Genomic DNA, 82,542 nt, shown 5'->3' with positions numbered 1-82,542 from the left:
AGCCACGGCCGGGGCCCATCCACGGTAGAATTACCCCTTAATCGAATCCCAAGCCGCATATGAGCCACTACGAAGGCGATCTTCGCACTCCCGAATCGGCGCGCTTCGCCATCCTGGCCAGCCGCTGGAATGCCCGCATCACCGACGTGCTGGTTGCTGGCGCCCGCCAGAGCCTGGCCGGCAACGGCATTGCCGAAGCCAACATCGACGTGATCCGCGTGCCGGGTGCCTGGGAACTGCCGCTGGTTGCCGCGCGCCTGGCCGCCGCCCACGAACACGCCGCCATCCTCACCCTGGGCTGCGTGATCCGCGGCGACACCCGCCATTACGAACACGTGGCCGACCGTTGTGCCGAAGGCCTGATGCGCGTGCAGCTGGACTTCGGCGTGCCGGTGCTGAACGGCGTGCTGGCAGTGGAACGTGTGGAAGATGCCGAGGCCCGCGCAGGCGGCAGCCACGGCAACAAGGGCGAGGAAGTCGCACTCGCCGCATTGGAAATGGTCAACCTTCTGGAGCAGCTGCCATGAACAAGAACACCCAGGGCAAGCCCTCCGGTAAACCCGTCCGCCGCGATGGCATCGATCCGGTGCTGCGCTCGCGCGCGCGCCGTCGTGCCGTGCAGGCCATCTACGCCTGGCAGATCTCCGGTGGCAACGGCCAGTCGCTGATCGCCCAGTTCGCCCACGAGCAGGCCCGCGAAATCGCCGACCTGGCGTACTTCGAAGCGCTGGTGCATGGCGTGCTCGACAACCGTCGCGACATCGACGAAGCCTTCGGCCCGTACCTGGACCGCAGCATCGACGAAGTGGATGCGATCGAACGCGCCGTGCTGCGCCTGGCCGGTTACGAGCTGCGTTACCGCCTGGACGTGCCGTACCGCGTGGTCATCAACGAAGCCATCGAATCGGCCAAGCGCTTCGGTTCCGAACATGGCCACACCTACGTCAACGGCGTGCTGGATCGTGCCGCCGTGGAATGGCGCAAGGTCGAATCGGGTCACTGACCCGACTTCTGTAGAGCCGAGCCATGCTCGGCTCACCGTGCAGCGCACGGTTGCGTCCGGCAGTGCGGCGCGTGATCGAACTGCAGCCGAGCATGGCTCGGCTCTACAAAAAAGCAGAACGCCCCATGTCCCTGGCCGAATTCACCCTCATCGACCGCATCCGCGCCCGCACCGTCGAGCGCGACGACATCGTGCTCGGCATCGGCGATGATGCTGCACTGCTGCAGCCGCGCCCGAACGAACAGCTGGTGGTCACCGCCGACACGCTCAACAGCGGCGTGCATTTCCCGGCAGAAACCCCGGCGTTCGACATCGGCTGGAAGACGCTGGCTGTCAACCTGTCCGACCTCGCCGCGATGGGCGCGCGCCCGGCGTGGTGCACGCTGGCACTGTCACTGCCCGAGGCCAGCGAAGACTGGATCGAGGCCTTCGCCGATGGTTTCTTCGCACTGGCCGACCAGCACGACATCGCGCTGATTGGTGGTGACACCACGCGTGGCCCGTTGTCGCTGTCGGTCACCGCAATGGGCCAGGTCTCACGTGGCCAGGCGCTGCGTCGTGATCGCGCACAGATTGGCGATGACATCTGGGTCAGCGGCACCCTCGGTGATGCTGCCGGAGCGCTGCGGCTGTGGCAGCAGGGTGCATTGAACGTGACCGCCGCCACGCTGCTGGCCGACTACGAAACCCTGCGTCTGCGCCTGCTACGTCCCACCCCGCGCGTCACCCTGGGCCTGCGCCTGCGTGCATTCGCGCATGCCGCCGTGGATATCTCCGATGGGTTGCTGGCCGACCTTGGCCACATCGCGGCACGCAGCGGTGTGCGCGCCGAAGTCGATGCCGATGCGTTGCCGATGTCAGCGGCGCTGCGCGAACTACTGGGCCGTGATGCTGCCCGTGAGTGCGCTCTGCATGGTGGCGACGATTACGAACTGTGCTTCACCGCCGCCGCCGACCAGCGCGACGCGTTGCACTTCGTTGCCGAATCGCTGGATCTGCCGATCACCCGCATCGGCCGCATCATGGAAGGGCAGGGCGTGCATACCGAAGGCCACGACGGCCCGAGCGGGTACGAGCACTTCGCCGGCTGAGTGCGCGGGCTTATGCCTGCGGCTGCGCGGCACCCTGGCGTTCGATGCTCGCCGCGATCAACGCGACAGCTTCAACAACTGTTGCCTTCGACATCGCATCTGTCACACCGATGCTACGCAGGGCCTGCTCGGCCTGCTGGCAGCTGCGCGCCGCTTGGGTCTCTCCCAGGAATGCCAGAGCGCCGGCAAAGCTGTGCAGCAGATCGATCAGGGCCGGTGCATCGGCGCTGTCCAGTGCTTGGCTCAGCAGCGCGTAATCACGATGCGCGGTCTGCAGGAACGCCTCGCGCATCTGCCGCTGAACCACCTCGCTTACTGCCGGGGGTAACGTTGGCCGGATCGTGCGATCAAGATCGAATCCGTGCAGCGCGGCCTCCAGCGAGGGCAGGTCGAGTGGCTTCAGCAGCAGGGTGGACATGCCTGCTTCGCGTACGCGTTGCGCATCCTCGGGCATCGCGTTGGCGGTGAGCGCCACGATGGGGATGGAGGGATCGTCCGCACGCAGCTTCCGGGCCAGCCCGTATCCGTCCATGCGTGGCATGTTCAGATCGGTCAGCACGATATCGAACCGGTCCTCGCGCCAGCGCTGCCACGCCTCCTCTCCGTCGGCCGCGAGGGTGACCTGCCAACCGAGTGCGTGCAGCTGCCCCAGCGTCACGTCACGACTGATCACGCTGTCGTCCACCAGCAACGCGTGGCCGCGCGAGGGATGCGCGCGCTCGACAGGCGCCGGCCGTGGCGGCGCGTCTGCCACGGCGGTGGTCCGGCGTGCCGGAATGTCCACGTGGAAAACGCTGCCGGTGCCCGGCGTGCTGTGCACGCCGATGGTGCCGCCCAGCAGTTCGCTGAAACGCTGGCACAAGGCCAGCCCAAGGCCGCTGCCCCCGTGCTGCCGTGCCGATCCGGCACCGACCTGCACGAACGGCTTGAACAGCTTGTCCTGCGCCTCGGCATCGATGCCCGGGCCCGTATCGCGGACCTCCACGTGCAGCCATTCCGTGCCATCAGGCCGCACCGAGGCATCAACGCTGACCGCCACCATTCCCGATGCCGTGAACTTCACCGCATTGCCAACCAGGTTGTTGATCACCTGCGCCAAGCGGCCTGCGTCGGCCACGTAGGCCGGTCCCAGCGCATCGCCCGTGTGCAGCTCCAGGCGCAGGCCCTTCGCGCTGGCCTGCGGTTCGAACAGTGTCGCAGTCTGCTGCAGCAAAGCACGCGGATCGAAAGGTGCCGGCTCCAGCGTCATCAGCCCGGCTTCTATGCGGGAAAGGTCCAGGGTGTCGTTCACCAGCCCCTGCAGCACATCGGCCGCGCTGCGCGCACGCGTGACATGCGTGTGCGCCGCCGCCGGCATGGTCTGGTGCGCAAGCAGTTCAAGATGGCCGAGCACGCCGCTCAAGGGGGTGCGTATTTCGTGGCTGATCATCGCCACGAAGGCGGTCTTGGCGTGGTCCGCAGCCTCGGCATCGTGCTGGGCTTGTTCGGCATGCCGGCGTGCATCCAGCAGACGCTGCTGGGTTTCCTTCTGTGCGGTCACATCGGTCACCGCGCAGACCCAGATCGCCCGCCGCTGGTAGCGCGAGGCGGCCACGATGGATTGCAGGTAGCGCGGGGGACCTTGCTCATCCGAGGAGGGTGCCTCGAACAGCTGGCCGTGTACCTGGCCGTCAACGCGTTGCACCAGGCGGCCGACCAGCACTTCCATCAGGTTGCCAGTGGTGTCGCCGATCAGCTGCTCCAGTGCCTGGTTGTGCAGGATCACCTGCCCGCGCTGCTGGTCGAGCAGGCACAGGCCCACCGGCGAGGTTTCGATCAGCGTGCGGCTCAGCGCTTCACTTTCATGCACCCGTGCCGCTTCCTCCAGCGCCGGCCGCAGCACGCGCCGGTCCACCAGCAGCAAAAGCGTCCACAGCGCGGCCAGCAGCGCTGCCAGGGCCAGCCCACCGCCGAGCAGATAGATCCGCTGCGCCGCCCAGATGTCGCTCCAGCGGTAGAGTCGCAGCAGCGTCCAGTCGATGCCATGCAATGGCGTGGATACCACGAAGGCACGGCCGTCAGGCAGTGCCAGCATCGTAGGCCGGGGCGATGGGACGGCGTGCAGCGCAGGCCCGGAAATCGCAGCGTCCACCGCGCTGCGCAGAACATCGTTCTGCTGGCGGTCCAGCACTACCCACGTGCCCGGGCTGGCCTCCTCCAACCGCTCGCGCAGGCCTTGCAGAGGTTCAAACGTCAGCCGGTTGATGAAGGGGGTACCGTTGCTGCGCAGACGCATCTGGGTGACCAGCGCATCCTCGCCGGTGAAGGGATTGCGGCCGAAGTAGGCGCGCAGCCAACCGCTGGCCAGTTGAAGCTCGGAGTCCGCACCCGCCGACTGCCAGCCCGCATCGGCGGTCTGGACCAGCACGGCCAGCGCCTGCTCACGGCTCTGCACCTTCATGAGCTGCAGCAGCTGCGCTTCATCATGCAGCCCGGCGATCGCAAACAGCCGGCCTTCCGGTTCGAAGGCGAAAGAGATCAGTGAGGTGGGCGAATCCTGCGCCGCTACGGTTGCGGCCATGTACGCCGAATAGGTCTGCACCATGCCCAGGTACGCCGCCTCCGCCTGGGGCGGAAGACGGCCATCGCGCGGGGACAGCGCCAGCCAGGGGACGGACAGGGCGCCCGGTGCCATGACGCCTGCGGCGCCCTCCTGTGCCGCGAAGTGCTCGCGGATCGGCATGCCGCCGGCCATCAGTGCGGGCTGCTGGGTAGCCCACAACGTGGCATTGGTGTTCAAGCTGGCCACGTAGGCCCGCCTGCGCTCGCCGATGTAGCGATCCACCGTCTGCTGGCCGCGTCGTAGTGCTTCGCGCTCGTTGATATGCACGGTTTCCAGGCGCAGCCACAGCGCCGCGCAGCCGGCAGCCAGCAGCAGCACGGTCAGGATGGCGCCGCCGCCGAACAGCAGCCGGCGCTGCAATCGTTGCAGGGTGGCAAGCACGGAGCCCGAGGGTGACGCCATGGTGCGAACCTGCGACGTGCGGGTGTGGACTACAGCCTGCCGCGCGGGCCGCCCTCAATGCAAGCAGTCGCCGATGCAGTGCGTAAGCGCAGTTTGCGCCTACCGTCCAACGCGCGCTTCGGCTTCGCGCGGCGTGCCGTAATCATCCAGCCACTTGAACGCCACCGTCGCTGGCATCGTGGCACCCTCCGGCAGCGCATAACGCACCTGTGCCCCCGGCGCGATCATATCCACGTCCACGCTGCGCCCATCGGCAAGGGTCAGCGCACTCAACGTCACGTGGTACGCGCTCGGATTGCGCACCTGCAGCGCATCGCCATCGGCAGTCCACTGCAGTGCGGCTGCGGCGTCGCGTGCATTGCCCGGCAGTCCGGCGGGGCGATGGAACAGCTTCACCCGCGTACGCACCGCGAACTGCAGCAGGTTCTTGCCGCTGGCATCGCTGGGCTTGGGCGGAATGTCCAGCAGATTGAAATAGAACACCGATTCGCGATCGGTCGGCAGCGGCGCCTCCGATGGGCGCGGTGCGTAGGTGACGCGATATGCCTGGCCCTGCTTCGGCTGCAGCAGGCGTGGCTCGGCCGGTGTCAGCCTGAAGGGAGTGTGCACGTTCTCCGGGCGCGACTGGCTGTCGCCGTCGTCGATCCACACCTGCGTCATCGCCGGCAACTCGCCCACGTTGCTGGCCTTGACCGTCACGTCGCGGCCCTTGCTGGCGTCGTGCACGATGCGCGTGCCCTGCAGTGTCACCGCAGCCGATGCCGGCAGCGCCACCGACACGGCCAGCAGCGCGCATATCCACGCCTCGGCGCGTAGTTTCATGGTCAACCTCATTCAAGGGTGCAGGCCAGCACAGCGTGGTGCTGGCCTGCCGGAAGCGGATTACTTGTAGAGCACCACGAAGTCGCCCGAGGCATTGGCGGTGCCTGCCTGCGCGTTCTGCGCCGGTGAGGCGTACCACGCGCTGTAGTCCAGCTGGCCACTGCCACCGGCGGCGATGGTCACCCACACGGCCGGGTCTTCACCGATCTTCTGCTGGTTGCCCGCGGCGTCGTAGAGGGCCACGCCAACATTGGCTGCAGAAGACGCTGCCGTCAGTGCCAGGTTGCCGGTGCTGCCATCGGGCGTGCCGCCGAAGCGCACACCCACATCCTGTGATGCACCCGAGCCGGAGCAATCCAGCGCGATGGTGAAGTTCTTCTGGCCGGCGCGGGTGCTGGCGTTGACCGAGGCCAGATCGACCTTGCCCATCGGCACGGTGATGGTGCCGCCGGTGGAGCCCACCGAACAGGTGGAGGTCATCAGTTCGCCGGTGATTTCCAGCGTTTCGGCAGACACCGACGGCGCGACGACGGCGAGGGCCGAAAGCGACAGGAGGCGGAGTGAAAGTGGCATGACAGTTCTCGGTTGTGGAATGAGGACACGCAGTGGCCGCCCACGGCAGCCAGTGGGGCCAGTTTCGATGCGCGCCTCCGCCTGCGGTATGCAACAAGTTGTAAAAGCGCGTTGACGTTCGCGAACTGCAATTAATCTGATGGGAAGTGGCAGTGCCGCTGCCTAGACTGCGCCGCCTCGATCTGTTTCAGAAGACGTTGCCATGCGGATACCTCCGTCCCTTCAACGGCCGATACTTTTCGCCTTCGTGCTGATTGCCTCGCTGACACTGAGCACTAAAAGTGCTGTCGCTTGTCAGCGATTGGTCTTCAACGACATCAACGACAGTGTCGTGCGGGTTGCACAGAATCTTGATCAACCTGGCGTGCGCTTCTGGGGTGTCGGTGCGTCGCAGATCAGGACCTATCAATGCCCGCCGGGCCAGGAGGCATTTCTGATCAACATGAATCTCGCCGGGCTGACCTATGAAGGCGAGATCCTGTCCGCCGGTGGGGTGATGGCTCCCGCTTACAGCTTCGGGCCTCGATCACCGCTGCTCACCTTTCTTTTCAGTGTTACTCCTGATGGGCAGACCGGATCGCTGCCCCGCATCGCGCTGCGCAATGGAGAAGTGAATCGCCACCCTGGTGTTGCCTTTACGAGCACCGGATGGGTTGATCACTTCCTGCAGATGCATATCCACTACCGCGGAGGAGCAATGGAGAGCGTACCGAGTACGTTCATAGGGACGATCGAGTTCTGGCCAGAGAATGACGCTTCGAATCCCTATCGTCACTCCTTCACGCTTGAACTCGACATTCCCGTAGTTACCTGCAACCTCGCAGACGTTTCGCATTCTCTGGATGACGCACGGATGGAGGATCTCGCCGCCAGCGGCAGTAACGCGAAGGAATCGAGCTTCGACGTCGTGATGAACTGCCCCATGGACAACATCGACGTGCAGCTGTCGCTGGCCGACGCCAATGGCCCGGGCAGCAGCAACGGCCAGCTTGCACCTGCTCCCGGTGCCACCGCTGGCGGTGTACAGGTGCAGCTGTTGCGCGGTGGCCAGCCGGTGCAGTTCGGCCAGGTCTGGTCGCACGGCTGGTCCAGCAAGGGCCAGCAGGCCATTCCGTTCAGTGCACGCTATCTGCGTACACCCGATCCGCTGGTGCCCGGCGACGTCAAAGGCGAGGCGGTGCTGACCGCCGACTACCGATGAGGGCCGTGAATCGTACCCGTGCCGCCACCCGATCCCTCTGCGCCGCCATAGGTACGGTGCTGTCGGCCGGATTTGCACTGGACGCCACGGCAGCCCCCGTCGAGTTCAGCGAAGGCTTCCTGATCGGCGGCGAAGCCATCGACATGGCGCGATACGCCAACGGCAATCCGTTGCCGGCTGGCGATTACGCGGTGGACGTGCATGTGAACGGCCAGTTCCTGCGCAGCCAGGACATCCGCTTCGTCATCCAGGACGACCCGCAGATCGCGGTGCCATGCCTTTCTCCGATGCTGGTACGCGGGTTGCCATTGAAGCCTGCGTTTCTTGAGGCCCTGCCGTCCGAGGAAAGCACCTGTGTGGATCTGCCAGCGCTTGTGGAGGGCGCCAACAGCACCTTCGACAGCGGCGAACTGCAGTTGTCCCTCAGCATTCCGCAAGCGGCGCAAGCCATCGCCGCGCGCGGCTTCGTGGCGCCGGAACTGCGCGACGACGGCATCACCGCTGCCTTCATCGATTACAGCGCCAACCATTACCGCAGCCAGGGCAACGGCAGCAGCTACCTCGGCCTGCAGGCGGGCTTGAACCTGGGCGCATGGCGCCTGCGCCACCGCGCGTCGCTCACCCATGGCAGCCAGGGCACCCGCCACCAGGTCATCAGCAGCCACCTGCAGCGCGACATTCCGCGCTGGAACAGCCAGCTGCTGCTGGGCCAGGGCAACACCGGTGGCGAGCTGTTCGAAAGCGTTCCGTTCACCGGTGTGCGCGTGGCCAGCGACGAACGCATGCTGCCCGATTCACTGCGTGGCTATGCACCGGTAGTGCAGGGCATTGCCGAAGGCAACGCGGTGGTCACCATCCGCCAGAACGGCAACATCATCCACGAGAGCAACGTCGCGCCCGGTCCGTTCACCATCGAGGATCTCTACCCCACCAACTTCGGCGGCGACCTGGACGTCAGCGTCACCGAAGCCGATGGGCGCGTGCAGCGCTTCAGCGTCAATTTCTCCGCCGTGCCGCAGGCGTTGCGTGCCGGGTCGTCGCGCTTTGCGGTCACCGCCGGCGAGCTGCGCGACACCGGCAATACGCTGCAGGCGCTGCGCTTCACCGAAGGTACCTACGCGCGCGGCGTGAACAACCGGCTTACCGTGCTGGGTGGCGCGCAGCTGGGTGAGGACTATCGCGCGCTGCTCACCGGTGCCGCGGTCAACACGGCCATCGGTGCGTTCGGTGCCGATGTGACCCATTCGCGCGCGCGCCTGCGCGGCAGCGAGACGGTCACCGGCAACAGCTTCCGCTTGAATTATCAGCGCTACGTGGCGCGCACCGGTACCAACTTCGGCCTGGCCGCGTACCGCTACAGCACGCGTGGCTTCCTCAGCCTCAACGACGTGGCGCGTGCGCAGAACGACGACTGGGGCTATGGCCAGCGCGCCCGCCAGCGCTACCAGGTGAACTTCTCGCAGAAGGTGGGGCAGCGCAGCAACCTGTATCTCAGCGGCGGCCACGTGGCGTACTGGGACAGTGCGCGACGCCGCAACGATTTCCAGCTGGGCTTCCAGAGCACGTTGGGGCGGGTCAACTATGGCGTGTCGGCACTGCGCTACCGCTTGGGCGATGGCCGCCAGGACACGCGCTATGCGTTCACCCTCAGCGTGCCGCTGGGCCGCAGTGCCAACGCACCGCGTGCCAGCACCCAGCTCAGCCAGGCCGACAGTGGGCGGCAATCGCAGCTGGGCATCAGCGGCAGCCTGGGTGAGTCACGTGCGCTCAGCTACAGCCTGTCCGGCGCGCAGGGCAACGGACAGAACAGCCACAGTGCCTATGCCGCGTGGCAGGGCAGCCGTGGCAACCTCAACGCCGGCTACAGCCGCAGCGGCGACTACCGCAGCCTGTCGCTGGGTGCGTCCGGCAGCGTGGTGCTGCATGGCGGTGGCCTCAACCTGGGCGCGCCGGTGGGCGAGGGCTTCGCGCTGGTGCAGGCGCCAGGTGCGCAGGGCGCGCGCATCGGCAGCAGTACCGACCTGCGCGTTGCGCGCAATGGCTACGCGTTGCTGCCGCACATCAGCCCCTATCGCTGGAACACCATTGATCTGGATCCCTCCGGTCTGCCGATCGAGGTGGAGCTGCTGCAGACCTCGCAGCGTGTGGCGCCCACCGCCGGTGGCATCGTGCGCGTGCCGTTCCAGGTGCGTCGCGAACGCACGCTGTTCATCGACGCCACCGATGCCTTGGGCCAGCCGCTGCCGTTTGCCGCGGTGGTGCAGACCGAAGACGGTACGCCGGCCGGTGCGGTGGGGCAGGGCGGGGTGATCCAGCTGCGGGGTGCACAGGACAGTGGCGCGTTGATTGTCGACCCCGATGGCAAGCGACGCTGCCGCATCGACTACCGCATGCCCGATGCACCGGACGCCTACGGCCTGTCATGGAGCCAGACGGTGTGCGTGCCGCAGCCGTTGCCGCCGGAGAGCCTGCAGGCGGGCACGCCGGAGCGGGAAGAGGGCGCCGCCCCATGAGTTTCGTCTTTCCTTTCATCGTTCACAGGAGTCCAGCCATGTCCCGTTCCCTTCTTCAGTTGATCGGGGGGCCGATGCTGTGCCTGATCGCGTCGGCCGCAGGTGCGCAGGCCACCCTCACCATCAGCGGTCGCGTGCTGCCGGGCACCTGCACGCTTGCAGCCCCGGCGATCGCGCTGGACCCGGTGAAGGCCGATGAGATGACGCCAGGTGCCGCCAACAGCGTGAAGGCAGGTGCGTTGAACTTCACCGGCTGCGTGGGCGTCAGCCGCGCGCGCCTGTCGTTCGATGGCACGGCCGCCGACGGCGACCCGGAGCGCTGGAAGAACACTGCCGCCGCCACGCCAGCAACGGGCGTGACGGTCGCGCTGCTGGCTGGCGCGACCGGCAGCACGTACCTGAAGAAAGGCGACGCCGACATTCCGGTGGCTGTCTCTGGTGCGACGGCCTCTTATCCGCTGCGGGCGGGCTACTTCATCCCCAACACCAGCGGCATCAACGCCGGCAACATCTCCACCGAGATCGTGGTGACTGCTGTCTACGATTGAGTGCCAATCCGGCCCTGTAGAGCCGAGCCATGCTCGGCTGCTCTTCGATCAGGATCCAGGCAAGCCGAGCATGGGCTCGGCTCTACAAGTGCCGCTAAGCAGCCCGCAACTGCACATCCACATACTCGGCCAGCCCACGGCAGGCCAATATCAATCCCTCGCGCACGTCATCGCCCACCTGCTGCCCCTCATCGCCATCCACACGGACACGCTCGATGGCATGCAGCAGTTCCAGCAGCAGTGTCAGCCCGGCATTGGCGCGGTCGATGCGTGCCATCGCGATGCCATGGCCCGGATTGCGGCCTTTCCAGGGCCAAGGTCGGCCATCGGCGGCTTCCACATGACGAATGCGCTGCAGGCAGCCGAGCAGAGTGATGCCTGCGTCAGCGTGGGCGCCCATCGTGCTGCCCAGGGTGGTTTCCAATGCCTTTGCCAGATCCTCCGGCAGGCGTTCGACGGCATCGCCCAGGGTGGCGAAGAGGTAGGGATAGAGCGAAGAAGTCATGGCGGCGTCCTTGAGTGCGAAGCAAGGGGCCGCCCTCGCGCTGGGCAAGGGCGGCGGACGGTGCGTGGTTGCAATACCGGTGGCAAAAACGCGAAACGCCGGCGGGCACGAAGCCCCCACGCACCGCCCGCCATAGATGCACGGACGGATTGCCTGCCGACGCCGCCCAACAAGGAAAGAGCGACGCCGACAGGCAAGCGTAAACAACGTCTTTGCCAAACGGGATTGCAAGCCCGTGCCACCCGTTGTCGGTGGCACGCCATGATGTGCACGAAGGTGCCGTTGCACCAATCAGAAAAGTTTCAATTTCGAAAACGTTGTAGTCCGCATGTTCCGAAGCAACGAATATGCGGAACGGTACGATCGCGTCATCCTGCGCTATGCCTGGAAGCGGTAGCGCCGGATTGCATGCAAGGGAGCGATGCGGAGCAAGGTCCGCACCCACCGGGGGCGCACCCATGAGCAGATCCCTGCGCGTGCGGAATTCTGCACCCGTTGCGTTGAGTCACACCGGCGGCAGCACCTTGCCGGGGTTGAGAATCCCATCCGGGTCCAGCGCGTGCTTGATCGCGCGCATCGCCGCCAGCGTCGCCGGGGTGAACGCCTGCACCATGAAATCGCGCTTGGCCAGGCCAATCCCGTGTTCGCCGGACAACGTGCCGCCCAACGCCAGGGTCAGTTCGAAGATCTTCGGCAGCGCGGCATGTGCGCGTGCGTTCTCGTCTGCGTCGTCCGGGTGGTAGAGGATGTTGACGTGCAGGTTGCCGTTGCCGGCATGGCCGAAGGTGACGATGGTCAGTGTGTAGTCGCGCGCCAATGCCTGCACGCCAGATACGAGTTCCGGAATGCGCGACACCGGTACCACCACGTCTTCGTTGATCTTGCCCGGGGCGACGCTGCGCAGCGCGGGCGACAGCGCCTTGCGTGCAGCCCACAACTGATCGCGCGCGCGGCCTTCCATCGCCACGTCCAGTTCGATCATGCCGTCGCCCTCGGCGGCGGTAGCCAATGCCTGCAGCAGGTAGGGCAGGGTGTCATGGTCGCCATCGGCCTCGACCAGCAGCATTGCACCGGCTTCCGGTACGTCTGCACCGTTGAGGCGCAGCAGCTGCAGGCTGCGTGCGTCCATGAATTCCAATCGCGTGGGAACGACCGGCTGCGACATCAGCCGCGATACCGCAGCGGCGGCAGCATCGGCATCCCGGTACAGCACGCGCAGGCCCGCCTGGCTGACCGGCAACGGGGTCAGCTTCAGCGTCGCTTCCACGATCAGTGCCAGCGTGCCTTCACTGCCTACCAGCAGGTGGGTGAGGTCGTAGCCGGTGGCGTCCTTGGTGTAGGCGCCGCCGCAGCGGATCACCTCACCGGTGCCGGTCACCGCCACCAGGCCCAGCACGTTGTCGCGGCTGGTGCCGTACTTCACCGCGCGCGGGCCGCCGGCATTGCAGGCGAGGTTGCCGCCGATGCTGCAGATCTCCGCACTGGAAGGATCGGGCGCCCAGAACAGGCCGTGCGGCGCCAGCGCCTGCTGCAGCGTTCCATTGAGTACGCCCGGCTGCACCACGGCGCAGCGGTCACCGGCGCGGATCTCGAGGATGCGGTCCATGCGGGTGAACGACAGCACGATGCTGCCGGGCAATGGCACCGCCGCACCGGTGGTGCCGGTGCCGGCGCCACGTGCGACCAGTGCCACGCGATGCGTACGGCAGGCGCGCACCAGCGCCTGCACCTGTTCGATATCTGCCGGCAGTGCCACGGCAGCCGGGCGCTGGTGGCGCCAGGAGTTGTCCTGCGCGTTCGCCTCCAGTGCGCCGTCATCCATGCGCCAGCCATCGGCCCCCAGCAGGGCGGACAGCTCGGCAACCAATGCAGCGGGCAAGGCAGTACTCATGACGGATCTCGTGGGGCAGCAGGGGCGGATTGAATCAGTTTCCAGGCAACAACGGCGCCGGCCAGCGGCAGCCACACCCAACGCAGTTCCGACAGCAACGTGGCCAGGCCGCGCGCACTGAAGAACTGCGGGGCAAACGGGGAAACGCGGATCGGGCGCCAGGGTGCGAAGAAGCGGTGGTCGCTCCAAGGCCAGGCCAGGGCGACGCCGAGGCCGCCGGAGGTCATGGCGTCGAGCAATGGATGGCTGACGGCGCAGACGAAGACGAACACAGCGGCTTGTACGGTAGATGCCAACGTTGCCGGCTGTGTGGTGGGTGCCAACCTTGGTTGGCACGAAGGCGCCGACCAAGGTCGGCGACTACCGGAGCTGTGCGGTGCCGACCAAGGTCGGCCTCTACCAACGCCAAGCGCCAACGCCGCCACCATGGCAAGCACGAGGGCAAACAACAACGAATGGCTGGCGCCGCGATGGCCGAACGCATCGGCATAGGGAATGTGCAGGGCGAAGGCCAATACATCGGCGTCGGGCAGCATCGCCGCGATCACGCCCGCGCCCAGCAGGCGTGGCGGAATGCGGCCGCGATCCGCCGCGCACCACAGCGCCAGCGGCACGGCCGCGTGGGTGATGATCGATGGCATCAGTCACGCCCCATGGTAGTGCCGGCCAGGCTGCGCTCTGGTAGGTGCCAACCTTGGTTGGCACAGAAGCGCCGACCAAGGTCGGCCTCTACCAAAGCGGACGGTACACATCAGCAGTCGTCCAGCCGGAACGCATCCCGCAGCCAATGCAGCTGCGGCGGATCACCGGTAGCTTCAACCACATCAAAGCGGCAGGGCGCATTGGCCACGGCGGGATGTTCCTGCAGGTACAGCTGTGCGGCATGCACCAGCCGTCGGCATTTGCGTGGATCGACCGAGGCCGCGCCGCCACCGAAGTCCTGTCGTGCGCGGTAGCGCACTTCCACGAAGACCACGGTGCCGGCGTCATCCATCACCAGATCCAGTTCACCGCCGCGATAACGCACGTTGCGTGCGCGCGGCTGCAAGCCGGCCTGCTGCAGATGCTGCTCGGCGGCGGTTTCCACCGCCGAGCCACGTTGCAGGTGCTCAGCGACCACCGGCGATCGGCATCGGCCGGCCACCGCTGAAGGTCGACCATGCCGGCTGGCGCAGGATGTTGCCGTTGCTGTCCAGGTACAGCGTGCCGGTGGCGCCGTCCAGGCCGCCTTCGGTGGCCAGCTTGTCCAGGTAGGAACTGATCTTCCAGGCATCGGCGCCGAAGGCGAACAGTCGGCTGGCCGCGCCGCGCGCACTGGGCAGGGTCTGAGCGACCTGGGCAGCGGACGGCACGCCGGACACGCTGCGCACGTTCCAGGCTTCGTTCGGGTAGATGATGCCGTCCAGCGCCACGTCTTCTTCGACCTTGCCGCTGCCGGTGGTCAGCTGCGACGTGCCCACGCGGGTGGCACCACCGGCACCGGCCAGCGCCAGCTGCGGCGCCAGCAGGCGGGCCTGCGGTGCACGTACGGCCAGGAACACGGCATCGACGGCGCCGGCGTTGCGCACCTGCGCGCTGACATCACCCACCGTTTCGCTGACAGCAATGGTGGCGGCGACGCTGCCGCCACGCTGGGCAAAGCGCTGTGCGAATGCGGCAGCGGCGCGGCGGCCGGTGTCGTCGCTGCTGTTGATCACCAGCGCCTTGCTGCGCTCGCGGCCACGCATGTATTCGGCGGCGACGATGCCGTCGTCTTCCGGCGCCAGCGAGAAACCGGCACTGCCGGCCGGCGGCGCATCCTTGCCGCGGTTCAGGCCCAGCACCGGTACCGGCAGCTGCTGGCGGCCATACACGGCATCCACCTCGTCGCGGCCGAGCGGGCCGACCACGAAGTCGGCGCCGGACGCCACGGCCTTGTCATACGCGGCCAGCGCACCGGCCGGGGTACCGGCGGTGTCGAAGAAGTTGACCTCCGGACGACGACGGGTTTCGCCGTAGTACGCGCTGAGCAGGCCATCGCGCACTGGCTGCGCGGCCGTGGCCAGGCGGCCGCTGAGCGGCAGCAGCACGGCCAGCTTGGCCGGCGGGCGGTAGCCATCGCTCATCGCCGGCGGGCGCTTGCTGGTGTCGAACTGGGCGGCGCCATCGCGATCGAACGGGCGCGGCAGCGGCAGGCCACGGGCGATCAGCGCGCGGCCAGCGAAGTTGTACAGCGGGTCATTGGCCGGCAATGCAGCGGCACGACTGCGCAGGGTGGCATCGTCGAGGGTGCCGAGCAGACCGGAGATGGCCGCCTGGTTCTCGCTGCGCGCAGCGCCGGCCAGACCGGCATGTGCACGGGCGCGTTCGGTGGCGGCGCCGAACGCGTCGCCGGTGGCCTGCAGGGCATTGGCGCGGGCCAAGAACCAGCGCGTGCGCAGGCTCGGGTGCACGTTGTCGCCATGATCCTTCAGCAGGGCCAGCGCCTGCGCCGGCTGCTTGTCGGCCAGCGCCAGTTCGGCACTGGCCAGCTGGTAGCGCTGCAGGCTGGCGCCGTTCACCTGGCGGGCGGTCACCTGGCCCAGCAGGCTGCGCGCGCGGGCGCTGTCACCGGCCAGATGCCAGGCCCAGGCCGCATCGGCCAAGGCGTTGCTGCGGGCACCACCACGCAGGGTGGCGGCCAGCGCTTCCAGTTGCAGGGCGGCGTCGCGCGGCTTGCCTTGTTCGATCAGCGCCAACGCCTGGCTCTGGGCCGGCGATTCGGGCGCGCTGACGAGGCTGGTGGTGGCACAACCGGCCAGCAGCATCAACGACAGCGACAGGGCAGAGATGCGTGCGGCGGGCTTGTTCATGATCGGGTCCATGCGATGAGGGCAGCGGCCTTGGCCAGGTACACGCTAGGATTCTACCCTTGCCCCGTGAGTACCGCTGAAATGAGTGTCCCAACCCTGTATGTCGTCGCCACGCCGATCGGCAACCTGGCCGATCTGAGCCCGCGCGCGCAGGAAGTGCTGCGTTCGGTGGCGGCCATCTGCGCCGAGGACACCCGCCGCAGCGGCCAGCTGCTGTCCCATTTCGGCATCCAGCAGCCGCTGGTGGCCCTGCACGAGCACAACGAAGAGGCCCTGGCCCAGCGGCTGGTGGCGCGCCTGCAGGCGGGCGAGTCGCTGGCGCTTGTCAGCGATGCCGGCACCCCGCTGGTCAGCGATCCGGGCTTCCGCCTGGTCCGTGCGGCGCGCGCGGCCGGCATCAAGGTCAGCCCGATTCCCGGCGCCTGCGCCGCCATTGCCGCGTTGAGCGTGGCCGGCCTGCCCAGTGATCGCTTCACCTTCGAGGGCTTCCTGCCGGCCAAGGCCAGCGGCCGCCGCGACCGCCTGCAGGGGCTGGCCGGCGAAGTGCGCACGATGGTGTTCTACGAATCCTCGCACCGCATCACCGAATCCCTGGCCGACATGGCGGCGATCTTTGGCGGCGAGCGCCCGGCCGTGCTGGCGCGTGAGCTGACCAAGCTGTTCGAGACCGTGCTGGATGGCGACCTGGCCGGGCTGCTGGCGCAGGTGGAAGCGGACGACAACCAGCGCAAGGGTGAGTTCGTGGTGATGGTGCAGGGCGCTGGCGATGATGCCGAAGCGCAGCTGGCGCACGGCCGCCAGGTCTACGCCAAGCTGAGCGAGCACCTGCCGCCGTCGACCGCGGCCAAGCTGGCGGCCGAAATGACCGGTGCGCCGCGCAAGGCGTTGTACGGCAGTTGAGCGGCGTTGGGTGAATCGCAGCCACGCATGGCGTGGCTCTACTGCAGATCCACGCCATGCGTGGATGAGGAATGCCCGAGGCGTAGTAGATCCACGCCATGCGTGGATGGATGAACCGTGCGCCGTAATCAACCCGGCAGGGCAGGTCCACGTGCGGTAGAATGCGCGCGGCGGAGTCGGCCAGACAGTCGCGTCATCCCTTCGGGGGTGCCGAGGAAAGTCCGGGCTCCATAGGGCAAGGTGCCAGGTAACGCCTGGGCGGCGCAAGCCGACGGAAAGTGCAACAGAAAGATACCGCCTACGTCTTCTTCGGAAGGCCGGTAAGGGTGAAATGGTGCGGTAAGAGCGCACCGCGAGTCTGGCAACAGACCGGTACGGCAAACCCCACCTGGAGCAAGACCAAATAGGGATCCATTGGCGCGGCCCGCGTTGGATCCGGGTAGGTTGCTTGAGCGTTGCGGCGACGTAACGCCTAGAGGAATGACTGTCCAAGACAGAACCCGGCTTATCGGCCGGCTCCGCCCCTTCATTCCATCCACGCATGGCGTCGATCTACCAGGTAGTGCCGGCCGCTGGCCGGCACCCGGAATCACCTGCCGGCCTCAGCCCGGCTTCCGGTACTGCCCGGCGGAAATGAACTGCGAGAAGCGCTCGCACCACACCACCACGGTGGTGAACTCATCCACGTCCACATCGGCCGGCACATCCACCAGGAAGCGGTTGAAGGTCTTGACCTCGCCGATGCGCTGGGCCTTGTCCTTGATCTTCAGGAAGTCGGCCTTGTTGTCGACGAAGTCGTGGACCAGGTAGACCTTGTAGTCCGGGCCCGGGCCCATCTTGCCGTCGAAGGCGACCTGGCGGGCGCTGACGCTGACCTTGCCATCGGCCCAATGCACCGCGTCACTGCCTTTGAGGTCGCGACGGAAGGTGGTGCGGTAAGTCGCGTCGGCCATCGCGGTCTGTACCTGCTCGACCGGCGGATCATCAGGGGCGATCAGGATGGGCAGGAAATACACGCCCAGGCCGAAGCCAAGGCCGAGGGTGAGTACGTGGGTGGCGAGCAGGATGAGGATGCGGCGCATGGGGCCTCCTTGTGGGTGTGGATCGCGCGGCATGGCGCCGGGCAGGACCACCTTGGGAGGCTGGGGGCGACATTTATAGACACAGTGCCGAAGGCGAAAAGGGCACAGCGGGGTGTCTGTGGTGCTGCAGCCCTTGTGGCAGAGGCGGGTATTGGTCGCGCCCTGAAGCTGAATGACGCGTTTGGTCTGTCCCGTCGACGGCCCATTTGATGGAGAACACGACACGCCGGGCGCTGGTAGTGCCGGCCGCTGGCCGGCAGGCGCGCGACCTGCCCGTAGATGCAGAGGTTGCCGGCCAGCGGCCGGCACTACCGGGTCAGAAAATGACGTGACTCTGTCCGCTGGGTACGCCTTGCGGTCCAAAGCGACGCTCATGGATTTCGCCGTGGCCGTTCGCGTCAATCAGCAGCACGGTGCTGGCGCGGGTGCCGTAATCGTCGCCACGGATGAAGGCGGGGCTGAGCCAGCGTTCGCGCTCCATGCCGATGCCGGTATCGGGCAGGTCGCTGTCGGCCGGGCGATGTTCGTCGGCCAGGGCGTTCCACAGCGGGGTCAGATCCCTTTCCCCTTGGGAACGGGATCTGACCCCGTCCTGTTCCAGCCAAGCGGAAAGGGCGTCCATCAACCGCCGGGTCTTCGGCCAGGGCTCGTCGATGGCGCCATTGGACATGCCATGTACGCCCGGGCCAAGCGTCTGTCGCTCGGCCGGGTGGTTGCCCAGGTATTCCAGGCTGTGGCCATCGGCCAGCAGCAGGTTGAACGGTGCGTAGGCAGCGGAGATTCCGGCCAGACGTTCTATATGCGTACCCGCCGGATCGCGGCCACGCAGGTAGTCGGCTACCAGCGCACCACGTGACGGCCCGGTCTGGGCAGCCTGCGGATCGCGGACGTTGGTCACCACCGCCATCCTGCCGCCGGCACCGACGCCGGCCCAGCCGCCGCCGGAGCGCAGGTCGCGCCCGCCGATGACGGACGTCTCATCCTGCCAGGGGGCCAGGGCCGCAGTCGGGCGGGCGTGGAACTCATCACGGTTGCCGGCCATGACCAACCGCCAGCGCGGGTGGTGCAGCCAGCCAAGAGCAAGCAGGCACATGGGGCCATTGTGCCCGGTTTGCGCAGAGTGGCGTCGCTTTCGGCCCGTTCTGGATGAATGCGCAGGCCATGTTTCACGCGCCCTCCACACCCCTGAACTTCCGTTCAATCTCAAAAATTGAGACGGATCAGCAACTTGTGGATAAACCTTGAACAACTCTCTAAACATTGGCGCAAGCCATTGATGCGGCTGGCGATTTCCCTGCTGAAAAGTTGTTGACAACCCTTGGGCCGCTGCTAAGGTGGGCATCAGAGGGAAATCCGGGTGTTTTGTGGATTTTCGTGGTTCAATGTTTCACCGGGCGAAGGATAAGGTGCAGGCGTCGTGTTCCAGGGCGAGACGGCCATCACAGTTGACGACAAAGGACGCATGGCGGTTCCCACCGCTCACCGCGACCTCGTTGCGCGCGTCAGCAACAACCGTCTCGTGTTGACCTACAACCCCTTCGAATCGGGCTGCCTGTGGCTGTATGCCGAGTCGGAATGGGAGCGGGTACGCGACGACGTCATGTCCAAACCCAACACACAGCGCGTCGTACGTCTGCTGCAGCAGAAGCTGGTCGGTTCAGCCGCCCACCTGGAGCTGGACGGCAACGGTCGCATCAGCATTCCCGCCAGCCACCGCGGTGCGGTGGGCATTGAGAAGAAGGCGGTATTGCTCGGTATGGGCGACAAATTCGAATTGTGGAGCGAGCAGGCGCATCGGGCCCTGATCCAGCAGACGTTGTCTGATGAGGATCTGGGTGATGGGTTGCTCGACCTGAAGTTGTGAGCCGGGGTGCCCGGATGCGCCCAGAAGCGCAGACCGGTCACCTTCCGGTGTCGCAGTCGCCGGCGGTGCATCTGCCGGTCCTGTACACCCAGGTCCTGGAAGGCCTGAGGGTGATCGAAAACGGACGTTATCTGGATGGCACGTTCGGTCGTGGCGGTCATGCACGTGGCGTGCTCACCCAGCTCGGTCCCGAGGGACGCCTGCTGGTCATGGACAAGGATCCGGAAGCCATTGCCGTTGCCGAGCGCGATTTCGCGCCGGACCCGCGCGTGTCGATCTTCCGCGGCAGCTTCGCCCAGCTGCTGCAGTGGAACGAGACCGCCGAAGGCCTGGATGGCGTGCTGTTCGACCTTGGCGTGTCCTCGCCGCAGCTGGATGTCGCCGAGCGGGGTTTCAGCTTCGGCAAGGACGGCCCGCTGGACATGCGCATGGACCCTGACAGCGGCGAAAGCGCTGCGCAGTGGATCAACCGCGTTGAAGAGCGCGAGCTGATGGACGTGCTGTGGACCTATGGCGAAGAGCGGCAGGGCCGACGTATCGCCAAGGCCATCGTGGCCCGCCGGGACAAGCAGCCGTTCTCGCGTACTGCAGAACTGGCCGAGTTGATCGCCTCCGTGATGCCGCGTGGCAAGGACAAGATCCACCCGGCCACGCGCAGCTTCCAGGCCATCCGCATCCACATCAACCGCGAACTGGCCGATCTTGAAGCCGGACTCGATGCGGCCGTGCAGCGGCTCAAGCCCGGTGGCCGCTTGGCGGTGATCAGCTTCCACTCGCTGGAAGACCGCATCGTCAAGCAGTACATGAACCGCCTGGCCAAGGCGCCGCCGGCCAACCGCCGGCTGCCCGAAGCGCAGGTGTTCGTGCCGACGCTGGACCTGTTCGGTGGCGCCATCAAGGCCACCGACGAAGAGCTGGCGATGAACCCGCGCGCCCGCAGCGCCGTGCTGCGTGTTGCCCAGAAGCGGGAGGCCGGTGCATGAGCCGGCTGCTGCTGATCATCCTGTTGGCCTGCACCGTGGCCTCGGCGATCGGCGTCGTGTTCGTGCGCCACCGTCACCGGCAGACGTTCATCGAGCTGTCGCGCGCCGAGCGTGCGCGTGATGACCTGAACATCGAATTCGGCCGCCTGCAGCTGGAGCAGGCGACCCTGGCCGAAGCCAACCGCGTGGACAGCATCGCCCGCGAAAAGCTCGGCATGAAGTTCCCCGAGGCCGCCGACGTCGTGGTGGTGCGCCCATGAGCAAGACCGGCCGCAACCGTCCCCGCAACGCCTTCAACCTGCGCCAGCGCCTGCGCTGGGTGGCCCTGGCACTTGGTCTGTGCTCGGTGTCGCTGGTCGGTCGTGCCGCCTACGTGCAGATCATCAACAGCGACTTCTACCAGCGCCAGGGTGAAGCACGTTACCTGCGCGAACTGCCGATCAAGACTTCGCGCGGCATGATCACCGACCGCAACGGCGAGCCGTTGGCCGTGTCCACGCCGGTCGCTTCGATCTGGGTGAATCCGCAGGACCTGCTGCGTTCGCCCGAGCGCATCCCCGAGCTGGCACAGGCGGTGGGCATGTCGGTGGACGAGCTGAGCAGCCGCCTGTCGCAGAAGTCGGACAAGGAATTCATGTACCTGCGTCGCCGGATCAATCCGGACGAGGCAGAGCGCGTGGTTGCCCTGAAGATTCCGGGCGTGGCGGCACAGCGCGAGTTCCGCCGCTTCTACCCGCAGGGTGAGGCGATGGCGCACGTGCTGGGCTTCACCAACATCGATGACCGTGGCCAGGAAGGCCTGGAGCTGGCCTTCGACGAATGGCTGCGCGGCAAGCCCGGCGGCAAGCGGGTGATCCGCAACCGCAAGGGCGAGACGGTCGAGAGCGATCTGCTGCGTGCCGCCGAGCCGGGCAAGGACCTGACCCTCAGCATCGACCGCCGCATCCAGTACCTGGCCTTCAAGGAACTGCGCAACGCGCTGGTCGCCAACAAGGCGGCAGGCGGTTCGATGGTGATCATGGACGTGACCACCGGCGAGATCCTGGCCATGGTCAACCTGCCGACCTACAACCCGAATTCGGTGGGCGGCGCGGCCCCGGACACGCGCCGCAACCGCGCGGTGACCGATCTGGTCGAGCCGGGTTCGACGATGAAGCCGTTGACCATCGCCACCGCGCTGCAGGCCGGTGCGGTGACCAAGGACACCGTCATCGACACCAACCCGGGCTACATGACCCTGGGTCGTTTCACCATCCGCGACGTGCCGCGCAACAACGGCGTGCTGAACGTCACCGGCGTGATCACCCGCAGCTCGAACGTGGGTGCGGCCAAGGTCGCGGCGAAGATGCCCGACCAGGTGTTCTACGACGGTGTGCGCCGCTTCGGCTACGGCTCGGTACCGCATAGCGGCTTCCCGGGCGAGTCGGGTGGCGTGGTGCTGCGTCCGGCCCGCTGGTCGGGCACCACCAAGACCACCATGTCCTACGGCTATGGCCTGAATGTCACACCGCTGCAGATCGCTACCGCGTATTCGGCCTTGGCTAACGGCGGCAAGCTGATCGCGCCGACGTTCGTCAAGGGCCAGCGCAACGAAGGTCAGCAGATCATCGACGAGAACGTCGCCAAGCAGGTGGTGGCGATGATGGAAACGGTGGTCACCCAGGGCGGCGCCAAGCAGGCGGCGGTGCTGGGCTATCGCGTGGCCGGCAAGACCGGTACCGCGCGCAAGACCGGCCCTGGCGGTTACGAGCGTGGCCACTACAACGCGCTCTTCGCCGGCGTGGTGCCGGCCACCAATCCGCGGTTTGCCACCGTCATCGTCATCAACGATCCGCAGGGCGGCAAGTTCTACGGCGGCCTGGTGTCGGCGCCGGTCTATCACAACGTGATGGAAGGCACCCTGCGCCTGATGGACGTGCCGCTGGACGACCTGCAGTCGTGGTTGGCGGCGCAGCAGTCCGGAAAGATCGGCCATTCGGCGTCGGTACTGCCGGTGCCGCCGGCCGAAGCCGCACTGCCGGTGGATGCCGCCGCTGAATTCGATGCCGCGCTGCCGAGCGCGCAATCCCATGTGCCACCCGCTACGGGAGGCACGCAATGAGTCCTTCGATGTTGCTTTCGCAGTTGCTTCCGGACGTGGCCCTGGCGGGCCATGATCCCGTTCTGACCGGCCTGGTGCTGGACAGCCGTGCCGTGCGCCCCGGCAATGCCTTCGTCGCCATCGCCGGTTTCGGCGCGCATGGCCTGGGCTTTGTCGAGCAGGCGCGCGCCGCCGGTGCCGGCGCGATCCTGTTCGAAGCGCCGGCGCCCGCCGAACTGCCTGCACCGGCCGATGCCATCGCCGTGCCGGGCCTGCGCGCGCGGCTGGGTGCGATGGCCGACCAGTTCCATGGCGCGCCTTCGCGGGCGATGACCATGGTTGGCGTGACCGGCACCAACGGCAAGACCTCCACCGTGCAGCTGCTGGCCCAGGCCTGGCATCTGCTCGGTACGCCCAGTGGCAGTATCGGCACGTTGGGCGCCGGACTTTATGGTGCCGTCGAGCCGACCGGTTTCACCACCCCGCTGGTGCTGCAGATGCATGCGCTGCTGGCACAGCTGCGCGACGACGGCGCGCGTGCGGTGGCGATGGAAGTCAGCTCGCACGCACTGGACCAGGGCCGCGTGGATGCCGTGCACTACGACGTGGCGGTGTTCACCAATCTCACCCGCGATCACCTTGATTACCACGGCGACATGGCCAGCTACGGCGCGGCCAAGGCGCGGTTGTTCCATCGTCCGGGCCTGAAGGCGGCGGTGATCAATCTTGACGATGCGTTCGGTCGCCAGCTGTTCGCCGGCCTGCCGGCGGGTGTGCAGGCGATCGGCCTGAGTTCGCGCGGTGCCGACGGCGCCAACGTGCGCGCCGAAGCGCTGCAGCTGGATGGCCGCGGCATCGGTTTCGAGCTGGTCATCGACGGCCAGCGCGCTGCGGTGCAGTCGCCGCTGCTGGGCCGCTTCAACGTGGACAACCTGCTGGCCGTGGCCGGCAGCCTGCGTGCGCTGGGGCATCCGCTGCCGCGCATCGCCGAGGTGCTGTCGGCGCTGCAGCCGATCCGTGGCCGCATGAACCGCCTCGGCGGCGAAGACGGCCTGCCGACCGTGGTGGTCGACTATGCACACACCCCCGACGCGCTGGAACAGGCGCTGGACAGCCTGCACGGCCACCTGCAGGGCACGCTGTTCTGCGTGTTCGGCTGCGGTGGCGAGCGCGATACCGGCAAGCGCCCGCAGATGGCTGCGATTGCCGAACGCCTGGCCAACCAGGTCATCGTCACCGACGACAACCCGCGTGGCGAAGATGGCGACGTGATCGTGGCCGATATCCTGGCCGGCTTCGCTGATGCCTCCACCGTGACCGTGCAGCGCAACCGCGCGCGCGCGATCGGCCTGGCGGTGAAGCGCGCTGGTGACGGCGACATCATCCTGATTGCCGGCAAGGGCCATGAGCCGTACCAGGAAGTGAATGGGGTGCGCCATGACTTCGACGACACCGAAGTGGCCGCTGCTGCACTGGCCGCCAAGGTCGGTGTGCTGGCGGCGACGCGCATGGATGCGCTAGTGGCCCGGCCGCAGGACGCGGAAGAGGGCCCGCAGGCCGGGGAGGGCGCGGCATGAAGCGCACCCTGCTTTCGCTGATCGCCCACTGGGCCGGTGGCGAGATCCACGGCGACGATGTGGCCATCGACGCCATCAGCAACGATACCCGCAGCCTTGGCCCGGGCAGCCTGTATGTGGCGCTGCGTGGCGAACGCTTCGACGGCCATGACTTCGCCGCTGACGCGCAGGCTCGTGGCGGCAGCGCGTTGCTGGTCGAGCGCCTGCTGCCGCTGGACCTGCCGCAGGTGCTGGTGGCCGACAGCGAGCGCGCGCTGGCGAAGATCGCCGCCGGCATGCAGCGCGACCGTGCGACCGAACTGTTCGCCATCACCGGCAGCAACGGCAAGACCAGCGTGAAGAGCCTGCTGCTGGCGATCCTGCAGCAGGTGGCCCAGCACGCACACAAGGTGGTCTACGCCAACCCGGGCAACCGCAACAACGAGATCGGCCTGCCGCTGGCAGTGATCGACGCACCGGAAGATGCCGACTACGCCGTCTACGAGATGGGCGCCGGCAAGCCGGGCGACATCGCCTACCTGACCGACATCGCGCGCCCGCGCTATGCCCTGGTCAACAACATCGCCCCGGCGCACCTGGAGCGGATGGGCAGCCTGCTCGGCGTTGCCGTGACCAAGGGCGCGATCTACGCCGCACTGCCGGCCGATGGCGTGGCGGTAATCAATATCGACGACGCCTACGGGCGCTGGTTCGAACAGCATTTCATCGGTGCCCCGGCACGTTGCCGGGTGCTGCGCTATGGCCTGGAACACACCGCCGACGTCACCGCGCGCGACATCCGCGCCGGTGCGCAGGGCAGCCGCTTCACCCTGGTCACGCCGATGGGCGAGGCGGGTGTGGTGCTGGGCCTGCCGGGCCGCCACAACATCAGCAATGCACTGGCCGCCGCCAGCCTGGCGCTTGCCGCCGGCATCGAGCTGTCACTGGTGGCCACCGGCCTGGCCGAGGCACAGCCGGTGCCGGGCCGCCAGATTGCCCATCAGCTGCACAACGGCGCGGTGCTGGTGGACGACAGCTACAACGCCAATCCCGGTTCGCTGGCCGCTGCCATCGACGCGCTGGCCGCCGCACCGGAAGAGGGCTGGCTGGTGCTGGGCGACATGCGCGAGCTGGGCCCCGATGCCGAGGCGCTGCATGCACAGGCGGGCATCCGCGCGCGTGCTGCCGGCCTCAAGCGCCTGTATGCACTGGGCCCGCTCAGTGCCGCCGCTGCCGCCGCGTTTGGCGAGGGCGGACGCCATTTCACCACCCATGACGCGCTGTCGCAGGCGCTGAAGGACGAGCTGCACGCCGGCGTGCGCTGCCTGGTCAAGGGTTCCCGTGGCAGCGCCATGGACACGATTGTCAAAGCGCTGCTGGCGCAAGGAGAGGAATCCCCGCATGTTGTATGAACTGGCTCGATGGTTGCAGCAGTTGGAGAGCCTGTTCGGGCTGTTCAACTACCAGACGTTCCGCGCCATCCTTGCCGCGTTGACGGCGCTGTTCCTGTCGCTGTGGCTCGGCCCGGCGATGATCCGCAAGCTTGCCCAGTTCAAGGGCGGCCAGCCGATCCGCAAGGACGGCCCGCAGACCCATTTCTCCAAGGCCGGTACGCCGACCATGGGCGGTTCGCTGATCCTGCTCACCGTCACCCTGTCGGTGCTGATGTGGGCTGACCTGCGCAACCGCTACGTGTGGCTGGTGCTGGCGGTGATGCTGTGCTTCGGCGCCATCGGCTGGTACGACGACTGGATCAAGATCGTCCGTCGCGACCCGAACGGCCTGAAGTCGCGCTGGAAGTACCTGCTGCAGTCGATCTTCGGTCTGGCTGCGGGCATCTTCCTGCTGCAGACCGCGGATGTGCCGGCGGCGTTGACCCTCTATATCCCGATGTTCAAGTCGGTGGCGCTGCCGTTGGCTGGTGTCGGCTTTGTGGCCATCGCCTACTTCTGGATCGTCGGCTTCTCCAACGCGGTCAACCTGACCGATGGCCTGGACGGCTTGGCGATCATGCCCACCGTACTTGTGGCTTGCGGCCTGGGCGTGTTCGCCTATGCCTCGGGCAACGCCGTGTTCGCCAACTACCTGCAGATCCCGCAGATTCCCGGCGCTGGTGAGCTGGTCATCATCTGCGCGGCGATTGCCGGCGCAGGGCTGGGCTTCCTCTGGTTCAACACCTATCCGGCCATGGTGTTCATGGGCGATATCGGCGCGCTGTCGCTGGGCGCGGTGCTGGGCACCATCGCGGTGATCACCCGCCAGGAACTGGTGCTGGTGATCATGGGCGGCGTGTTCGTGATCGAAACGCTGTCGGTGATGATCCAGGTCGCCTCGTTCAAGCTGACCGGCAAGCGCGTGTTCCGCATGGCGCCGATCCACCACCACTTCGAGCTGAAGGGCTGGCCGGAGCCGCGCGTGATCGTGCGCTTCTGGATCATCTCCGTCGTGCTGGTGCTGATCGGCCTGGCCACGTTGAAGGTACGCTGATGAATGACCTGTCGCACCAGGCAACACGCCTTGAGGCCATCGGTGGCAGCTACGACAAGTGGCTGCTCGGCGCGATGATCGCGCTCACCGGGCTGGGCGTGGTGATGGTCGCGTCCAGTTCGATCGCGTTGATGAGCAGCCCGTTCTACTACCTCAACCGCCACCTGATCTTCCTGGCGGTCGGCATCGTGCTGGCCATCATGGCTGCGCGCACCGAGCTGAAGACCATCGAGCAGTACAACCAGATGCTGCTGCTGGGCTGCTTCGCGCTGCTGGTGGTGGTGTTCGTTCCCGGCCTGGGCAGCAGCGTCAACGGTGCCCGCCGCTGGATCAACCTGGGCATCTCGAAGTTCCAGACGGTCGAAGCGGTGAAGGTGCTCTACATCGTCTGGCTGTCCAGCTACCTGGTGCGCTTCCGCGACGAGGTCAACGCCACCTGGCCGGCGATGCTCAAGCCGCTGGGCGTGGCCGGTGCGCTGGTGGTGCTGCTGCTGCTGCAGCCCGACTTCGGTTCGTCCACGCTGTTGCTGGCGATCACCGCCGGCATGCTGGTGCTGGGCGGGGTGAACATGCCGCGCATGTCGATGCCGGTGGTGATCGGCCTGGTCGGCATGAGCGCGCTGGCGATCATCGAGCCGTACCGCATGCGCCGCATCACCTCCTTCCTCGACCCGTGGGCCGACCAGCAGGGCGACGGCTACCAGCTGTCCAACGCACTGATGGCGGTGGGCCGCGGCGAGTGGACCGGCGTCGGCCTGGGCAATTCGGTGCAGAAGCTGTACTACCTGCCCGAGGCGCATACCGATTTCATCTTCTCGGTCACTGCCGAGGAATTCGGCTTCCTCGGTACCTGCACGATCGTGGCCCTGTACGCGCTGCTGGTCGGCCGCACGTTCTGGCTGGGCATGCGCTGCGTGGAAATGAAGCGCCACTTCTCCGGCTACATCGCCTTCGGCATCGGCCTGTGGATCAGCATGCAGACCTTCGTGTCGATCGGCGTGAACCTGGGCATCCTGCCGACCAAGGGCCTGACCCTGCCGCTGATTTCGTCCGGTGGTTCGTCGGTGCTGATGACCTGCGTGGCGATGGGCCTGCTGCTGCGCGTGTCCTATGAACTGAAGCGTGCCGAACGCCGCCAGGCCGTGCGCATGGGCGCTGCCGACGATGTGGCTGGCCCGGCTCAGGCCGATGCGCCGGCCGCACCGGTGGCAAAGAACGTACCGATGGCCGCCGAACCGGCTGCGGCCGAGCCGGCCGCCGTGCGCGGCACCAGCCGCCTGCAGTCGCGCGTCGAACCTACCTTCGGGAGGCTCGGATGAGCGCCGTCCAGAACAACGCCCGGCCGGTGATGATCCTGGCCGGTGGTACCGGCGGGCATATCTTCCCGGGCCTGGCCGTGGCCCGGGTGCTGCGCGCGCGTGGCGTGCCGGTCACCTGGATGGGCGCCGCTGGTGCAATGGAAACCCGTCTGGTTCCGCAGCACGACATCCACATCGATACGCTGGCCATCACCGGTCTGCGCGGCAAGGGCAAGCTGGCCCTGCTGGCTGCGCCGTGGCGCCTGATGCGCGCGCTGCGTGCCGCCGGCCTGATCATCCGTGATCGCCAGCCGCGCGCGGTGGTTGCTTTCGGTGGCTTCGCCTCCGGTCCCGGTGGCATGGCCGCGCGCCTGCACGGCCTGCCGTTGATCGTGCACGAACAGAACCGCGCGCCGGGCCTGACCAACCGCATCCTGTCGCGCTACGCGCGCCGCCTGCTGACTGGTTTCCCGGGCACCTTCGCTGCACGCGAGGAGTTCGTGGGCAACCCGGTGCGCGCCGAAATCGCCGCCGTCGCACCGCCGGAACAGCGGCTGGCTGATCGCAGCGGTCCGCTGCGCCTGCTGGTACTGGGCGGCAGCCAGGGCGCACGCGCCCTCAACAGTGGTGTGCCGCAGGCACTGGCCGCGCTCGGTGCGCAGGTGCCGGTGGTGGTGCGTCACCAGAGTGGCGAGAAGCTGCATGCCGAAGCGGTGGAGGCCTATGCCAAGGCCGGCGTGCAGGGCGAAGTGACGCCGTTCATCGCCGACATGGCCGAAGCCTTCGCCTGGGCCGACCTGGTGGTGTGCCGTTCCGGCGCATCCACGCTGGCCGAGCTCTGTGCGGTCGGCATCGGCAGCGTGCTGGTGCCATTCCCCGCTGCTGTCGACGATCACCAGACCCGCAATGCGGAGTATCTGGTCGAGCGCGACGCGGCCGTATTGCTGAAGCAGGACGAAACGCTGGCAGACGGCATTGCCGCGCTGCTGCGTGATCTGTCCGAAAATCCCGCCCGCCGCATGCAGATGGCGCAAGCCGCGCGTGCCCTGGCCAAGGTCGATGCCGCCGAGCGCATCGCCGATATCATTCTCGAGGAAGCTGTATGAAGAAGGCACGCTCCAGCGCCTGCCCTGCGCGAGGCCGCGCATGATCCGCCGCCTGCATGACACCAACGATCTGGTGCGCGCGTTCCCGCGCGTGCATTTCGTCGGCATCGGTGGCACCGGCATGAGCGGCATCGCCGAAGTGATGCTGACGCTGGGCTATGAAGTGTCCGGTTCGGACAACGCCGACAACGCCGCGACCCGTCGCCTGGCCGGCCTGGGCGCGCGCATCATGCGCGGCCATTCCGCTGCCAACGTGCTGGGTACGGACTGCGTGGTGGTCTCCAGCGCGATCCGCGAAGACAACCCGGAGCTGATGGAGGCGCGCAGCCAGCGCATTCCGATCATGCCGCGCGCGGCGATGCTGGCCGAACTGATGCGCTTCCGCCGCGGCATCGCCGTGGCCGGTACCCATGGCAAGACCACCACCACCAGCCTGACCGCTGCGGTGCTGAGCGAAGGCGGGCTGGACCCGACCTTCGTGATCGGTGGCCAACTGCTGGCGGCAGGTGCCAACGCCAAGCTCGGCGGAGGCCAGTGGCTGGTGGCCGAGGCCGACGAGAGCGATGGCAGCTTCCTGCGCCTGAATCCGTTGATGTCGATCATCACCAACATCGATTCCGATCATCTGGAGAACTACGGCAACGACTTCGCCCGCGTGCAGGCGGCGTTCGCCGAGTTCCTGCAGCGCCTGCCGTTCTACGGCCTGGCGGTGCTGTGCATCGACGACCCGGAAGTGGCCGCACTGGCCGCCAAGACCCCGCGCCACGTGATGAGCTACGGCATGAGCCCGCAGGCCGACGTGCGCGCTGAGAACGTGGTGCAGGAAGGTTCGCGCATGCGCTTCACCCTGCGCCTGCCGCAGGGCACCAGCCAGGAAGTGGTGCTGGCGCTGCCGGGCAAGCACAACGTGCTCAATGCGCTGGCCGCTGCGGCGGTGGGTTGGCAGCTGGGGGTGTCTCCGGACACGATCGCGCGTGCGCTGGCCAGCTTCGCTGGCGTCGGCCGCCGCTTCAACGATCTGGGCGAAGTGACCACCGCCACTGGTGCAAAGGTCCGCATCATCGACGACTACGGTCACCATCCGAGCGAACTGGAAGCCGTGTTCGCCGCCGCCCGTGGCGGCTGGGCCGACAAGCGCCTGGTGGTGGCCTTCCAGCCGCACCGCTACAGCCGTACCCGCGATCAGTTCGACAAGTTCGCAGCGGTGCTGTCGAGCGTCGATGCGCTGGTGCTGAGCGAGGTCTACCCGGCCGGCGAAGAGCCGATCGCCGGCGCCGATTCGCATGCGCTGGCCCGCGCCATCCGTGCGCGTGGCCGCAGCGAGCCGGTGGTGGTCGGCAAGGCGTCCGAGCTGGCAACCGTGCTGCCGGACGTACTGCAGGACGGCGATCTGCTGCTGATGATGGGTGCGGGCGACATCGGCGCCGTCGCCAGCCACATTGCAGTGGAAGGTTTCAAGGCGGAGGGCGAGGCGTGAGCACGCTGACCTTCCCGCCGCTGCGCAGCACCGACCCGGCCGTGTTCGGCCGCGTCGCCGTGCTGCTCGGTGGCAGCTCCAGTGAACGCGAAGTGTCGCTGGATTCGGGCCGCAACGTACTCGAAGCACTGCAGTCGCGTGGTGTCGATGCGATCGCCATCGATGGCATTCCGGCGCTGGCCAAGGCGCTGGCAGCCGGCGGCATCGATCGCGTGTTCAACATCCTGCACGGCCACAACGGTGGTGGTGAGGATGGCATCGTGCAGGGCCTGATGGACGCGTTCGGCGTGCCCTACACCGGTTCCAACGTGCTGGGCTCGGCCTTGAGCATGGACAAGATCCGCACCAAGCAGGTGTGGCTGGCGCTGGGCCTGCCGACCCCGCAGTACCGGAAGGTCGATGCCTCCACGGTGCATGCGCTGGCGGCCGAGCTCGGCCTGCCGGTGGTGGTCAAGCCGGCCAACGAAGGCTCCAGCGTGGGCATCAGCCGGGTCACCGACGACGCCGGCCTGGACGAAGCGGTGGCCCTGGCCGCGCGCTACGACGGCCAGCTGCTGATGGAACAGATGGTGGTCGGCGATGAACTGACCGTGGCCATCCTGGGTGATGTCGCGCTGCCGTCGATCCGCATCGTGCCCAAGGGCCAGTGGTACGACTACAACGCCAAGTACATCGCCGAAGACACCCAGTACCTGTGCCCGGGCCTGGATGGTGATGACGAAGAAGAGATCCGCCGCATCGCGCTGGCCGCCTTCCGCGCCGCCGGTTGCCGTGGCTGGGGTCGCGTGGATGTGATGCGTGATCGCGCCAGCGGCCGCTTCTTCCTGCTGGAAGTGAACACCGCGCCGGGCATGACCAGCCATTCGCTGGTGCCCAAGGCGGCCGGGCAGGCCGGCATCAGCTTCGAGGAGCTGGTGTGGCGCGTGCTGGAACAGACCCTGGAGGCATCGCACGCATGAACGCGGTGCTGCGCATCTTCGTCTGGCTGTTGGCACTGTCGGTGGTTGCACTGCCGGTGGTGGCCGTGGTCAATGGCTGGGTCGGCGCCGAGCGCTGGCCGCTGGCGAAGCTGCGCGTGCACGGTGAGTTCAAGCGGGTGCCGCCGGAACAGCTGCAGCAGGTGCTGCTGCCGTATGCACATGCTGGTTTCTTCGCGGTGAAGCTGCAGGACGCGCAGGACGCGCTGGAAAAACTGCCGTGGGTGGAAAGCGCGCAGGTGCGCAAGCAGTGGCCGGACGTGCTGGAAGTGACGCTGGTCGAGCACAAGCCGTTCGCGCGCTGGGGCGAAGGTCGCCTGCTGTCCGAGCAGGGCAAGCTGTTCCCCACGCCGAAGAAGCTGGCCGACCTGCAGCTGCCCGAGCTGGATGGCCCGGACAGCCAGACCGAAGAAGTGGTCAAGCTCTACAACGATTCGCGCGCACTGTTCGCGCCGGCTGGTGTCGATGTGCGCCGGCTGACCATGGACGCGCGCGGCAGCTGGTCGCTGCTGCTGAGCAACGGCACTGAAGTGGTGGTCGGCCGCGATGACGCGCGTTCGCGCCTGCAGCGCTTCGTGCGCGTGCTGCCGCAGCTGGCCAACCAGGCCGCGCCGATCGAGCGCGCCGACCTCCGATATACCAATGGTTTCACGCTGAGCTGGGGCACTCCGGCCGCCCCCGCCAATGCACCGGGCACCCCGGCAAGAAGGACGCAGGAAAGAACATGAATCGCAAGGGTGACAAATCGCTGATCGTCGGCCTGGATATCGGCACCTCCAAGGTGGTGGCGCTGGTGGGCGAGTATTCGCCGGGCAACCCGATCGAAGTGATCGGCATCGGCTCCCATGAGTCGCGCGGCCTCAAGCGCGGCGTGGTGGTGGATATCGAATCGACCGTGCAGTCGATCCAGCGCGCGGTCGAAGAAGCCGAGCTGATGGCCGGCTGCGAGATCCGCTCGGTGTACGCCTCCATCTCCGGCAATCACGTGCAGTGCAAGAACTCGCCCGGCATCGTGCCGATCCGCGACGGCGAAGTGACCTGGGGCGACCTGGATCGCGTGCTCGATGCGGCCAAGGCGGTGGCGATTCCGGCCGACCAGAAGATCCTGCATGCGATCCCGCGCGAGTACGTGCTGGACGACTCGCAGGAAGGCATCCGCAACCCCGTCGGCATGACAGGCGTGCGCCTGGAGGTGCATGCGCACCTGGTGGTGTGCGCGCAGTCGGCCGCCGCCAACATCAGCAAGTGCGTGCAGCGCTGCGGCCTGCAGGTGGACGACCTGGTGCTGTCCTCGCTGGCCTCCAGCGTGGCGGTGCTGACCGCCGACGAGCGCGAGCTGGGCGTGGTGCTGGTCGACATGGGCGCCGGCACCACCGACATCGCAGTGTTCGTGCAGGGTGCGATCTGCCACACCGCCTCGCTGCCGATCGCCGGCGACCACGTGACCAACGACATCGCGCACATGCTGCGTACGCCGACCCCGGAAGCCGAGCAGATCAAGGTGCGCTACGCGTGTGCCCTGGCCCAGCTGGCCACCGCCGAGGAAAGCATCCAGGTGCCGTCGGTCGGTGACCGTCCGCCGCGCCGCATGCCGCGCCACGCGCTGGCGCAGGCCGTGCAGGGCCGCTACGAAGAAATCTTCGAAATGGTGCAGGCCGAACTGCGCCGCTCCGGCTTCGAGGAACTGGTGCGCGCCGGCATGGTCCTGACCGGTGGTGCCTCGAAGATGGAAGGCGTGGTCGAACTGGCCGAGGAAATGCTGCAGATGCCGGTGCGCGTGGGCATCCCGCAGCACGTCACCGGGCTGGGCGAAGTGGTTGGCAACCCGGTGCACGCCACCGGCGTCGGCCTGCTGCTGATGGGCAGCCAGATCGAGCATCCGCGCCGGCCGTCGCTGCCGACCGGCCGCGCTGGAAGCATGTTCAAGAAACTCAAGACCTGGTTCCGCGGCGAATTCTGACGCGGAACCTGCACCACCCGGGCTCGCCCGGTTGCAACACCTGCAACACGACGCAACACCGGCAACACATAACCCACACAGCCGCAACGACGGCATGCAGCACGAAGGCAGGACGCCCGAAGGCCCATGCAATCGAAAGCGGATACAACGAGGACACGGACATGGCGCATTTTGAACTGATCGAAAAGATGGCACCCAATGCGGTGATCAAGGTTGTTGGCGTGGGCGGCGGCGGCGGCAATGCCGTGGCGCACATGGTCAACTCGGCAGTGGATGGCGTGGAATTCATCACCGCCAACACCGACTCGCAGGCCATCAAGAATTGTGGTGCCAAGCTGCAGCTGCAGCTGGGTACCAATGTCACCAAGGGCCTGGGCGCAGGCGCGAATCCGGAAGTCGGCCGCCAGGCTGCGCTGGAAGACCGTGAGCGCATCATGGACGCGCTGCAGGGTGCGGACATGGTGTTCATCACCGCTGGCATGGGCGGTGGCACCGGTACCGGCGCTGCGCCGGTGGTGGCACAGCTGGCCAAGGAAATGGGCATCCTGACCGTGGCCGTGGTCACCAAGCCGTTCCCGTTCGAAGGCCGTCGCCGCATGCAGGTCGCGCTGAAGGGCATCGAAGAACTGAGCCAGCACTGCGACTCGCTGATCACCATCCCCAACGAGAAGCTGATCACCGTGCTGGGTCGCAACGCGACCATGATCCAGGCCTTCCGTGCCGCCAACGACGTGCTGCAGGGCGCCGTGCAGGGCATCGCCGACCTGATCGTGCGTCCGGGCCTGATCAACGTCGACTTCGCCGACGTGCGCACCGTCATGTCCGAAATGGGCCTGGCGATGATGGGCACCGGTACCGCCCGCGGCGATGACCGCGCGCAGGCCGCGGCCGAGTCGGCCATCCAGAACCCGCTGCTGGACGATGTGAACCTGGCCGGTGCCAACGGCATCCTGGTCAACATCACCGCCGGTGCCGACTTCACCATGGCCGAGTTCGACGAGATCGGCCGCACCATCGACGGCTTCGCTTCGGAAGACGCGACCGTGGTGGTGGGTACCGTGCTCGATCCGGACATGCAGGACGAAGTGCGCGTGACCGTGGTCGCCACGGGCCTGAACCGCGTCTCGGCCAGCAAGACCCAGCGTCCGGGCGAGCGTGCACCGATCAAGCTGGTCCGCAACGCCACCACCGGCCAGCCGGAGTTCGGCGAGTTCGACAACGGCGGCGATGCGGTGTCCAAGGCTGTCGGCGGCATGGGCCTGGGCCTGCGTCGGGCCAGCAGCGACAGCGTGGCGGCTTCCACCCCGTCGGCTCCGGCCTCCTCGGCCCCGGCCGCGGCGGAACTGCCGAACGATTACCTGGACATCCCGGCGTTCCTGCGCCGCCAGGCGGACTGATCGACGCTGCCCGGGGCTTGTCCCCCCCGGGTTGCGCCACCATGTCCTGAAAACGCGGGCGCCGGGCCAGGATGGGCCCGGCCGCCCTGCTTCACGCGCGTCCTACCGGCGCGCCGGTGTGTCCTGCCGGCGTTTCAGCCGGGGTAGGGGACCCTGCGTGTTAATCTAATGTGTCACTTCCGGTCGTCCCCCCATGATCCAGCAACGCACCCTCAAGAACACGATCCGCGCCACCGGCGTAGGCCTGCACAGCGGCGACAAGGTCTACATGACCCTGCGTCCGGCGCCGGTCAACCATGGCATCGTGTTCCGGCGCGTGGACCTGGACCCGGTGGTGGAAGTACCTGCGAAGGCCGAGCTGGTCACCGAAGTGACCCTGTGCACCGGCCTGACCTGCAACGACGCCAAGATCCAGACCGTCGAGCACCTGATGTCGGCCCTGGCCGGCCTGGGTGTGGACAACATCATCGTCGAACTGTCCTCGGCCGAGCTGCCGATCATGGACGGTTCGTCCGGCCCGTTCGTGTTCCTGCTGCAGTCGGCAGGCATCGTGGAACAGGATGCGCCCAAGCGCTTCATCCGCGTGCTGAAGACCGTGGAAGTGACCGAGGGCGACAAGGTGGCCCGCTTCACCCCGTATGAGGGGTACAAGCTGGGCTTCACCATCCAGTTCGACCACCCGATGATCCCGGCCAAGCAGTCGCGCCAGGAAATCGAGTTCTCGACGATGGCCTACACCAAGGAAATTTCCCGCGCGCGCACCTTTGGCTTCATGCGCGACCTGGAATACATGCGCGAGCGCAACCTCGGCCTGGGCGGTTCGATGGACAACGCCATCGTGCTCGATGAGTTCCGCGTGCTCAACGAAGACGGGCTGCGCTACGCCGACGAATTCGTGCGCCACAAGATCCTCGATGCGATCGGCGACCTTTATCTGGCCGGCGGCCAGGTGCTGGGCGCCTACGAGGGCTTCAAGTCCGGCCACGCGCTCAACAACAAGTTGGTGCGGGCGCTGATGGCAGATGCCACTGCCTGGGAATGGGTCACCTACGACTCGCCGGCGGTGCCGGACCCGGTTGTGTACGCCACGCCGGCCTATGCCTGATTCCATAGGCTATTGATTTGAAAGAAAAAAACGCCGCCTTTCTGGGCGGCGTTTGCGTTTCCGACCTTAGTTAAGGCCCTGGCGCAGTGGGTGACGCGACGGCCGGGCCGAGGTCACGGTTTTGTGAACCTGTTGGATCGGAAGCCTGAATTTAACGTTGTTTTAACAACAATCTAACGACTGCCCCACCGGGGCCAGCTAGGATGCGACCCGGCCCCCGAAATGTTTCACGCTGCGGTGACACGCGCGACGGGGAGTGGAGCAGGACGCTCCGCTGCTTTCAGGTTTCCCGCTTCGGTTTCGAAGGAAGGTCCTGCAGAGCTGCCAAGGCGTCGCGTAGCCCTTTGTGCGTGGCGGCTGAAACTGCGTGGGGTCCATTCCGGTTGTCGAGCGCTGGGGAGCGCGTGGGAGTGGGAGACGCAGTCTTGACGGTCACCTTGGTGGCCTTCAGCCCGATGGACCGGGCCGCGTCGAGCAACTGGGCTTCGGCAAGCCGCAACTTGGCATGCCAGACCGGGGATTCGACGAGAAAAACGAGGTGTTCCCCGTCCACATTGGCCAGCCGGCAACGGCTGCGCAGAGGTGGCGGCAACTGGGGGCGCAACTGACGGTCCAGCGCGTCGAGCCATAGGGCACGCCGCAGCGGGTTCCCGCTTTTGTCCGCCATCACTACATCCAGGGCCGGTTTCGGTCTGGATGCGGGACGAACGCTGGATTTCGGCTCAGACATGAAAACTCACTGATGGCATTCAAAAAGATCGTAATCAAAACGCGTGAAGGACAGGCCAAATCGGCGCTCACGCGTTTGCGGTTCTACTTCGAGGACCGCCCCCGAGCCCTGCTGGGCAGCGTGCTCGGCGCAGGTTGCATTATCGGCCTTGCCGGCGGCATTGGCGCCAGTGCGCTCAATGATTCGCGCCTGCAGGCCAAGGTCGACCGTCAGGAGGCCGAGCTGGCCAAGGTCCAGCGCGATGCGCAGACCCAGGTCAACGCGCTGGCCGCCCGCCTAGGCGAGCTGCAGGCACAGGCCACCCGCCTGAACGCTCTGGGCGAGCGACTGACCCAGATGGGCAAGCTGGAAGACGGCGAATTCGACTTCAACGAGACCCCCGGCCTCGGTGACGGTGATGCCGGCGGCCCGACTGCCGACATCCCGGTGAAGGACGTCAACGCCGACTTACAGATGCTGGAGCAGCGCTTCGCTGCTTCAGGCCGCCAGTTGTCGGTGATGGAATCGCTGATGTTCGACCACCAGCTGCAGCAGAACGCCGTGCCCTCGCGCATGCCGATCCGCAACAGCTATGTCACTTCCGGCTTCGGTACCCGCGCCGACCCGTTCGGTCGCGGTGCCGCTACCCACAAGGGCATGGACTTCCACGCCCGCGTCGGTGACCCGGTGATGTCGGTGGCCGACGGCGTGGTCAGCTTCTCCGGGGTCAAGGGCGGCTACGGCAACGTGGTCGATGTCGACCACGGCAATGGCTACGTCACCCGCTACGCGCACAATTCGCGCCTGGTGGTGAAGGTCGGCGACCTCGTCCGCGCCGGCCAGGAAGTGGCCAAGGCCGGTTCCACCGGTCGTTCGACCGGCGCCCACGTGCACTTCGAGGTGTGGGAGAACGGCAACGTGGTCAACCCGCGCAAGTTCCTCGGCGATGGCGGCAATACCCCGGTCGGACGCATCACCCGCGGTTGATCCCAACGCCGGGCATGGCCCGGCGCTACCGGGACGCCGTCGGATCCCGGCGGTAGCGCGGGGCCATGCCCCGCGAGCGCGAAGCGCGGCCGCCAGGACCCCGGTCCCGGCCGCCTACACGACCGCAAAGGGTTGAAACCCCTGCCGCCCATCCCAAGCTACAATGGGTGTTGCCATCGACAGGGCGCCAAGCGCCCTGTTTCGTTTGCGGCGGACGGATCCTCCCGGAGCCGTGCGGCATTCCCATCCAACCCGGTTCCTTCAATGATCAACAGCCTGCTTACCCGCGTATTTGGCAGTCGTAATGAACGACAGCTGCGCCAGCTCAACCGCATCGTCGCCAAGATCAATGCGCTGGAGCCGGAGATCGAGAAGCTTTCCGACGAGCAGCTGCAGGCCAAGACGCCGGAATTCAAGCAGCGCATCGCCGATGGTGAAGCCCTGGACAAGGTGTTGCCGGAAGCCTTCGCGGTCTGCCGCGAGGCCGGTCGCCGCGTGCTGGGCATGCGCCACTACGACGTGCAGCTGATCGGCGGCATGGTGCTTCACCTGGGCAAGATCGCAGAAATGCGCACCGGTGAAGGCAAGACCCTGGTGGCGACCCTGCCGGTGTACCTCAATGCGCTGGAAGGCAAGGGCGTGCACGTGGTCACCGTGAACGACTACCTGGCCCGCCGCGATGCCGCGCAGATGGGCAAGCTGTACAACTGGCTGGGCCTGAGCGTGGGCGTGGTCTACCCGGGCATGCCGCACAGCGACAAGCGTGAAGCCTATGGTTCGGACATCACCTACGGCACCAACAACGAATTCGGTTTCGACTACCTGCGCGACAACATGGCGCTGTCCAAGGCTGACCGCTACCAGCGCGGCCTGCACTACGCCATCGTCGACGAAGTCGACTCCATCCTGATCGACGAAGCGCGCACCCCGCTGATCATCTCCGGCCCGGCCGACGATTCCCCGGAGCTGTACATCCGCGTCAACCGCATCGTGCCGAACCTGGTCAAGCAGGAAGCGGAAGACGGTGAGGGCGACTTCTGGGTCGATGAGAAGGGCAAGCAGGTGCACCTGTCCGAAGCGGGCATGGAGCACGCCGAACAGCTGCTGGTCGAAGCGGGCATCCTCGATGCCGAGACCGAAGGCCTGTACGCCGCGCAGAACCTGACCGTGGTCCACCACCTCAACGCCGCGCTGCGCGCGCACGCCATCTACCAGCGTGATGTGGACTACATCGTGCGCGATGGCGAAGTGGTCATCGTCGACGAATTCACCGGCCGTACCCTGGCCGGCCGCCGCTGGTCCGATGGCCTGCACCAGGCGGTGGAAGCGAAGGAAGGCGTGCCGGTCCAGCGCGAGAACCAGACGCTGGCCAGCATCACCTTCCAGAACCTGTTCCGCATGTACAAGAAGCTGTCCGGCATGACCGGTACGGCCGATACCGAAGCGTTCGAGTTCCAGAGCATCTACGGCCTGGAAGTGGTGGTGATCCCGACCAACCGTCCGACCATCCGCAAGGACAGCCCGGACCAGGTGTTCCTCAACCGCAAGGGCAAGTTCAATGCGGTGCTGGCCGACATCGAAGAGTGCGCCAAGCGCGGCCAGCCGGTGCTGGTGGGTACCACCTCGATCGAAACCTCGGAAATGCTGTCCGAGCACCTGCGCAAGGCGGGTGTGAAGCACGAAGTACTCAACGCCAAGCAGCACGACCGCGAAGCGACCATCGTCGCCAACGCCGGTCGTCCGGCGGCCGTGACCATCGCCACCAACATGGCAGGTCGTGGTACCGACATCGTGCTGGGTGGTTCGCTGGAAGCGGAAATCCACGAGCTGGGCGAAGGTGCGACCGACGAACAGAAGGCCGCGATCAAGGCCGAATGGCAGAAGCGCCATGACGCGGTCAAGGCTGCGGGCGGCCTGCACATCGTCGGCACCGAGCGCCACGAATCGCGTCGTATCGACAACCAGCTGCGTGGCCGTTCGGGCCGCCAGGGTGACCCGGGTTCGTCCCGCTTCTACCTGTCGCTGGAAGACAACCTGATGCGCATCTTCGCCTCCGACTGGGTGCAGAAGGCCATGCGCATGATGGGCATGAAGGAAGACGACGTCATCGAGGACCGCCTGGTCAGCCGCCAGATTGAAAAGGCGCAGCGCAAGGTCGAGGCCCACAACTTCGACATCCGCAAGAACCTGCTGGATTTCGACGACGTCAACAACGACCAGCGCAAGGTGATCTACGCCCAGCGCGATGAACTGCTTGACGCTGAGTCGGTGAAGGACAACGTCGATGGCATCCGCGACGACGTGATCTTCGACATCGTCGCCCGCTTCGTGCCGCCGAACTCGGTGGACGAACAGTGGGACCTGCGTGGCCTGGAAGCCACCCTGCAGTCGGACTTCGGCGTGGACATGTCGCTGACCGATCTGGTCAAGTCGCACGAGGAACTGGACGCCGAAGGCATCACCGCCAAGGTGCAGGAACGCATCAACCAGCACTTCGCCGAGAAGGAAGCGGGTGTGGGCGAAGAGACCATGCGCGCACTGGAGAAGCACGTGATGCTGACCGTGCTCGACCAGAGCTGGAAGGAGCACCTGGCCCGCATGGATTACCTGCGCCAGGGCATCTACCTGCGCGGTTATGCGCAGAAGCAGCCGAAGCAGGAATACAAGAAGGAAGCCTTCGAGCTGTTCTCGGACATGCTGGAGAACGTCAAGCGCGAAGTGGTGACCCTGCTGGCTCGTGTGCGCATCCGCAGCGACGAGGAAGTGCAGGCACTGGAAGCGGCCGAGCGCCAGCAGGTGGAAGCCCGCCTGAAGCAGTCGCAGTTCCAGCATCAGGACGCAGGCGGCTACAGCGCCGACGAGGAAGCGGCGCAGGTAGAGGCCGCCCAGCTGCAGCGTGACGAGCCGAAGATCGGTCGCAACGATCCGTGCCCGTGCGGCAGCGGCAAGAAGTACAAGCACTGCCACGGCCAGCTGAGCTGACCCCCGGAGAGCCCCGCGAAAGCGGGGCTTTCCTGTTATGGGCCTTGAAGCGTTCGGCGATTGCGCCGGTGCCCCGGTTTTCGGCATGCTCCCCCCATGCCTTCCCCGAAACGATCGATCCACGTCGTAGCCGCCGTCATCACTGACGCCCGCGGCCGCATCCTGCTCAACCGCCGTACCGAAAGCCGCGACATGGCCGGCCTCTGGGAATTCCCGGGCGGCAAGCGCGAGCCCGGTGAGACCTCCGAGCAGGCGCTGGCGCGTGAACTGCACGAGGAACTGGGCATCGAGGCCGAGGTGGGCGAGTGGGTCATGGACGTGCCGCAGCGCTACCCGGACAAGGACCTGACCCTGGAAGTGCGGCACGTACGCAGTTGGAAGGGCACCCCGCGCGGACGCGAGGGCCAGGCCATCACCTGGGTGGCGCCGGACAAGCTGGTCCGCTATTCCATGCCACCGGCCGACCTGCCGGTGGTGGCCGTACTGCGCCAGCCGGACTGCTACCTGATCACCCCAGCGCCGGACACGGATGAAGGTGCCCTGCAGCGCTGGCACGGCCAGCTGCAGCAGGCGGTCGCATCGGGTCAGCAACGCATCCAGCTGCGCCTGCCGGCCGAGCATCCGCAGCGGCAGGGCATGATCGAGCAGGCCGTGCGCGCGCATCGACGTGGTGTGCAGTGGTTGCTCAACCGCGATATCGAACTGGCGCGCACCCTGGGCGTCGGCGTGCACCTGGGCAGCGAGCAGCTGCAGTCACTGCAGGAACGGCCGCTGCCGGCCGGGCAGCTGGTCGCCGCCTCCTGCCACGACCTTGAACAGCTGTTGCACGCGCAACGGCTGGGCTGCGACTTCGCTGTGCTGGGCCCGGTGCAGGCTACTGCGAGCCATCCCGATGCAGTGCCGTTGGGGTGGGAAGCCTTCGCCGCGATGCGCGCGCAGGTCTCGCTGCCGATCTACGCGCTCGGCGGCATGACGCCGCAGCACGTGATCGAGGCACGCCGTCACGGCGGGCAGGGTATCGCCGCCATCCGCGGACTGTGGCCGGCGTAGCGCCATACAGGGGGCCGGTTACCCGCGACGCGGAGCTCTGACCTCCTCGCTCGAATCCGGGGTCGGAGCCCTTTCCGCGGGAAAGGAATCCGACCCCTCACCGCAGTAGATCCACGCCATGCGTGGATGAGCAGACCCACGCCACGCAGGGACCAGTAGATCCACGCCATGCGTGGATGGCGCTCAGCTCAACCCATTCACAACGTAATCCAGAAACACCCATATTGCCGCCGCAGCCCAAGCACGGTCGCTGCGCGCGTGGCGCTGCCTGGCAGCGTCTGCTCCAACCGCAACCCGATCGGATGTCGCCGCGCAGTCGCTAGCGGCACCGTCTGCGAATCCTGTGCGGCGATGTCCTGGCCCTCGTCCAGATCCTGCCGCGGATACACCGGCACCACGTCCACCAGCGGCCGCCGCACCACCGATTCCAGCTGGCCAAGAATCCGCTGAGCGCCCGCATCGGACACCGCGCCCCACAGGTACAGCGAAGAGAGCCGGTTCACATCACCGACGGCTACCGCCGTGTGCAAGGCCTGCACCAGTTCGCTCAAACGGCGTGGGCAGCTGCTGCCGAGGCTGTCGCGCTGCAGGGTATTGCCGGAAGGCGCCGGCGGCGGACGCCGGGACTGCGCACCCAGGCTGTCGCAGGGACGGTCGGTGTAGACACTTTGCCCCTGCGGATCGGTGCAGCGGTTCAAGCGCGTGGACTGCGCCTGCGCGATGGCGCAGACGCCGGGCAGCAGCAGGAGCAGCAACAGGGACAGGACGACCTTCATCGCCGCAGCGTAGCGCCGATTGCGATAACGCAGCGTACTTTTCAGCCGCGCAGCAGCGTCAGTACCGAGACCGTCGGCTTGGCCAGGTTCAAGGTGTAGAAGTGCAGGCCCGGTGCGCCGCCTTCAACCAGGCGCTGGCACAGCTTGGCCACCACTTCGGCACCGAACGCACGCACCGATTCGGCGTCGTCACCGTAGGCCTGCATCTTGCGGCTGATCCAGCGCGGAATTTCCGCACCGCACTGTTCGGAGAAGCGGCGCAGCTGGCTGAAGTTGGAGATCGGCATGATGCCCGGGGTGATCGGCACCTGCACGCCGAGCCGCTGCACTTCGTCGACGAAGTGGAAGTAGGCGTCGGCGTTGAAGAAGTACTGGGTGATGGCCGCATCGGCACCGGCGTCGATCTTGGCCTTGAAGTGCTTCAGGTCGAGCAGGGCGTCCTGCGCCTGTGGATGCGTTTCCGGATACGCGCCCACTTCGATGCGGAAGGCATCGCCGTGTTCGGCGCGGATGAAGGCGATCAGTTCGGAGGCGTAGCGCATGTCGCCGGGGAAGCCCATGCCGGAGGGCAGGTCACCGCGCAGCGCGACCAGGCGCCGGCAGCCGATGGCGCGGTACAGCTTGAGCAGCTCGCGGATCTCCTGGCGGGTGCCACCCACGCAGGACAGATGCGGTGCCGCATCGAAGCCGTGGTGCTGGTTGAGATGGCGCACGGTCTCGGAGGTGTAGCTCAGGGTCGAGCCACCGGCGCCGAAGGTACAGGACACGTACTCGGGGGCATACGCCTTCAGCCTGGCCGCGGCACGGTCCAGCTGGGTGCGCTGTTCGTCGGTCTTGGGCGGATAGAACTCGAAGCTGATGGCGGTCATGGCACGGGCGGCGGCGACGGGTGGGAATGAGTATATCGCTTCATCAAGATGGATGTTCAGTGGATGGCCGGGTCAGGCCATCCCGGGCAGACGACCGTTCGCCCCGCTGACGGGCCGTTGCTCCGTAATCGCAACCGGGGCACAGGAAGCGGAGCCACGCTGGCCCCATTCCCGGCACCACCCACCTGATGAAGGAGCAGACGATGAAGATCTTCCTGGCATTCTGGTACGCGATGAAGGCAACGGCCCGGCTGGCGATGGTCGGCATGGCGCTGGCCGTGCTTGGCTCGGGCCCGGCCCATGCCACCGCCATCGACAAGGCCGCCGTCCCAAATACGGTGCGGATCGAGGTGGTCGGCAAAGGCCGTCCCTTGCTGATGATTCCCGGGCTCAACAGCAGTGCGGAGGTCTGGCGTGAGACCTGCCTGGCGCTGAAGGACGTGCAGTGCCATCTGGTGCAGCTGCCGGGTTTTGCCGGTGCGGCGCCTGCCGATCCGCGCCCGGCGGATTTCCTGCCGGCGATGCGTGATGAACTGCTGGGCTATCTGCAGGCGCAGCACCTGTCGAAGGTTGCCGTGATCGGCCACAGCCTGGGAGGCGTGCTGGCAATGCAGATGGCACTGAAGGCACCCGATGCCGTCGGTCCGCTGGTGATCGTGGATTCGCTGCCGTTCTATGCGGCGGTGATGAACCCGCAGGCCACCGCGCAGAACGTGGGGATGATGGCCGGGCAGCTGCGCGAAGGCCTGCTGGCGGCCGATGAGGCCAGCTTCAATGCACGCAACGACGCGACCGCCAAGGCCCTGACCCGCAGCACGCAGCATCTGCCGGAGCTCCAGCGTTGGGGGCGCGACAGTGATCGCACGAGCATGGCCGATGCGATGTACTCCATGCTGGTGCGCGATCTGCGTGATGACATCGCCGGTATCAATACGCCGGTGCTGGTATTGGGCAGTTGGGCGGCTTACCAGCCGATGGGTGGTACGGAGGCCAGTACCCGTGCGCAGTTCCAGGCGCAGTACGCGAAGCTGCCGGGTGTGCAGATCGAGATGAGCGCACAGGGCTACCACTTCCTGATGTGGGATGATCCGCGCTGGCTGCAGGCGCAGCTGCGCCGCTTCCTTGCCGCGCATTCCTGATCGTTGCATGCCCTTCCTTCCACCGCTGAGGCTGCCTTTGGACGCAACCACGCCATCCCGCCGCTTCTGGACCCTCAACGCGCTGGCGTGGGCAGGCTATGCGGCGTACAGCCTGTGGCTGGGGGTGCGTGTCGGCGGCGGCACGCTGTTCAGCGGCGTGGTGTTGATCTCTCTCAGCATTGCCGTGTCCCTGTGGTTGTGCAGCGGCGCGCTGCGTTCGGTCGCGCTGCGGCAGCGCTGGTGGGATGGCAGTTTGGGCAGCCTGGTGCTGAAGCTGGCCGCTGGCGTGGTGGTCGGCGCCAGCATCGCACAGGGGCTGACGGCGGCCTTGCTGCTGCCGGCACTGACCATGGGCTGGGTGCAGTTGCCCGGTGGGCATGCAGATTACCAGCCGTCGTCGGTCGTGCTGTACTGGATGAACACCGCCCTGTTCCTGTTGATGTGGACGGGCCTGTGGGCGGGCCTGCATGGCCTGCGCCGCGCGCGCCACAGCGAGCTGGCGCGGTTGCGCGCGGAGGCGGAGCGCAGCGCCCTGGAGCGCGATGCGTTGCGTGCGCGGCTGAATCCACATTTCATGTTCAACGCATTGAACAACCTGCGCGCGCTGATCCTGGAGGACCCAGAGCGTGCCCGCGACATGGTCACCCGCCTGTCGCGCACGCTGCGCCACGCACTGGCCCACAACCGCAGCGAGCAGGTGACCCTGGCCGAGGAACTGGCAGTGGTCGATGACTACCTGGCCATCGAGGCGATCCACTTCGAACAGCGTCTGCAGGTGCGGCGGGAGATAGCGGCAGAAGCTGTGCAGGCACATCTGCCAGCGATGGCGCTGCAACTGCTCGTTGAGAACGCAATCAAACATGGTATTGCCAGCCGCGCGGGCGGCGGTGAGGTACATATCCGCGCGTCGCTGGAAGATGACCTGCTGCGCCTGCAGGTGGACAACCCGCTTGGCAGCGGCAATGAACCCACCCCTGGCCATGGTGTCGGCCTGGCCTACCTGCGCACGCAACTGGGTACGCGTGGCCGTTTCGCCCTGCAGCCGATCGGCGACCGCATGCGGGCCCTGCTGGAGATTCCGCAATGACCACCGTGCTGCGTGTGTTGATCGTCGACGATGCTCGGCTGGCGCGGCAGGAGCTGCGGACGCTGTTGTCGTCGCTGCCCTGGGTGCAGTGCGTGGGCGAGGCCGACGACGTGCCGGCCGCGCGCGAAGCCATCGCCACGCTGGCACCGGACCTGGTGCTGCTGGACGTGCAGATGCCCTCCGGCAGCGGCTTCGATGTACTGGACGGGCTGGAAAGGGTGCCTGCGGTGGTGTTCGTCACTGCCTATGACAGCTACGCAGTACGCGCATTCCAGGCCAACGCGCTGGACTACCTGGTGAAGCCGGTGGAAGCCCCGCGCCTGCTGGAGGCGCTGGAGCGTGCACGCCAGCATGCGCAGCTGAGTACCGAAGCTCCAGGCGGTCACGGCACATTGGGCGCGCAGGACCAGGTGTTCGTGCGCGAAGGCGAGCGCTGCTGGTTCGTGGCCGTTGCCGAGATCCGCCGGTTGGTGGTGGATGGCAACTACACGCGGCTGTGGTTCCGCGACCAGAACGCGTTGCTGGCCCGCAGCCTGAGCGCGTTGGAAGCACGCTTGCCGCCGGATCTATTCTTCCGTGCCAACCGCAACACGCTGGTCAACCTGCGGCGCATCCGTGCGGTCGCGCCGAGCATCGGCGATGGTTACGATCTGGCGCTGGATGATGGCAGTGAAGTCGAGGTATCGCGGCGGCAGGCACGGGAGCTGCGCGAGCGTATGGCGCTGTAGACGGCACCACACGGTTGGGCGAATCATCCCTGCATCGGCAAGCCGCGCAGGATCGCCCGCACGCCAAGGGCGTGTCGTTCGATCCGCAGCTGCAGGCCATGGTGATCGCACAGGCGACGCATGATCTCCAGGCCGAGGCCGCTACCAAGGCTGTCCTGGCCTTTTTCAAAAGGGCGTGGATCGGGCCAGTGGCCAAGGGATGCGTCGCTGCCAGTGCTGTTGTACACCGACAGTTCGCCTGCTTCCATGCTGATGCGCACATGTCCCAGCGGTGTATGGGCGAAGGCATTGCCGATCAGATTGGACAGCACCACGCGCAGGGCCGGCTCCGGCGCGCAGAGCGCCGCATCGTCGGTCACTGTCATCTGTACCTCCACTGGCCGTGCGCCGAGCAGAGGAGCCTGTTCAACGATGACCCGCTCCAGCAGCGGTATCAGACGCACCTGCGCGGCGGGTGGCGCCTCGTCCTCGCGGGCCAGGGCCAGCAGTGCCGCCACCGCCTGCTGAAGCTGCAGCGCGGACAGGCGGATATGCTGCAGGTGCTGCTGCCCGCGCTCGGACAGCCCGGGTTCGTGCAGCAACTGGCCGGCAGCGCTGGAAATCACCGCCAATGGTGTGCGCAGTTCGTGGCTGGCATCGCGGGTGAAGGCGTGTTCGCGGGCAACAAAGGCGGCCACCCGAGCGGACAGCCGGTCCACGGCACGCGCCAGCACGCCGATCTCGTCATCCTCGAAGTGAGCAGCCAGGGCGGTGTCTGCCTGCGGTAGCAGCGGCAACGCCTCCACGTGCGCCACGAGCGAGTACAGAGGGCGCGTGCCACGGCGCGCAAGCCACACGCCCAGCAGGATCGCCAGCAGCACCATCACCAGCGCGGTGCCGGCCAGCAGGGCCACCACGCCATCGCGGATCGGGCGCACCGCCAGCTGAGAGCTGACCTCGGCGATCAGCCAGGCAGGCCGTGACGGCGGTGGCGGATCCATGCGTCGCACGTGGTAGTGCCGGCCCTCGTTGCCGCTGAATTCAGAACGCCACGGCTCCTGGGTGAATGCGGTCTGCAGATCGCTTGGGAACGCGGCCGTGTCCTGATACAGACGGATGGCCGCATCACCCGGCTCGCGCCACCGACCCCTAGCTGCATGGACGGCAAGCTGCGCCTTCGCTTCACGGGCCAGCTGTGCATTGAAAACGCTGTCTTCCACGGCGTACATGAAAACCAGCGAATACAGCCCGAACACCGTGGCAATGAGCAGGGTGAAGGACGTAAACGCGACGACCAGGCGGCGGCGCAGGCGCTGGATCGGCCGCCGCTTCATGGCGAGACCTCCAGCCGGAAGCCGACGCCGTGCACGGTGCGCAGCATCTCACCGTCGAATGGCCGGTCCAGTACCTGGCGCAGCAGGTACAGATGCGAGCGCAGCGGATCGGAGGGGGGCGCTTCATCTCCCCACAGGCGTTGCACCAGTTCGCTGCGGGTGACGGTGCGTGGCCAGGCTTCGGCCAGTGCCAGCAGGATGCGCTGTGGAACCTGCTGCAGCTCCAGCGCCGTGCCCGCGCGCCAGGCCTGGCCGCTGCGCCGGTCGATGCTCAACGCACCGATCTGCAGCAGGTTCGGTTGGCCCACGCGATGGCGCCGGGCGAGGGCAAGGCAACGGGCCAGCAGCTCTGCGTCGTCGAACGGCTTGACCAGGTAGTCGTCCACGCCGGCAGCGAACCCCTGCAGCTTGTCGTCGATCGCATCGCGTGCGGTCAGCATCAACACCGGCACATGACGGTCGCTGCATTCACGCAACCGCCGGCACAAGGTGATGCCGTCAATGCCTGGTAGTCCCACATCGAGCAGCAGCACGTCCGGTGGTGTTGCCAGCGCCAGCCGCAGGCCGACCTGGCCGTCGGCGGCGAAGTCGACCTGATGGCCCTGGGCCTGCAGCAGGTCGACGATGGCCGAGGCCAGCGGCAGGTTGTCTTCGATCAACAGCAGGCGCAGGCGCTCGGCGTCCATGGTCAGGGCTGCATGCGGGCCAGGAGAGCCTTAGCTTCGTCCAGCTGCGGCTGCTTTTCCAGCAGTGCCAGCAACTGCTCGCGTGCCTGGGTCGTCCTGCCGAGGCGCCAGTGCGCATCGGCGATGGCCACGTCCAGTCGCGGTTCCTGCATGTGCGGGCGGGCCAGCTGCATGATGGCCAGTGCATCGGAGACCTGAGTGCCGTCGGCTGCACCCTGCAGCTGCACGTACCCGAGCATGCCGATCAGCTCCACATGGAAATCGGTGCTGCGCTCTGCCAGCTGCCGCGCTGCGCTGTCGTCGCGCCGCTGCAGGTGCTGCTCGACAAGGACCATGCTGCGTTCGTCACGCCAGGGCTCGCGCGCTGCAGGAGTGCGACCACTGGCACGCACGAAGGCATCGGCGAGGGCCGCGGTCGAGAACGGGTTCTGCCCGGTCAGCAGCCGGCCATCAACCACCACCTTGGGCATCATCAGCGGCGCCTCCTGCCAGTGCGCCCCAAGTTCGCGCATGCGCGGCTCCAGCTGGAAGCTGAACTCCTTCGCCCAGCGCTTGCCGAACTGGGTTTCCTCTTCCTCGGTGAAACCGGTCATCGCCCGGCCCTGCACAAGCGGGCGTCCATTGCCCAGGCGTACCTCCGCCAGTGCGGCGGGGCCGTGGCAGACGGCGGCAACGACGCCGCCCTGTTCCCAGATGCTGGCGATGGTCTGCTGCAGGGCGGTGTCGCCGGGCAGGTCGAACATCGCGCCTTTTCCGCCGATCACCAGCACGCCCTGGTAATCGGCGGCACGAAGCTGTTCTGTGGGAAGCGTGGCCGCCAGCTTGGCAACGGCCTGCTGATCGGCAAGCAGCGCGGCATTGAATGCTTCGGCAGGGTTGTACTTGTCTGCTTCCACGGCACCGCCGCGGGGGCTTGCCACGTCGATGGCAAAGCCGTTGCGCTTGAGGATCAACCAGGCTTGGGCGAACTCGTCCATCTCGAAACCCGGACGGCTCTTGCCCTGGTCGCGGCCCTCGCTGCTGACCACCAGCAGCACGCGCGGCGGCTCTGGCGGAGCGGGGGCCGCAACAACAGCCAACGGCAGCAGGACCAGCGCTAGCAGATGGCTCGGGTGGAATCGGAACATGCTCGTCTCTCCTTGGGTGTGCGGCGCAGTCTGCGCGGCAGATGTGAAGCAGACTTCAAGCACGCCGGCGGTTAACCTGAGTCCCTGTTCCCGCATCACATCGCCATGTCCATCGTCCTCACCGATTTCGCCCGCCCCCGCCTGTTCCCCCGCGTGCCGCGCGGCAACACCATCCAGGACTGCAGCGCCGAGCAGTTCGAGGCGCACCTCAACGCGCATCCGCCGTTGAAGGTGCTCGATGGCTATGCACCGTTCTGCAAACTGTTCGTGTACGAGAACTGGACCAGCACACGCTGCCTGACGGTGCCGATCACCGACGCCAACCGCCACCAGCTGCGCAGCGGCTACGAGGCGCGCAACCGCGAGGAGCTGCCGGTGCTGGTGCGCTGGTTCGAGGGCGTGGAATCGCCGCGTGCCAACTATCTGGTGGTGATCCTGTACAGCGCCGAGCAGTTGGCCAAGGAAGGCTCGCCCATTGATGCGGACTGGGGCATCGTCGGCTGCATCTACACCGCCGAACCGGAAGAAGTGCCGATGGCGCCGATCACCATGATGCGCAATGCACTGGGTGTGGAAGAGGGAGGGTCGGACGTGCCGCTGGATCGCGCGGCGTACCAGCGTGCGGTGGCGTTCTGGGAGAGCAACGCCAACTGGCGGCCGTGAGAACGCAACGTCGCCAAGCGCAGCGCGAGGCCGCCAGGTAGTGCCACGCCATGCGTGGCATCGACAGCGCGCTGGGATGTGAATTCGGGCCGGGTGCCGCGCGATACGATGCAGCCTCCATCACAGCAGGAAGCAACGATGATCAGGACGTGGATGCCGTGGGCGTTGGCACTGGGCGCCTTGCTGGGTTCATTCGACAGTTCGGCCCAGCGTTACGATGCCGCCGCCGCGTGCGGTGGATTGACAGACGCGACATCCATCCAGGATGTGGGCGTCACCGCGCTGCAGGCACGTGTCCAGCAAGGGCGCTGCACATTGCACGTGGTGGCTGTTGATGCGGACGCATTGGCGCGCCAGCAACGCATGCTGGAAGCGGTGTCGATGGCCGCATGCAAGGCCGCGTTGGAACCGCAGTCATCTGCGCAGCCGTTGTCGCTGGTGCTGCGTTTGCCTGCACGTTGCCCGCTGTCGTCCAAGACCACGTTGTTCCCTGCCGCCAACGGCAACTGGAAGCCCGGCATTCCGGAATATCCGGCTACGGCTGTCCGTGACGGATTGCAGGGCAAAGTGCGTCTGAGGGCGCTGGTGAACGAGAACGGCAGGGTTGTTGCAGCGGTAGTACGCGTGTCCAGCGGTCACGCGGTGCTGGACACGGCAGCGGCCAAGGGGGTCCGCTCGTGGACCATGCAACGCGACGTGCAACAGCCTGCACTGCCCGCCATGAGTGTGATGGAAGTGCCGGTGACCTTCGCCCTCAACGAATGATGGATGCGCCTGTCTGGCATCTGCAACCGGAACCGGCGCAACCAGCTTGGCGTAGACCCACCTTCGCGGTGGAGCCACGCCATGCGTGGCTTCAATCATCGGTCACAACGATCCACTCCCACCACGGGTAGTGGTACTCGCGATCGGTAGCGTCCCACCGAAGGCCGCAGCTTGTGCAGGCCACCCGATGCCGGTCGCCCCAGCCATCCTCGGCCACGCCCTGTTCCAGCAGCCGCACATGCCCCTGTTCGATCAGCCGGCGTGGGTTGAAGAACAGATAGTCCGGATACAGCGCGCACAGGCAGCCGCTGCGTTCACGCCAATAGCGCAGGCGGCGCAGTGCGGCTTTCAGGTGCACATCGTTGCTGACCAGCGCACCGCCGAGCTGCACGCCCTGGCAGGCCTGCTCGATCCGTTCGGCATGTGGCGCCAGTGCGTCAAGCGTAGTGGCACTGAACAACCGCGCCAGCTGGCTGCTCGCCGCGTGGATACGGCTGGCATCGCGCGACAGCAGATCCTGCAGCAGCACGTCGGCCTGCGGATCATCCAGCCGCGGTGGCGGCGATGCGGACCATGGCCAGCGCATCAACGGGGCCTGCCGATCGCGGCGTAATGGCCGCCGGTCAGGCGCAGCAGGTCGGCGGGTGCCAGCTCGACTTCCAGTCCACGCCGCCCCGCGCTGACATGCAACTGCGGCAGCGTCTGCGCGCTGGCATCAAGGAAGCTGCGCAGGCGCTTCTTCTGCCCCAGCGGACTGATGCCGCCGACCAGATAGCCGGTTGCGCGCTGCGCGGCATCGACGGCGGCCATCTCGCATTTCTTGCAGCCGGCGGCTTCGGCCAGTGCTTTCAGGTCGAGCTGGCCGGCCACCGGCACGATCGCTACCAGCAGTTCGTGGGTTTCGGTGCTGGCCAGCAGCGTCTTGAATACCTGTGCAGGGTCCAGGCCCAGCTTTTCGACGGCTTCGCCGCCGTAGGATTCGGCATGGGCGTCGTGCACGTAGCTGTGCACGGTATGGGCGATCTTCTCGCGCTTGAGCAGGTTGATGGCCGGGGTCATGGGGGAATCGTAGCGCGGCCTTTCCCTGCTGACTTGACCGAGGCTACTGCTGCATCGGCTGGTGATGGGAAGCGGCTCCCCGGCATCCCGGCGCGGGCAACTCATCACGTCCGCGATAGTCGGCAATAGATGGATCCACGTCATGCGTGGATCCACCCGATCCATCGCAGATCAGCGCGACATCGGCTGCTGCGCTTGTGCCTGTTCCTGCGCCTGCCGTTGTGTCTGTTCGGCGTTCAACGCTTCGCTCTGGCGTGTGCTGGACGGCAGGTCCTGGCCGACCGCCTGCGCAAGGTCGATGTAGGTGCGGTGCGCGGCAGGATCACCCAGTTGGCCCTGTACCGCGAACACGCCCTGGCCATCCGGGCGCGCCACCACGGTGTCCACCTGTGACATGCCGACGACCTTGGACTCGTAGGCGACCTGTCCAGCGGCATTCTCCAGCTGGCCGCGGTCATGGAACAGCGGCGAAAGCCCGCCCTGGCTGCGCTGCTGCTCAAGCGCCTCCAGTTTCTCCACCACCTGCTGGTAGCGCGGATGGTCGGCGTGCCCGGGCGTGGCCATGCTCGGTGCTGCTGCGGGCGCCGCAGGTTCGGCCTGCTGCTGGCGCTGCTGGCTTGCCGCGTCCAGCGCCCCCAGGGTGCCGTTGCCGGCTTTGCCGTCCACGGTCAGCTGGTGATCGCGCTGGAACTGCTGGACTGCCTGCAGCGTGCCCGGGCCAAAGTGACCGTCGGCCACCAGCGGTGCACCGTCCTTGCCCGTGTAGCCGAGGTCGGCCAGCTTCTGCTGCATGGCCTGCACTTCATCACCCTTTGCGCCGTTCACCAGCACGCCACTACCAGCCTGAGCACCGGGTGTGGTGGGCGAGCCGTGCGAGGGGGCATGGGTCTGGGCGATGCCCAGCTGACTCATGGCCGTGTCGAAGCGTTCATCACGGCTGGTCACGGCCGCAGGCGACTGGATGCCGTACTTGGTTGCATCGACGAAGGTCTGCACGTCGGCCCGGGTGGGGGGATCGCCGGCCTGGATGGTACCGCCCTGCAGCTTTTCCGCATTGCCGGCCAGATAGTTGATGAACTGCGGGCCCATGCTGCCGAACTGGTTGTCATAGTCGGCCATGGCCAGCTGCAGTTCCGGGTTTGCCACGATGGCATCGGCGGCGGCCGGGTTGGTCGCACGCACCTTGGTGATGGCCTCGTCGACGCGCGCGATGGCGCTGTCCAGCTTGGCGTTGGTAAGCTGATCGATGTTGGCCTGCGGAATGGCCTGCAGCTTGGCGTCGAGCGCGGCCAGCTGCTGCGTGCTCAGCCCCCCCTGCTGGGACAGCAGTTCGATGTCACCGTTGCTGAAGCCGTTGTCGCGCAGGAAACGCCTGGCCTGGGGGTTGCCGCCGACGTCGAACTGCACCAGGCCGAACGAGTAGGTGCTGGTGCCTTCCTTGGCGTACGCGAAATGGTCCAGATGGCGGGTGTTGCCGCCCAGCTCGGTGTTGAGGAACAGCGTGGACAGCTGCTCGCGGGTGAGGGTGGAATCCGTTGCCATGATGATCGTCCTTCAATGAGGAAAAAGGAGCCGGGCCTGGCCGGCGGATGTCAGCCGGCGCAGTGCTGCTGGGTGAAGCCGAGCAGCTGGCGGGTGGCCTCGGTGCCGTAGGCGGCGGGCGCCGGCTCGATGGCGAACTGTCCGACCATCTGGTTGCTGCACAGCTGCACGTTGCGCTTGCCGCTGGCCGTTTCCTGGGTGCAGTTGGCCGCAAGCTGGGCGTTGTGGCCGCCGCCGATGTTGGTAGCCGCCGTGCAGCCCAGCAGGCGGCCTTCCTGGCCGTTTTCGCCCAGCAGCGTGTTGAAGGTCGCCAGCTGGCTGTTGGGGTCGCGCAGCACCAGCATGTCCACGCACTGCTGCTGGCCGTCGGGCACTTCGCAGGCGTCCTGGTCGACCAGGCCGTCGCGCGTGGCCGACAGCACCTTGAGGCGGTCGGCAACTACCTGTTGCAGGCAGTGCGCGTCGCTGCACAGGTCGCGCGTGTGCTGGATCCAGCGCTGCTGCTCGGCCTGCAGCCTGGCCTTGCCGGCGGCATCCAGGGTCTGGCTTGCGGTGGCTTCGGCCTTGGCCAGCTCGCCTTCCTGCTTCAACAGGGCGGGGTCGTTGCAGATCAGGGCCTGCACCGGCGATGCCGAATCGGCGCAGGTGGTGCTGCCGGCGCTCGCTGCGGGGGCGCTGGTCGCCTTGCCGTCGGTGTTGGCCTGTCCGCTGGCTGCTGCAGGCGTCGTGGCCTGGGCATCGCCGGACGGCGGGGTGCAGGCGGCCAGCAGGGCCACCCAGCACAGGGTCACGAGGGGCTTGATGGCGCGGGTCATACGTTCACTGCTGCGCTGCATGTCTATCCTTTGATGTCTGCGTCCTGGCGCATGGCCTGCGGGCGGCAGGCATGGGGCGAACCATGGAACTGGGGGGCCGTCGGGGGGAACAGAGCGTAGCAAGCGACGTCGTAGGGCTCTGTGACAGGGCGCGCGGATCGGGCTGGCGGGTGCCGGAATGCAGAACGGGCGCCCGAAGGCGCCCGTCCGTGTGCATCCGTTGCTGGAGCCAGAGCCCTTTCCTGCGGAAAGGGATCCGACCCCGCGCACGGCATCAGTAGCGGTAATGATCCGGCTTGAACGGACCTTCCACCGGCACGCCGATGTAGTCGGCCTGTTCCTGGCTCAGGGTGGTCAGCTTCACGCCGATCTTCTCCAGGTGCAGGCGGGCCACTTCTTCGTCCAGCTTCTTCGGCAGCAGGTACACCTTGTTCTCGTAGCTGCCCTTGTTGGCCCACAGGTCGATCTGGGCCAGGGTCTGGTTGGCGAACGAGTTGGACATCACGAAGCTCGGGTGGCCGGTGGCGCAGCCCAGGTTCACCAGGCGGCCTTCGGCCAGCAGGAAGATCGCGTTGCCGTTCGGGAAGATGTACTTGTCCACCTGCGGCTTGATGTTGACGTGCTTCACGCCCGGGAAGGCGACCAGCGCATCGACCTGGATCTCGTTGTCGAAGTGGCCGATGTTGCAGACGATGGCCTGGTCCTTCATCGCGCTCAGGTGCTCGATGCGGATGATGTCCTTGTTGCCGGTGGTGGTGACGTACAGGTCGGCACGGCCCAGGGTCGACTCGATGGTGTTGACCTCGAAGCCTTCCATCGCCGCCTGCAGGGCGCAGATCGGGTCGATCTCGGTAACCACCACGCGCGCACCGTAGGCACGCAGCGAGGCGGCGCAGCCCTTGCCCACGTCACCGTAGCCGCAGACCACGGCGACCTTGCCGGCCAGCATCACGTCCATCGCGCGCTTGAGGCCATCGGCCAGCGACTCGCGGCAGCCGTACAGGTTGTCGAACTTGCTCTTGGTGACCGAGTCGTTGACGTTGATCGCCGGGATCAGCAGGGTGCCGGCCTGCGCCAGCTGGTACAGGCGGTGCACGCCGGTGGTGGTTTCTTCGGAAACGCCCTTCCAGTCCTTGACCACGCGACCCCAGTAACCCGGACGCTCCTTGGCCACGCGCTTGAGCAGGTTCTTGATGACCTGCTCTTCGTGCGAGGCGGCCTTTTCGTCCACCCAGGTGCTGCCGTTTTCCAGCTCGTAACCCTTGTGGATCAGCAGGGTCACGTCACCGCCGTCGTCGACCACCAGTTCCGGGCCGGTCAGGGTGCCGTCGGCCAGGGTGAAGGTCAGTGCGTCCAGGGTGCAGTCCCAGTACTCTTCCAGCGACTCGCCCTTCCAGGCGAACACGGGGGTGCCGGTGGCGGCGATCGCCGCAGCGGCATGGTCCTGGGTCGAGAAGATGTTGCACGAGGCCCAGCGCACGTCGGCGCCGATGTCCTTCAGCGTCTCGATCAGCACCGCGGTCTGGATGGTCATGTGCAGCGAACCGGTCACGCGCACGCCCTTCAGCGGCAGGGTGGCGGCGTGCTTGCGACGGATCGACATCAGGCCCGGCATCTCGTGCTCGGCGATGTCCAGTTCCTTGCGGCCCCAGTCGGCCAGGGTGATGTCGCGGATCTTGTAATCACCTTCGGTGGAGAAGGTCTTGGCAACAGCATTCATGCAGTAGCTCCGGTTGTGGGCGAGCGGATGCTCGCATCTAGCCGGGCGCCGTTGTTGCAAAGCCACCTGGCCGAGCCTGGCCGGTCTCAAGGGATCCGGTCGCAGCGCCCCTCGGCAGGGGAGGATGCCCATTATATCGCGCCTCCGCTGTGACACAGCGATGACCCAACCATCGGCAGATGGGCGGATGTGCATGGCCTGTTAAGGTCGAGGGCTTCACGCAGCGAACAGGTGGAACAATGATGAGCACGCACGCACGCCGCAACCGGCGCTTGACTGGCCTGGTCCTGTCGATGGCCCTGCTGGCGGTGGTCCCGCAGGCCTGGGCTGCGGCCCCGCAGGCGGCACAGACCCAAGCGCAGGGCGTGACCGGTTATGAGCTGCCCTCTGCCGCACTGCAGGCGGTGGTCGACGCGCCGCGGGCGCCGTCGCTGTACCTGTCCCCACGCCGCGACGTGGCCGCGCTGATGCAGATGCCGTCGCTGCCGTCGATCCAGGTGGTGGCGCAGCCGGAACTGAAGCTTGCCGGCCTGCGCATCAACCCGCGCACCTTCTCCGACAGCCGCTTCAGCTTCGGCCAGAAGCTGTGGCTGATGAACGTGGCCGACGGCAAGGAGCGGCAGATCAGCGGGCTGCCGGCCTCGCTGTCGATTGCCAGCCTGACGTGGTCGCCGGACCAGAAGTGGCTGGCCTTCAACCAGGTCGATGCCGCTACCGGCGCCAATGAGCTGTGGCTGGTGGACGTTGCCGGCGGCAGCGCCCGGCGTCTGGTCGCCGGCCTGAACACTGTCCTGGGCAGTGGCTACCAGTGGTTGCCGGACAGCCGTGGGCTGGTGGTGTTCACCCGCCCGGCCAACCTGGGTGCCGCACCGGCCGCGGATGGCATTCCGACCGGCCCGGCCGTGCAGCAGACCGGTCAGGGCGGCGGCGTGGTGTCCATCCGCACCTACCAGGATCTGCTGAAGAACGAGGCCGACGCGCGCCAGTTCGATTACTACGCCACCACCCAGCCGGTGGAGGTCAGCCTGGACGGGCAGAGCCGTGCCATCGGTGCGGCCGGCATCTTCATGGGCTTTGCGGTGTCGCCCGATGGCCGCTTTGTGCTCAGCCAGCCGGTGCAGCGCCCGTACTCCTACGTGGTGCCGGTGAGCAGCTTCCCGCGCCGCATCGAAGTGCTCGACCGCAGCACCGGCAAGCTGGTGCACACCGTGGCCGTGCGTCCGTTGGTGGAGGGCTTGCCGACCGGCAACGATGCCGAAGTGACCGGCGTGCGTGACATCAGCTGGCGCGGCGATGCCGATGCCACCCTGGTCTGGGCCGAAGCGCAGGACGGCGGCGACCCGAACAGGGAAGCCAAGGTGCGCGATGCGGTGTTAATGCAGGCCGCACCGTTCGACACGCCGCCGGTGACCCTGGCCCAGCTCGGCAGCCGTTACGCCGGCATCAGCTGGGGCCGCGGCGACCTGGCCCTGCTCAACGAATCGTGGTGGAAGACCCGCCGCAGCAAGACCTGGCTGATCGCACCGGATAACGCCAGCGCCGATGCCAGGCTGCTGTGGGACCGCGATGCGCAGGACCGTTATGCCGATCCGGGTCGTCCGCTGATGGCCAGCGATGACCGCGGCCGCTCGCTGCTGCAGACCACCGCCGATGGTGGCAGCCTGTATCTGGCCGGTGCCGGTGCATCGCCGGAAGGCGACCGTCCGTTCGTCGATCGCTTCGAGGTGGCCAGCGGCAAGGCGACGCGCCTGTTCCATTCGCAGGCACCGACCTACGCTGCGCCGGTGACGTTGCTGGATGCGCAGGCCAGTTCGCTGCTGATCAGTCGCGAAAGCCCGGATGAACCGACCAACTTCTACGTGCAGTCGCTGACCGACACCAACGCTGCACCGCGCGCGCTGACCCACTTCGCCCATCCGCTCCCGCAGTTGAAGGGCGTGCAGAAAGAGCAGATCCGCTACAAGCGCAAGGACGGCGTGGACCTGACCGCGACCCTGCTGCTGCCGCCGGGCTATGACCCCAAGCGCGATGGTCCGCGGCCGCTGCTGATGTGGGCCTACCCGGGTGAGTTCAAGAGCGCGGCGGCCGCCAGCCAGGTGACCGATTCGCCGTACCGCTTCAACGCGATCAGCTACTGGGGCCCGCAGGCGTTCCTGGCCAAGGGCTACGTGGTGCTGGCCAGCCCGTCGATGCCGATCATCGGCGAAGGCGACAAGGAACCCAACGACACCTACATCGAACAGCTGGTGGCTAATGCGCAGGCCGCGGTGGACGAGGTGGTGCGGCGTGGCGTGACCGATCGCGAGCACATCGCCATCGGTGGCCATTCCTACGGTGCGTTCATGACCGCCAACCTGCTCGCGCACACCCGCCTGTTCAAGGCCGGCATCGCCCGCAGCGGCGCCTACAACCGCACGCTGACCCCGTTTGGCTTCCAGGCCGAAGAGCGCAACTACTGGCAGGCGCAGGACGTGTACCAGAAGATGGCGCCGTTCAACTACGCCGAGCGGATCAAGGATCCGATTCTCTTCATCCATGGCGTGGACGACAACAATTCGGGCACGTTCCCGCTGCAGAGCGAGCGCATGTTCGCTGCGGTGAAGGGCTTGGGCGGCACTGCCCGACTGGTGATGCTGCCGAACGAATCGCACGCCTACCGCGCACGCGAATCGATCATGACCATGCTGGCCGAGAGCGAGCGCTGGCTGGAGCAGACCCTGGGTCCGGTGCAGCAGGGCAAGGCCAAGAAGACGCGCTGACGCGCATGACGGCGGCCCTCGCTGCGGGGGCCGCCTGTTCGGCTGCGCCGCCACCCGAGCACGGGCTCGGGCGCTACAGGGTATGGCGCGTGATGACGTCTGTAGAGCCGAGCCCACGCTCGGCTGCTTCTGCTGCGGATACGTGCAGATGAAACCATTTCCGCATCGCAGCATCGTGCGTAATCTGGTTTAGGCTTGGGGTCTGGATCCGTTGACCGAGGCCTGTGCGTCGCCGATGAACGAGTACCGCAGCAGTATCGAGTTCGCTTCCCCCGATCTTCCCCTGCGTGACGATGTGCGCCGTCTCGGTGCACTGGTCGGCGACCTGCTGGTCGAGCAGGTGTCGGCCGCTTTTCTCGATGACGTCGAGGACGTGCGTACGCGTGCGATCGCCCGCCGCGAGAACCAGGCGCCGCTGTCCGAACTGGCCGATGGCCTGGCCGGGCGTGCGCCGCAGCAGGCCGAGACCATGGTGCGTGCGTTCAGCACCTACTTCCAGGTGGTCAACATCGCCGAGCGCGTGCATCGCATCCGCCGACGCCGCGACTACCAGCGCGCCGTTGCCGCCGCACCACAACCCGATGGCCTGCAGGATGCCCTGCAGCACCTGAAGGCGCAGGGCGTTGGCCTGGACGAGCTGGCGCAGTGGCTGCCACGCATCGATATCGAGCCGGTGTTCACCGCGCACCCGACCGAGGCCGTGCGCCGCGCGCTGCTGGAAAAAGAGCAGCTGATGGTGGCCAGCCTGGTCGACAACCTCGACGGCCAACGCACCCCCGGTGAGGCCGCCGCCGACGCCGCGCGCTTCCGCATGGCGTTGACCGCATCGTGGCAGACCACCGATTCCTCACCGGTGCGTCCGACCGTGGATGACGAGCGCGAGCACGTCGGCTTCTATCTGGTGCAGGTGCTGTACCGGGTGATTCCGGTGCTGTACGAATCGCTGCAGCAGGCACTGCGCGATACCTATGGCGAAGAGCTGCCGTTGCCACGCCTGCTGCATTTCGGCACGTGGGTGGGTGGCGACATGGACGGCAATCCCAATGTGGATGCGCACACCATCCGCAACACGCTGGATGCACAGCGCGTTGCCGTGTTGGGCCAGTACCAGAAGGAGCTGCTGCAGCTGGCCAGCCTGCTCAGCCAATCCACCGAACGGGTGGGGGTGAGCGATGCACTGCAGGCGCGTGTTGCGCATTACCAGCAGTTGCTGCCGCAGGTGCAGTCGCGGCCACGCCATGCCGACATGCCGTATCGGTTGCTCAACGACCGCATGCGCGCGCGCCTGCAGGCCACGCTGGATGATGCCGACGGCGCCTATGCCGGCCCCGACGAGCTGATCGATGACCTGCAGCTGATCCTCGACAGCCTGCGCGCGAACCGTGGCGAACATGCCGGCGGCTTCGCCGTGCAGCGCCTGCTGTGGCGGGTGAAGACCTTCGGCTTCCATCTGGCGCGGCTGGATGTGCGCCAGGAATCGAGCGTGCATGCGCGCGCGCTGGCGGCGGTGCTGGGCGGCGACGCAGCATGGGATGCGTTGGATGCAGCTGGACGCGCGCGCCTGCTGGCGCCACATGCCAGTGGTGAAACACCCTTGCCCGCTGGCGATGATGAGGGCAGCCAGCGCTTGGATGCGGTGTTTGCCGCATTGGCCGATGCGCGTGCGCGGCATGGTGGCGACGCGCTGGGCAGCTACATCATCTCGATGGCGCACGACCGTGGCGATGTGCTGGCAGTGCTCGCGCTGGCGCGCCGTGGTGGGTTGGTCGATGACGCCGGCAGCGTGCCGCTGGATATCGCGCCGCTGTTCGAGACAGTGGACGATCTCAAGCGCGGCACCGCGACGCTGCGTGACCTGCTGGCCGATCCGGTGTACCGCGCGCATCTGCGTGCACGTGATGATGTGCAGATGGTGATGCTGGGTTATTCGGACAGCAGCAAGGACGGTGGCATTGCCGCCTCGCGCTGGGGCCTGCAACGCGCGCAGGTTGAGCTGCTGGAGGTGGCTGCCGAAGCGGGCCTGCGCCTGACCTTCTTCCATGGCCGCGGCGGTTCGATCAGCCGTGGTGGCGGCAAGACCACGCATGCGGTCGATGCCTCGCCACGCGGCAGCATCGATGGCCGCCTGCGGGTGACCGAACAGGGCGAAGTGATCCACCGCAAGTACGGCATCCGCGCGCTGGCGCTGCGTTCGCTGGAGCAGGCCACCGGTGCGGTACTGCGCGCCAGCCTGCGCCCGCGCGCCGCCGAGCCGCGCGAGGACGCATGGCGGCCGGTGATGGACGTGGTCGCCGGTTCCAGCAGCGAAGTCTATCGGGCGTTCGTCGGCCAGCCACGTTTCATGGATTACTTCCGCACCGCTACGCCGATCGATGTGATCGAACGGATGACACTGGGGTCGCGGCCTTCGCGCCGGCTCGGCCAGGATGCGGCATTGACCAACCTGCGTGCGATTCCGTGGGTGTTCGCCTGGAGCCAGGCGCGCGCGGTGATTCCGGGCTGGTATGGCGTCGGCAGCGGCCTGCAGGCGGCGGTGGACGCCGGCCATGAAGCCACGCTGCGTGAAATGGCGCGGGACTGGCCGTTCTTCCGCACGTTCCTGGATGACATCGCGATGGTGCTGTCCAAGGGCGATATCACCATCGCCGAACAGTTCTCGCGCCTGTCAGGCGAGCTGCACGACGCGTTCTTCCCGCAGGTTGAACGCGAACTGGAACTGACCCGGCACTGGCTGCTGGCGCTGATGGAGCAGCAGACCCTGTTGGACCACGACGCGCGGCTGGCGCTGTCGATCCGCCTGCGCAATCCCTATGTGGACCCGATCAGCGTGCTGCAGGTGGACCTGCTGCAGCGCTGGCGCGGAAGCGGGCGCGAGGACGATGACCTGCTGCGTGCGCTGGTGGCCTGCGTGAATGGTGTTTCGCAGGGCGTGCAGAACACCGGGTGAGCCGCTGTGGTAGTGCCGGCCGCTGGCCGGCAACCTTGCATCTGTTTCCGAGCATCAGGAGGTTGCCGGCCAGCGGCCGGCACTACCGGGTTTGAGATCATTCTTCCGGCGACGGCGGATTCGACGCCAGCAGTTCCAGGTGCCGCTGCTCCATTTCCTGGCGCAGCTGGCGGCGGATCAATGCTGCGGCCTGGCGGCGCTTCTCGTCCGAACTGGCCGGCTGCAGTGATGGAACCGGCGTCGGCCGGCCTTCCTCGTCCACCGCCACCATGGTGAAGAAGCAGCTGTTGGCGTGGCGCACGCTGCGCTTGAGGATGTCCTCGGCCACCACCTTGACGCCGATTTCCATCGACGAGGTGCCGGTGTAGTTCACCGAGGCCAGGAAGGTGACCAGTTCGCCGACCGCGATCGGCTGGCGGAACACCACCTGGTCCACCGACAGGGTGACCACGTAGCGGCCGGCATAGCGGCTGGCGCAGGCATAGGCGACCTGGTCGAGCAGGCGCAGGATCGCACCGCCGTGGACCTTGCCGGAGAAGTTGGCCATTTCCGGCGACATCAGCACGGTCATGGACAGCTGGTGGGATTTGAGTTCGGTCGACATGGAGCGATTGTATCGGCGTGGCGTGGCTCGTGTAGAGCCGAGCCCATGCTCGGCTGCTCTTGGCGCAGACAAAAAGAAAGCCGAACATGGGCTCGGCTCTACAGGAAGCAGAAGGGCCGCTTTCGCGGCCCTTCGTCTGTCTTACTTCAGCTTCGCATCGGCGCGCAGGGCGGCGGCGCGATCGGTCTTCTCCCAGGAGAAGGCCGTGGCGTTGACGGTCTCGCCTTCGCCGTTGATGTAGCTGAACTCCTTCGGCTTGCGGCCGAAGTGGCCGTAGGCCGCGGTCTGCTGGTACATCGGGTGGATCAGGTCCAGCATCTTGATGATGCCGTACGGGCGCAGGTCGAAGTGCTTGCGGATCAGCTTCTCGATCTTGTCGTCGCTGATCTTGCCGGTGCCGAAGGTGGTGACCGAGATCGAGGTCGGCTCAGCCACGCCGATGGCGTAGGAGACCTGCACTTCGCAACGGTCGGCCAGGCCGGCGGCAACCACGTTCTTGGCAACGTAGCGGGCAGCGTAGGCGGCCGAACGGTCGACCTTGGACGGGTCCTTGCCGGAGAACGCGCCACCACCGTGACGGGCCCAGCCGCCGTAGGTGTCGACGATGATCTTGCGGCCGGTCAGACCGCAGTCGCCCACCGGGCCGCCGATCTCGAACTTGCCGGTCGGGTTGATGTGGAACTTGGTGCCCTTGTGCAGCCACTTGGCCGGCAGCACCGGCTTGATGATCTCTTCGCGGACGGCCTCGATGAGGTCCTTCTGCTTGATGCCCGGGGCGTGCTGGGTCGACAGGACCACCGCGTCGATGGCCGAGACCACGCCGTTTTCATAGCGCAGGGTGACCTGGCTCTTGGCATCCGGACGCAGCCAGGACAGCGGCGAGTTGCGCTTCTTGCGGATCTTGGCCTGCTGCTCGACCAGGCGGTGCGACAGGTGGATCGCCGCCGGCATGTAGCTGTCGGTTTCGTTGGTGGCATAGCCGAACATCAGGCCCTGGTCGCCAGCGCCCATTTCTTCCGGCTTCTTGCGGTCAACGCCCTGGGCGATGTGCGGGGACTGCTTGCCGATCAGGTTCAGCACGCCGCAGGTGGCGCCGTCGAAGCCGACTTCGGAGCTGTCATAGCCGATGTCCACGATGACCTTGCGGGTCAGCGCTTCCAGGTCGATCCAGGCGCTGGTGGTGATCTCGCCGGCAACGATGGCAACGCCGGTCTTGACCATGGTCTCGCAGGCCACACGGGCGCGCTGGTCCTGGGTCAGGATCGCGTCCAGCACCGCATCGGAGATCTGGTCGGCAACCTTGTCCGGATGGCCTTCAGAGACCGACTCGGAGGTGAAGAGGTAGCTGGACATCAGGCTTAATATCCTTTGATTCGGATGGAAAGATGGGCGCGAATGATACACGGGGTGCGCCGCCTGTGCATTGTGAACCCGTATGGGTTGCCGGTGGTTAAGGTGTTGTGCCCGGCAGGGCAAGGCCTGGCGGGCATTGCGGGGGCATCGTGCACAGGCAGTGTTCCACTGGCGTGACCATTGCCGCCCCCCGCCGGGCCCGGATGGGCCGGTGCAGGCGCCGTCATCATTCTGCCGCCAAACCGCCATCTGGCTGCCGCGTCCTGGGCGCAGGCTCTCGGCCAACCCGGCCGCCGGGCAGGAGTGGACACGCCATGCAGGAACTCGAACAGCGTCTGCAGCAACGCTATCCCGACTGGTTCCATGGCCGTCGCGGCCAACTGGCCCGGCCCCTGCTGCGCAGCGTCGGACGCTGGTCGCGGCTGGACCGGATCGAGGAGTTCCTGCGCCGCAATGCCAACGTGCGCGGTTTCGACTTTGTCGCCGCCGGACTGGATTTCATCGAGGGCCGCTACCACGTGGACTCCGCCGCGCTGGCGCGGATTCCGGCCGCCGGCCGCCTGTTGATCGTGGCCAATCACCCTTCCGGTGCGCTGGATGCCTTGGCCCTGCTGGATGCAGTCGGCCGCATCCGCCGCGACGTACGCATCGTGGCCAACGATCTGCTGGGCGCGATCGGGCCGCTGCAGGACCTGCTGCTGCCGGTGCGCATCCTCGGTGGCAAGGTCCAGCGCACCAGCCTGCAGGCGGTGGAGCAGGCGCTGGCGGCCGAGCAGTGCGTGATCGTGTTCCCGGCCGGCGAGGTCTCGCGGTTGTCGCTGCTCGGCATCCGCGATGGTCGCTGGCAGCGGGGGTTTGTCCGCTTTGCCCGTGCCGCCGCCGCACCGGTGCTGCCGGTGCGGGTGGAAGCGCGCAACTCCGCGCTGTTCTACGGCGCTTCGACCCTGTTCAAGCCGGCCGGTACAGCATTGCTGGCACGCGAGATGTTCGCCCGCCGTGGCCGGCCACTGCGGCTGCGCATCGGCGAACCGATGCAGTTGGGGCAGGGTGACCCCGGCGCGCAGCTGCTGGCGGTGCGCCGCGCGGTGTACGCCCTGGGGCGCACTACGCCGGTCGCCGAAGGCTGCCCTGCAGGGCCCGAGCCGCTGGCCGCCCCGATGCCGCCTGCACAGGTTGCCGCTGGGATTGCCGCTGCAACCCTGCTGGGGCAGACCGCCGATGGCAAACAGATCCTGCTGGCCAGCTGCGCGGCCGATTCGCCGTTGCTGCACGAGCTGGGGCGGCTGCGCGAACTGACCTTCCGCCAGGTGGGCGAGGGCACGGGGCGCAGTCGCGACCTGGACGACTTCGACCTGCACTACCAGCACATCGTGATCTGGGACGGCACCGCCCAGCGCATCGCCGGTGCCTACCGGATCATGCGTGGCGCGCAGGCGTTGGCGCGTCGGGGCCTGGCCGGACTCTACAGTGCCTCCCTGTTCCGCTATTCCGACGATGCCATTCCACGCATTGCCGAAGGCCTGGAACTGGGCCGCAGCTTCGTGGTGCCCGATTACTGGGGCAGCCGCAGCCTGGATTACCTGTGGCAGGGCATCGGCGCCTATCTGCAATGCCAGCCCGGCATCCGTTATCTGTTCGGTGCGGTGTCGATCAGCGCCGCCTTGCCCCGCGATGCGCGCGAGCAGCTGGTGGCCTATTACCAGCGTTACTACGGCGCGGCCGATGGTCGGGTGCAATCGAACCGGCCGTTCCAGTACTTCGCCGCGCCACCGTGCTTCGGCGAACTGGATGCGGCGGCCGCCTTCGACGTGCTCAAAGCCAACCTTGCCGCGCTCGGCACCGGCGTGCCCACCTTGTACCGGCAGTACACCGACCTGTGCGAACCCGGCGGTGCTCGGTTCCTGGCGTTCGGCGTCGACCCGGATTTCAGCGACTCGATCGATGGCCTGATCGAAGTCGACCTGCACGCGATCCGGCCACACAAGCGCAAACGCTACCTGCGCGATGCGGGGATGCCGGCATGAGCACGCTGGCGAACCTGGCACCGCATCGTCGTGCCGTGTTCGTCTCCGATGTGCATCTGGGGTCGCGGCATTGCCACGCCACCGAGCTTGCGCGTTTCCTCGGCACGCTGCGCTGCGAGCGCCTGTACCTGGTCGGCGACATCATCGACCTGTGGTGGATGGCACACCGGCGCGCCAACTGGCGGCAGTCGCACAGCGACGTCATTCTGGCCCTGCACGCGCTGCGACGCGCCGGTACCGAGATCATCTACATCCCCGGCAACCACGACGCTTCGTTGCGCCAGGTGTGTGGCCTGATGCTGCCGGCGATGCAGGTGCGCCGCCGCGCGATCCACACCACGGCCGATGGCCGCCGGCTGCTGGTGGCGCATGGCGACGACTATGACGGTGTCACCCACTTCGGTGGCCTGCAGGAGCGGTTTGGTGACTGGCTGTACTACCGCATCCTCACCGGCAACCATCTGTTGAACGCGGTGCGGCGTCGACTCGGAATGCGCTACTGGTCGCTGTCCGAATTCCTGAAACGGCAGAGCAGTGCGGCCGAACGCTACATCGAGCGCTTCGTGCAGGCCGGTCTGGATGATGTGCGCCGGCGTGGCCTGGATGGCATCGTCTGCGGACACATCCACCGCGCCGCACTGATCGAGCGTGACGGTCTGGTCTATGCCAATGACGGTGACTGGGTGGAGAGCCTGACCGCCCTGGCCGAGGACCACGACGGCGCATTGCGGCTGCTGGACCACAACGGGCAGACACTGGTCGAGCTGCCCGGCGCGCGGTTGTCGCAGGCGGCGTAAACCGCTCCTGTAGCGTCGAGCCATGCTCGACGGGCGTGCAAGGTGGTCCCCCTGTAGAGCCGAGCCCATGCTCGGCTGTCGTGGCGCCGAACGAAGAGCAGCCGAGCATGGGCTCAGCTCTACATACACCGGGCGCAACCCGCTAGCATCGGCCGATGGACTCATTGACCCAGATCGTTCTCGGCGGCGCCGTCGCTGCCGCCATCGCCCCGCCCGGACACCGCCGTGCCGCTCTGCTGGCCGGTGCCGCGCTCGGTACCCTGCCGGACCTGGACGCCTTGTGGCTGGGCTTTGCCGCCGCCGACCCGGTGGCGAACATGACCGACCACCGCAGTTTCAGCCATTCGCTGCTGGTGCTGCCGTGGGTAGCCGCGTTGATCTGGTGGCTGTTCAAGCGCTTCGGCAACGGCAGGGTGGCGCAGTCACCGGTGCGCTGGTTCTGGGCGATCCAGCTGGCCTTGGTCACCCACCCCGTGCTGGATGCGTTCACCGTCTACGGCACGCAGCTGTGGTGGCCGTTGCAGCCGCATCCGGCGATGGGTTCGAGTGTCTTCATCATCGATCCCGGCTACACGGTGTGGCTGCTGCTGGGCTGCGTGCTGGCCTGGTTCGGTCGGGCGCGGCCGTGGGCGGGCAAAGCGCTCGGCGTTGCCTTGCTGCTCAGCAGTGCGTACCTGGGCTGGGGGCTGATCGCCAAGGCACAGGTCGACCGTGCCGCGCAGCAGAGCCTGGCCGCGATGGGCCTGGGTGACGCGCCGCGGTTCTCGGTGCCGATGCCGTTCAATACCCTGCTCTGGCGGGTGGTGGCGATGACCCCGAATGGCTATGTGGTCGGTGACCACTCGGTGGTGGCCGACCACGCGCCGATGCGTTTCGAGGGGCATCCGTCCAACGTGCAGGCATTGCGCGAAGCAGCGGGAATTCCGGCAGTACAGCGCCTGCAGTGGTTCAACCGTGGCTTCATGCGCGCACAGGTGGTGGAGGGCCGGCTGGTGCTGAGCGACCTGCGCATGGGCCTGGAGCCGGACTACACCTTCAACTTCGCGGTGGCCGAGCAGGTTGACGGCCAGTGGCGCGCGATCGTGCCCGAGCAGCTGCGGGTGGATTACAGCAGCCCGGCCGCGCGTGCCGATGCCGGTCGCCGGTTGTCGGCCATGTGGCAGCGCATCTGGCACGAACCCGAACAGTAGATCCACGCCATGCGTGGATGGCGTATGCATCGGCGGCGGCAGCCACGCATGGATGGCCCGTACCGCAGGCCGCTCAATACACCGTTGCGCGGCCCTGCACGAACGAATAGAAGAACACCGCGTTCGGATCGTTCTGCACCAGCCGGAACTCGCGACGCATGCCCTCCACCGTTTCTTCGTCCACCGTGCCGGCCTGCAGCAGCTGATCGGCCGCCGACAGCAGCAGCTGTTCCCAGAACGCGATCATCGTCTTGCGACGTGCCGGTTCGCGGTTGTCCAGGTGGATGGTCTTGATCTCGGTGTGCACATCGCGGAAGCCGCCGGCCAGCAGCAGATTGCCCAGCTTGGCGCCGACGAACGGGTCACCGCCATGGTCGTACTGGAAGTCATTGAAGGCCATCCAGTAGCGCCAGATGTGCGGCGAATACGGATCAAGCAGGAACGAGGCATTCATCACCTCGGTGATGTACACCGGCGAGCCCGGGGCGAGTACGCGGCGTACTTCACTCAGCACGCGCGCGGGCGAGGGCACGTGTTCCAGTACCCAGCACAGGAAGGCCGCATCGAAGGTGCGCGCCTCGAACGGCAGTTCACCGGCATCAGCCTGCTGCAGCGTGTAACGGTCGCTGCACCACGGCGTGCGCGCCAGATTCTCGCGTGCGGTTTCCAGCTGGGTCTCGCTCAGGTCCACGCCGGTCACGTGCAGCTCGGGGAAGCGGCGCAGCAGGATCTCGGTCTGTGCACCCACGCCGCTGCCGACTTCCAGCAGGCGCTTTGCGCCGCTGTAATCGATCTGGCCGAAGATGCTCGATTCCAGCAGGCGCGCCTGCGTCATCAGGCGCTGCTGTTCGGTGCCGGAGAACCCGTGCAGGTAGGTCGGGGAAGAAATCGGCGGGGTCATGATGGCGGGCTCAGGCAGCAGAAGACATCGCCGGTTCCCCGGCGATCAGGCGGTCGAAATAGTCGGTGGTCAGTGCGATCTGGCTGGCCGGATCCTCGGCGCGGTTCACTACCGCGCGGAACGCGGCATTCTCCGGCCGGTCCTTGGCGTACCAGCCCAGGTGCTTGCGTGCGATGCGCACGCCCTGCGGTTCGCCATAGAAATCGTGCAGTGCGTGCAGGTGGCTGAGCAGGATGTCGCGCACTTCGTCCAGCGACGGCGGCGGCAGTTCCTCGCCAGTGGCCAGGTAATGCGCCACCTCGCGGAAGATCCACGGCCGGCCCTGTGCGGAGCGGCCGATCATCACCGCGTCCACGCCGGTCTGCTGCAGTACGAAGGCGGCCTTCTGCGGCGAATCGATATCGCCGTTGGCGATCACCGGGATGCGCAATGCGGCTTTGATCTCGCCGATCGTGGCGTACTCGGCCTGGCCGGTGTAGTGCTGGTCGCGGGTACGGCCGTGCACGGCCAGGGCGGCGATGCCACTGGCCTCGGCGATGCGGGCGATGACCGGGCCATTGCGGTGGTCGCAATCCCAGCCGGTGCGGATCTTCAGCGTCACCGGTACGTCCACCGCGTTGACCACCGCTTCCAGGATGCGCGCGACCAGCTGCTCATCGCGCATCAGCGCAGAGCCCGCCCAGGCGTTGCACACCTTCTTGGCCGGGCAGCCCATGTTGATGTCGATGATCTGCGCGCCATGGTCGACGTTGTAACGCGCCGCCTCGGCCAGCTGCTGCGGCTCGGTACCGGCGATCTGCACGCTGATCGGCGCGGGTTCACCGGCATGGTCCATGCGGTGGATCGACTTGCGCGTGTTCCAGAAGCGCGGGTCGCTGATGGTCATTTCCGAGGCGGCCAGGCCCGCGCCCAGCCGTTTGCACAGCAGGCGGAAGGGCTTGTCGGTGACGCCGGCCATGGGCGCAAGCACGACGTTGGGGGCAATGGAGTACGGGCCGATCTGCATGCGCCCATTGTAGGGCGCGGCCGGCGCCCCGGCGGGGTTGCCGGCCTGCCGGTTCAGGCCGATCCGGACCGACCTCATGCCGGACGGGCATCAACAGATGCTTGACGGTTGCTTCCGTCGCCCCCAAGGGCAGGCGATGGTGGTCGGCTGGGTGTTCCGGCAACGCGCATTCACGCATGGCGTGGATCTACTGCGGGCCCGACCCGCGCGGATGCGGCCTTCGCGCCCCGCGTCCCGGTAGATCCACGCCATGCGTGGATGGGGCCTTGCCCACGAATGTGAAAAGGCCCGGGCATCTGCATGCCCGGGCCCGATCATCATCCCCGCGGGGATGATGCGTTACTTCACTTCGGCGTCAGCCGGGGTGAAGCGCGGCATCGCCGCGGCCGCGCCTTCCTTCTCGGTCGAACGACCGGCGAACTGGTTGGCGAAGCGCACGTGGCGGGCGAACGGAGCGTCCGGCACCTGGGCGATCGAGGCCACCAGCGCACCGTTGAAGGCATCGCCGGCACCGGTGGTGTCGATCGCCTGCACCTGTTCGGCACCCACGCGGTAGTACGGCTGGGTGTCACCACGCAGGTGCTCGTCGGCATGCGACACGAACACGCCCACCGAACCCAGGGTCACCACTACCGTGCCGTTGCCGACCAGCTTGCGGCACAGCGCATGCAGGCTGGCGCCATCGAGCGCGGCGACGTCGTTGGCATCTACGCGCTCACCGACATGACGGCCGAGCAGGGCAGCGAACTCGGTCTCGTTCGGGGTAATCACATCGGCCAGCTTGAGCAGGCCGATGCTCGACGGGGCATCAGCCGGGGCGGCGTTGAGAACGGTGGTGACACCGGCCTCACGGGCCACGGCCAGCGCCGCTTCGATGGTCTGCACCGGCGATTCCAGCTGCACCAGCACCACCTTGGCGCCGGTCAGCAGGGCCTGCTGTTGCTGCACGAAGTCGGTGCTCAGCGCCGCGTTGGCACCCGGGCCGATGACGATGGTGTTGCGGCCACGGGCATCGACATAGATGCCGGCGGTGCCGGTCGGCTCGCTGCTGGCTTCGGCGATCAGCGCGAAACCATCCTGCGCGGCCAGGTCACGGGCAGTGGCACCACCTGCGTCGTCGCCCAGCGCACACAGGAAGCTGGTGTCAGCGCCGGCACGGCAGGCGGCAACGGCCTGGTTGAAGCCCTTGCCACCCGGACCGGTGCTGTAGCGGCCGGCAATGGTCGCACCCGGTGCCGGCAGCGACTCGCACCGCCACACGTGATCGACATTGAAGGAACCGACGACAACGACACTGCTGCTCATAGGGAATCTTTTCTCAAACAAGGGTTCAGCTGAAATGCGTCAGCACGCCGGCGATGGTAGCCGTCATGAAGGTTGCGATGGTACCGCCCAGCACCGCGCGCAGGCCGAACTTGGCTAGATCGTGGCGACGTTCCGGTGCCAGACCGCCGATGCCGCCGATCTGGATCGCAATCGAACTGAAATTGGCGAAGCCGCACAGGGCATAGGTGGCGATCAGGCGACCTTCTTCGGACAGGCTCATGCCTGGAACCTGGCCGTTCACGATACGCGACAGTTCGGTGTAGGCGACGAACTCGTTGATCACGACCTTCTGGCCGATCAGCGAACCGACGGTGGTGGCGTCGGCCCACGGGGTGCCGATCACCCAGGCGATCGGTGCCAGCACGTAGCCGAAGATGGTCGACAGGTCGGTCGGCTTGCCGATCGCAGCCGCCAGGCCGGTGACTTCACCGAGCCAGGTCAGCGGTGCATTGAGCAGCGCGATCAGGGCGATGAAGGCCAGCAGCATCGCACCGATGTTCAGTGCCAGCTTCAGGCCATCACCGGCACCGGCAGCAGCCGCGTCGATGATGTTGCTGGAGGTCTTCTCCACTTCCATCTTGACCGTACCGCGGGTCAGCGGGGTGCCGGTTTCCGGAATCAGCAGCTTGGCCACGACCAGGGTGGCCGGGGCCGCCATGATGCTGGCCGCCAGCAGATGCTTGGCGTAGAACGCCTGCTGCACCGGATCGCCGCCGCCGAGCATGCCCACGTACGCGGCAAGCACGCCGCCGGCGATATGGGCCATGCCGCCGATCATCATCGTCAGCAGCTCGGACTGGGTCATCTTGGCGATGTACGGACGCACCGTCAGCGGTGCCTCGGTCTGGCCGATGAACACGCTGGCGCAGACGCTGGTGGTTTCCGCACCGGACACGCGCATCACCTTGGTGATCGACCAGGCCATCACCCGCACGATCGCCTGCATGACGTTGAGGTGGTACATGACCCCCATCAGCGCCGAGAAGAAGATGATCGTCGGCAGCACCTGGAAGGCGAAGATGAAACCGTAGTTCTTGGTGTCCATCAACGAGCCGAAGATGAAGCTTGAACCCTCGTTGACGAAGCTCAGCACCTTCACGAAGCCCTGGCCCAGCGCATCGAACACGTCGCGCCCGCCCGGTACCAGGATCACCAGTGCCGCAAATGCGATCTGCAGGGAGATGCCGGTGGCGACCAGCTTCCAGTCCACCGCGCGCTTGTTGTTGGAAAACAGCCAGGTGATGCCGATCAGCACCGCCAAACCGAACAGGCCGAAGCCGATCCTGCCCAAACCTTCGACCATCTGAGTGACTCCCCTGGGGCGTCGCGAAAAACGGGAAGCCTAGTGCAGGGCAGGGGCCGGAGCAAGGAAAAGCGGTCTGCACGCGGCCATCGGCTCCGATCAGGCCAGCAACAGCAAGGGGTTGCGCCTGCCGGGACAGGTAGAATGGTGGCTTGATCCCGGCCCGTATGCGGGCCCGCAGCAGGAGAATCGCATGCTCTACCGTCGCCTTGGCTCCACCGGCCTGCCGATGTCCGCCCTGTCCTTCGGCGCCTGGGTGACCTTCGGCGACCAGGTGCCACGCGATGAGGCGCGCAACCTGGTGGCGGCGGCCTGGGACCATGGCATCAACTTCTTCGACAACGCCGAGGGCTATGCCAACGGCCGCGCCGAGCAGGTGATGGGCGATGTGATTGCCGACCTGCGCCTGCCGCGCGATGGTTTCTGCGTGTCGAGCAAGGTGTTCTTCGGCAGTGCCCAGGACCCGCGGCCGACCCAGCGTGGCCTGTCGCGCAAGCATGTGACCGACGCCTGCCATGCTGCGCTCAAGCGCCTGCGGGTGGAGTACCTGGACCTTTATTACTGTCATCGTCCGGATCCGGACGCTCCGATCGCTGAAACGGTGCATGCCATGGACACCCTGGTCAGGCAGGGCAAGGTGCTGTACTGGGGCACGTCGGAATGGTCGGCCAACCAGATCCAGGAAGCGGTGGACATCGCCGCGCGCCACAACCTGCAGGCACCGTCGATGGAGCAGCCGCAGTACAACCTGCTGCATCGGGAGCGGGTGGAAGTGGAGTACGCGCCGCTGTATGCCACCGCCGGGCTGGGCACCACGATCTTCTCGCCGCTGGCCTCGGGCCTGCTGAGCGGCAAGTACGACGACGGCGTCCCGGCCGATGCACGCCTGGGACGCGAGGGCATGGGCTGGCTGCAGGACCTGGTGCTGGGCGACAACGCCGATGCGCGCCTGGCCCGGGTGCGTCGCTTCAGTGCCGTGGCGCGCGACCTGGGCCACGCCCCGGCCAGCCTGGCCATCGCCTGGTGCCTGCGCAATCCGAACGTGTCCAGTGTGATCCTCGGCGCCAGCCGGGTCAGCCAGCTGCTGCAGAACCTGCAGGCGCTGGACGTGCTGGCGCAGGTGGACGACGCCGGCTGGGCTCAGGTGGAAGCCGTATTCGCCTGAGGGCCGAGGACAGGTTGTAGGGCCGAGCCCACGCTCGGCCGGCCTTACCGCGCCCAATTGCACCTATTGCAATAGGCAAAGGCTATCGAAATTGAAATTTCGATCATTAATTCCATCAATTAAGTTGAGAATGATTGTTGATTGTCAACTGAGAATCATTATCATTTAACTCGTCCCTCGCACGAGTCCAGATGCTCATGAATGCTCAACCTGTACTGCTGCGCCCCGAAACGCTGACCCTCCGCGACCGCCCGGTTCGTGTCGTGCCGCCGGAAGAGGTCATCGACAGCGAAGCCCTGCTCAAGGGCCGTCGTGAAATCCTGATCCAGCACGGTGACCGTTTCTACCGGCTGCGTCATACCAGCAACGACAAGCTGATCCTGACCAAGTAACGCGGTCTGGTCGCCCGCCTCCCTCCCTCCTGTCGGCAGCGCCGACAGGGTGGGCGACCCGTCCGCTCCTGCTCTCTCCCCCTCGGTCTACCGTTCATGCCTGCTTGGTGTGGCGGTGGCCGGGGGTTCCCCTGCCTGACCGAATGATGCCGATGACCCGCCCGACCGCCCTTTCCATTGCCCTGTGGATGGCCCTGCCGCTGTCCGCCCATGCTGCTGCCGATGCCGCGCCCGACGCGCGCGAGTTCGATCGGGTGCAGGTCACCGCCACCCGCACCGAGCGGGCAGTGAGCGATGTCGCGGCCACCGTCGATGTGATCGACCGCGAGCAGATGGACCGGCATCTGGTGCAGGACATCAAGGATCTGGTGCGCTACGAGCCGGGCCTGTCGGTCACCCGCAATGCCACCCGCTTCGGCCTCGACGGTTTCCGCATCCGTGGCCTGGACGGCAACCGCGTGCGCATCCAGACCGACGGCATCGTGATGCCGACCCGCTTCGACATCGGCGCGTTCTCCAGCGCCAATCGCAACTTCACCGACCTCGACACGCTCAAGCGCGTGGAGATCGTGCGCGGACCGGCCAGCTCGCTGTACGGCTCGGACGCACTGGGTGGTGTGGTCGCCTTCGTCACCAAGGATCCGGCCGATTACCTGAAGGACGGCAAGGACAGCTACTTCGGCCTGAAGTTCGGCTACGACGGTGAGTGGAAGGGCCTGCTTGGCGGTGCCACTGCTGCCTTTGGTGGCGAGCACTGGAGCGGCCTGGTCAACGTCAACCACCACCAAGGCCAGGAAACGGACAACAAGGGCACGGTGCGCAGCGACGACCGCACCCGCACTGCCGCCAACCCGCAGGACCGCGACGGTCGCAGTCTGCTCAGCAAGCTGGTCTACGCGCCGAGCGCGGACCAGCGCTTCCGCTTGACGGTGGAAGGCAACGAAGACACCACCGACACCAACGTACTGTCGTCGGTCGGCGTCAACTCGGCCACCGGCATGAAGGCGCACGACACGCAGAAGCGGGGTCGTGTGTCGTTCGCTCACGAGATGGATGCGCTGGACCAGCCGTTCGCCGACAGCATGCACTGGCAGGTGTACGCGCAGAACAGCGAAACCCGGCAGCAGACCGACGAGACCCGCACCGACGGCAGCCGCCGCCACCGCGTTTTCTCCTTCGACCAGCATGCCTATGGCCTGCAGGCGCAGTTCAACAAGGCCTTCAGCACCGGCGCGGTCGAGCACGCGCTGACGTACGGCCTCGAAGGCACCCGTACCGAAATCCGCCAGAAGCGCGACGGCTACCAGGTCAGCAAGGCCGGCGTGGTCAGCAAGGCCATCGTCCCCGATGTGTTCCCGGTGCGTGACTTCCCGATCAGCAAGACCACCGAACTGGGTCTGTACGCCCAGGACGAGATGCGCTTTGCCGATGGCCGGCTGTCGCTGGTGCCGGGCGTGCGCGTCGATCGCTACGAGCTGAAGCCGGAAGTGGACAGCATCTTTGCCGAGGACAATCCGACCACGGCCGTGGCGCAGCTGAAGAAGACCAGCGTGTCGCCAAAGCTGGGCATGGTCTGGCGCTTCGACGACCAGTGGTCGCTGTTTGCCGGCTACGCACGTGGCTTCCGCTCGCCGCCGTACAACGACGTCAACATCGGCCTGACCAACGTCGCCTTCGGTTACACCGCCATCGCCAACCCGGACCTCAAGCCGGAAACCAGCGATGGCTACGAACTGGGCCTGCGCTTCATCGCACCGGCGGCCTACGTCAGCGTCAGCGGCTACTACAACGACTACAAGAACTTCATCGAATCCAACATCAACACCGGCCGCAATGCACAGGGTCTGATGGTGTTCCAGTCGCAGAACATCGCCGACGCTCGCATCTACGGTGCCGAAATGAAGGCCGGCATCGAGTTCGGCGAACTCAGCCCGGCGCTGAAGGGCTGGGCACTGCGCAGCGCGCTGGCGTGGTCGCGTGGTGACAACAAGACCGACGACGAACCACTGGCCTCGGTCGACCCGCTGCGCGGCACGCTGGGCCTGATGTACGACACCGACAGCTGGGGCGTCGAACTGGCTGGTACCTTCGTGCAGCGCAAGAAGCGCCTGCCGCCGCCCGCCGCGCAGACCAACCCGAACGCACCAGCGCCGTTCGTCTACCAGCCGGCAGGTTATGGCGTGCTGGACCTGATGGCGCACTGGAACTTCGCACCGGGCGCGACCTTCAACGTCGGCGTGTTCAACCTGGCCGACAAGCGCTACATCGAATGGTCCTCGATCACCCCGAGCCTGATCACCGACCGCGCGCTGAGCGATCGCTTCAGCAGCCCCGGCCGCACCTTCTCCGCCAGCCTCGCCGTTTCCTGGTGACCTCATGAGCCGAGCACTGTCCGCACGCAGGAATGACTCCACCGCCGCGCCACACAGCGCGGCCTGGCCGACCCCGGCACAGCTGGCCACGCTCGGCACCGTGTTGTGCCTGTACCACGCCGACGGCAACGAGCTGGGCGGCTGGCGCCAGGCAGTGCGCGTGCATGCCTGCCAGGGCGTGGACAGCGAGGGCCTGCGCGAAAGCCTTTGCTTCCTCGATGCACGCGGCCGCTGCGTGTGGCGCCTGTACCTGTTGCCGGACAGTGATTTCCTGGCCTGGGATCGGCTGGTGGCGACGCTGCCGCCAGGCCCGGAACACGACAGCGACGCCAGCGTCGGCGAGCGACTGTGGCGGCGCCTGGCCGGCCACCTCGGCGGCCAGCGCTGGCGCCTGTGCACGCTGCGCCTGCACGCTGCCGACGAGGGGCGGACCCTGGCCGCCAGCCTGTCCACGTTGTCGTCGCTCGGCGCGGCCACCGCGCGACGCATCGCCCGCCTGGAAGGCGCCGAAGGCGAACTGGCGATCGACGACTGTTGTTGTGCCGATGCCGCACGCCGCCCTGCCGCGCGCGCTCCCGGCGACCTGCCGCTGGTTCGCCTGTGACCTGATTGCGATGGATCGACTGCTGGCCAGGATGGCCTCTCCACGAAACCTGCAACCCCGAAGGAAGACCCGATGAAGTTCCAGACAGCCAGCGTGATGGTGCTGCTCGCCGCCAGTGGCGCCGCCAGCGCGCAGCCCTCCGACATCGCCCGCGACCATGACAGCATCCTGGCCATGCAGGGTGAGTACACGGTGGATTTCGCCTTCGATGAGACCGTGCTGCTGAAGCCGGGTTACGAGCGCGCACCGGCCATGCGCAGCGGCGGCAACGAAGTGGTGATCGTGGTCGAGGACAGCCCGAAGCGCATCGTCCTGCAGCACCTGCTGGTGGACAGCAAGAGCGGCCACGTGACCAAGCACTGGCGTCAGGACTGGGTGTACGAAGCGCCGAACCGTTTCGAGTTCAGCGCCGACCAGACCTGGCAGGTACGCACCATCGCGGCCGCGACCAACAAGGGGGCGTGGACCCAGTGTGTGTACGAAGTCAGCGATGCACCGCGCTACTGCGGCACCGGCACGTGGTCCTATGGCAACAACGTGCCGACCTGGACCAGCGACATCAGCTGGCGGCCGCTGCCACGCCGCGAGTACACCAAGCGCAGCGATTACAACGCGCTGGCCGTGGTCAACCGCCACACCCTGACCCCGAACGGTTGGACCCACGAGCAGTTCAACACCAAGGTGCAGCGCAACGCCGATGGCAGTCAGGTCGAAATCGCCCGCGAATTCGGCTTCAACGACTACATCAGGACCACTGAGGTCGACTTCACCCCGGCGCGTGATTACTGGAAGGCCACTGCCGGCTACTGGAGCAAGGTGCGCCAGCGTTGGGACGGCTTCCTGACCCAGGCCCCGGGCGTGCACCTGAAGACCAAGCTCGACGGCATGGCGATGATCATCCCGTTGTTCACCCAGGCCGAGGACGTGCAGGCCGGCAAGAAGGTGAAGGACAAGCAGATCGACGACGTCTTCGCCAAGTACGTGGAAAAGGCGCCGAAGGAAGGGTGATCGCTGCGGCGGGTGTCGGACGTGCACTGCACTGGTGGGTGCCGAGCTTGCTCGGCACGCTCTCCGGTGGTGATTGCACCCGGCATCCACGCATGGCGTGGATCTACTTGAGCCATCGGCACTGCATCCACGCATGGCGTGGATCTACTGGAGCCATCGGCACTGCATCCACGCATGGCGTGGATCTACTGGCATGCGCGGCGTGGATCTACTGGGGTTATCGCTGGTAGATCCACGCCATGCGTGGATGCCTTTGCTTTCACAACGGCGTCAGGCCTCGCGCAATGCCAGTGCCGGTGGCGTGTGCAGGATCCGCCGGGTACCCAACCAGCCGGCCAGCAGGCTCAGGCCAATGCCGAGTAGCCCACCCAGCAGCAGACCCGGCCACGGCGGCAGCAGCGGCAGTTCGAACACCTTCTGCGACACCGCCACGCCGATCACCGCTGCCGCGCCCACCGCCAACAGCGCCGCCAGGGCGCCCAGCGCACCGAACTCGACCAGTACCGCGCCACGCAGCTGCCGCCGCGTTGCACCCAGCGTGCGCAGCACCGCGCTGTCATAGCGCCGCTCGCCAGCCGTCGCCTGCAGCGCCGCCAGCAGCACCAGCACACCGGCCAGCAGGCTGAACACCATCACCAGCTGCACCGCCTGCGCTACCCGTTCCATCACATCGCGCACCTGCGAGATCACTGCATCCACGTCCAGCAGCGACAGGTTCGGCTGCGCACGCACCAGGGCCCCGAGACCCGCCGCCTGTCCCGCCGGCAGATGGAACGCTGACAGCAGGTTGTGCGGTGTATCGCCCACTGCGTTCGGGTTCAGCAGCACGAAGAAGTTCGGCCGGAAAGTGTTCCAGTCGGCCTTGCGCACGCTGGTGACGCTGAACTCGCGCTCCTGCTCGCCCACTGCAATGGTGATGCGGTCGCCCGGGTGCACGCCGTAGCGCTTGGCCCAGCCGATCTCCACCGAGGCCTCGGCAGCGGTGCTGTCCGGCGTCCAGAACGTGCCGTTGACCAGCGTATTGGCCGGCGGGAACGTGCTGCGCCAACTGAAGTTCAGCGGACGGTTCTCGTCATCGTCGTCGCGCTGTCCTTCGCCCTGCGGCTGATTGTCGTCGTCCGGCGTGCGGTCCACCCGCAGCGGTGGTTTGCCGTTGATTGCGATCAGGCGGCCGGTGGCCATCGGTTCGATGCTGGCATCATCCGCACCCAGGCCCTGCAGTGCGGCCAGCACGCTGTCGCGCTGCTCGGGCTGGATGTTGATCAGGAAGTAGTTCGGTGTGTCCGCGGGCAGGCGCTCGCGCCACTGCTGCAGCAGGCCGGGGCCGATCACCGCCAGCAGCAGCAGGGCGCACAGCGACAGTGACAGCCCCACCAGCTGCATCACTGCCAGCATCCGCCGCCGCGTCAGCGCGGCCAGGCCCAATCGCCAGTTGCCGTGCAGACGATGCTGCAGGCCACGCAGCAGCTGCAGCAGCAGGAACCCGACAACGCCTGCAGCGACCGCCAGCCCGGCCAGGCCACCCAGCACCCACAGGGCCAGCTTCAGATCGCCGGTGACCTGCACCGCCAGCACCAGGCTGGCCGCCAGTGCGGCCACATAGGCCAGCAGCGAGGCCGGCGGCAAGGCGGCAAACGAGCGGTTGAGCACGCGCATCGGCGGCACGCCACGCAGGCGCAGCAGCGGCGGCAGTCCGAAGCCGAACAGCAGCAACAGGCCGATCCCCGCGCCGGTCAGTGCGGGCATCGCTTCGGGCAGCGGCAGGCGTTGCGGCACCAGGCTGCCCAGCACCTGCACCAGTCCTTCCTGCGCCGCCATGCCCAGGCCGATGCCGATCGCACAGGCCGGCACGGCCAGCATCAGCAGCTGCAGGGCCAGGCCAGCGAGGATGTCGCGCTGGCGTGCGCCCAGGCAGCGCAGGATCGCCACCTGGTCGATGCGACGCAGGGCGAACCGGTTGGCAGCCAGTGCGGTGGCCACGCCAGCCAGCAGTACCGCCAGCAGCGCGCTCAGGCCGAGGAAACGACCGGCCAGATCGAAGGCCTGGCGCACCCCGCGCTGGGTATCGTTCACGCTGAGCAGGCGCATGCCCTTCACCTGCGGCAGCAGCCATTGCCGGAATGCAGCGATATCGGTGGCCGGGCCGGCGAACATCAGCCGGTAATTGATGCGGCTGCCGGGGCCGAGCAGGCCGGTGCCTTCCACATCGGCGCGGTTGACCAGCAGGGTCGGCGACAGCGTCAGCAGGTCGCCGCCGGCATCGGGCTCGGATTCGATGATGCCGGCAATGCGCAGCGTGCCTGCACCGAATTCCAGATCGTCGCCGGCCTTCAGGCCCAGCGCCTGCAGCAGGCGTGGATCGGCATAGGCCTGGCCCTTGGCCGGCATCCCGGCATCGGCGATCAGCGCGCCGCCCGGCGTAGCGCGCACGCGCAGCGCGCCACGCAGCGGATAGCCTGCTTCCACGGCCTTGATGCTGGCCATCTGGCTGGCATCGCCCTGGAACAGCACGCTGCCGAAGCTGGCCAGCCGCGTGTGCGCCAGGCCGCGTCGCTGCGCTTCGTCGGCGAACGCGGCAGGCGGGTCGTCGCGCCCGGCCACGCCGAGGTCGCCGCCGAGCATTTCCGCCGCGCTGCCGGTCAGGGCCAGGTTGACCCGGTTGACCAGCGTGCCCACTGCCGTCATCACCGCCACGCCCAGTACCAGGGCGGCGAAGACGGTCAGCAGGTCACCGGCCAGGGCTTCGCGGCGCAGCGCGCGCCACGCATGCCGCAGCAGGTTCATGCGTCTACTCCATGTTCCACCGGCTGCAGGCGGCCGTTGTCGATGCGATGGATGTACTGGCAGCGCTGTGCCAGGCGCAGGTCGTGGGTGACCAGCACCAGCGTGGTACCGCTGCCGGCGTTGAGTTCGAACAGCAGATCGCTGATGTGCTGGCCGGTGGCCTGGTCCAGCGAGCCGGTGGGTTCATCGGCGAACAGGATGCGCGGGCGGCTGACGAACGCGCGGGCGAGGGCGACACGCTGCTGCTCGCCGCCGGACAGCTGCCGCGGATAGTGGCGGGCGCGGTGCGAGAGCCCTACCGCAGCCAGCACCTCATCCACCCGCGTGCGGTCCTCGCGACCCGCCAGTTCCAGCGGCAGCGCGATGTTTTCGGCCGCCGTCAGCGCCGGCAGCAGGTGGAAGCTCTGGAACACGAAGCCGACGTCGCGTGCGCGCAGCTGTGCACGGGCTTCTTCGTCCAACGCCGTCAGATCCTGGCCCGCCAGCGTGATGCGGCCGCGGCTGGGCAGGTCCAGCCCGGCCAGCAGGCCGAGCAGGGTGGTCTTGCCGGAACCGGAGGCGCCGACGATGGCCACGCTGGTCCCTTCATGGACGGTCAGGGTGATGTTGTCCAGTATGTGGACTTCACCCTCCGGGCCATGCACGGATTTGCCGACGTGGTCGACGGCGATGGCGACGGGCGCGCTGCGGGGGGACAGGCTGTCGATGAGGAGACTCCAATGCACAAGACGGGATGGAGCCGGCAAGCCGGCGCAATGATGGTGCTGTTGCTAGGGTTGCTGCTGTTGCCGGCACTGGCGTGTGCCAAAGGTCCGGCCACCGGTACCGTGCTGGTGCTCGGTGACAGCCTCAGTGCCGCCCACAATATCCCGGCCGATGCAGGCTGGGTCAGCCTGCTGCAGCAGCGGGTCAGGCAGCAGTCGAAAACCCCGCCGCGCATCGTCAACGCCAGCATGAGCGGGGAAACCACTGCCGGCGCGCTGACCCGCCTGCCGGGCCTGCTCGGGCGGGAAAAGCCCACGGTGGTGGTGATCGCCCTCGGTGGCAACGATGCGCTGCGCGGCCTGACCCCGGCGCAGGTGCAGGGCAACCTGGAAAAAATGGTACAGGCAAGCCAGAGGGCCGGTGCCAAGGTGCTGCTGCTGGGCATCGACGTGCCGCCCAACTATGGGCCGGGCTACCGCCAGCGCCTGGCGGCGGCGTACCGCGCACTTGCCACGCAGTACAAGGTGCCGTTGTTGCCGTTCCTGCTGGAAGGCGTGGCCCTGCAGCCGGGATTGATGCAGGCCGATGGCCTGCATCCCACCGCGCAGGCGCAGCCGAAAGTGCTGGATAACGTATGGCCGCTGCTGAAACCGCTGCTGTGAGCACGCCATCTTCTTTTCATTGACGCAACTTCACATCGCGTGCACCGTCGATCGGGCATGTTTCACAAAGCTGAAGAAAGAGGGATTCTCATGCGTCAGACGAAGGAGACTTCCGGCTTGGTGCTGGTGGTCGAAGACAACCGCAATATCTCCGAGATGATCGGTGAATACCTGGAAGGCCGTGGCTTCGAGGTGGACTATGCGCAGGATGGCCTGGACGGCTACCGTCTGGCTGCCGAGAACAGCTACGACGTGGTCGTGCTGGACCTGATGCTGCCGCGGCTGGATGGCATCGAAGTGTGCCGCCGGCTGCGCAACGATGCGCGCAAGTCGACCCCGGTGCTGATGCTGACCGCGCGCGACACGCTG

The 82,542-nt window shown here is 66.8% G+C and carries 70 protein-coding genes, 1 other RNA gene, 1 pseudogene and 1 riboswitch (1 of these 73 running past the window's edge); of the genes and pseudogenes, 43 read left to right on the top strand and 29 right to left on the bottom strand.

Going from position 1 to position 82,542, the window contains the following annotated elements; all coding sequences use genetic code 11:
- Positions 1–59 precede the first annotated feature (59 nt).
- The 3 genes from ribH to thiL all read left to right on the top strand — a co-directional run bounded on the left by ribH (position 60) and on the right by thiL (position 2,094).
- Positions 60–527: a 6,7-dimethyl-8-ribityllumazine synthase gene (gene ribH / locus AC27VL_RS12510; RefSeq protein WP_025876639.1), complete on the top strand. Its 468-nt coding sequence runs from the start codon at positions 60–62 to the stop codon at positions 525–527.
- Positions 524–1,003 carry a transcription antitermination factor NusB gene (gene nusB / locus AC27VL_RS12505; protein WP_049469504.1) on the top strand — a complete coding sequence of 160 codons (480 nt, stop codon included), beginning with the start codon at positions 524–526 and terminating at the stop codon, positions 1,001–1,003. Before ribH ends, nusB begins: the two co-directional genes overlap by 4 nt.
- Before the next feature lie 125 nt (positions 1,004–1,128).
- On the top strand, positions 1,129–2,094 hold the full coding sequence (gene thiL, locus AC27VL_RS12500) for a thiamine-phosphate kinase (RefSeq protein WP_180166739.1): 966 nt from the start codon (positions 1,129–1,131) through the stop codon (positions 2,092–2,094).
- A gap of 10 nt (positions 2,095–2,104) precedes the next feature.
- Here the strand turns inward: thiL and AC27VL_RS12495 are convergent, their stop codons facing one another.
- From AC27VL_RS12495 to AC27VL_RS12485, 3 genes are all read right to left on the bottom strand, one after another.
- Complete coding sequence (locus tag AC27VL_RS12495) at positions 2,105–5,098, bottom strand: ATP-binding protein (protein WP_488766694.1); 2,994 nt, start codon at positions 5,096–5,098, stop codon at positions 2,105–2,107.
- A 99-nt stretch (positions 5,099–5,197) separates the two neighbouring features.
- Positions 5,198–5,920: a fimbrial biogenesis chaperone gene (locus AC27VL_RS12490; RefSeq protein WP_488766692.1), complete on the bottom strand. Its 723-nt coding sequence runs from the start codon at positions 5,918–5,920 to the stop codon at positions 5,198–5,200.
- Between the two features lie 60 nt (positions 5,921–5,980).
- Positions 5,981–6,493 carry a fimbrial protein gene (locus tag AC27VL_RS12485; protein WP_191078404.1) on the bottom strand — a complete coding sequence of 171 codons (513 nt, stop codon included), beginning with the start codon at positions 6,491–6,493 and terminating at the stop codon, positions 5,981–5,983.
- Between the two features lie 247 nt (positions 6,494–6,740).
- Here AC27VL_RS12485 and AC27VL_RS12480 point away from each other — a divergent pair, with 247 nt between their 5' ends.
- From AC27VL_RS12480 to AC27VL_RS12470, 3 genes are read left to right on the top strand one after another with little or no spacing between them, the layout of a single operon-like run.
- Complete coding sequence (locus tag AC27VL_RS12480) at positions 6,741–7,694, top strand: fimbrial protein (RefSeq protein ID WP_488766690.1); 954 nt, start codon at positions 6,741–6,743, stop codon at positions 7,692–7,694.
- Entirely contained in the window at positions 7,691–10,207 is a 2,517-nt protein-coding gene (locus AC27VL_RS12475; RefSeq protein ID WP_488766688.1) for a fimbria/pilus outer membrane usher protein, read from the top strand. The genes AC27VL_RS12480 and AC27VL_RS12475 overlap by 4 nt, the downstream gene beginning before the upstream one ends.
- A gap of 38 nt (positions 10,208–10,245) precedes the next feature.
- Complete coding sequence (locus AC27VL_RS12470) at positions 10,246–10,755, top strand: fimbrial protein (RefSeq protein WP_488766686.1); 510 nt, start codon at positions 10,246–10,248, stop codon at positions 10,753–10,755.
- Positions 10,756–10,849: 94 nt separating this feature from the next.
- Here the strand turns inward: AC27VL_RS12470 and AC27VL_RS12465 are convergent, their stop codons facing one another.
- The 5 genes from AC27VL_RS12465 to AC27VL_RS12445 form a co-directional block, all read right to left on the bottom strand.
- Positions 10,850–11,260 carry a hypothetical protein gene (locus AC27VL_RS12465; RefSeq protein WP_488766684.1) on the bottom strand — a complete coding sequence of 137 codons (411 nt, stop codon included), beginning with the start codon at positions 11,258–11,260 and terminating at the stop codon, positions 10,850–10,852.
- 505 nt (positions 11,261–11,765) lie between these two features.
- Positions 11,766–13,151, bottom strand: a complete 1,386-nt coding sequence (locus AC27VL_RS12460) for an FAD-binding oxidoreductase (protein WP_488766682.1) — start codon at positions 13,149–13,151, stop codon at positions 11,766–11,768.
- A complete protein-coding gene (locus tag AC27VL_RS12455) occupies positions 13,148–13,792 on the bottom strand; it encodes a metal-dependent hydrolase (protein ID WP_488766681.1) in 645 nt (214 codons plus the stop codon). Before AC27VL_RS12455 ends, AC27VL_RS12460 begins: the two co-directional genes overlap by 4 nt.
- A 110-nt stretch (positions 13,793–13,902) precedes the next feature.
- Entirely contained in the window at positions 13,903–14,271 is a 369-nt protein-coding gene (locus AC27VL_RS12450; RefSeq protein ID WP_205406044.1) for a YraN family protein, read from the bottom strand.
- Positions 14,261–15,982, bottom strand: coding sequence for a penicillin-binding protein activator (locus tag AC27VL_RS12445; protein WP_100551556.1), 1,722 nt, complete (start codon positions 15,980–15,982; stop codon positions 14,261–14,263). The genes AC27VL_RS12450 and AC27VL_RS12445 overlap by 11 nt, the downstream gene beginning before the upstream one ends.
- 81 nt (positions 15,983–16,063) lie before the next feature.
- On the opposite strand from AC27VL_RS12445, the gene rsmI reads away from it, so the two are divergent.
- Both rsmI and rnpB read left to right on the top strand, forming a co-directional pair.
- Positions 16,064–16,882, top strand: a complete 819-nt coding sequence (gene rsmI, locus AC27VL_RS12440) for a 16S rRNA (cytidine(1402)-2'-O)-methyltransferase (RefSeq protein ID WP_089238759.1) — start codon at positions 16,064–16,066, stop codon at positions 16,880–16,882.
- A 172-nt stretch (positions 16,883–17,054) separates the two neighbouring features.
- Positions 17,055–17,406, top strand: an RNA gene (rnpB, locus tag AC27VL_RS12435) — RNase P RNA component class A.
- 78 nt (positions 17,407–17,484) lie between these two features.
- Here the strand turns inward: rnpB and AC27VL_RS12430 are convergent.
- Complete coding sequence (locus AC27VL_RS12430) at positions 17,485–17,964, bottom strand: DM13 domain-containing protein (protein WP_488766678.1); 480 nt, start codon at positions 17,962–17,964, stop codon at positions 17,485–17,487.
- Between the two features lie 316 nt (positions 17,965–18,280).
- On the bottom strand, positions 18,281–19,057 hold the full coding sequence (locus tag AC27VL_RS12425; protein WP_488766677.1) for an NRDE family protein: 777 nt from the start codon (positions 19,055–19,057) through the stop codon (positions 18,281–18,283).
- A gap of 324 nt (positions 19,058–19,381) precedes the next feature.
- On the opposite strand from AC27VL_RS12425, the gene mraZ reads away from it, so the two are divergent.
- From mraZ to lpxC, 15 genes and pseudogenes are all read left to right on the top strand, one after another.
- Positions 19,382–19,828 (top strand): division/cell wall cluster transcriptional repressor MraZ, encoded by a 447-nt coding sequence (gene mraZ / locus AC27VL_RS12420; RefSeq protein WP_025876601.1) that lies wholly within the window; start codon positions 19,382–19,384, stop codon positions 19,826–19,828.
- A gap of 14 nt (positions 19,829–19,842) precedes the next feature.
- On the top strand, positions 19,843–20,811 hold the full coding sequence (rsmH, locus tag AC27VL_RS12415; protein ID WP_488766675.1) for a 16S rRNA (cytosine(1402)-N(4))-methyltransferase RsmH: 969 nt from the start codon (positions 19,843–19,845) through the stop codon (positions 20,809–20,811).
- A complete protein-coding gene (ftsL, locus tag AC27VL_RS12410; RefSeq protein WP_025876599.1) occupies positions 20,808–21,071 on the top strand; it encodes a cell division protein FtsL in 264 nt (87 codons plus the stop codon). Before rsmH ends, ftsL begins: the two co-directional genes overlap by 4 nt.
- On the top strand, positions 21,068–22,912 hold the full coding sequence (locus AC27VL_RS12405) for a peptidoglycan D,D-transpeptidase FtsI family protein (protein ID WP_100551562.1): 1,845 nt from the start codon (positions 21,068–21,070) through the stop codon (positions 22,910–22,912). The genes ftsL and AC27VL_RS12405 overlap by 4 nt, the downstream gene beginning before the upstream one ends.
- Positions 22,909–24,468: a UDP-N-acetylmuramoyl-L-alanyl-D-glutamate--2,6-diaminopimelate ligase gene (locus AC27VL_RS12400; RefSeq protein ID WP_488766673.1), complete on the top strand. Its 1,560-nt coding sequence runs from the start codon at positions 22,909–22,911 to the stop codon at positions 24,466–24,468. Before AC27VL_RS12405 ends, AC27VL_RS12400 begins: the two co-directional genes overlap by 4 nt.
- Positions 24,465–25,859 carry a UDP-N-acetylmuramoyl-tripeptide--D-alanyl-D-alanine ligase gene (locus AC27VL_RS12395; RefSeq protein ID WP_488766672.1) on the top strand — a complete coding sequence of 465 codons (1,395 nt, stop codon included), beginning with the start codon at positions 24,465–24,467 and terminating at the stop codon, positions 25,857–25,859. Before AC27VL_RS12400 ends, AC27VL_RS12395 begins: the two co-directional genes overlap by 4 nt.
- Positions 25,849–26,934: a phospho-N-acetylmuramoyl-pentapeptide-transferase gene (gene mraY / locus AC27VL_RS12390; RefSeq protein ID WP_488766671.1), complete on the top strand. Its 1,086-nt coding sequence runs from the start codon at positions 25,849–25,851 to the stop codon at positions 26,932–26,934. Before AC27VL_RS12395 ends, mraY begins: the two co-directional genes overlap by 11 nt.
- A complete protein-coding gene (ftsW, locus tag AC27VL_RS12385; protein ID WP_488766669.1) occupies positions 26,934–28,253 on the top strand; it encodes a putative lipid II flippase FtsW in 1,320 nt (439 codons plus the stop codon). Before mraY ends, ftsW begins: the two co-directional genes overlap by 1 nt.
- Complete coding sequence (gene murG / locus AC27VL_RS12380) at positions 28,250–29,338, top strand: undecaprenyldiphospho-muramoylpentapeptide beta-N-acetylglucosaminyltransferase (RefSeq protein WP_488766667.1); 1,089 nt, start codon at positions 28,250–28,252, stop codon at positions 29,336–29,338. The genes ftsW and murG overlap by 4 nt, the downstream gene beginning before the upstream one ends.
- A 40-nt stretch (positions 29,339–29,378) precedes the next feature.
- Positions 29,379–30,815, top strand: a complete 1,437-nt coding sequence (murC, locus tag AC27VL_RS12375; RefSeq protein ID WP_089238777.1) for a UDP-N-acetylmuramate--L-alanine ligase — start codon at positions 29,379–29,381, stop codon at positions 30,813–30,815.
- The gene (locus tag AC27VL_RS12370; RefSeq protein WP_488766665.1) at positions 30,812–31,774 is read left to right on the top strand and encodes a D-alanine--D-alanine ligase; all 963 of its coding nucleotides are present in this window, start codon (positions 30,812–30,814) and stop codon (positions 31,772–31,774) included. The genes murC and AC27VL_RS12370 overlap by 4 nt, the downstream gene beginning before the upstream one ends.
- Positions 31,771–32,448: pseudogene (locus tag AC27VL_RS12365) on the top strand (cell division protein FtsQ/DivIB); the annotation flags it as partial. The gene AC27VL_RS12370 and the pseudogene AC27VL_RS12365, both read left to right, overlap by 4 nt.
- A 68-nt stretch (positions 32,449–32,516) precedes the next feature.
- Complete coding sequence (gene ftsA, locus AC27VL_RS12360; RefSeq protein WP_025876580.1) at positions 32,517–33,752, top strand: cell division protein FtsA; 1,236 nt, start codon at positions 32,517–32,519, stop codon at positions 33,750–33,752.
- Between the two features lie 161 nt (positions 33,753–33,913).
- The gene (ftsZ, locus tag AC27VL_RS12355) at positions 33,914–35,149 is read left to right on the top strand and encodes a cell division protein FtsZ (protein ID WP_025876577.1); all 1,236 of its coding nucleotides are present in this window, start codon (positions 33,914–33,916) and stop codon (positions 35,147–35,149) included.
- Positions 35,150–35,342: 193 nt separating this feature from the next.
- Positions 35,343–36,254 carry a UDP-3-O-acyl-N-acetylglucosamine deacetylase gene (gene lpxC, locus AC27VL_RS12350; RefSeq protein WP_089238783.1) on the top strand — a complete coding sequence of 304 codons (912 nt, stop codon included), beginning with the start codon at positions 35,343–35,345 and terminating at the stop codon, positions 36,252–36,254.
- Positions 36,255–36,534: 280 nt separating this feature from the next.
- Here lpxC and AC27VL_RS12345 read toward each other — a convergent pair whose 3' ends face one another.
- Positions 36,535–36,984 (bottom strand): DciA family protein, encoded by a 450-nt coding sequence (locus tag AC27VL_RS12345; protein WP_162292002.1) that lies wholly within the window; start codon positions 36,982–36,984, stop codon positions 36,535–36,537.
- 12 nt (positions 36,985–36,996) lie between these two features.
- Between AC27VL_RS12345 and AC27VL_RS12340 the strand changes: the two genes are divergently transcribed.
- From AC27VL_RS12340 to AC27VL_RS12330, 3 genes are all read left to right on the top strand, one after another.
- Positions 36,997–37,950, top strand: a complete 954-nt coding sequence (locus AC27VL_RS12340; RefSeq protein WP_089238787.1) for a M23 family metallopeptidase — start codon at positions 36,997–36,999, stop codon at positions 37,948–37,950.
- A 264-nt stretch (positions 37,951–38,214) separates the two neighbouring features.
- A complete protein-coding gene (gene secA / locus AC27VL_RS12335) occupies positions 38,215–40,932 on the top strand; it encodes a preprotein translocase subunit SecA (RefSeq protein ID WP_488766661.1) in 2,718 nt (905 codons plus the stop codon).
- A gap of 96 nt (positions 40,933–41,028) precedes the next feature.
- Positions 41,029–41,982, top strand: coding sequence for a Nudix family hydrolase (locus AC27VL_RS12330; protein WP_100551568.1), 954 nt, complete (start codon positions 41,029–41,031; stop codon positions 41,980–41,982).
- A gap of 197 nt (positions 41,983–42,179) precedes the next feature.
- On the opposite strand, the gene AC27VL_RS12325 is transcribed toward AC27VL_RS12330, so the two are convergent.
- Both AC27VL_RS12325 and metF read right to left on the bottom strand, forming a co-directional pair.
- Positions 42,180–42,758 (bottom strand): DUF4124 domain-containing protein, encoded by a 579-nt coding sequence (locus tag AC27VL_RS12325; RefSeq protein WP_488766659.1) that lies wholly within the window; start codon positions 42,756–42,758, stop codon positions 42,180–42,182.
- A gap of 41 nt (positions 42,759–42,799) precedes the next feature.
- Positions 42,800–43,627, bottom strand: a complete 828-nt coding sequence (metF, locus tag AC27VL_RS12320) for a methylenetetrahydrofolate reductase [NAD(P)H] (RefSeq protein WP_483023251.1) — start codon at positions 43,625–43,627, stop codon at positions 42,800–42,802.
- A gap of 203 nt (positions 43,628–43,830) precedes the next feature.
- Here metF and AC27VL_RS12315 point away from each other — a divergent pair, with 203 nt between their 5' ends.
- From AC27VL_RS12315 to AC27VL_RS12305, 3 genes are read left to right on the top strand one after another with little or no spacing between them, the layout of a single operon-like run.
- A complete protein-coding gene (locus tag AC27VL_RS12315) occupies positions 43,831–44,766 on the top strand; it encodes an alpha/beta fold hydrolase (RefSeq protein ID WP_488766657.1) in 936 nt (311 codons plus the stop codon).
- A 37-nt stretch (positions 44,767–44,803) separates the two neighbouring features.
- A complete protein-coding gene (locus tag AC27VL_RS12310; RefSeq protein ID WP_488766704.1) occupies positions 44,804–45,853 on the top strand; it encodes a sensor histidine kinase in 1,050 nt (349 codons plus the stop codon).
- A complete protein-coding gene (locus AC27VL_RS12305; protein ID WP_483023253.1) occupies positions 45,850–46,581 on the top strand; it encodes a LytR/AlgR family response regulator transcription factor in 732 nt (243 codons plus the stop codon). The genes AC27VL_RS12310 and AC27VL_RS12305 overlap by 4 nt, the downstream gene beginning before the upstream one ends.
- A 23-nt stretch (positions 46,582–46,604) precedes the next feature.
- Here the strand turns inward: AC27VL_RS12305 and AC27VL_RS12300 are convergent, their stop codons facing one another.
- From AC27VL_RS12300 to AC27VL_RS12290, 3 genes are read right to left on the bottom strand one after another with little or no spacing between them, the layout of a single operon-like run.
- Positions 46,605–47,894: a sensor histidine kinase gene (locus AC27VL_RS12300; RefSeq protein WP_488766655.1), complete on the bottom strand. Its 1,290-nt coding sequence runs from the start codon at positions 47,892–47,894 to the stop codon at positions 46,605–46,607.
- Positions 47,891–48,580, bottom strand: a complete 690-nt coding sequence (locus tag AC27VL_RS12295; protein WP_488766653.1) for a response regulator transcription factor — start codon at positions 48,578–48,580, stop codon at positions 47,891–47,893. The genes AC27VL_RS12300 and AC27VL_RS12295 overlap by 4 nt, the downstream gene beginning before the upstream one ends.
- Positions 48,581–48,582: 2 nt before the next feature.
- Positions 48,583–49,707, bottom strand: a complete 1,125-nt coding sequence (locus tag AC27VL_RS12290) for a type 1 glutamine amidotransferase domain-containing protein (protein ID WP_488766651.1) — start codon at positions 49,705–49,707, stop codon at positions 48,583–48,585.
- A gap of 105 nt (positions 49,708–49,812) precedes the next feature.
- Between AC27VL_RS12290 and AC27VL_RS12285 the strand changes: the two genes are divergently transcribed.
- Together AC27VL_RS12285 and AC27VL_RS12280 are read left to right on the top strand one after the other, a co-directional pair.
- Positions 49,813–50,370, top strand: a complete 558-nt coding sequence (locus AC27VL_RS12285) for a DUF3228 family protein (RefSeq protein ID WP_488766649.1) — start codon at positions 49,813–49,815, stop codon at positions 50,368–50,370.
- A gap of 138 nt (positions 50,371–50,508) precedes the next feature.
- Complete coding sequence (locus AC27VL_RS12280; protein ID WP_482996964.1) at positions 50,509–51,135, top strand: TonB family protein; 627 nt, start codon at positions 50,509–50,511, stop codon at positions 51,133–51,135.
- 91 nt (positions 51,136–51,226) lie between these two features.
- On the opposite strand, the gene AC27VL_RS12275 is transcribed toward AC27VL_RS12280, so the two are convergent.
- The 5 genes from AC27VL_RS12275 to ahcY all read right to left on the bottom strand — a co-directional run bounded on the left by AC27VL_RS12275 (position 51,227) and on the right by ahcY (position 56,271).
- Positions 51,227–51,721, bottom strand: coding sequence for a hypothetical protein (locus AC27VL_RS12275; RefSeq protein WP_483023257.1), 495 nt, complete (start codon positions 51,719–51,721; stop codon positions 51,227–51,229).
- Entirely contained in the window at positions 51,721–52,194 is a 474-nt protein-coding gene (gene ybaK / locus AC27VL_RS12270) for a Cys-tRNA(Pro) deacylase (protein ID WP_100551579.1), read from the bottom strand. The genes AC27VL_RS12275 and ybaK overlap by 1 nt, the downstream gene beginning before the upstream one ends.
- Before the next feature lie 171 nt (positions 52,195–52,365).
- Complete coding sequence (locus tag AC27VL_RS12265; protein WP_488766646.1) at positions 52,366–53,736, bottom strand: peptidoglycan-binding protein; 1,371 nt, start codon at positions 53,734–53,736, stop codon at positions 52,366–52,368.
- Positions 53,737–53,786: 50 nt separating this feature from the next.
- Positions 53,787–54,572 carry a lysozyme inhibitor LprI family protein gene (locus AC27VL_RS12260; protein WP_488766644.1) on the bottom strand — a complete coding sequence of 262 codons (786 nt, stop codon included), beginning with the start codon at positions 54,570–54,572 and terminating at the stop codon, positions 53,787–53,789.
- A 253-nt stretch (positions 54,573–54,825) separates the two neighbouring features.
- Positions 54,826–56,271, bottom strand: a complete 1,446-nt coding sequence (ahcY, locus tag AC27VL_RS12255; protein WP_089238815.1) for an adenosylhomocysteinase — start codon at positions 56,269–56,271, stop codon at positions 54,826–54,828.
- 36 nt (positions 56,272–56,307) lie between these two features.
- Positions 56,308–56,390, bottom strand: a riboswitch (S-adenosyl-L-homocysteine riboswitch).
- A 123-nt stretch (positions 56,391–56,513) separates the two neighbouring features.
- Here ahcY and AC27VL_RS12250 point away from each other — a divergent pair.
- Positions 56,514–59,030: a prolyl oligopeptidase family serine peptidase gene (locus AC27VL_RS12250; protein ID WP_488766641.1), complete on the top strand. Its 2,517-nt coding sequence runs from the start codon at positions 56,514–56,516 to the stop codon at positions 59,028–59,030.
- 235 nt (positions 59,031–59,265) lie between these two features.
- On the top strand, positions 59,266–61,977 hold the full coding sequence (gene ppc, locus AC27VL_RS12245) for a phosphoenolpyruvate carboxylase (RefSeq protein WP_488766703.1): 2,712 nt from the start codon (positions 59,266–59,268) through the stop codon (positions 61,975–61,977).
- A 97-nt stretch (positions 61,978–62,074) separates the two neighbouring features.
- Here the strand turns inward: ppc and AC27VL_RS12240 are convergent, their stop codons facing one another.
- Positions 62,075–62,581 carry an acyl-CoA thioesterase gene (locus AC27VL_RS12240; protein ID WP_089238821.1) on the bottom strand — a complete coding sequence of 169 codons (507 nt, stop codon included), beginning with the start codon at positions 62,579–62,581 and terminating at the stop codon, positions 62,075–62,077.
- Between the two features lie 141 nt (positions 62,582–62,722).
- Positions 62,723–63,934 carry a methionine adenosyltransferase gene (gene metK / locus AC27VL_RS12235; RefSeq protein WP_089238823.1) on the bottom strand — a complete coding sequence of 404 codons (1,212 nt, stop codon included), beginning with the start codon at positions 63,932–63,934 and terminating at the stop codon, positions 62,723–62,725.
- Positions 63,935–64,248: 314 nt separating this feature from the next.
- On the opposite strand from metK, the gene olsF reads away from it, so the two are divergent.
- From olsF to AC27VL_RS12220, 3 genes are all read left to right on the top strand, one after another.
- Positions 64,249–65,958, top strand: coding sequence for a bifunctional ornithine lipid synthase OlsF (gene olsF / locus AC27VL_RS12230; protein WP_488766638.1), 1,710 nt, complete (start codon positions 64,249–64,251; stop codon positions 65,956–65,958).
- Entirely contained in the window at positions 65,955–66,755 is an 801-nt protein-coding gene (locus AC27VL_RS12225) for a UDP-2,3-diacylglucosamine diphosphatase (protein ID WP_089238827.1), read from the top strand. The genes olsF and AC27VL_RS12225 overlap by 4 nt, the downstream gene beginning before the upstream one ends.
- 155 nt (positions 66,756–66,910) lie before the next feature.
- Positions 66,911–67,945, top strand: a complete 1,035-nt coding sequence (locus AC27VL_RS12220; RefSeq protein ID WP_191078424.1) for a metal-dependent hydrolase — start codon at positions 66,911–66,913, stop codon at positions 67,943–67,945.
- A 73-nt stretch (positions 67,946–68,018) separates the two neighbouring features.
- Here the strand turns inward: AC27VL_RS12220 and AC27VL_RS12215 are convergent, their stop codons facing one another.
- From AC27VL_RS12215 to AC27VL_RS12200, 4 genes are all read right to left on the bottom strand, one after another.
- Positions 68,019–68,846, bottom strand: coding sequence for a methyltransferase domain-containing protein (locus tag AC27VL_RS12215; RefSeq protein ID WP_089238831.1), 828 nt, complete (start codon positions 68,844–68,846; stop codon positions 68,019–68,021).
- A 10-nt stretch (positions 68,847–68,856) separates the two neighbouring features.
- Positions 68,857–69,852 (bottom strand): tRNA dihydrouridine synthase DusB, encoded by a 996-nt coding sequence (gene dusB / locus AC27VL_RS12210; protein WP_375070801.1) that lies wholly within the window; start codon positions 69,850–69,852, stop codon positions 68,857–68,859.
- 339 nt (positions 69,853–70,191) lie between these two features.
- Positions 70,192–71,157, bottom strand: a complete 966-nt coding sequence (locus tag AC27VL_RS12205) for a ribokinase (protein ID WP_100462979.1) — start codon at positions 71,155–71,157, stop codon at positions 70,192–70,194.
- Between the two features lie 25 nt (positions 71,158–71,182).
- On the bottom strand, positions 71,183–72,481 hold the full coding sequence (locus tag AC27VL_RS12200) for a NupC/NupG family nucleoside CNT transporter (protein WP_100551588.1): 1,299 nt from the start codon (positions 72,479–72,481) through the stop codon (positions 71,183–71,185).
- A gap of 193 nt (positions 72,482–72,674) precedes the next feature.
- On the opposite strand from AC27VL_RS12200, the gene AC27VL_RS12195 reads away from it, so the two are divergent.
- The 5 genes from AC27VL_RS12195 (at position 72,675) to AC27VL_RS12175 (ending at position 78,022) form a co-directional block, all read left to right on the top strand.
- Positions 72,675–73,646: an aldo/keto reductase gene (locus AC27VL_RS12195; RefSeq protein ID WP_100551589.1), complete on the top strand. Its 972-nt coding sequence runs from the start codon at positions 72,675–72,677 to the stop codon at positions 73,644–73,646.
- A 197-nt stretch (positions 73,647–73,843) separates the two neighbouring features.
- Positions 73,844–74,038, top strand: coding sequence for a hemin uptake protein HemP (gene hemP / locus AC27VL_RS12190; protein ID WP_005412278.1), 195 nt, complete (start codon positions 73,844–73,846; stop codon positions 74,036–74,038).
- A gap of 152 nt (positions 74,039–74,190) precedes the next feature.
- Positions 74,191–76,410, top strand: a complete 2,220-nt coding sequence (locus tag AC27VL_RS12185; RefSeq protein ID WP_279324067.1) for a TonB-dependent hemoglobin/transferrin/lactoferrin family receptor — start codon at positions 74,191–74,193, stop codon at positions 76,408–76,410.
- Positions 76,411–76,414: 4 nt separating this feature from the next.
- Positions 76,415–77,014 (top strand): ChuX/HutX family heme-like substrate-binding protein, encoded by a 600-nt coding sequence (locus AC27VL_RS12180; RefSeq protein WP_089238839.1) that lies wholly within the window; start codon positions 76,415–76,417, stop codon positions 77,012–77,014.
- 72 nt (positions 77,015–77,086) lie between these two features.
- Positions 77,087–78,022 (top strand): DUF6607 family protein, encoded by a 936-nt coding sequence (locus AC27VL_RS12175; protein WP_488766632.1) that lies wholly within the window; start codon positions 77,087–77,089, stop codon positions 78,020–78,022.
- A gap of 270 nt (positions 78,023–78,292) precedes the next feature.
- On the opposite strand, the gene AC27VL_RS12170 is transcribed toward AC27VL_RS12175, so the two are convergent.
- The gene (locus AC27VL_RS12170; protein WP_100551591.1) at positions 78,293–80,806 is read right to left on the bottom strand and encodes an ABC transporter permease; all 2,514 of its coding nucleotides are present in this window, start codon (positions 80,804–80,806) and stop codon (positions 78,293–78,295) included.
- Positions 80,803–81,450 (bottom strand): ABC transporter ATP-binding protein, encoded by a 648-nt coding sequence (locus AC27VL_RS12165; RefSeq protein ID WP_033832045.1) that lies wholly within the window; start codon positions 81,448–81,450, stop codon positions 80,803–80,805. Before AC27VL_RS12165 ends, AC27VL_RS12170 begins: the two co-directional genes overlap by 4 nt.
- Before the next feature lie 75 nt (positions 81,451–81,525).
- Here AC27VL_RS12165 and AC27VL_RS12160 point away from each other — a divergent pair, with 75 nt between their 5' ends.
- Both AC27VL_RS12160 and AC27VL_RS12155 read left to right on the top strand, forming a co-directional pair.
- Entirely contained in the window at positions 81,526–82,173 is a 648-nt protein-coding gene (locus AC27VL_RS12160; RefSeq protein ID WP_100551592.1) for an arylesterase, read from the top strand.
- Positions 82,174–82,263: 90 nt separating this feature from the next.
- Positions 82,264–82,542: the 5' portion of a response regulator transcription factor gene (locus AC27VL_RS12155; RefSeq protein WP_002811889.1), read on the top strand. The gene runs 435 nt beyond the window's last position; only the first 279 of its 714 coding nucleotides appear in the window; the start codon lies at positions 82,264–82,266; its stop codon lies beyond the right edge, outside the window.

Source organism: Stenotrophomonas sp. 14P6.2.3 (assembly GCF_057799055.1).
The sequence above is the reverse complement of the archived record's forward strand: the minus strand, read 5'-3'. Positions and strand labels throughout refer to the sequence as shown.

Excerpts from the sequence above, each read along its gene's own strand:
- secA (WP_488766661.1), top strand. The coding sequence starts at position 38,215 with ATGATCAACAGCCTGCTTACCCGCGTATTTGGCAGTCGTAATGAACGA.
- lpxC (WP_089238783.1), top strand. The coding sequence starts at position 35,343 with ATGATCCAGCAACGCACCCTCAAGAACACGATCCGCGCCACCGGCGTA.
- AC27VL_RS12250 (WP_488766641.1), top strand. The coding sequence starts at position 56,514 with ATGAGCACGCACGCACGCCGCAACCGGCGCTTGACTGGCCTGGTCCTG.
- AC27VL_RS12220 (WP_191078424.1), top strand. The coding sequence starts at position 66,911 with ATGGACTCATTGACCCAGATCGTTCTCGGCGGCGCCGTCGCTGCCGCC.
- metF (WP_483023251.1), bottom strand. The coding sequence starts at position 43,627 with ATGACCGCCATCAGCTTCGAGTTCTATCCGCCCAAGACCGACGAACAG.
- thiL (WP_180166739.1), top strand. The coding sequence starts at position 1,129 with ATGTCCCTGGCCGAATTCACCCTCATCGACCGCATCCGCGCCCGCACC.
- AC27VL_RS12485 (WP_191078404.1), bottom strand. The coding sequence starts at position 6,493 with ATGCCACTTTCACTCCGCCTCCTGTCGCTTTCGGCCCTCGCCGTCGTC.
- murC (WP_089238777.1), top strand. The coding sequence starts at position 29,379 with ATGATCCGCCGCCTGCATGACACCAACGATCTGGTGCGCGCGTTCCCG.
- AC27VL_RS12290 (WP_488766651.1), bottom strand. The coding sequence starts at position 49,707 with ATGTTCCGATTCCACCCGAGCCATCTGCTAGCGCTGGTCCTGCTGCCG.
- AC27VL_RS12330 (WP_100551568.1), top strand. The coding sequence starts at position 41,029 with ATGCCTTCCCCGAAACGATCGATCCACGTCGTAGCCGCCGTCATCACT.
- AC27VL_RS12470 (WP_488766686.1), top strand. The coding sequence starts at position 10,246 with ATGTCCCGTTCCCTTCTTCAGTTGATCGGGGGGCCGATGCTGTGCCTG.
- AC27VL_RS12265 (WP_488766646.1), bottom strand. The coding sequence starts at position 53,736 with ATGGCAACGGATTCCACCCTCACCCGCGAGCAGCTGTCCACGCTGTTC.
- AC27VL_RS12395 (WP_488766672.1), top strand. The coding sequence starts at position 24,465 with ATGAAGCGCACCCTGCTTTCGCTGATCGCCCACTGGGCCGGTGGCGAG.
- ftsA (WP_025876580.1), top strand. The coding sequence starts at position 32,517 with ATGAATCGCAAGGGTGACAAATCGCTGATCGTCGGCCTGGATATCGGC.
- AC27VL_RS12300 (WP_488766655.1), bottom strand. The coding sequence starts at position 47,894 with ATGAAGCGGCGGCCGATCCAGCGCCTGCGCCGCCGCCTGGTCGTCGCG.
- AC27VL_RS12405 (WP_100551562.1), top strand. The coding sequence starts at position 21,068 with ATGAGCAAGACCGGCCGCAACCGTCCCCGCAACGCCTTCAACCTGCGC.
- AC27VL_RS12425 (WP_488766677.1), bottom strand. The coding sequence starts at position 19,057 with ATGTGCCTGCTTGCTCTTGGCTGGCTGCACCACCCGCGCTGGCGGTTG.
- AC27VL_RS12285 (WP_488766649.1), top strand. The coding sequence starts at position 49,813 with ATGTCCATCGTCCTCACCGATTTCGCCCGCCCCCGCCTGTTCCCCCGC.
- AC27VL_RS12305 (WP_483023253.1), top strand. The coding sequence starts at position 45,850 with ATGACCACCGTGCTGCGTGTGTTGATCGTCGACGATGCTCGGCTGGCG.
- mraY (WP_488766671.1), top strand. The coding sequence starts at position 25,849 with ATGTTGTATGAACTGGCTCGATGGTTGCAGCAGTTGGAGAGCCTGTTC.
- AC27VL_RS12325 (WP_488766659.1), bottom strand. The coding sequence starts at position 42,758 with ATGAAGGTCGTCCTGTCCCTGTTGCTGCTCCTGCTGCTGCCCGGCGTC.
- ppc (WP_488766703.1), top strand. The coding sequence starts at position 59,266 with ATGAACGAGTACCGCAGCAGTATCGAGTTCGCTTCCCCCGATCTTCCC.
- ybaK (WP_100551579.1), bottom strand. The coding sequence starts at position 52,194 with ATGACCCCGGCCATCAACCTGCTCAAGCGCGAGAAGATCGCCCATACC.
- AC27VL_RS12430 (WP_488766678.1), bottom strand. The coding sequence starts at position 17,964 with ATGCGCCGCATCCTCATCCTGCTCGCCACCCACGTACTCACCCTCGGC.
- ribH (WP_025876639.1), top strand. The coding sequence starts at position 60 with ATGAGCCACTACGAAGGCGATCTTCGCACTCCCGAATCGGCGCGCTTC.
- AC27VL_RS12195 (WP_100551589.1), top strand. The coding sequence starts at position 72,675 with ATGCTCTACCGTCGCCTTGGCTCCACCGGCCTGCCGATGTCCGCCCTG.
- dusB (WP_375070801.1), bottom strand. The coding sequence starts at position 69,852 with ATGCAGATCGGCCCGTACTCCATTGCCCCCAACGTCGTGCTTGCGCCC.
- AC27VL_RS12225 (WP_089238827.1), top strand. The coding sequence starts at position 65,955 with ATGAGCACGCTGGCGAACCTGGCACCGCATCGTCGTGCCGTGTTCGTC.
- murG (WP_488766667.1), top strand. The coding sequence starts at position 28,250 with ATGAGCGCCGTCCAGAACAACGCCCGGCCGGTGATGATCCTGGCCGGT.
- AC27VL_RS12260 (WP_488766644.1), bottom strand. The coding sequence starts at position 54,572 with ATGCAGCGCAGCAGTGAACGTATGACCCGCGCCATCAAGCCCCTCGTG.
- AC27VL_RS12445 (WP_100551556.1), bottom strand. The coding sequence starts at position 15,982 with ATGAACAAGCCCGCCGCACGCATCTCTGCCCTGTCGCTGTCGTTGATG.
- AC27VL_RS12205 (WP_100462979.1), bottom strand. The coding sequence starts at position 71,157 with ATGAGCAGCAGTGTCGTTGTCGTCGGTTCCTTCAATGTCGATCACGTG.
- AC27VL_RS12170 (WP_100551591.1), bottom strand. The coding sequence starts at position 80,806 with ATGAACCTGCTGCGGCATGCGTGGCGCGCGCTGCGCCGCGAAGCCCTG.
- AC27VL_RS12180 (WP_089238839.1), top strand. The coding sequence starts at position 76,415 with ATGAGCCGAGCACTGTCCGCACGCAGGAATGACTCCACCGCCGCGCCA.
- ftsZ (WP_025876577.1), top strand. The coding sequence starts at position 33,914 with ATGGCGCATTTTGAACTGATCGAAAAGATGGCACCCAATGCGGTGATC.
- ahcY (WP_089238815.1), bottom strand. The coding sequence starts at position 56,271 with ATGAATGCTGTTGCCAAGACCTTCTCCACCGAAGGTGATTACAAGATC.
- nusB (WP_049469504.1), top strand. The coding sequence starts at position 524 with ATGAACAAGAACACCCAGGGCAAGCCCTCCGGTAAACCCGTCCGCCGC.
- AC27VL_RS12315 (WP_488766657.1), top strand. The coding sequence starts at position 43,831 with ATGAAGATCTTCCTGGCATTCTGGTACGCGATGAAGGCAACGGCCCGG.
- AC27VL_RS12175 (WP_488766632.1), top strand. The coding sequence starts at position 77,087 with ATGAAGTTCCAGACAGCCAGCGTGATGGTGCTGCTCGCCGCCAGTGGC.
- AC27VL_RS12185 (WP_279324067.1), top strand. The coding sequence starts at position 74,191 with ATGACCCGCCCGACCGCCCTTTCCATTGCCCTGTGGATGGCCCTGCCG.
- AC27VL_RS12340 (WP_089238787.1), top strand. The coding sequence starts at position 36,997 with ATGGCATTCAAAAAGATCGTAATCAAAACGCGTGAAGGACAGGCCAAA.
- AC27VL_RS12275 (WP_483023257.1), bottom strand. The coding sequence starts at position 51,721 with ATGCGCTGGCCATGGTCCGCATCGCCGCCACCGCGGCTGGATGATCCG.
- hemP (WP_005412278.1), top strand. The coding sequence starts at position 73,844 with ATGAATGCTCAACCTGTACTGCTGCGCCCCGAAACGCTGACCCTCCGC.
- AC27VL_RS12215 (WP_089238831.1), bottom strand. The coding sequence starts at position 68,846 with ATGACCCCGCCGATTTCTTCCCCGACCTACCTGCACGGGTTCTCCGGC.
- rsmI (WP_089238759.1), top strand. The coding sequence starts at position 16,064 with ATGAGTGTCCCAACCCTGTATGTCGTCGCCACGCCGATCGGCAACCTG.
- AC27VL_RS12295 (WP_488766653.1), bottom strand. The coding sequence starts at position 48,580 with ATGGACGCCGAGCGCCTGCGCCTGCTGTTGATCGAAGACAACCTGCCG.
- ftsW (WP_488766669.1), top strand. The coding sequence starts at position 26,934 with ATGAATGACCTGTCGCACCAGGCAACACGCCTTGAGGCCATCGGTGGC.
- ftsL (WP_025876599.1), top strand. The coding sequence starts at position 20,808 with ATGAGCCGGCTGCTGCTGATCATCCTGTTGGCCTGCACCGTGGCCTCG.
- AC27VL_RS12460 (WP_488766682.1), bottom strand. The coding sequence starts at position 13,151 with ATGAGTACTGCCTTGCCCGCTGCATTGGTTGCCGAGCTGTCCGCCCTG.
- olsF (WP_488766638.1), top strand. The coding sequence starts at position 64,249 with ATGCAGGAACTCGAACAGCGTCTGCAGCAACGCTATCCCGACTGGTTC.
- AC27VL_RS12200 (WP_100551588.1), bottom strand. The coding sequence starts at position 72,481 with ATGGTCGAAGGTTTGGGCAGGATCGGCTTCGGCCTGTTCGGTTTGGCG.
- AC27VL_RS12495 (WP_488766694.1), bottom strand. The coding sequence starts at position 5,098 with ATGGCGTCACCCTCGGGCTCCGTGCTTGCCACCCTGCAACGATTGCAG.
- AC27VL_RS12280 (WP_482996964.1), top strand. The coding sequence starts at position 50,509 with ATGATCAGGACGTGGATGCCGTGGGCGTTGGCACTGGGCGCCTTGCTG.
- AC27VL_RS12490 (WP_488766692.1), bottom strand. The coding sequence starts at position 5,920 with ATGAAACTACGCGCCGAGGCGTGGATATGCGCGCTGCTGGCCGTGTCG.
- AC27VL_RS12160 (WP_100551592.1), top strand. The coding sequence starts at position 81,526 with ATGCACAAGACGGGATGGAGCCGGCAAGCCGGCGCAATGATGGTGCTG.
- AC27VL_RS12455 (WP_488766681.1), bottom strand. The coding sequence starts at position 13,792 with ATGCCATCGATCATCACCCACGCGGCCGTGCCGCTGGCGCTGTGGTGC.
- metK (WP_089238823.1), bottom strand. The coding sequence starts at position 63,934 with ATGTCCAGCTACCTCTTCACCTCCGAGTCGGTCTCTGAAGGCCATCCG.
- AC27VL_RS12400 (WP_488766673.1), top strand. The coding sequence starts at position 22,909 with ATGAGTCCTTCGATGTTGCTTTCGCAGTTGCTTCCGGACGTGGCCCTG.
- AC27VL_RS12475 (WP_488766688.1), top strand. The coding sequence starts at position 7,691 with ATGAGGGCCGTGAATCGTACCCGTGCCGCCACCCGATCCCTCTGCGCC.
- rsmH (WP_488766675.1), top strand. The coding sequence starts at position 19,843 with ATGCGCCCAGAAGCGCAGACCGGTCACCTTCCGGTGTCGCAGTCGCCG.
- AC27VL_RS12240 (WP_089238821.1), bottom strand. The coding sequence starts at position 62,581 with ATGTCGACCGAACTCAAATCCCACCAGCTGTCCATGACCGTGCTGATG.
- AC27VL_RS12345 (WP_162292002.1), bottom strand. The coding sequence starts at position 36,984 with ATGTCTGAGCCGAAATCCAGCGTTCGTCCCGCATCCAGACCGAAACCG.
- AC27VL_RS12465 (WP_488766684.1), bottom strand. The coding sequence starts at position 11,260 with ATGACTTCTTCGCTCTATCCCTACCTCTTCGCCACCCTGGGCGATGCC.